Origin of the sequence: Comamonas avium (assembly GCF_014836675.1) — a bacterium.
Taxonomy (GTDB): domain Bacteria; phylum Pseudomonadota; class Gammaproteobacteria; order Burkholderiales; family Burkholderiaceae_C; genus Comamonas; species Comamonas avium.
Window position 1 is genome coordinate 57,672 of the sequence record NZ_JACSQK010000002.1, and the last position, 115,343, is coordinate 173,014.

At 59.5% G+C, this 115,343-nt stretch carries 101 protein-coding genes, 1 pseudogene and 1 riboswitch (1 of these 103 only partly in view); of the genes and pseudogenes, 50 read left to right on the plus strand and 52 right to left on the minus strand.

The window, feature by feature from the left end:
- Positions 1-2,450, minus strand: the 5' portion of a protein-coding gene (locus H9646_RS02915; RefSeq protein WP_191721847.1) for a DNA topoisomerase III. It extends 472 nt beyond the left edge of the window; 2,450 of the gene's 2,922 nt are visible here — the first part of the coding sequence; its start codon is at positions 2,448-2,450; the stop codon falls past the left edge of the window.
- A 149-nt stretch (positions 2,451-2,599) separates the two neighbouring features.
- On the opposite strand from H9646_RS02915, the gene H9646_RS02920 reads away from it, so the two are divergent.
- From H9646_RS02920 to H9646_RS02930, 3 genes are read left to right on the plus strand one after another with little or no spacing between them, the layout of a single operon-like run.
- The gene (locus H9646_RS02920; RefSeq protein ID WP_191721848.1) at positions 2,600-3,124 is read left to right on the plus strand and encodes an SET domain-containing protein; all 525 of its coding nucleotides are present in this window, start codon (positions 2,600-2,602) and stop codon (positions 3,122-3,124) included.
- Positions 3,121-3,978 carry a biotin--[acetyl-CoA-carboxylase] ligase gene (locus H9646_RS02925; RefSeq protein ID WP_191721849.1) on the plus strand — a complete coding sequence of 286 codons (858 nt, stop codon included), beginning with the start codon at positions 3,121-3,123 and terminating at the stop codon, positions 3,976-3,978. The genes H9646_RS02920 and H9646_RS02925 overlap by 4 nt, the downstream gene beginning before the upstream one ends.
- Before the next feature lie 18 nt (positions 3,979-3,996).
- Complete coding sequence (locus H9646_RS02930; RefSeq protein ID WP_191721850.1) at positions 3,997-4,695, plus strand: SPOR domain-containing protein; 699 nt, start codon at positions 3,997-3,999, stop codon at positions 4,693-4,695.
- A gap of 152 nt (positions 4,696-4,847) precedes the next feature.
- Here the strand turns inward: H9646_RS02930 and H9646_RS02935 are convergent, their stop codons facing one another.
- Together H9646_RS02935 and H9646_RS02940 are read right to left on the minus strand one after the other, a co-directional pair.
- Complete coding sequence (locus tag H9646_RS02935) at positions 4,848-5,819, minus strand: Bug family tripartite tricarboxylate transporter substrate binding protein (protein ID WP_191721851.1); 972 nt, start codon at positions 5,817-5,819, stop codon at positions 4,848-4,850.
- 152 nt (positions 5,820-5,971) lie between these two features.
- Complete coding sequence (locus H9646_RS02940; RefSeq protein ID WP_191721852.1) at positions 5,972-6,940, minus strand: tripartite tricarboxylate transporter substrate binding protein BugE; 969 nt, start codon at positions 6,938-6,940, stop codon at positions 5,972-5,974.
- A gap of 121 nt (positions 6,941-7,061) precedes the next feature.
- On the opposite strand from H9646_RS02940, the gene H9646_RS02945 reads away from it, so the two are divergent.
- Complete coding sequence (locus H9646_RS02945) at positions 7,062-8,057, plus strand: LysR substrate-binding domain-containing protein (protein ID WP_287914408.1); 996 nt, start codon at positions 7,062-7,064, stop codon at positions 8,055-8,057.
- Between the two features lie 18 nt (positions 8,058-8,075).
- On the opposite strand, the gene H9646_RS02950 is transcribed toward H9646_RS02945, so the two are convergent.
- The 3 genes from H9646_RS02950 to H9646_RS02960 form a co-directional block, all read right to left on the minus strand.
- Entirely contained in the window at positions 8,076-9,551 is a 1,476-nt protein-coding gene (locus H9646_RS02950) for a sensor histidine kinase (protein WP_191721853.1), read from the minus strand.
- 72 nt (positions 9,552-9,623) lie between these two features.
- Positions 9,624-10,298, minus strand: coding sequence for a response regulator (locus H9646_RS02955; RefSeq protein ID WP_191721854.1), 675 nt, complete (start codon positions 10,296-10,298; stop codon positions 9,624-9,626).
- 182 nt (positions 10,299-10,480) lie between these two features.
- Positions 10,481-10,984, minus strand: a complete 504-nt coding sequence (locus H9646_RS02960; RefSeq protein WP_225213964.1) for a MarR family winged helix-turn-helix transcriptional regulator — start codon at positions 10,982-10,984, stop codon at positions 10,481-10,483.
- 139 nt (positions 10,985-11,123) lie between these two features.
- On the opposite strand from H9646_RS02960, the gene recA reads away from it, so the two are divergent.
- Positions 11,124-12,242, plus strand: a complete 1,119-nt coding sequence (gene recA / locus H9646_RS02965; protein WP_191721855.1) for a recombinase RecA — start codon at positions 11,124-11,126, stop codon at positions 12,240-12,242.
- 70 nt (positions 12,243-12,312) lie between these two features.
- On the plus strand, positions 12,313-12,768 hold the full coding sequence (recX, locus tag H9646_RS02970) for a recombination regulator RecX (RefSeq protein WP_191721856.1): 456 nt from the start codon (positions 12,313-12,315) through the stop codon (positions 12,766-12,768).
- Between the two features lie 87 nt (positions 12,769-12,855).
- On the opposite strand, the gene yddG is transcribed toward recX, so the two are convergent.
- Together yddG and argC are read right to left on the minus strand one after the other, a co-directional pair.
- Positions 12,856-13,779 carry an aromatic amino acid DMT transporter YddG gene (gene yddG / locus H9646_RS02975; protein ID WP_191721857.1) on the minus strand — a complete coding sequence of 308 codons (924 nt, stop codon included), beginning with the start codon at positions 13,777-13,779 and terminating at the stop codon, positions 12,856-12,858.
- A 178-nt stretch (positions 13,780-13,957) separates the two neighbouring features.
- Entirely contained in the window at positions 13,958-14,890 is a 933-nt protein-coding gene (gene argC, locus H9646_RS02980) for an N-acetyl-gamma-glutamyl-phosphate reductase (protein ID WP_191721858.1), read from the minus strand.
- A 327-nt stretch (positions 14,891-15,217) separates the two neighbouring features.
- On the opposite strand from argC, the gene sucC reads away from it, so the two are divergent.
- The 5 genes from sucC to H9646_RS03005 all read left to right on the plus strand — a co-directional run bounded on the left by sucC (position 15,218) and on the right by H9646_RS03005 (position 20,694).
- Positions 15,218-16,378, plus strand: coding sequence for an ADP-forming succinate--CoA ligase subunit beta (sucC, locus tag H9646_RS02985; protein WP_191721859.1), 1,161 nt, complete (start codon positions 15,218-15,220; stop codon positions 16,376-16,378).
- A 21-nt stretch (positions 16,379-16,399) separates the two neighbouring features.
- Entirely contained in the window at positions 16,400-17,299 is a 900-nt protein-coding gene (sucD, locus tag H9646_RS02990; protein WP_191721860.1) for a succinate--CoA ligase subunit alpha, read from the plus strand.
- Between the two features lie 206 nt (positions 17,300-17,505).
- Positions 17,506-18,189, plus strand: a complete 684-nt coding sequence (locus H9646_RS02995; protein ID WP_191721861.1) for a TerC family protein — start codon at positions 17,506-17,508, stop codon at positions 18,187-18,189.
- A gap of 321 nt (positions 18,190-18,510) precedes the next feature.
- The gene (locus tag H9646_RS03000; RefSeq protein ID WP_191721862.1) at positions 18,511-19,002 is read left to right on the plus strand and encodes a pilin; all 492 of its coding nucleotides are present in this window, start codon (positions 18,511-18,513) and stop codon (positions 19,000-19,002) included.
- A gap of 156 nt (positions 19,003-19,158) precedes the next feature.
- Positions 19,159-20,694 carry an O-antigen ligase family protein gene (locus tag H9646_RS03005; RefSeq protein ID WP_191721863.1) on the plus strand — a complete coding sequence of 512 codons (1,536 nt, stop codon included), beginning with the start codon at positions 19,159-19,161 and terminating at the stop codon, positions 20,692-20,694.
- Positions 20,695-20,782: 88 nt separating this feature from the next.
- Here H9646_RS03005 and moaC read toward each other — a convergent pair whose 3' ends face one another.
- Positions 20,783-21,268, minus strand: a complete 486-nt coding sequence (moaC, locus tag H9646_RS03010) for a cyclic pyranopterin monophosphate synthase MoaC (protein ID WP_191721864.1) — start codon at positions 21,266-21,268, stop codon at positions 20,783-20,785.
- A 146-nt stretch (positions 21,269-21,414) separates the two neighbouring features.
- Here moaC and H9646_RS03015 point away from each other — a divergent pair, with 146 nt between their 5' ends.
- Positions 21,415-22,956: a M48 family metalloprotease gene (locus tag H9646_RS03015; protein WP_191721865.1), complete on the plus strand. Its 1,542-nt coding sequence runs from the start codon at positions 21,415-21,417 to the stop codon at positions 22,954-22,956.
- On the opposite strand, the gene H9646_RS03020 is transcribed toward H9646_RS03015, so the two are convergent.
- From H9646_RS03020 to H9646_RS03030, 3 genes are all read right to left on the minus strand, one after another.
- Positions 22,924-23,277 (minus strand): phage holin family protein, encoded by a 354-nt coding sequence (locus tag H9646_RS03020; RefSeq protein WP_191721866.1) that lies wholly within the window; start codon positions 23,275-23,277, stop codon positions 22,924-22,926. The two genes, H9646_RS03015 and H9646_RS03020, sit on opposite strands and share 33 nt — an antisense overlap.
- Positions 23,278-23,392: 115 nt before the next feature.
- Positions 23,393-23,860 carry an adenine nucleotide alpha hydrolase family protein gene (locus H9646_RS03025; RefSeq protein ID WP_191721867.1) on the minus strand — a complete coding sequence of 156 codons (468 nt, stop codon included), beginning with the start codon at positions 23,858-23,860 and terminating at the stop codon, positions 23,393-23,395.
- A 154-nt stretch (positions 23,861-24,014) separates the two neighbouring features.
- The gene (locus H9646_RS03030) at positions 24,015-24,773 is read right to left on the minus strand and encodes a TerC family protein (protein ID WP_191721868.1); all 759 of its coding nucleotides are present in this window, start codon (positions 24,771-24,773) and stop codon (positions 24,015-24,017) included.
- Positions 24,774-25,168: 395 nt separating this feature from the next.
- On the opposite strand from H9646_RS03030, the gene H9646_RS03035 reads away from it, so the two are divergent.
- Complete coding sequence (locus H9646_RS03035) at positions 25,169-25,582, plus strand: DUF3717 domain-containing protein (protein ID WP_191721869.1); 414 nt, start codon at positions 25,169-25,171, stop codon at positions 25,580-25,582.
- An 89-nt stretch (positions 25,583-25,671) separates the two neighbouring features.
- Here H9646_RS03035 and H9646_RS03040 read toward each other — a convergent pair whose 3' ends face one another.
- From H9646_RS03040 to def, 5 genes are all read right to left on the minus strand, one after another.
- Complete coding sequence (locus tag H9646_RS03040) at positions 25,672-26,013, minus strand: AzlD domain-containing protein (RefSeq protein ID WP_191721870.1); 342 nt, start codon at positions 26,011-26,013, stop codon at positions 25,672-25,674.
- On the minus strand, positions 26,010-26,840 hold the full coding sequence (locus tag H9646_RS03045; RefSeq protein ID WP_287918744.1) for an AzlC family ABC transporter permease: 831 nt from the start codon (positions 26,838-26,840) through the stop codon (positions 26,010-26,012). Before H9646_RS03045 ends, H9646_RS03040 begins: the two co-directional genes overlap by 4 nt.
- A 3-nt stretch (positions 26,841-26,843) precedes the next feature.
- Positions 26,844-27,818: a methionyl-tRNA formyltransferase gene (fmt, locus tag H9646_RS03050; protein ID WP_191721871.1), complete on the minus strand. Its 975-nt coding sequence runs from the start codon at positions 27,816-27,818 to the stop codon at positions 26,844-26,846.
- Between the two features lie 96 nt (positions 27,819-27,914).
- Positions 27,915-28,424 (minus strand): hypothetical protein, encoded by a 510-nt coding sequence (locus tag H9646_RS03055; protein WP_191721872.1) that lies wholly within the window; start codon positions 28,422-28,424, stop codon positions 27,915-27,917.
- Entirely contained in the window at positions 28,424-28,933 is a 510-nt protein-coding gene (gene def / locus H9646_RS03060; protein ID WP_191721873.1) for a peptide deformylase, read from the minus strand. The genes H9646_RS03055 and def overlap by 1 nt, the downstream gene beginning before the upstream one ends.
- Before the next feature lie 163 nt (positions 28,934-29,096).
- Here def and H9646_RS03065 point away from each other — a divergent pair, with 163 nt between their 5' ends.
- Both H9646_RS03065 and dprA read left to right on the plus strand, forming a co-directional pair.
- Positions 29,097-30,281, plus strand: coding sequence for a LysM peptidoglycan-binding domain-containing protein (locus tag H9646_RS03065; protein WP_191721874.1), 1,185 nt, complete (start codon positions 29,097-29,099; stop codon positions 30,279-30,281).
- 8 nt (positions 30,282-30,289) lie between these two features.
- Complete coding sequence (gene dprA / locus H9646_RS03070; RefSeq protein WP_191721875.1) at positions 30,290-31,450, plus strand: DNA-processing protein DprA; 1,161 nt, start codon at positions 30,290-30,292, stop codon at positions 31,448-31,450.
- A 62-nt stretch (positions 31,451-31,512) separates the two neighbouring features.
- On the opposite strand, the gene secF is transcribed toward dprA, so the two are convergent.
- From secF to H9646_RS03095, 5 genes are all read right to left on the minus strand, one after another.
- Positions 31,513-32,463, minus strand: coding sequence for a protein translocase subunit SecF (gene secF, locus H9646_RS03075; protein ID WP_191721876.1), 951 nt, complete (start codon positions 32,461-32,463; stop codon positions 31,513-31,515).
- An 11-nt stretch (positions 32,464-32,474) separates the two neighbouring features.
- Entirely contained in the window at positions 32,475-34,355 is a 1,881-nt protein-coding gene (gene secD / locus H9646_RS03080; RefSeq protein WP_191721877.1) for a protein translocase subunit SecD, read from the minus strand.
- 89 nt (positions 34,356-34,444) lie between these two features.
- Positions 34,445-34,780, minus strand: a complete 336-nt coding sequence (yajC, locus tag H9646_RS03085) for a preprotein translocase subunit YajC (protein WP_191721878.1) — start codon at positions 34,778-34,780, stop codon at positions 34,445-34,447.
- A gap of 247 nt (positions 34,781-35,027) precedes the next feature.
- Positions 35,028-38,576 carry an indolepyruvate ferredoxin oxidoreductase family protein gene (locus tag H9646_RS03090; RefSeq protein ID WP_191721879.1) on the minus strand — a complete coding sequence of 1,183 codons (3,549 nt, stop codon included), beginning with the start codon at positions 38,574-38,576 and terminating at the stop codon, positions 35,028-35,030.
- Positions 38,573-38,731: a hypothetical protein gene (locus tag H9646_RS03095; protein WP_191721880.1), complete on the minus strand. Its 159-nt coding sequence runs from the start codon at positions 38,729-38,731 to the stop codon at positions 38,573-38,575. Before H9646_RS03095 ends, H9646_RS03090 begins: the two co-directional genes overlap by 4 nt.
- Positions 38,732-38,952: 221 nt before the next feature.
- On the opposite strand from H9646_RS03095, the gene H9646_RS03100 reads away from it, so the two are divergent.
- Together H9646_RS03100 and H9646_RS03105 are read left to right on the plus strand one after the other, a co-directional pair.
- Positions 38,953-39,426 (plus strand): Lrp/AsnC family transcriptional regulator, encoded by a 474-nt coding sequence (locus H9646_RS03100; protein ID WP_191721881.1) that lies wholly within the window; start codon positions 38,953-38,955, stop codon positions 39,424-39,426.
- Positions 39,427-39,533: 107 nt separating this feature from the next.
- Positions 39,534-41,201, plus strand: a complete 1,668-nt coding sequence (locus tag H9646_RS03105) for an MFS transporter (protein ID WP_191721882.1) — start codon at positions 39,534-39,536, stop codon at positions 41,199-41,201.
- A 149-nt stretch (positions 41,202-41,350) separates the two neighbouring features.
- On the opposite strand, the gene mltA is transcribed toward H9646_RS03105, so the two are convergent.
- A complete protein-coding gene (gene mltA / locus H9646_RS03110) occupies positions 41,351-42,526 on the minus strand; it encodes a murein transglycosylase A (protein WP_225213965.1) in 1,176 nt (391 codons plus the stop codon).
- A gap of 248 nt (positions 42,527-42,774) precedes the next feature.
- On the opposite strand from mltA, the gene H9646_RS03115 reads away from it, so the two are divergent.
- The gene (locus H9646_RS03115; protein WP_191721884.1) at positions 42,775-43,431 is read left to right on the plus strand and encodes an OmpA family protein; all 657 of its coding nucleotides are present in this window, start codon (positions 42,775-42,777) and stop codon (positions 43,429-43,431) included.
- Positions 43,432-43,575: 144 nt separating this feature from the next.
- Here H9646_RS03115 and H9646_RS03120 read toward each other — a convergent pair whose 3' ends face one another.
- From H9646_RS03120 to H9646_RS03135, 4 genes are all read right to left on the minus strand, one after another.
- The gene (locus tag H9646_RS03120; protein WP_191721885.1) at positions 43,576-44,214 is read right to left on the minus strand and encodes a response regulator transcription factor; all 639 of its coding nucleotides are present in this window, start codon (positions 44,212-44,214) and stop codon (positions 43,576-43,578) included.
- 5 nt (positions 44,215-44,219) lie between these two features.
- Entirely contained in the window at positions 44,220-46,172 is a 1,953-nt protein-coding gene (locus tag H9646_RS03125; protein WP_191722282.1) for a two-component system sensor histidine kinase NtrB, read from the minus strand.
- An 89-nt stretch (positions 46,173-46,261) separates the two neighbouring features.
- Positions 46,262-47,080 carry a carbon-nitrogen hydrolase family protein gene (locus H9646_RS03130; RefSeq protein WP_191721886.1) on the minus strand — a complete coding sequence of 273 codons (819 nt, stop codon included), beginning with the start codon at positions 47,078-47,080 and terminating at the stop codon, positions 46,262-46,264.
- Positions 47,077-51,078, minus strand: coding sequence for a YhdP family protein (locus tag H9646_RS03135; protein WP_191721887.1), 4,002 nt, complete (start codon positions 51,076-51,078; stop codon positions 47,077-47,079). Before H9646_RS03135 ends, H9646_RS03130 begins: the two co-directional genes overlap by 4 nt.
- A gap of 97 nt (positions 51,079-51,175) precedes the next feature.
- On the opposite strand from H9646_RS03135, the gene glnE reads away from it, so the two are divergent.
- The 5 genes from glnE to H9646_RS03160 all read left to right on the plus strand — a co-directional run bounded on the left by glnE (position 51,176) and on the right by H9646_RS03160 (position 58,858).
- Complete coding sequence (gene glnE / locus H9646_RS03140; protein WP_191721888.1) at positions 51,176-53,914, plus strand: bifunctional [glutamate--ammonia ligase]-adenylyl-L-tyrosine phosphorylase/[glutamate--ammonia-ligase] adenylyltransferase; 2,739 nt, start codon at positions 51,176-51,178, stop codon at positions 53,912-53,914.
- 89 nt (positions 53,915-54,003) lie between these two features.
- Positions 54,004-55,203: an HD-GYP domain-containing protein gene (locus H9646_RS03145; RefSeq protein WP_191721889.1), complete on the plus strand. Its 1,200-nt coding sequence runs from the start codon at positions 54,004-54,006 to the stop codon at positions 55,201-55,203.
- 309 nt (positions 55,204-55,512) lie between these two features.
- Entirely contained in the window at positions 55,513-56,892 is a 1,380-nt protein-coding gene (gene purB / locus H9646_RS03150) for an adenylosuccinate lyase (RefSeq protein ID WP_191721890.1), read from the plus strand.
- Between the two features lie 138 nt (positions 56,893-57,030).
- Positions 57,031-57,591 carry a YaeQ family protein gene (locus H9646_RS03155; RefSeq protein WP_191721891.1) on the plus strand — a complete coding sequence of 187 codons (561 nt, stop codon included), beginning with the start codon at positions 57,031-57,033 and terminating at the stop codon, positions 57,589-57,591.
- A gap of 73 nt (positions 57,592-57,664) precedes the next feature.
- The gene (locus tag H9646_RS03160) at positions 57,665-58,858 is read left to right on the plus strand and encodes a phosphoglycerate kinase (RefSeq protein WP_191721892.1); all 1,194 of its coding nucleotides are present in this window, start codon (positions 57,665-57,667) and stop codon (positions 58,856-58,858) included.
- A 132-nt stretch (positions 58,859-58,990) separates the two neighbouring features.
- Here H9646_RS03160 and H9646_RS03165 read toward each other — a convergent pair whose 3' ends face one another.
- Together H9646_RS03165 and H9646_RS03170 are read right to left on the minus strand one after the other, a co-directional pair.
- Complete coding sequence (locus tag H9646_RS03165) at positions 58,991-59,584, minus strand: exopolysaccharide biosynthesis protein (RefSeq protein ID WP_191721893.1); 594 nt, start codon at positions 59,582-59,584, stop codon at positions 58,991-58,993.
- A gap of 75 nt (positions 59,585-59,659) precedes the next feature.
- Complete coding sequence (locus H9646_RS03170; protein ID WP_191721894.1) at positions 59,660-60,544, minus strand: DMT family transporter; 885 nt, start codon at positions 60,542-60,544, stop codon at positions 59,660-59,662.
- A gap of 39 nt (positions 60,545-60,583) precedes the next feature.
- Between H9646_RS03170 and pyrF the strand changes: the two genes are divergently transcribed.
- The 5 genes from pyrF (at position 60,584) to H9646_RS03195 (ending at position 68,037) form a co-directional block, all read left to right on the plus strand.
- Entirely contained in the window at positions 60,584-61,414 is an 831-nt protein-coding gene (gene pyrF, locus H9646_RS03175) for an orotidine-5'-phosphate decarboxylase (RefSeq protein WP_191721895.1), read from the plus strand.
- 310 nt (positions 61,415-61,724) lie between these two features.
- The gene (locus H9646_RS03180) at positions 61,725-63,398 is read left to right on the plus strand and encodes a long-chain-fatty-acid--CoA ligase (RefSeq protein WP_191721896.1); all 1,674 of its coding nucleotides are present in this window, start codon (positions 61,725-61,727) and stop codon (positions 63,396-63,398) included.
- A gap of 76 nt (positions 63,399-63,474) precedes the next feature.
- Complete coding sequence (locus tag H9646_RS03185; protein WP_191721897.1) at positions 63,475-64,242, plus strand: 5'-methylthioadenosine/adenosylhomocysteine nucleosidase; 768 nt, start codon at positions 63,475-63,477, stop codon at positions 64,240-64,242.
- 166 nt (positions 64,243-64,408) lie between these two features.
- Positions 64,409-66,466 carry a methyl-accepting chemotaxis protein gene (locus H9646_RS03190; protein WP_191721898.1) on the plus strand — a complete coding sequence of 686 codons (2,058 nt, stop codon included), beginning with the start codon at positions 64,409-64,411 and terminating at the stop codon, positions 66,464-66,466.
- Positions 66,467-66,537: 71 nt separating this feature from the next.
- Positions 66,538-68,037, plus strand: coding sequence for a M20 family metallopeptidase (locus H9646_RS03195; protein WP_191721899.1), 1,500 nt, complete (start codon positions 66,538-66,540; stop codon positions 68,035-68,037).
- Positions 68,038-68,161: 124 nt separating this feature from the next.
- On the opposite strand, the gene H9646_RS03200 is transcribed toward H9646_RS03195, so the two are convergent.
- From H9646_RS03200 to H9646_RS03210, 3 genes are all read right to left on the minus strand, one after another.
- On the minus strand, positions 68,162-69,322 hold the full coding sequence (locus H9646_RS03200; RefSeq protein ID WP_225213967.1) for a diguanylate cyclase: 1,161 nt from the start codon (positions 69,320-69,322) through the stop codon (positions 68,162-68,164).
- 189 nt (positions 69,323-69,511) lie between these two features.
- Complete coding sequence (locus tag H9646_RS03205) at positions 69,512-70,246, minus strand: 16S rRNA (uracil(1498)-N(3))-methyltransferase (RefSeq protein WP_191721900.1); 735 nt, start codon at positions 70,244-70,246, stop codon at positions 69,512-69,514.
- Positions 70,247-70,344: 98 nt separating this feature from the next.
- The gene (locus tag H9646_RS03210) at positions 70,345-71,442 is read right to left on the minus strand and encodes an aminoglycoside phosphotransferase family protein (RefSeq protein ID WP_191721901.1); all 1,098 of its coding nucleotides are present in this window, start codon (positions 71,440-71,442) and stop codon (positions 70,345-70,347) included.
- 150 nt (positions 71,443-71,592) lie between these two features.
- Here H9646_RS03210 and H9646_RS03215 point away from each other — a divergent pair, with 150 nt between their 5' ends.
- From H9646_RS03215 to rsmA, 3 genes are read left to right on the plus strand one after another with little or no spacing between them, the layout of a single operon-like run.
- Positions 71,593-73,962 carry an LPS-assembly protein LptD gene (locus H9646_RS03215; RefSeq protein ID WP_191722284.1) on the plus strand — a complete coding sequence of 790 codons (2,370 nt, stop codon included), beginning with the start codon at positions 71,593-71,595 and terminating at the stop codon, positions 73,960-73,962.
- 8 nt (positions 73,963-73,970) lie between these two features.
- Positions 73,971-75,374, plus strand: coding sequence for a peptidylprolyl isomerase (locus tag H9646_RS03220; RefSeq protein ID WP_370551219.1), 1,404 nt, complete (start codon positions 73,971-73,973; stop codon positions 75,372-75,374).
- Between the two features lie 11 nt (positions 75,375-75,385).
- Positions 75,386-76,159 carry a 16S rRNA (adenine(1518)-N(6)/adenine(1519)-N(6))-dimethyltransferase RsmA gene (gene rsmA, locus H9646_RS03225; RefSeq protein ID WP_191721903.1) on the plus strand — a complete coding sequence of 258 codons (774 nt, stop codon included), beginning with the start codon at positions 75,386-75,388 and terminating at the stop codon, positions 76,157-76,159.
- An 86-nt stretch (positions 76,160-76,245) separates the two neighbouring features.
- On the opposite strand, the gene H9646_RS03230 is transcribed toward rsmA, so the two are convergent.
- The 3 genes from H9646_RS03230 to H9646_RS03240 all read right to left on the minus strand — a co-directional run bounded on the left by H9646_RS03230 (position 76,246) and on the right by H9646_RS03240 (position 79,647).
- Entirely contained in the window at positions 76,246-76,671 is a 426-nt protein-coding gene (locus tag H9646_RS03230) for a barstar family protein (RefSeq protein ID WP_191722285.1), read from the minus strand.
- Positions 76,672-76,799: 128 nt separating this feature from the next.
- Entirely contained in the window at positions 76,800-77,207 is a 408-nt protein-coding gene (locus H9646_RS03235; protein ID WP_191721904.1) for a ribonuclease domain-containing protein, read from the minus strand.
- Between the two features lie 130 nt (positions 77,208-77,337).
- Complete coding sequence (locus H9646_RS03240; RefSeq protein WP_191721905.1) at positions 77,338-79,647, minus strand: NADP-dependent malic enzyme; 2,310 nt, start codon at positions 79,645-79,647, stop codon at positions 77,338-77,340.
- Positions 79,648-79,922: 275 nt separating this feature from the next.
- Between H9646_RS03240 and H9646_RS03245 the strand changes: the two genes are divergently transcribed.
- A complete protein-coding gene (locus H9646_RS03245) occupies positions 79,923-80,924 on the plus strand; it encodes a Bug family tripartite tricarboxylate transporter substrate binding protein (RefSeq protein ID WP_191721906.1) in 1,002 nt (333 codons plus the stop codon).
- Between the two features lie 245 nt (positions 80,925-81,169).
- Here H9646_RS03245 and H9646_RS18350 read toward each other — a convergent pair whose 3' ends face one another.
- Together H9646_RS18350 and H9646_RS18355 are read right to left on the minus strand one after the other, a co-directional pair.
- Positions 81,170-81,412, minus strand: a complete 243-nt coding sequence (locus H9646_RS18350) for a DUF2061 domain-containing protein (protein ID WP_225213994.1) — start codon at positions 81,410-81,412, stop codon at positions 81,170-81,172.
- 12 nt (positions 81,413-81,424) lie between these two features.
- Positions 81,425-81,619 (minus strand): annotated as a pseudogene (locus tag H9646_RS18355) (DUF2061 domain-containing protein); the annotation flags it as partial.
- A 216-nt stretch (positions 81,620-81,835) separates the two neighbouring features.
- Here H9646_RS18355 and H9646_RS03255 point away from each other — a divergent pair.
- From H9646_RS03255 to H9646_RS03270, 4 genes are read left to right on the plus strand one after another with little or no spacing between them, the layout of a single operon-like run.
- Positions 81,836-85,606: a PAS domain S-box protein gene (locus H9646_RS03255; RefSeq protein ID WP_191721908.1), complete on the plus strand. Its 3,771-nt coding sequence runs from the start codon at positions 81,836-81,838 to the stop codon at positions 85,604-85,606.
- Positions 85,590-86,621 carry a response regulator gene (locus tag H9646_RS03260; protein WP_191721909.1) on the plus strand — a complete coding sequence of 344 codons (1,032 nt, stop codon included), beginning with the start codon at positions 85,590-85,592 and terminating at the stop codon, positions 86,619-86,621. Before H9646_RS03255 ends, H9646_RS03260 begins: the two co-directional genes overlap by 17 nt.
- An 8-nt stretch (positions 86,622-86,629) precedes the next feature.
- Positions 86,630-87,160, plus strand: a complete 531-nt coding sequence (locus tag H9646_RS03265) for a GNAT family N-acetyltransferase (RefSeq protein ID WP_191721910.1) — start codon at positions 86,630-86,632, stop codon at positions 87,158-87,160.
- Positions 87,161-87,220: 60 nt separating this feature from the next.
- Positions 87,221-87,745, plus strand: a complete 525-nt coding sequence (locus tag H9646_RS03270; RefSeq protein ID WP_191721911.1) for an NUDIX hydrolase — start codon at positions 87,221-87,223, stop codon at positions 87,743-87,745.
- Positions 87,746-87,833: 88 nt separating this feature from the next.
- Here H9646_RS03270 and H9646_RS03275 read toward each other — a convergent pair whose 3' ends face one another.
- Entirely contained in the window at positions 87,834-88,703 is an 870-nt protein-coding gene (locus H9646_RS03275; RefSeq protein WP_191721912.1) for a nuclease-related domain-containing protein, read from the minus strand.
- A 210-nt stretch (positions 88,704-88,913) separates the two neighbouring features.
- On the opposite strand from H9646_RS03275, the gene H9646_RS03280 reads away from it, so the two are divergent.
- Complete coding sequence (locus H9646_RS03280) at positions 88,914-89,399, plus strand: hypothetical protein (protein ID WP_191721913.1); 486 nt, start codon at positions 88,914-88,916, stop codon at positions 89,397-89,399.
- 13 nt (positions 89,400-89,412) lie between these two features.
- The gene (locus tag H9646_RS03285; protein ID WP_191721914.1) at positions 89,413-90,450 is read left to right on the plus strand and encodes a Bug family tripartite tricarboxylate transporter substrate binding protein; all 1,038 of its coding nucleotides are present in this window, start codon (positions 89,413-89,415) and stop codon (positions 90,448-90,450) included.
- 117 nt (positions 90,451-90,567) lie between these two features.
- On the opposite strand, the gene trxA is transcribed toward H9646_RS03285, so the two are convergent.
- Positions 90,568-91,524, minus strand: coding sequence for a thioredoxin (gene trxA, locus H9646_RS03290; RefSeq protein WP_191721915.1), 957 nt, complete (start codon positions 91,522-91,524; stop codon positions 90,568-90,570).
- Between the two features lie 244 nt (positions 91,525-91,768).
- Between trxA and purE the strand changes: the two genes are divergently transcribed.
- Genes purE through H9646_RS03305 form a run of 3 tightly spaced genes read left to right on the plus strand, consistent with a single transcriptional unit; the run spans position 91,769 to position 94,451 of the window.
- Entirely contained in the window at positions 91,769-92,266 is a 498-nt protein-coding gene (gene purE, locus H9646_RS03295) for a 5-(carboxyamino)imidazole ribonucleotide mutase (protein WP_191721916.1), read from the plus strand.
- Positions 92,263-93,441, plus strand: a complete 1,179-nt coding sequence (locus tag H9646_RS03300) for a 5-(carboxyamino)imidazole ribonucleotide synthase (protein ID WP_191721917.1) — start codon at positions 92,263-92,265, stop codon at positions 93,439-93,441. Before purE ends, H9646_RS03300 begins: the two co-directional genes overlap by 4 nt.
- Positions 93,442-93,452: 11 nt before the next feature.
- Positions 93,453-94,451: an L-threonylcarbamoyladenylate synthase gene (locus H9646_RS03305; RefSeq protein ID WP_191721918.1), complete on the plus strand. Its 999-nt coding sequence runs from the start codon at positions 93,453-93,455 to the stop codon at positions 94,449-94,451.
- Positions 94,452-94,585: 134 nt separating this feature from the next.
- On the opposite strand, the gene dacB is transcribed toward H9646_RS03305, so the two are convergent.
- A complete protein-coding gene (gene dacB / locus H9646_RS03310) occupies positions 94,586-96,004 on the minus strand; it encodes a D-alanyl-D-alanine carboxypeptidase/D-alanyl-D-alanine endopeptidase (protein ID WP_191721919.1) in 1,419 nt (472 codons plus the stop codon).
- A gap of 124 nt (positions 96,005-96,128) precedes the next feature.
- On the opposite strand from dacB, the gene tsaB reads away from it, so the two are divergent.
- The 4 genes from tsaB (at position 96,129) to corA (ending at position 99,371) form a co-directional block, all read left to right on the plus strand.
- Positions 96,129-96,827: a tRNA (adenosine(37)-N6)-threonylcarbamoyltransferase complex dimerization subunit type 1 TsaB gene (gene tsaB, locus H9646_RS03315; protein WP_191721920.1), complete on the plus strand. Its 699-nt coding sequence runs from the start codon at positions 96,129-96,131 to the stop codon at positions 96,825-96,827.
- Positions 96,827-97,354: a ribosomal protein S18-alanine N-acetyltransferase gene (rimI, locus tag H9646_RS03320; RefSeq protein ID WP_191722286.1), complete on the plus strand. Its 528-nt coding sequence runs from the start codon at positions 96,827-96,829 to the stop codon at positions 97,352-97,354. The genes tsaB and rimI overlap by 1 nt, the downstream gene beginning before the upstream one ends.
- On the plus strand, positions 97,345-98,175 hold the full coding sequence (locus tag H9646_RS03325; RefSeq protein ID WP_191721921.1) for a uracil-DNA glycosylase family protein: 831 nt from the start codon (positions 97,345-97,347) through the stop codon (positions 98,173-98,175). Before rimI ends, H9646_RS03325 begins: the two co-directional genes overlap by 10 nt.
- A 209-nt stretch (positions 98,176-98,384) precedes the next feature.
- Positions 98,385-99,371, plus strand: coding sequence for a magnesium/cobalt transporter CorA (corA, locus tag H9646_RS03330; protein ID WP_191721922.1), 987 nt, complete (start codon positions 98,385-98,387; stop codon positions 99,369-99,371).
- A gap of 149 nt (positions 99,372-99,520) precedes the next feature.
- On the opposite strand, the gene otnI is transcribed toward corA, so the two are convergent.
- The 4 genes from otnI to H9646_RS03350 all read right to left on the minus strand — a co-directional run bounded on the left by otnI (position 99,521) and on the right by H9646_RS03350 (position 102,774).
- Positions 99,521-100,324, minus strand: coding sequence for a 2-oxo-tetronate isomerase (otnI, locus tag H9646_RS03335; protein WP_191721923.1), 804 nt, complete (start codon positions 100,322-100,324; stop codon positions 99,521-99,523).
- A gap of 49 nt (positions 100,325-100,373) precedes the next feature.
- Positions 100,374-100,958: a methionine biosynthesis protein MetW gene (gene metW, locus H9646_RS03340; RefSeq protein ID WP_191721924.1), complete on the minus strand. Its 585-nt coding sequence runs from the start codon at positions 100,956-100,958 to the stop codon at positions 100,374-100,376.
- Positions 100,955-102,085 carry a homoserine O-succinyltransferase MetX gene (gene metX / locus H9646_RS03345; RefSeq protein ID WP_191721925.1) on the minus strand — a complete coding sequence of 377 codons (1,131 nt, stop codon included), beginning with the start codon at positions 102,083-102,085 and terminating at the stop codon, positions 100,955-100,957. The genes metW and metX overlap by 4 nt, the downstream gene beginning before the upstream one ends.
- A 110-nt stretch (positions 102,086-102,195) precedes the next feature.
- A complete protein-coding gene (locus tag H9646_RS03350; RefSeq protein ID WP_191721926.1) occupies positions 102,196-102,774 on the minus strand; it encodes a TMEM165/GDT1 family protein in 579 nt (192 codons plus the stop codon).
- Positions 102,775-102,797: 23 nt separating this feature from the next.
- Positions 102,798-102,971: riboswitch (yybP-ykoY riboswitch) on the minus strand.
- A gap of 247 nt (positions 102,972-103,218) precedes the next feature.
- On the opposite strand from H9646_RS03350, the gene H9646_RS03355 reads away from it, so the two are divergent.
- Both H9646_RS03355 and H9646_RS03360 read left to right on the plus strand, forming a co-directional pair.
- A complete protein-coding gene (locus H9646_RS03355) occupies positions 103,219-103,575 on the plus strand; it encodes an RNA recognition motif domain-containing protein (RefSeq protein ID WP_191721927.1) in 357 nt (118 codons plus the stop codon).
- A gap of 218 nt (positions 103,576-103,793) precedes the next feature.
- Positions 103,794-104,219, plus strand: a complete 426-nt coding sequence (locus tag H9646_RS03360; RefSeq protein ID WP_191721928.1) for an RNA recognition motif domain-containing protein — start codon at positions 103,794-103,796, stop codon at positions 104,217-104,219.
- Between the two features lie 77 nt (positions 104,220-104,296).
- On the opposite strand, the gene lptC is transcribed toward H9646_RS03360, so the two are convergent.
- The 3 genes from lptC to H9646_RS03375 are packed head-to-tail and all read right to left on the minus strand — an operon-like array spanning position 104,297 to position 106,457.
- Positions 104,297-104,899, minus strand: coding sequence for an LPS export ABC transporter periplasmic protein LptC (gene lptC / locus H9646_RS03365; RefSeq protein ID WP_191721929.1), 603 nt, complete (start codon positions 104,897-104,899; stop codon positions 104,297-104,299).
- On the minus strand, positions 104,896-105,456 hold the full coding sequence (locus tag H9646_RS03370; protein ID WP_191721930.1) for a KdsC family phosphatase: 561 nt from the start codon (positions 105,454-105,456) through the stop codon (positions 104,896-104,898). The genes lptC and H9646_RS03370 overlap by 4 nt, the downstream gene beginning before the upstream one ends.
- Entirely contained in the window at positions 105,456-106,457 is a 1,002-nt protein-coding gene (locus H9646_RS03375; RefSeq protein ID WP_191721931.1) for a KpsF/GutQ family sugar-phosphate isomerase, read from the minus strand. Before H9646_RS03375 ends, H9646_RS03370 begins: the two co-directional genes overlap by 1 nt.
- 398 nt (positions 106,458-106,855) lie before the next feature.
- Between H9646_RS03375 and H9646_RS03380 the strand changes: the two genes are divergently transcribed.
- The 3 genes from H9646_RS03380 to H9646_RS03390 all read left to right on the plus strand — a co-directional run bounded on the left by H9646_RS03380 (position 106,856) and on the right by H9646_RS03390 (position 110,682).
- Entirely contained in the window at positions 106,856-107,413 is a 558-nt protein-coding gene (locus tag H9646_RS03380) for an adenine phosphoribosyltransferase (protein WP_191721932.1), read from the plus strand.
- Positions 107,414-107,575: 162 nt separating this feature from the next.
- Positions 107,576-108,649, plus strand: a complete 1,074-nt coding sequence (locus H9646_RS03385; RefSeq protein ID WP_225213971.1) for an Lnb N-terminal periplasmic domain-containing protein — start codon at positions 107,576-107,578, stop codon at positions 108,647-108,649.
- A gap of 98 nt (positions 108,650-108,747) precedes the next feature.
- Entirely contained in the window at positions 108,748-110,682 is a 1,935-nt protein-coding gene (locus H9646_RS03390; RefSeq protein WP_191721933.1) for a lipase family protein, read from the plus strand.
- 90 nt (positions 110,683-110,772) lie between these two features.
- On the opposite strand, the gene mnmE is transcribed toward H9646_RS03390, so the two are convergent.
- The 5 genes from mnmE to rpmH all read right to left on the minus strand — a co-directional run bounded on the left by mnmE (position 110,773) and on the right by rpmH (position 115,172).
- Positions 110,773-112,221 carry a tRNA uridine-5-carboxymethylaminomethyl(34) synthesis GTPase MnmE gene (mnmE, locus tag H9646_RS03395; protein ID WP_191721934.1) on the minus strand — a complete coding sequence of 483 codons (1,449 nt, stop codon included), beginning with the start codon at positions 112,219-112,221 and terminating at the stop codon, positions 110,773-110,775.
- 226 nt (positions 112,222-112,447) lie between these two features.
- Entirely contained in the window at positions 112,448-114,178 is a 1,731-nt protein-coding gene (yidC, locus tag H9646_RS03400; RefSeq protein ID WP_191721935.1) for a membrane protein insertase YidC, read from the minus strand.
- Positions 114,175-114,447, minus strand: a complete 273-nt coding sequence (gene yidD / locus H9646_RS03405; protein ID WP_191721936.1) for a membrane protein insertion efficiency factor YidD — start codon at positions 114,445-114,447, stop codon at positions 114,175-114,177. The genes yidC and yidD overlap by 4 nt, the downstream gene beginning before the upstream one ends.
- 4 nt (positions 114,448-114,451) lie before the next feature.
- Positions 114,452-114,976, minus strand: coding sequence for a ribonuclease P protein component (locus H9646_RS03410; protein WP_191721937.1), 525 nt, complete (start codon positions 114,974-114,976; stop codon positions 114,452-114,454).
- A 61-nt stretch (positions 114,977-115,037) separates the two neighbouring features.
- The gene (gene rpmH / locus H9646_RS03415; RefSeq protein WP_042412105.1) at positions 115,038-115,172 is read right to left on the minus strand and encodes a 50S ribosomal protein L34; all 135 of its coding nucleotides are present in this window, start codon (positions 115,170-115,172) and stop codon (positions 115,038-115,040) included.
- Positions 115,173-115,343 lie beyond the last annotated feature (171 nt).

The window sequence follows — 115,343 nt, forward strand, 5'->3', positions numbered from 1 at the left end:
AGCAAATCGGTCTTGCCTGTGGCCAGCAGCTTGCTCATTTGCTCGCGCTCAATCGGCTGCTGCAAGATGATCTGACCGCTCTTGAAATCGCAGCTGGGCGCTGGCTGCTGCTGTGTAGGCACGGCCTTGGAGCACACATAGTTGGCGCCATGCTCGAACACGGGCGCGCCGCACTTGGGGCAGTTGCCCAGACTTTGCTGTGCGCTGAAATCCACAATCTCGCCGGACTCTTCTTCCTTGTCATCGCCAAAGTCAAATTCAAGCTTGTAGTTCTTGGCTTCTTCGTCATGCACGATGGCCACTTCCGCCGTGAACGGCCAGCCTGCCTTCGAGCGGAAACCTTCCAGCGGGCCAATGCGGCGCTCGCGCAGCAGGGCTTCGGCTTCGGCAGTTTCAAAGGTGCGCCCCGCAGGTGACTTGGTGAACGAGAAGCCACAACCGTCGCTGTGACCGTCTGCGCCCGTACAGGCGTAGCGGCGGTAGTTTTCTTTGACGATGCCCTGGCAATTGGGGCACGGAGTTTCCAAGGTGGCGTAGTCACCCGGAATAGTGTCGCGGTCGTATTCCTTGGCCTTTTTCACCATGCGCTCGGTCATGGAGGCAATTTCTTGCATGAAGGCCGCACGCGACAGTGCACCTTTTTCCATTTGCGAAAGCTTGTATTCCCACTCGCCGGTCAAGTCTGCGCGGCACAGCTCTTCCACTTGCAGACCCCGCAGCAGCGTCATCAGCTGGAAGGCCTTGGCCGTTGGAATCAGCTCACGCCCTTCGCGCAGCATGTACTTTTCAGTCAACAGGCCTTCAATGATGGCAGCGCGCGTGGCAGGTGTGCCCAGACCCTTTTCCTGCATGGCGCTGCGCAGTTCTTCGTCGTCGATCTGCTTGCCTGCGCTTTCCATGGCACCCAGCAAGGTCGCTTCCGAGTAGCGTGCCGGGGGCTTGGTCTTCAGACCCTTGGCCTGTGCATCGCTGGTCCGAGGCTGCTCACCGGCTTGCACGGCCACCAGCGGCTGGCCCTTGTCACCTTCCTTGGCGTCTTCCACTTCGATGGCCGCTTCCTTGCCGTAAATGGCCAGCCAGCCGGGTTTGACCAGCACCTTGCCCTCGGTCTTGAAGGCGTGCTGCTCGACCTGCGAGATGCGTGTGGTGACCTGGTACTCAGCGCTGGGAAAGAACACCGCCATAAAGCGGCGCACCACCAGGTCGTACAGCTTTTGTTCGGCTTCCGACAGGCCTGATGGGGCTTGCAGCGTGGGGATGATGGCAAAGTGATCCGATACCTTGCTGTTGTCAAAAATGCGCTTGGTGGGGCGTACGTAGCCGCCACTGAGCGCTTGCTTGGCAAACGGCCCCAGATGGCGCATGCCGCTGTTGGCCAGCATCTCAAAGGTCTGGCCTGCCACCGCCACATAGTCTTCGGGCAACGCGCGCGAGTCGGTACGTGGGTAAGTCAGCGCCTTGTGGCGCTCGTACAGGCTCTGCGCCAGCGCCAGCGTGGTTTTGGCCGAGAAGCCAAACTTGCCGTTGGCTTCGCGCTGCAGGCTGGTCAGATCAAACAGCAGCGGTGAAGCCTGTGTTGTGGGCTTGCTTTCTTCAGTGACCTTGGCAGGTTTGCCTTTGGCAGCTGCGGCAATCGCCTGCGCTTCGGCGGCGCTCCACACACGGTCGGCCTTGGCCTCGGGGTCTTCGCTCTTCTTCCACTGCGGATTGAACCACTTGCCCAGGTACTGACCGGCCTGCGCATCGAACGTGCCGTGCACTTCCCAGTAATCGCGGCTGACGAACTTGCGGATCTTTTCTTCGCGGTCCACCACCAGCGACAGGGTGGGCGTTTGCACACGTCCTACGGTGGTCAGAAAGAAGCCACCGTCGCGCGAGTTAAAGGCCGTCATGGCGCGTGTGCCGTTGATACCCACCAGCCAGTCGGCCTCGGAGCGGCTGCGTGCAGCATCAGCCAGACCCTGCATCTGCGCTTCGCTGCGCAGCTTGGCAAAGCCATCGCGAATCGCCTGCGGCGTCATGGACTGCAGCCACAGGCGCTGAATAGGTTTGCCCAGGCCACCCTTGGCACCACCGGCGTACTGCTCAATCAAACGAAAGATCAGCTCCCCTTCGCGGCCCGCGTCACAGGCGTTGATCAGTTGCGTCACATCTTTGCGTTTGGCCTGCTTGACCACCGCATTCAGCCGGCTCTTGGTCTTGTCTACAGGTTTGAGATCAAAACGGGGTGGAATCACCGGCAGGTTGGCGAAGCTCCATTTGCCACGTTTGACATCAAACTCTTCGGGTGCCTGGATTTCAACCAGGTGACCCACTGCACTGGTGACCACGAACTGTTCGTTCTCAAAGTGGTCTTCGTGCTTTTCAAATTTGCCGTGGACGGGCGTGAGTGCCCGCACGATGTCCTGTGCCACCGACGGTTTTTCCGCTATCACCAAGGTCTTTGTCATTGAGTGTTCTCGTCTTTTGCAGCGGTCGCTTTCTATGCAATAGCCACCGCTTCTACAATTCGTCTTCACGCACGCGTGCGTACGCACATGTACATGTACGCATGTGCGCGCACGTGCATGTGTGCATATTTAAGTTATCAGAGATTTCAATGCCCAGCACATTACGTCCTTCTCCCACAGCTAAACGCATTCAAACGCGCCGCTCCGGTGTACATGGAAAAGGCGTATTTGCCGTGCAGGACATCGCCGCAGGCGAGACCATCATCGAGTACACCGGCGAAGTCATCAACTGGGAAGAAGCGCAAGCGCGCCACCCGCATGACCCCAGTCAGCCCAACCACACTTTTTACTTCCACGTGGACAACGATGTGGTGATTGATGCCAACCACAAGGGCAACTCCGCCCGCTGGATCAACCACAGCTGCGCGCCCAACTGCTATACGGATGAGCGCTCCGGGCGCATCTACATCGTGGCGCTGCGCAACATCAAGGCGGGCTCAGAGCTGAACTACGACTACGGCTTGATGGTGCAAGAGCGCTACACCAAGGCGCTCAAGGCGGAGTACGCCTGCTACTGCGGCGCCGCCTCTTGTCGCGGCACCATGCTGGCACCCAAGCGTGGCTGGCGCCCCCCCATGCCAGAAGACTTTTCCGAAGACGGAGTTGCGCTGTGAATCTGGCACCTACCCGCTGGCCTGCCGAAGACCTCTGGCTGGAAATCGCCCCCAGACTGCCGGGGTTTACCGTGGAAGTGCTGCCCGAGATTGATTCGACCAACACCGAACTCATGCGCCGCGCTCGTGCCGGCCAGACCGAGCCGATTGTGCTGGTGGCCGAGTCGCAAACAGCGGGCCGTGGTCGCCAAGGTCGTGCCTGGCTGAACCAGCCCGGTGACTGCCTGATGTATTCGCTGGGTCTGGTGCTCAACCCTGTCGACTGGTCAGGGCTGTCCTTGGTGGTGGGCTTGAGCATTGCCGAGTCACTGCAAGCGGGTGCGCCCACCAGTCAGGCTCGGATTGGTGTGAAGTGGCCCAACGATTTGTGGCTGCACGATGGCCGCAAACTGGGCGGCACCTTGATTGAAACGGCCAACTTACCCGCCAGCACCCATGCTGCAGGTATAGGAGCTGGCCAGGGCATGGCACGCTTTGTCATCATTGGCACGGGCATCAATGTGCGACCACCCCAAGGCGCGACCGATGCGCTGTCCACCCCCACCGCGTGTTTGCAGGATATCGATGCCCAATGGTCAGCGCCACGGGCTTTACAGCATCTGCTGCCGCGTCTGGTAGATGACGTGATGCAGTTTGCCGACCACGGTTTTGCACCTTTTCAGGCACGCTTTGCCGCGCACGATGTCTTGCGCGGCCAGCGTGTGCATTTAAGCGACGGCAGCAGCGGTGAAGCCCTTGGCGTCTTGCCCGATGGCACGCTGCAACTGCGCACACAAGCCGGTGTGCGCAGCGTACTGAGCGGCGACGTCAGCGTGCGCCCCATACACATGGCCTTGCCGGCTGCGCCCCTTTGATCCACAGGAACTGTTTTCATGCTGCGTTTTGCATTGCTGGTTTTGTTGGTGGCGAATGCGGGCTATCTGGCGTGGTCTCAGGGCTGGATGGCCACACTGGGCTGGATGCCTGAAGCCCAGACCGAGCCCTACCGGCTCAAGCAGCAGGTGCGCCCTGATGTCCTGAGCGTGGTCCCCACACCGCCAGCAGCCACCGCTCCGCCAGCACCCACATCCTCATCCGTCAGCGCCACCGAACCTGTCGAAGAGATACTGCCTGAAACCACGGTCTGCCTGCAGTCCGAGAACATGGATGAGGCACAGTCCAAAAAACTGCAGCAAATTTTGCAGCAAAGTGACTTGCCTTCCACCAGCTGGGAGATGCAAAGCTCGGCCATTGCCGGGCGCTGGATGGTGTACCTGGGCAAATTCCCCAACGAAACAGCCCTTGAAAAACGCCGCGCTGAATTGCGTACGCGCAAGATTGGCTACGACCGTGCAGGCGGCAGTCTGGAGCCCGGCTTGTCCCTTGGCCGCTTCTCTTCGGAAGATGCCGCCACCCGCGAACTGGGCCAGATGCTCAACCAGGGCGTGCGTGGAGCTCGCGTTGTGCAAGAGCGCGCACCCCAAACCCTGTATGCGCTGCGCTTGAGCCATGCCACCGCTGCACAGCGCTCCATCTTGCAACGCCTGCAGCCCTCAATGGGTGGCAAAGCATTGCGAGCCTGCGCCAGCTAGGCACAGCCCACGCCAGCCAGCCGCTGCAAACTGGTGGTGGTGCTGGCAGTGGCGGTGCACCCGTCAAGCCACAGGCCCACAGGAAGCAGCTGAACATTGAAAAAGGCCTGCGGCATTCGATGCGGCAGGCCTTTTTTTAAAGCACCAAGTGCTTACTCGATGCTGATATGGGCGGCTGCAGCCACCGTTTTCATCTTGCCCACTTCGCTGATTATTTGCTGGGTGAACTCTGCGCTGGATGTACCCGAGACATACAGGCCCTGCGCATCCATGCGCTTTTTAACCGCGGGGTCCTGCAGCACCTGAGCCACCGCTTTCTGAACGCGTGCAATTTGTTCAGGCGAGGTACTCCTTGGGGCCACCAGACCGAACCACGAAGGATCGTTCAACTCGGGGTGCCCAACCTCCTTGTAGGTGGGCACTTCAGGCAGCACGGCCAGACGCTCACCCCAAGACACCGCAATGGCGCGCAGCTTGCCCGACTGCACATGGGGCAGCGAAGAGGCTACCTGGTCAAAGTACACCGGCACTTGCCCGCCCAGTACATCGTTGACTGCCGGGCCTGCACCACGATAGGGAATGTGCACCATCTGGACACCCGTGGACTTGATGAACTGTGCCCCCCACATATGGCCAATGGTGCCGTTGCCCGGCGTGGCGTAGCTGACCTTGCCGGGGTTGGCCTTCAGATAGGCCACCAGCTCCGCAAAATTCTTGGCAGGAATCACGCTGGGGTTGATCACGATGACACCCGGCGCCTTCACCACCTCGCTCACACCCACAAAGTCTTTGACAGCGTCATACGGCAGTTTTTTGTAGACCGCAGGGTTGACGCCATGGGTAGACAGTGTGGCAACACCAAAGGTATTGCCATCCACGGCGCGCGCCACTTCGGCCATGCCAATGGAGCCACCCGCACCGGCCTTGTTTTCAATGATCACAGGCTGGCCCAGCAGCTTGCTCAGCGCGTCTTGCATATTGCGCGGCACCATATCGGTGGCCCCCCCAGGAGGGAATGGCACGACGATGCGCAGTGGCGCCATGTCTTGCGTGGCGGCCTGCACCGGAAAACTGGCCGCCAGAGCGACTGCGGACATTGAGGCCAAGAAGAAGCGACGCTGCATAAAACCCACCTTTCAAGCAATGAAACCAGCGCACATGCGCTATTGGTGCTACTTGCATGCAAGCAACATGCCAAGCCACGCAGACACGCTGGGCAACAAAAAACCCGCAGGCCATGGGCGCTGCGGGTTCTGGCTGTCGGGACAGCGGTGAATTAATTCACGCTGATATTGGCAGAGGATGCCACGCTCTTCATCTTGGCCACTTCGCTGGCGATCTGCTTGGTGAAATCTGCGCTGCTTGTGCCAGAGATGTACATGCCCTGGGCATCCATGCGCTTTTTCACGGCGGGGTCTTTCAGTGCATCGGCCACCGCTTTTTGCACACGCGCCACTTGTTCTGCAGGCGTGCTCTTGGGCGCAACCAGACCAAACCACGAAGGATCGTTCAACTCAGGGTGGCCCGCTTCCTTGTAGGTGGGCACATCAGGCAGCACCGCCAGACGCTCGTGCCAAGACACCGCAATGGCGCGCAGCTTGCCGCCCTGAATGTGCGGCAGCGAAGATGCCACCTGGTCAAAGTACACCGGCACCTGGCCACCCATCACGTCATTGATGGCAGGGCCTGCGCCACGGTAAGGAATGTGCAGCATGTCTACGCCAGTGGCCTTGATGAACTGAGCGCCCCACATGTGACCAATGGTGCCGTTGCCGGGCGTGGCGTAGCTGACCTTGCCGGGGTTGGCCTTCAGGTAGGCCACCAGTTCTGCAAAATTCTTGGCAGGAATCAGTTTGGGGTTGATCACGATGACGCCAGGCGCCTTCACGATTTCTGTGACGCCCACAAAATCTTCAATCGCGTTGTAAGGCAGCTTGGCGTAGACCGCCGGGTTTACACCGTGGGTGGACAGTGTGGCAATGCCAAAAGTCAGGCCGTCGGTGGAGCGAGCCACTTCAGCCATGCCGATGGAGCCACCCGCACCGGCCTTGTTTTCAATGATCACAGGCTGGCCCAGCAGCTTGCCCAGTACATCCTGCAAATTGCGGGGCACCATGTCGGTGGAGCCGCCTGCAGGGAAGGGCACGATGACGCGCAAGGGGCGCGTATCTTGGGCCATGGCCATTCCGGAAACAGACACTGCAGCAGCTGCGGCTACAGTGGAGAGAAAGTGGCGGCGTTGCATCGTGCGGGCTCCATGACGAAAAAGCGGGTTATCTATAAGACCAGTGCATGAGGTTAGGGTAAATCCTGCTTACAACCAAACAAATAGTCCTATTGTTATTATTCCCAAGAGGAATAAAACCGTGTCAACCAGCCTACTTCCCCTGCGTCGTCTGACGCCTCCCGTGCACCTGCTGCGCGCTTTTTCCACCGTCGCACGCTTTGGTGGGGTTTCGCGTGCGGCTGAGGCGCTGCACCTCACCCAAAGCGCGGTGAGCAAGCAGATTCAGGAGCTGGAAAAGTGGGTGGGCGTGGATTTGTTTGAGCGCAGCCGCAAACGGCTGACCCTGACGCCCGCAGGAGAACGCTACGAGAAAGCCGTGCGCGCCTTGCTGTCGCAACTGGAATCAGCCACGCTGGAATTGATCACCAGCACCGATGGTGGCGGGGCGCTGCACCTGTCCAGCCTGCCCACGTTTGGCGCCTGCTGGCTCATTCCGCTGCTCCCCCAGTTTCAGCAGCAGCACCCGCAAGTGACGCTGCACTTTGTGCCTTACGTGCAAAGCTATGACTTTGAAAGCCCGAACCTGGACTGCTCCATCCTGTTTGGGGACGGCCACTGGCCCGGCGCCCGGGCGCACTATCTGGACGGCCAGGACGTAGCCTTGATTGCACCCCCTGCCAGCTTTGGTGGCCCCCCCATTCAAACCCCGCACGATGTGGCGCGCTATACGCGCCTGCGCCACCTGACCATTCCGCATGCGTGGATGACCTGGGCACAAGCCTGGGATGTGGGCAATATGGACCCGCTGGCAGGCCTGCAGTTTGACCAGTTTCAGACCATCATTCAGGCCGTCATGGCCGGCATGGGCGTAGCTCTGGTGCCGCGCTGTCTGGTGCAGGACAAAATTGCCAGCGGCATGGTGAGCGAGCCACTGCCCCAGCACGGGCTGGTCAGCAACCTGGGCTACTGGCTGTGCTACCCCGAGTCACGCGCCAACATTGCACCGCTGGTGGCTTTTCGCAATTGGTTGCTGCAGCATGCACAGCCTCCCAAAGAGCCAACCGCCAGCAGCCTGGCGGCGCAGCACAAAATTCGCAGCAAGCACCGCTCATCCAGCAACGCTTCTCAAGCATAAACATGCTGGATCGCTGACTTAATCGACGTCAGTGGCTTCTATAGATGCAGCGGATCGGATGGCGTTAAAGCGCACTGAAAACAAGGCACCCGGCGGTTTGCGCTGCGGCTGGGCGTCGCTCAGCACCACCTCGGCACCATGCTGGCGTGCAATCTCCTGCACGATGGGCAGGCCCAGACCCGAGCCGTCAGCCTCTGAACCCAGCGCCCGGTAAAACGGCTGAAACACCAGATCCCTCTCTTCCTGCGGCACGCCTGGACCGGTGTCTTCCACCTGCAGCAAAACCACACGCGCCAGCACATCCGGCAACACGCGCGCCGTAACTACCGCCGGGTGTTCAGCGCTGGATGGGCTGTAGTTGATCGCATTGCTCAGCAGGTTGCGCACCAGCTCTTTGAGCAAGGTGGCATTGCCTTGCAGCCACACTCCCGGGTCACCCGGCTCGGCCCCCTCGTAACCCATGTCCACATGGCGTTCCATGGCCTGGGGCAGCAAGTCCTGCATCACCTCAATCACCAGCGACACCAGGTCACACGGTGCACGCTGCAGGCCCGTACCACCGCCTTCGGCACGGGCCAGCGACAACAGTTGATTGACCGTGTGCGTGGCCCGTACGCTGGAGCGCGCAATTTGCTCCAGCGAGCGTTTGAGCTCCTGCGTGCTCATGCCCTCGCGCTGCGCCAGATCGGCCTGCATGCGCAGGCCTGCCAGCGGTGTCTTGAGCTGGTGCGCCGCATCGGCCAGAAAGCGCTTTTGCGTGGCCAGCGATTCATTGAGGCGGCGCAGCAAATCGTTCACCGCATCCACCAGCGGGGCCACCTCCATGGGCACAGCGCGGTGGTTCAGTGGTGACAAATCTTCGGGCTTGCGGGCGCGAATGCGCTCTTCCAGCCGGTGCAGCGGCTTGATGCCACGCGCCAGCGCCAGCCACACCAGCAGCACCGCCAGCGGCAAGATGACGAACTGCGGCAGCATCACGCCTTTGATGATTTCTGCTGCCAGCACGCTGCGCTTTTCACGCGTTTCGGCCACTTGCACCAGTGCCAGCTCGTCGTTGCCCACCAGCGGCAACCGCACCCACATGGCCGCCACACGGATGTCCACGCCACGCAGCTCATCGTCACGCAGCACCACCTCACCGGGGGGAACGTCGTAACGCGAGTGGGCGGAAGGAAAATCGCGGTCCCCGGACAGATGCTCGCCCTTGTTGTCCAGCACCTGATAGAACACCATGTCGGACTCATCGGCGCGCAAGATTTCGGTGGCGGGCAAGGGCAGGTTGAACTGAGCGCGGCCATCGGGCTCCACCATGATCAGCTGCGCCAGCGCGTGCACGTTGTACTCCAGCGCACGGTCAAAAGGCTTGTTGGCCAGCGATTGCGCCACCAGCCACGTCAGCGCCAGGCTCACGGGCCACAGCAGCAGCAAGGGCGTGAGCATCCAGTCCAGAATTTCTCCGAACAAGGATCGCTGCTCACGCTGGAATATCTTCACGGGGCTGGCCTGTCATTGGTATATTTTTGGCCGCTAACGCCTGTGCAGCAAGCGCTGCCAGCGATGCTTTATTTAGCCTTGGATTTTTTCAAGGCAATACCCAAGACCACGCACCGTGGCAATGCGGATGGGGCCGCGCTCAATTTTTTTGCGCAGGCGGTGGATGTAGACCTCAATGGCATTGTTGCTCACCTCTTCACCCCACTCACACAGGCGCTCGACCAACTGGTCCTTGCTGACCAGACGGCCCGCACGCTGCAGCAGCACCTCCAGCAAGCCCAGCTCACGCGCAGACAGCTCCACCATCTTGCCGTCAATCGTTGCCACACGCCCGGCCTGGTCGTACACCAAGGGGCCGTGCTTGATGGAGTTGCTGGTGCCTCCCATGCCCCGGCGCGTCAGGGCGCGCACGCGAGCCTCCAGCTCTTGCAGACTGAAGGGCTTGGCCATGTAGTCGTCAGCACCAAAATCCAGCCCCTGCACGCGCTCGTCCACACTGTCAGCGGCCGTCAAAATCAGCACTGGCAGACCGTCACCACGGCCACGCATGCGCTTGAGCACTTCCAGCCCATGCATGCGGGGCAGGCCCAGATCCAGAATCAGCAAGTCAAACTGGTTGTTGGTGACCAAGGCGGTATCGGCCTCAATGCCACTGGCCACATGATCGACCACCGCCCCCGCACTGCGCAGGCTGCGCAATAGGCCATCTGCCAGCACTTGATCGTCTTCTGCAATGAGGATGCGCATGGGTCTGTCTCCTTGCCGCGCCGCGATCTCGTGCCGCAGGCTGCAGCGTGTGTTGTCACTTCACGCACGGCACCATGGGCGGCACCGTTCATCTGACCATTCTAGAAGTCCCCCCCTGCGCGCCCTACAGGTGTTTACGCGGGTGCTGCGCTGCAGCACGCATGTGGCGGACAAGCAACCAGTCAGGCCACATCGCCTGCATCGCTGCCGTAGGCCTCCAGCCCCAGACGCACCACGGTGGCAACCTCTTCGCCCACGGCCTCCACAAATTCTGCCTGCGCCTGCTGTACGGCACGCTGAAAAGCCCAGTGCCATTCACAGCCGGCCTCGGTGTATTGCACGCGCTTGGCGCGCCGGTCATGCACATCAGCCACGCGCGTGACCAGCCCCCAGGCCTCGCACTGATCCACCAGATCCATCATGGCCTGCTTGCTCATGCTGGCCCTCTCGGCCAGATCGGTGATGCGGTCTCCCTGCAGCGAAAGATGGCGCGTGATGTGAATGTGCGCCGCCCCCACCTTGTTGCGCGCCGCCAGGTTCGACAGCGCCAGCGGTGTTTCATCGTCCTGCGCCATCAGACTGCGCACCCGCTCATCAAACTTGCGCATGGCATGGCCCAGCAACCGCCCCAGGTGGGTCTGCCGCCACGCTTCATCGACATGCACGGGCAATGTTTTCATTGGCATAGTCAGTTTTACGAATAGTCATACAACTTGACTATATATTTTTTGCAAAGCCCATACACTACTGTTCAAGCATCCAGCCTGTGAACAACCACAGGGGGTGCACTTACCAAGTCCACCCTCTTTTTTTCAAGGAAAAGCCATGAACGCCATCACCCGCAACACCCCCGATGCCAACAGCGAAAAGTCCAAGGCACTGGCTGCAGCCCTGGCCCAGATTGAAAAACAGTTTGGCAAAGGCACCATCATGAAGCTGGGCGAAGGCGAAGCGATTGAAGACATTCAGGTGGTGTCTACCGGCTCGCTGGGCCTGGACATTGCGCTGGGCGTTGGTGGCCTGCCACGTGGCCGCGTGATTGAAATCTACGGCCCGGAATCGTCGGGCAAGACCACGCTCACGCTGCAGGTGATTGCTGAGATGCAAAAGCTGGCTGGCACCTGCGCCTTTATCGATGCCGAGCACGCACTGGACACCGCCTATGCCCAAAAGCTGGGCGTGAACCTGAACGAGCTGCTGATCAGCCAGCCTGACACCGGCGAGCAAGCGCTGGAAATTTGCGACAGCCTGGTGCGCTCTGGCGCGGTGGATCTGATCGTCATCGACTCGGTGGCCGCACTGGTGCCCAAGGCCGAAATTGAAGGCGACATGGGTGACTCGCTGCCCGGCCTGCAGGCGCGCTTGATGAGCCAGGCCCTGCGCAAGCTGACGGCCACGATCAAGAAGACCAATTGCACCGTCATCTTCATCAACCAGATCCGCATGAAGATTGGCGTGATGTTCGGCTCGCCAGAAACCACCACCGGCGGCAATGCGCTGAAGTTCTACGCCTCGGTGCGTCTGGACATTCGCCGCACCGGCACCATCAAGAAGGGCGACAACGCCATTGGCAACGAAACCAAGGTCAAGGTCGTCAAGAACAAGGTGTCGCCCCCCTTCAAGACGGCGGAATTTGACATCATGTTTGGCGAAGGCATCAGCCGCGAAGGCGAAGTGCTGGACATGGGTGTTGAAGCCAAGCTGATTGAAAAATCCGGCGCCTGGTATGCCTACAACGGCGAAAAAATCGGCCAGGGCCGCGACAACGCCCGTGAGTTCCTCAAAGAGAACCCCGCGCTGGCCATCGAGATTGAAAACAAGGTGCGCGAAAGCCTGGGCATCAGCCTGGTGGCCGTGCCCGGCGCAGATGCAGCAGCCACCAAACCCGCCAAAGGCAAAAAAGCCGACAAGCTGGTTGCCGACGAAGACGGTGTGATTGCCTAATCATTTTTTAGCGTGAAAAAGGCTGCCAGCGCTGACTGTTCAAGCGCTGGCAGCCATTTTTTTGGATGTTATGGGTTTCCACAAAATATCTCTGACCGGCCGCGCGCTCAAATACCTTTCACAGCGTGAGCACTCGCGCCTGGAGCTGGAGCGCAAGCTGGCCCCTTACGTAGAAGAAGGCGAAGACCTGGCTGCCGTGCTGGATGCGCTGGAGGCCAAGAACTTCATCAACCCCGAGCGTGTGGCGCAATCGGTGCTGTACCGGCGCAGCGGCAAGCTGGGAGCCTCCCGCGTGCTGCACGAGCTGCGCAGCAAAGGGCTGGATGACGACACAGTGCGCGCCGCCGCCGAGCAGCTCAAAGACACCGAGCACGCACGCGCCTGGGATGTCTGGCTGCGCAAATTTGGCGAACCCGCCACCACACCACAAGAACGCATGAAGCAGATGCGCTTTCTGGCCAGCCGGGGCTTTGGCGGCGATGTGGTCAACAAAGTACTGCGCGGACAGGCCCCGGACGAGGATTAAGCGAGTGCAGCAGGCGCCGGCAACGGCCCCTGCCTAGCAACCGCACGAAGGCAGCAGTTGCCACACTCACAAAAGGTAAAGGCCGCTCTAGTGCCGCGTCGCCCACCAGCACACCAGCGAGCCACCGGTAATGAGCACCACGCCTTGCCAGAACGGCAGACCCGGCTGCACCGACAGCCACACACTGGCCCACAGTGCCGACAGTACAGGGGTGAAATAAGAGCCAGCTGCCATCACCGCCAGATTGCCGCGCTGAATGCCATGCTCCCAGCAGCTATAGCCCAGTGCCGTCGCCCCGCCCACGGCAAGCACCTGTGCCACCACGCTCCAGCTCCATTGCATGGGCGGTGCATCGACTGCCAGCCACTGCAGCCACAGCAATGCTGCGGTGAGGATCAGGAACAGGCCCACCCCATTAAAGCCCCCGCCAAACATGCGCGCCAGCACAGAGTACGCAGGCCACATCAGTGCTGCACCAAAAGCCAGTGCATAGGCCAGCGGATTGGCCGCCATGTGCGTGCCCAAATTGCGCCACCAAGGCGCCGCACTGGCTTGTGCGCCCTCACCCATCACCATGACCAGACCCCACAGGCACAGGGCCGCCCCGGGCCACAGCCACCAGCGGGCACGCTGCTGGCGGCACACCACGGCCAGCACAATGGTCAGGCTTGGCCAGAGGTAATTGATCATGCCCAGCTCCAGCGATTGCGGGCGGTCATGGGCCAGCCCGATTGCCAAAGACAGGCAGATTTCGTAGAACGCAAACAGCAGCCCGCAAGCGAGCAGATACACCCGTGAGACCCCGCGCAGCTGCGTGCGCGATGGCAGGCCTTTGACCATCAGGACAAAGCCTGCACTCACGCTGTAAAGCACGGCCGCACCGCCCAGGGCACCCAGCGCTTCGGCCACAGAACGCATCAGGCCAACCGTGCAGCTCCAGCACACCACGGCAATCAGGCCAATCAAGGTGGCACGGCGCACCTGGGCAGCCTTGGCTGTTAAGTCAGACATCAAGCATGCATCATAAAAAGTAGCTGTTAACGCTTGCAGTTCAATGGTTTCAGATACATATCGATCTAAAAACCAATGAATACGCGCGTAGTGCGCTATGAATAAAAAATACGGTCGCTCTGCGTAAAAAAAGCGGCACCAGACCGCTTCTTTGTTGTGAGCGCTGACAGCGCGGCGCTTAAAGGCCCAGCATCAGCTGCAGATTTTGCACCGCAGCACCGCTGGCGCCCTTACCCAGATTGTCCAGACGCGCAATCAGCACGGCCTGGCGGTATTGCTCGTTGGCAAACACGCGCAGCTCCAGCTGGTTGGTGTTGGTCAGCGTGTCAGCAGCCAGCTTGTTGTCCTGCGTCGGAGGCAACACTTTGACCCACTGGGCTGGCGTATTCGTTTGGCCGTAGTGGCTGGCCAGCGCATCGTGCAAGTCAGCCGCCTTGGGCGCACCTGGCAGCAAGTCCAGATGCAGGGGCAACTGCACCAGCATGCCCTGGGCAAAGTTACCCACCGCAGGAATGAACACCGGGCGGCGCGTCATGCCGGTGTAGTGCAAGATTTCTGGAATGTGTTTGTGGCTTAAACCCAACGCATAAGCCTCATACGGCGCTGCAGTGCCGGCTTCGTACGCCTCCATCATGGGGCGGCCACCGCCAGAGTAGCCAGACACAGATGGCAGGGCCACCGGATAGTCGGCAGGAATCAGGCCCGCATCCACCAGCGGGCGCAGCAGCGCAATGGCACCCGTGGCATAGCAGCCGGGGTTGGAAACGCGGGTTGCGGCCTTGACCGCAGCCAGCTGGCCCGTGCACAGCTCTGGAAAGCCATACACCCAGCCAGGGGCCACGCGGTGCGCGGTCGATGCGTCAATGATCTTGATGACGCGGCCCGTCTCTGCGGTGATCGCATCCACCATGGCCGTGGTCTCGCGCGCAGCATCGTCGTGCAGGCACAGAATCACCAGATCCACGCCCGCGATCAGCGCACGCTTGGCAGCAGGGTCTTTGCGCAGCTCAGGCGCAATGCTGACCAGCTCCACGCCAGCCATCCCCTGCAAGCGGTCACGAATCTGCAGACCCGTGGTGCCGGCTTCGCCATCAATAAAGACTTTGGACATCTCAACGCTCCCGCGCTCTTTGGCGCATCTGTGCCACACACTGCGGCACCATCTCAACAAAAACGCGGATTGTCCCTCGACAGGACACCCCCGCACGCCGCCCATAGAGCCACTAGGGTTTTTGCTAGGCCGCGCAAACACAGATTTGACGCGGCTTTGCGCACTTCACTACGTATTGACATACGTAGAACCCACTTGACATGGCACTTTTTGGTTGCAGTGCACCATGGTACATTCTTTGATTGCCATGTCATACGAGCCCGGCTCCGCATGTTTAGGCAGCAGGAAAACGGGCATTTTCCCCTCCGTTTCAGAGAGACAAGACTCATGAAGATTCATGAATACCAAGGCAAGGAAATCTTGCGCCAATTCGGTGTGCCAGTACCCCGTGGCATTCCGGCATTCACCGTCCAAGAAGCTGTAGAGGCAGCACAAAAGCTTGGCGGCCCAGTTTGGGTGGTGAAGGCGCAGATCCATGCTGGCGGCCGCGGCAAAGGCGGCGGCGTGAAGGTGGCCAAGTCCATCGAGGATGTGAAAACCCTGGCCGAGCAAATTCTCGGCATGCAGCTGATCACGCACCAAACTGGCCCCGAAGGCCAGCAAGTGCGTCGCCTGTACATTGAAGACGGCGCCGACATCAAGAACGAACTGTATGTGTCGCTGGTCACTGACCGTGCCACACAAAAAGTTGCGCTGATCGCTTCCAGCGAAGGCGGTATGGACATCGAGGAAGTGGCTCACTCCACACCCGAGAAGATCATCACCGAGATGATCGATCCTATCGCTGGCATCACCGTTGAGCAGAGCAAGAAGGTGGCTGCTGCCATCGGCCTGACAGGCGCATCGATTGACCAGGCCGTAGACATCTTCGCCAAGATCTACAAGTGCTACATGGACACCGACGCATCGCTGGTGGAAATCAACCCGCTGAACTGCGACTCCAAGGGCAACCTGATGGCGCTGGACGCCAAGTTCAACTTTGACCCCAACGCGCTGTTCCGTCACCCAGAAATCGTGGCTTACCGCGATCTGGACGAAGAAGACGCAGCCGAAGTGGAAGCCTCCAAGTTCGATCTGGCCTACATCTCGCTGGACGGCAACATCGGCTGTCTGGTCAATGGCGCAGGTCTGGCCATGGCCACCATGGACACCATCAAGCTGTACGGCGGCGAGCCTGCCAACTTCTTGGACGTGGGCGGCGGTGCAACCGCTGAGAAGGTTACTGAAGCCTTCAAGATCATGCTCAAGAACCCCAAGGTCACCGGCATCATGGTCAACATCTTCGGCGGCATCATGAAGTGCGACACCATTGCCAACGGCGTGGTTACCGCTTGCAAGGCCGTGAACCTGTCCGTGCCACTGGTGGTGCGCATGAAGGGCACCAACGAAGATCTGGGCAAGAAGATTCTGGCCGAATCCGGCCTGCCAATCATCGCTGCCGACACCATGGCCGAAGCGGCTGAAAAAATCGTCGCTGCCGTTAAGTAAAAAGCCCTCGGAGATAAAAACATGTCGATCTTTATCAACAAAGACACCAAAGTCATCACCCAGGGCATTACCGGCAAGACCGGTCAGTTCCACACCGAAAAGTGCCAAGAGTACGCAAACGGCAAGAACGCCTTCGTAGCGGGTGTGAACCCCAAGAAGGCTGGCGAGCGCATTTTTGACATCCCAATCTTCGGCTCCGTCAAAGACGCTGCCAAAGAAACCGGTGCCACTGTTTCCGTGATCTATGTGCCACCAGCAGGCGCTGCAGCTGCCATCTGGGAAGCCGTAGAAGCCGACCTGGATCTGGCCATCTGTATCACCGAAGGCATCCCAGTGCGTGACATGCTGGAAGTGCGCAACAAAATGCGCGCCAAGGTCGCCGCAGGCGGCAAGGAAACCCTGCTGCTGGGCCCTAACTGCCCCGGTCTGATTACGCCTGACGAAATCAAGATCGGCATCATGCCCGGTCACATCCACAAGAAGGGCCGTATCGGCGTGGTCTCGCGCTCCGGCACGCTGACTTACGAAGCCGTGGCTCAACTGACCGAACTGGGCATTGGCCAGTCCTCGGCTGTCGGTATTGGTGGTGACCCCATCAACGGTCTGAAGCACATCGACGTGATGCGCGCCTTCAATGACGATCCAGACACCGACGCCGTCATCATGATTGGTGAAATCGGTGGCCCGGACGAAGCCGAAGCCGCTCTGTGGTGCAAGGCCAATATGACCAAGCCAATCGTTGGCTTTATCGCTGGCGTGACAGCGCCTCCCGGCAAGCGCATGGGCCACGCTGGCGCGCTGATCTCTGGCGGTGCTGACACGGCTGACGCCAAGCTGGCCATCATGGAAGAGTGTGGTTTCACCATCACGCGCAATCCTTCCGAAATGGGCCGCCTGCTGCAAGGCCTGCTCAAGAAGTAAGCCACAGCAGCTTGCTGACCAAAAAGGCCGTGCCGACTTCTGTCGGGGCGGCCTTTTTGCCTGAACATGCCGCGAGCACCCAGCCATTTACGCAAAACTACGCACGCCACTGGGCAAGCGCAGGCGTAAACTGCCGACTCCAAAAAAAGTAAACGCCGCTCTGCATCTGCAGAACGGCGTTTTCAATTCATAACAGTGGAGTAAAAATGGAATTTCTGAGCACTGCCGATTTCTGGATCGGCCTGATGAAGATCGTCTGGATCAACATCATTCTTTCTGGTGACAACGCTGTCGTCATCGCCCTTGCTGCCCGTTCACTGCCGCCGGAGCAGCAAAAGAAAGCCATCATGTTTGGCTCTGGCGCTGCCGTTTTTCTGCGCATCGTGCTGACGGTGGTTGCGGCCAAGCTGCTGGAGCTTTCGTTCCTGCAAGTCATCGGCGGCTGCCTGCTGCTGTGGATCGGCTACCAGCTGCTGACTGGCGGTGAGGAAGAAGAAGGCCAAGCCAAGGGCAAGGGCTCCATGGCTGCGGCCATTCGTACCATCTTGATCGCCGATCTGGTGATGAGTCTGGACAACGTGATTGCCGTTGCAGCTACCGCCCAGGGCAACATGGTGCTGCTGATCATGGGCCTGGCCATCTCCATCCCTCTGGTCATCTTTGGCTCTACCCTGATGATCAAGCTGATGGACCGCTTCCCCGTCATCATCACGCTGGGTGCAGCCCTGATTGGCTGGGTCGGTGGTGAAACCATCGTCAACGACAACCTGCTGCACGGGGTCGCACTGGCCCACCCATGGCTGCACTACGTAGCTGCTGCTGCGGGTGCCGTTTTGGTGGTCGCCGTAGGCAAGTGGATGCAAGCCCGCCAGGTCAAACCATTGGCCTGAGCCGGCACAGGCACAGGCACAGGCACCAGCCAGCACCAGCGCCTTCGGGCGCTTTTTCTTGGCTGGCACAGCGTATCCACAAGCTTCACCCCTGTGCCAGCCCGCGCTGGCCTTAAAACCAAGGCAGTCTGTGTGCTGCAATGCCTGCAATCTGACAAAAACGTCACTTACAGTAGGCACCGCCCCTAGAAACGTGACATTTCCCGCCTATTTGCAAGCAAATTTTGCAAAGTTTCACGCTTTCCCGTGTAGGACAGGGCTGGCACGCCGATTGCTCTCTCTACACTGTATTTTTCTATTTCTACTTCAAGGAGCTTTTTCATGAAGCGCACGATGCAAAAGGGTTTCACCCTGATCGAATTGATGATTGTGGTGGCAATCATCGGTATTTTGGCTGCTGTGGCACTGCCTGCTTATCAGGACTACACCGCGCGAGCCAAGGTTTCTGAACTCATTTTGGCGGCATCCTCGTGCCGCACATCTGTCACAGAGGCCTCGCAAACTGGCATGGCTTCAACCCCTGTGGACAATGGCTTTGGCTGCGGTGAAAGCACTTCTGCAATCTCGCAATATGTTGCATCCTTAACTACGAGTGAAGATGGCGTCATCACAGTAGCTGCCCGAAACATCGCTCAACTCGGTACTACCAACGTAAATCTTGAATTGGTTCCATATGTAGATACCGAGTTCGCAACCCCAGCGAAAGCAGAAAACTTCACTGGCGCCCAATTGATGCAAATTCGTGGCTGGAAATGCCAAGCACCCACAACAAACGGTATTGATGCTAAGTATCTGCCTGCTAGCTGCCGATAAATTAATTTCTCATTTAAAAGCCGCTTATGCGGCTTTTTTATTGCAATGCAGCAGCTAGGAATTTTTCTTTTGAGTCTGGCGTGGCTAATTCCCAATATTAGCAGCCCTTGGATTTCCTTCTGGATGGAGACTGTGGCGGTCACAGGCCTCGTCTTCATGAGTATTGCAACCATAAAATATAAAAATATCAGCCTTGACAGAAGAGTAATATTTTTATTTTTATTTTTTATAGCGATACAGATTTTTAATTTATTATTACGCCCCAACGCATATTATGGTGATTATTTTTTAGGAATTTTTTACTTTTTTTGCTTTTTTGCAGCCATCACTATTGGCCAGAACAATCCAGACTATTTCGAGAAAATATTTTCGATATTTTTGATTACAGCACTCGTTTCATTGGGAATTGCACTGGCACAGTGGTTGAACTTGGATTTCGACCGTATGTATCTACGAGAAATCCCACCAAACAGCCGCCCATTCGCCAACACTGGACAGCCCAACCACCTTGGTACATTGATGGTTTGGGGGATGATTGCTGCCTTGGCCATACGTGCACAAGCAAAGATATCCGTGGCAACGACCTTGTTATTACTTGCCGCGTTGAGCTTCGGGGCCGCCCTTACACAGTCCCGTACAGCACTCATTCAGTTCATAGGGTGCAGCGTTCTAATAATATTTTTTCGACGAAGAAATATTCTGCCTATTTCTTCGATTTGGGCAGTGATTGCAATTGGGATGATTTTTATATTTACATTGTTGCTCCCAGATATTTCCATATGGCTTGGCACTGCAGTTGAGCGTAGTGTTTCAGAGACCGGTATAAAAACCAATCGAACGCAACACTGGCTCTCCATGCTTGACGCAATCGCAGTACATCCATGGATTGGCTGGGGCTGGCAAGGAGCTGCCCAAGCACAACTGCAAGGTACTCAATTTGCAATTAAAGAAAGTATTTATCAATACACGCACAATATTGCATTAGATATTATTATCTGGTTTGGATTGCCTGCAGGAATTATTCTTCTTATTTTGATTTCTCACAAATATTTTATTATTTTCAAAAAAACAAGAACCCCCGCACAAGCATTTGGTTTTCTTGCATTTTTTGCATTCACCATACATTGCCTGCTTGAATATCCATTTTCTTACATGCACTTATTAATTCCAGCGGGGATTTTTTTCGGCTTGGCAAGCAACGAACCAACAAACGAGAGAAATAAAATTCCCAGTATTTTTATTAAACCAATTATTTTTATTTCAAGCTGCCTTATTATTTTCATTGTTTTTGAATACAAGAAAATAGAAGAATATACGATGGGACTACGTTTTTCGTATGCAAATATAGGCCAAATCAAGCTTCCAGATTCACCATCTGTTATTCTTCTTACCCAAGCTCTTAGTCTTGCTAAAAAGACAAACTTACGACCGAAAGAAAATATCAATACCGATGAGGCAAATGAGTACTTTCAGGCAGCTATGCGGTATGGAACTTTACGTCTTTTGCTGCATGCTGCTTTAGCAGCAGGATTTCAGGAGAATCCCCTGAAAAGCAAAGAATTTTTAATGAATATCTGCAAAATTCATTCGCCATCTGGTTGTTTGTATGCGCAAAGCATGTGGAGCGAGTGGAAAGAATCTTATCCATTCAGTATTGGAAAAATAGATTTTCCGGTAACACCCCACCCCTAAATTCAGTGCAATATGCGCACAAAAAATATCGAAACCAAAAAACATTACAAATAATCGCAAGAAAATATATAAGCATGTACCTCTGCGCTTAGTTCGTCGACTTGCCCCCCCGCTTTTCCAGCACCCGCACGCCCTGCATCACCATCTCTTTGTCTACCGCCTTGCACATGTCATACACCGTGAGCAAGGCGATTTGTACGGCAGTCAGCGCCTCCATCTCTACGCCGGTTTTGCCATGCAGCTCAACGGTGGCTTCGCAGCGCACCGCGTTTTCTGCAGGCAACAGCTCAAAATCGACGGCCACACGGGTCAGTGCCAAGGGGTGGCACAGCGGAATCAGGTTGCTGGTTTGCTTGGCCGCCATGATGCCGGCGATGCGGGCAATGCCCAGTACATCACCTTTCTTGGCAGTGCCGCTTTGAATGATGGCCAGTGTTTCGGGCTTCATCACAATGCGGCCTTCCGCCACTGCAACGCGGTGCGTTGGGGCTTTACCGCCGACATCCACCATGTGCGCCTGACCATGGGCGTCAAAGTGGGTCAGGCCGTGGTTGGGGTGGTTTTGCTCGCTCATAAAGGGTCTCTGCCGGTCAATGGGTGGGGCGATCTGCCGAGGCAATCCATGTCAAAAACATGTAAAGCGGGGAACATGGTCGCAATGCAGGCATCATAAGAGCCTGTTCCTGCCTCAGATGGCCTTGCGCCCTTTTGTTGCCCATGATGACTGCTTTCACTGGTTTGGCCGCGCCAGCACTGCGCAAAAGTTTGCTGATACTGGCCTTGAGTGCGCCCCTGTGGCATATCGCGCCCACGCACGCGCAGCTGGCTCTGCCCAATATGGGCGATGGCGCAGAGATCACCAGCAGCGAAGAGCGCCGCCTGGGTGACCGCATCATTCGCTCGCTGTACCGCGACCCGGACTACATTGACGACCCGCAGCTGCAGGCTTATGTGATGAGCATCTGGCAGCCTTTGGTGCAGGCCGCCAAGGCACGTGGAGACATGTCGCCGGAGCTGGAGGAGCGTTTTGCCTGGCAAATTTTGCTGGGCCGCGATAAAAGCATCAACGCATTTGCTTTGCCCGGTGGTTATCTGGGCGTGCATCTGGGCCTGATCGGTGCGGTATCCAGCAGCGATGAGCTGGCCACCGTCATGGCACACGAGTTGACGCACGTGACCCAGCGTCACATTGCACGCATGATTGGCGAGGAGAAAAAGAGCACCCCATTGCTGGTCGCAGGGATGATTTTGGGTGCGCTGGCCGCCAGCAAAAGCCCGGATGCGGCCAATGCATTGATTCTGGGGGGGCAGGCAGCGGCCATTCAGAACCAGTTGAGTTTTTCGCGCAGCATGGAACGCGAGGCTGACCGCATTGGCTACAGCCTGCTGGCCCCGGCAGGCTTTGCCCCGCAAGGGGCTGTGAGCATGTTTGCAAAGCTCCAGCATGCCAGCCGCCTCAACGACAACGGCAGCTGGCCCTATCTGCGCAGTCACCCGCTGACCACCGAGCGCATGGCAGACATGCAGACGCGGGTGCCACATGACCAGACACAGCCGCCCCAGCCTACGATGGAGCACACCATGATGGCGGCCCGGGCACGCGTTCTGAGCCGCCCAGGCCCTGACAGGCTGCGCCAGTGGGCCGCGCAGCCACGGCTGCCTGAGTTTGCGCAGCTGCCCGCTCTGGAGCAGGCCAGCCAGCTGTATGCGGCCACGCTCAGCTACATGGAGTTGAAGAACCTGGCCGACGCCCGCCAATCGTGGGGTCAGCTTCAGGCACTCGTACAGACCCAAGGCGATGCGCCTGCCCAGCAGCAAGTGCGCTGGCTGGGGGCAGAGCTGGAGCTTGCGGCCCAGCAACCACAGGCCGCACTGCGGCTGCTGGGCCTGAGCGATTTACAGGGAAAAATCCCGCGGCCTGCCATGATTTTAGGCAGCCAGGCCCTGATTGCCGCAGGCCAGCCGCACAAGGTGTCTGACCGGCTGCAAACCTGGGTCATTGAGCAGCCCAATGACGCCTGGGCCTGGCGCTTGCTGGCGCAGGCATGGCAGGCGCAGGGGCTGGGGCTGCGCGCCATCCGCGCAGAAGCGGAGGCGCATGCCGCACATTACGACTATGCGGCCGCCATTGACCGCTTCAGAGCCGCTCAGGATCTGGCCCGCCGCAGCCATACGCAGGCCGATTACATTGAGGCGTCGATCATTGATACACGGCTGCGTGCCGTGGATTCACTGCTGCGGGAACAGGCGCGCGAGAAGTGATTCGATGGCCAGACCGAGCAGCGAGTAAAGGATAGCCCCCCATACTGCGGCCCAAAAGCCTGCGACGTGCAGGCCGCCCAGCATGCCCGATGCCGACCACAGCATCAGCCCGTTGATCACAAAGAGGAACAGGCCCACCGTAATCAAGGTGACGGGCAAGGTCAGCAGTATCAGCACTGGGCGCACCAGTGTATTGAGCAAGCTGATGACCACCACCGCCCACAACGCAGAGCCAAAGCTTTCAACCTGTACGCCGCTAAATACGGCAGCCACCAAAAGCAATGCGCCTGCATTCAGCAGCCATTTGAGCAAAATTTTCATGGAATCCAGCATAGCAGCCAGCAGGGGCACTGGCGCTGTACACACCGGCATGAATCTGCAATGAAGCATAAAAAAAGGGGCTCTGAAGCCCCTTTTGCATTTCTGCCCGCTATGTTCAGGCAGCCAGTGTTTCGCCAATCAACACGGTCCAAAGTGCACCAATTCCGGCCAGGGTACCAGCCAGCTTGCGCAGAGGCGAAACGCCCGCTGGAGCGGCCGCTAGCTGTACCTCTTGCTCCTGCATCTTGGGGCGGCGCATGTCGATCACTTGCGCCTGCGCGCCGTGTTCGGCCTGCAGGCTGGCCAGCAGTTCGGGCAAAGGGCCACGCGCCAGCACCGTGCTGACCTGCACGCCACGCGCATTGAGCATGGGCACGCAGTCTTGAAAAAGACGATCCGCCCATTTATTGCGCCAGTTTTCACGAGAGCGATTGCTCACAAACTTGCTGACACGATGGGTAATACGAGGGGCGCAGGCCACCAGCACCCACTGCGCGCGGCTGGCCTGGGGCGCTTGCGCGGTTGCTTGCAGCAAGCGCCGGGCGTACTCAGCGTCGTCCACGTATACGATGATGGTTTCCATCTATGTCTTTCCTCAGTCGGTAGCAGAAGTTGAAGGCGTGTCAAAAAAACAAAAGCCCTGCTGAGACTACCACCAGAGGATTTGGTTCCTTGGTGTGACCCACAGCAGGGCTGAGCCAGATACAAGGCACGGACCATGCCGTGCCCTGACTGGTTTAGTGGGCCGCCTGGCCGCCGGACTTCTTGGAAGCGATCAGCTTGCCTACCGCCAGCACCAGCAGCGCACCGCTGATGTGGGCCGTCCAGTACAGCGTGCTGGAGATCTGGGCCAGGCCATTTTCGTCCAGCGTGCCCAGCTTGGGCATCCATGTCCACTTGTCGGGGTTCACGAACAGCGGATCGGTCACCAGCATGCCGCCAGCAATCCAGCCCAGCAGCATGCCGCCTGCCACGATGATCAACGGGAAGCGCTCCATCAGCGTAATCACCAGCTGCGAGCCCCACACAATGATCGGAATCGAGATCAGCAGACCCAGCACAACCAGCAGCATCTGGTGTTCGCCCGAGCTTTGGGCCGCACCAGCGATAGCAATCACGTTGTCCACCGACATGACCAGGTCGGCCACGATGATGGTCTTGATGGCTGCAAGCAGCTTGTCGCTGCCCTGGATGTTGTCGTGGCCTTCATCGTCAGGCGCAAGCAGCTTGACACCGATCCACACCAGCAGCAATGCGCCCACCAGTTTCAGCGCTGGCAGCGCCAGCAGTGTCATGGCAAACGCGATCAAGATCACACGCAAGACGATGGCACCGGCGGTGCCGTAGATGATGCCCTTGCGGCGCAGATCAGGCGGCAGCTTGCGGCATGCCAGCGCGATCACGACCGCGTTATCGCCACCCAGCAAGATGTCGATGATGATGATTTGCCCCAGTGCAACCCAGAAGGGGGCATGGGTCAGGAAATCCATATCCATATAAAACCTCAAAAGGAAGCCGCACGCACCTCAACGCGCCATGCAGCGGTTACTTACGCATGCTCACCCTGGGAAGTCTGAAAGCGCGTGATGCAGGACCAGCGCACTATGGGGGCTTCTTTGGGGACCACGTGTAATCAGTCGCCCAAAGGTCTTGCCCGCAAGATCACGCTGGACCTCACCTGACAAGCCGGAAACCGGAGTTTCGTACTGACGACTTGCCAATCCGCTGGTTTGCTACCGCATGCTGCGGCCCAGCGGGGAGCTACTCCCCTTTGAAGGCCGCAATTTAAACACAAGTCAAAGTACTGTGCAGATAAATGTGCATGTGGATTTTGCGGATGTTCGCACCGCGCATCTTGTGTCTGGCACGGCTCTCGTACGCTTGGAACTTCATGGAAAGCATTCACATTACCGATCTGGAAGCCGCTATCAACTTCTGGCGCGCACGCTGCGCACAGGGGCCGGGCCTGGCGCTGGCAGCAGAAACCGCGCATCTGGCCGAGGTGTACGCCGGGTTGATTTGCAGTAAAGCCACGCACATTGCCCTGCAAGACATGCCCGAGGCCGCTTTGTACGCATGGCTGGCCTGGTATGACACGCAGCCTGACACGCCGTGCATTGCCATTTGCTCCACCAGTCAGGGCGACAACCATTGCAAAGGTTGCGGGCGCACTTTTGAAGAGGTGCAACTGTGGCCCGGCATGAGCCCCTATGCCAAGCGTGCCGTCTGGCAGCGCATTACGACCGAAGGCACCGCGTGGCGCTTTACACGCTACGCCGAGCGGGCACTGGAGAATAAATCATAAAAAAATAGCACCTATCGCTTATGCATAAACGTTTTCAGATAGTTTTACATCTAAAAACTATAGCCCATAAGCGATAGCAGCTCTTATTTTTACCAGCCCCAGATGATGTGCAGCGGCAAATACACCGCCATGCCCACCACAATGGTGCCCAGAATACCGCGCTTGCAGACAAAGTAGATGGACGCACACAGCGCTGCGGGCAGGCGCGCATCTGCCAGCGTGGTGATCAGTGCGCCTTGGCTCATCAGGATTTCTGGTGCAATCACGGCCGCCAGCGCCGCCAGGGGGGCGTATTTGAGTCCCCGCTTGAACCACTCAGGCATGGGCACTTCGCGTTCAGGAATCATGAAGAACGCCCGCGTGACCACAGTCACTACGGCCAGACCGAAAGTTGCCACCCAGGGCAGCACGCCGCTCCACTGTCCACTCATACCGACTCCTTGTCTGTGGTGCGCTCTGGCAGCGGCATCACCGGGTGTTTTTCGCCCTTGCTGGGGTCCGGGGGCCGGATCGCTGGCTGTGGCCGCAACCGGGCCGCGCGCCGCTCTGCGGTTTCCATCAGCAGGCCGGCCGTGACAGCCGCTGCAATAGCGACCAAGATGTTCATCTTCAATGGCAGCGCAAATGCGGCCACTGCAGCACCGCTGGCCACCACGCAGGCCAGCCAGGTGGCTTTGTCCTTGAGCATGGAATACAGCACGCCCAGCAGCGCCAACACCCCCGCAAAGCCCAGCCCCCACTCCAGCGGGATGACATCCGCCAGCAAGATGCCTGCAATGGAGGCCACTTGCCAGGATGCCCAGTTGCCCACGGCTGCCCCCCAGAAAAACGACAGCTGCTCAGGCTTTTTCTCGGGTGTGGGGTAGCGCTGCGCAAAGGCCACAAAAATGATGTCGCCGCTAAAGTAACCCAGCGTGATGCGGTGCGCCAGACGCAGGTGGCCAAAATAGTGGCGCCACATGCTGCTCAAAATCACAAACCGCAGGTTGACGCAGGTGGCCGTGAACCACACCACCCACAGCGGTGCACCCACCATCATCAGAGGCAGTACCGCCAGTTGCGCGCTGCCCGCGTACACGGTCAGCGACATGAAAATAGCCAGAGGCACCGACATGCCGGCCTTGACCATCGCTACGCCTGTGACCAGACCCCAGGCGGCAATTCCCAGCATGGTGGCCATGACGGCACGGGCACCGGCCTCGAAAGCGGGTTCGCGCGCAATTGACGCGGCGCGCTGCCAGATAGCTTGTGTACGCACGGCTTACTCCGCCGCCGTGTCTGGCAGTGTCAGCAATGTACCGGCAGGCAGCTCAAAGCCACGCAGAAAATCGGCCGCGGCCAGGCGTTTACCGCCAGCACGCTGCAACTGCATCAGCCGCAGTGCACCAGTTGCGCAGGCCACCAGCACGCCATCGGCATCCGCTGCCAGCACGGTGCCAGGCTGGGCATTGCCGCTGTAGGCCTCAGGGGTGGCTGCCCACAGCTTGATGACCTCAGCGCCGCACTGCGTAGCACCGCCAGGAAAGGGGTTGAACGCACGCAGGCGGCGGTCCAGCTCGATGGCGGACAAGTGCCAGTCCATCCAGCTTTCGGATTTTTCAATTTTGTGCGCGTACGTCACGCCCTCAACCGGCTGCGGCGTGCGCGGCAGGCCGCCGCAGGCGCTCATCTCCAGCGCCTCCACAATCATGCGCCCTCCCAGATCGGCCAGCTTGTCGTGCATGCTGGCCGTGGTGTCTGTGGCAGTAATGGGCAGGCGCTCTATCAGGCACATGTCACCGGTGTCCAGACCGATGTCCATTTGCATGATGGTCACGCCCGTTTGCGCGTCACCCGCTTCAATGGCTCGGTGAATAGGCGCAGCCCCGCGCCAGCGAGGCAAGAGCGAAGCATGGATGTTCAGGCAGCCTTTGGGAGGCAAATCCAGCACCCACTGCGGCAGGATCAGGCCATAGGCGGCCACCACCATCACGTCAGCGTTGGCATCCAGCAAGGCCTGGCGCGCCGCAGCAGCATCTTCGGGGTATTTGCCATCCAGTCGCAGGCTCAAGGGCTGCGCCACGGCAATGCCGTGTTCCAGCGCACATTGCTTGACGGGGGAGGCCTGCAGCTTCATGCCACGTCCCGCAGGGCGGTCTGGCTGCGTCAGCACCAGAGGGACATCAAAACCTGCCTTGAGTAGGCGCTCTAAGGCCACACGCGCAAACTCAGGCGTGCCGGCAAAAATAACTCTCATGCGTTCCATCCGGAGAAAACTACTGCCATTGGCTGGGCAGATGCAGCGTTTGACACAGGGCGCCAGGCCTGCAAGGCGCAAGGACTGACAGCGCCTTCATGGGCGCGAGTCGTCGTCGCTGCGTAATTCGTCGGTAAACATCACCCGTTGCACAACGCCTTGCGGGTCGATGAAAACATGGGCCATCCGGTCAATGCTATTTTCGCGAATCCGGTAGGTCCAGATATCGCCTTTGAAGTTGCCCACACCCTCAACCAGTGCAGGCTTGCCAAAGTAGTTGAAGACACTTTGGCGATTGTCCTGGCCCGGCTGCAGTTTCTGAAAATGCGCCTCTTGCAGCACTTGCTCTACGTGCACCAGACGTTGCTGGGCATCGAGCTGCATGTGATAGACCTGCTGACCCGCAGGCTGGCGGCTGTAGACCCAGCGCTCACCGCCACCGGCCAGAGGCACACGCACGTGGGGCTGGCCCATGTCCTCAAGCAACTGCGCAGCGGGTGTGCCGGGCTTTTGCCACTCGGGCACTGCACATGCCATCACAGTGGCCGTGCACACAAGCATCACGGCCCAGCGCCACAAAAACGAGAGCGCTGGAAGCTTGGGCATCAGCGTTCTGCCTGTTTTTGCAGTTTGACCATCTTGGTCTTGATGCGGTTGCGCTTCAAAGGTGACAGGTATTCCACAAATACCTTGCCCATCAGATGGTCCATCTCGTGCTGGATGCAGATAGCCAGCAAGCCCTCGGCTTCGATTTCGCGCGCCTGACCGTTTTCGTCCAGCGCCCGGACCTTGACCGAAGTAGACCGCTCCACGCCGTCGTAAATACCGGGCACGGACAGGCAACCTTCTTCGTTGACCTGCTTTTCTTCGCTGGCCCAGACAATTTCCGGGTTGATCAAGACGAGTTTTTGGTCATGCTCTTGCGACACATCAATCACGATCAGGCGCTCATGGAAGTCCACTTGCGTGGCTGCCAGACCGATGCCCTGGGCGTCGTACATGGTCTCGAACATGTCCTCAATCTGCTTGCGAATGCGGTCATCCACCTGCTCAACAGGTTTGGCTACCTTGTGCAGGCGAGGATCAGGAAAGCAAAGAATCGGAAGTAAGGCCATGGCAAATTCTGGAAATATGTCTCTATTTTCGCCACTTTCGCACAGTCGCGCAGCACAAGTTGTTGATACGCATTGCCCAATCAAGGCCTTGGAATGAGAATCTGCAGAGATTGTCTACACAAAATGGCGCCCGCGCCTGAATAACAGAGAGAGAGGGAAGAGCATGAAGGGTACTGTCACCACGTGTGTTTTGGCCATGGTCGCTGCGCTGTATAGCTCTGTGGGTGGTGCTCAGACCCACTCCTTAGCGGTGACTACAGAACAACGTGCCACCGCCCAGCAAGTCGCACAGCAAGGCGTACCACTGTCGGCGCTCAACCCCAGCGCACCCAGCAGCTACACCGTGCAACGTGGAGACACCCTTTGGCGCATTTCCGGCCTGTTCCTGCGCCAGCCCTGGCGCTGGCCCGAGCTGTGGGGCATGAATCTGCAATCGATCGCCAACCCCCATCTGATCTACCCCGGCCAGCAGCTGTATCTGGAGAAAGACGGTGACTATGCCCGCCTGACCACAGCGCGCAATGGTGGCTCATCCACCATCAAGCTCTCGCCGCGCGTGCGCAGCGAAAGTCTGTCTGACCTCGCACTGCCGACCCTGCAGATGCACATCATTGAGGCATTTCTGGCCGAGCCACTGGTCGTTGACAGTGACACGGTTGCCAATGCGCCGCGCATCATCGCCGGCGAGGATGACCGCTCCATGCTCTCTCCCGGTGACCGCGCCTATGTGCGTGGGCCGTCGACAGCACCGCTTTTGTATGCGCAGGGGGCCTCGCGCAGCTACCGTCTGTTTCGCCAGGCCACGCCGCTGCACGACCCCATCACCAAAGAAGTCCTGGGTTATGAAGCGCAGTATCTGGGCCAGGCTGAGCTGGAACGCGGTGAAACGCTGGGTATGGCGGCCCAAAAGGATGCGCTGCCCGTTTACGTGCCAGGCACGGTCAATATCAGCAAGATCAAGGAAGAAATACGCCCGGGCGACCGCCTGTTGCCTGAGCCTGCGCGCCAATACCTGAGTTATGTGCCCCATGCCCCGCAAACCGCAGTGGCGGCCCACGTTGTGTCTATTTACGGCAGTACGTCCGTACGCTACGGCACGCAATATCAGGTGGTAACCATCAACAAAGGCAGCCAAGATGGGATGGCTCCCGGCATGGTGCTGGCCTTGATGACCACGGGACAGACGCTGGTCGACAAAACCGATCCACAACGCGCCACCGTACAGCTGCCCAACGAAGAAAACGGGCTGGCCATGGTGTTTCGCAGTTTTGACCGCGTCTCCTACGCCCTCATCATGGACATTCAACGCGGCGTCCAAGTCGGAGATTTACTGACAACACCACGCTAATCCATGCCATGACAGCGGACATCACCCACTGGGAGCGCGCAGATCTGGAGGCATGGCTGCGCTTGTCCCTGACACCCAGCGTTGGCAACGCTGCCGCACGCCGCCTGCTTGCACGCTTTGGTTCAGCTGCAGCGATCTTCACAGAATCAGTGGCCGAGCTGCAAACCTGCGTGAGCCTGGCGCAGGCGGCCCAGCTGCGTCATCCCCCGGAGAATTTTTCTGCGGCATGCGAAACCACCTGGCAATGGCTGCATGCGAACAGCCCGGATTTGGGACATGCGCTGATCACACTTGGTGATCCGCGTTACCCAGACAGCTTGCTGCACACCGCAGACCCGCCTCTGATGCTCTATGTGATGGGTGCTCGCCACTGGCTAGAGCGCCATACGCCCATCGTGGACTGGCAGCACAGTCTGGCAATCGTTGGCTCTCGCAACCCCACCCCTCAGGGGGCTGACAACGCCTATCAATTTGCCCACCATCTGGCAGGCCAGGGCTGGTGCATTGTTTCAGGCATGGCGCTGGGTATTGATGCGGCAGCCCATGCAGGAGCCATGGCCGCCAGCAGCGCATCACTGCCCACAATTGCGGTGGTGGGCACCGGCGTAGACCGCATCTACCCCCGCCAGCACAAGCAGCTGGCGCATCAACTGGCTCACTGCGGGCTGATCATCAGTGAGTTCCCGCTGGGCACCCCACCAATCGCCAGCAATTTTCCTAAACGCAACCGCATTATTTCAGGGCTGTCTCGTGGCACCTTGGTGGTCGAAGCCGCTCTGGCATCCGGCTCACTGATCACGGCACGCACGGCCTCAGAGCAGGGGCGCGAAGTGTTCGCCATTCCTGGCTCCATCCACAGCCCACAAGCCCGTGGCTGCCATGCACTGATACAGCAGGGCGCCAAACTGGTCGAACGTGCACAGGACATTCTGGATGAATGGGGCGACCACACACCCCAAGCCATGGTCAGTACAGTCGCCGCGACACCCGCCTCTAATGAGCACCCACTGCTCACCGCCATGGGCTACGACCCTGTCCATCTGGACACCCTCGTCGCTCGCACAGGGTGGAGCGCAGCAGATTTGCAGGCCCAGTTGCTGGAGCTGGAATTGGAAGGCAGTGTCCATCGCCTGGCCGGAGGTCTGTTTCAGCGCACTGGCCAGGCCTGAAGCCATCAGGCGCAAAAAAAGGGCACCTGAGGTGCCCTTTTTTTGATTGTCAGCCTGTGAACTCAGACCACAGCCCCGGAATTGGGGTCGTTGGGGTCTTGCTCCTGCTTGGAGGGCTTGACCAGGTCTTCACGCTTGACGCCCAGCCACATCACGATGGCCGCGCCCACGAAGATGGACGAGTAGATGCCGAACACGATACCAATGGTCAGCGCCAGCGAGAAGTAATGCAGGCTGGGGCCACCAAAGAAGAACATGGCCAGCACCATGGCTTCGGTCGATGCGTGGGTAATCACCGTGCGGCTCATGGTGGAGGTGATGGCGTGGTTGATGACCGCCGTCGTATCCATCTTGCGCTGCCTGCGGAAGGTTTCACGAATACGGTCAAACACCACCACCGACTCATTCACGGAGTAACCCAGCACCGCCAGCACACCTGCCAGCACTGGCAGCGAGAACTCCCACTGGAAGAACGCGAAAAAGCCCAGAATGATCACCACGTCGTGGAAGTTGGCAAACGCTGCGGCTACGCCAAACTTCCATTCAAAGCGGAACGCCAGGTAGACGATGATGCCCACCATCACCACAACCAGCGCCAGCAGGCCATTGGTGACCAGCTCCTCACCGACAGAAGGGCCAACGAACTCGGTGCGACGCAATGTGACTTCAGGGTCAGCGGCCTTGAGCGCCTGCAATACGCTTTCGCTTTGCTGCGCAGAAGTCACGCCCTGCTGCACGGGCATGCGGATCATCACATCCCGTGCAGTGCCAAAGTTCTGCACCGTCACATCGCTGTAACCCTTGTCCTGGATGGTTTTGCGCACCTTCTCCAGATCAGCGGGCTGGCTATAGGCCACTTCCATGACCGTGCCACCCGTGAACTCCACAGACAGATGCAGGCCCTTGGTGACCAGGAAGAAAACGGCCAGCACAAAGGTGATGATGGAAATCGCGTTGAGCACCAACGCGTATTTCATGAACGGAATGTCTTTTCGGATGCGGAAGAGTTCCATGTCTTCCTCCTTTACTTCGCTTCTTCAACGGCAGTGCCGTCGGGGCGCCAGATCGTGCCAATGGACACGCTCTTGAGCTTCTTTTGACGGCCATACCACAGGTTCGCCAAGCCACGCGAGAAGAACACGGCAGAGAACATGCTGGTCGCAATACCAATACAGTGAACCACGGCAAAGCCGCGCACGGCGCCTGAGCCAAAGGCCAGCAGCGACAAGCCCACGATCAGGGTCGTCAGGTTCGAGTCCAGGATGGTGGCCCATGCGCGGTCATAGCCCGCGTGGATGGCCGCCTGCGGCGAAAGACCGGCTCGCAGCTCTTCCCGTATACGCTCATTGATCAGCACGTTGGAGTCAATCGCCACGCCAATCGCCAGCGCCATCGCCGCGATACCGGGCAAGGTCAGCGTCGCTTGCAGCATGGACAAAACCGCCATCAGCAACAGCACGTTCACACCCAGCGCCACCGTAGAGAACACGCCGAACAGGTGGTAGTACACGCACATGAAAATGGCGATAACGACGAAGCCCCACACCACGGAGTTGATACCACGCTCAATGTTGTCAGCACCCAGGCTGGGGCCAATGGTGTATTCCTCGATGATCTCCATGGGCGCAGCCAGAGAACCTGCGCGCAGCAGCAGCGAGGTATCGTTGGCTTCCGTGGTCGTCATGCGACCCGAAATCTGCACGCGACCTCCTCCGATTTCAGAGCGGATCGCTGGCGCAGTCACCACTTCGCCCTTGCCCTTTTCGAACAAGATGATGGCCATGCGCTTGTTGATGTTCTCGCGCGTGATGTCCTTGAAGATGCGCGCGCCCTTGGCATCCAGCACCAGGTTCACGGTTGGCTCCTGGGTCTGGCTGTCAAAACCAGGCTGGGCATCGGTCAGATTCTCGCCCGTCAAAATCACTTGTTTCTTGACGATGACCGGGTTGCCGCTGCGGTCCAGATAGCGCTCCGAGCCAAACGGCACATTGCCCGTGCCCATTTCAGCTGCGCGGCCCTCGGAGGATTCGTCCACCAAGCGCACTTCCAGCGTCGCGGTGCGACCCAAGATGTCCTTGGCCTTGGCGGTGTCCTGCACGCCCGGCAGCTGCACCACAATGCGGTCCAGACCCTGCTGCTGGATCACGGGCTCTGCCACACCCAGCTCGTTGATACGGTTGTGCAGCGTGGTGATGTTTTGCTTGAGTGCCTGCTCTTGCACCTTGCGCAGCGATTCAGGCTTGATGGTGGCACGCAGGCGACCATCGGCACCGGTGCCCACTTCTGCCACTTGCAGATCGGGGAACTGGTCGGCAATCAGATTGCGCGCAGCAGTCATGCTGGCTTCGTCACGCAGGCGCACTTCAATGGCCTGACCATCACGGCTGATACCGCCATGGCGAATGCTCTTGTCGCGCATCATGGTGCGCAGATCGCCCGCCAGCGATTCAGCACGCTTGGTCAACGCGGCTTGCATGTCCACTTGCAGCATGAAGTGCACACCACCGCGCAAGTCCAGGCCCAGGTACATGGGGTTGGCGCCCAAGGATGTCAGCCACTGGGGTGAGCGCGAAACCAGGTTCAGCGCCACGATGTAAGCAGGGTCAGCAGGGTCGGCCACCAGAGCACGTTCGATCACGTCCTTGGCTTTGAGCTGCTCGTCGGGCGTATTGAAACGCGCGCGCACAGAATTGCCTTCCAGAGTCAGAACGTCTGGCGACAACGAGGCCGCTTGCAGTGCGCTTTCGACACGGGTGAGTACACCCTCATCGACCTTGACGGAAGATTTGGCAGAAGACACCTGCACTGCAGGTGCCTCGCCGAAAAAGTTGGGCAGGGTGTAGATCACACCTACCAGTAGCGCGACCACAAGGATCGCGTACTTCCAGACCGGGTATCGGTTCATGATCGCGCTCTATCTCTCACGCTAGAAACAGGGCGCGGCATGCCTTCAGACAAGCCCACCGGCCCGCTCAACCAGAAGAAAGTCTGGTCTTACTTAACGGTGCCCTTGGGCAGCACTTGCACCACGGCGGAACGCTGGATTTGCACCTTCACGCCGGCAGCGATTTCGATGAACAGAAACTGCTCGTCCAGATCGACCACACGGCCCAGAATGCCGCCGGAGGTTGCCACGTCGTCACCCTTGGACAGGGCTTCCACCATGGCGCGGTGTTCCTTTTGACGCTTCATCTGGGGACGAATCATCACAAAGTACAAGACCACAAACATCAGCACCAGAGGCAGCATGCCGGTGAGCGAAGACATCATGCCGCCTTCAGCAGCAGCGGCTGCGGGAGCGGTTTGGGCAAAAGCAGAAGAAATAAACACGGACGAACTCCAAGATGGAATGGGTCAAAAAAAAGAACAGGCCACAGGGCCTGCCAAGCGCTACAGCATAGCTGAGCGCAAGTCAACGAAGCATTGTATGCGTGCGCCTTGTGATATGCCGCAGCTAAACCTGAGTACCTGCCAGTGTTTGCCACAGAATATCTTTTAAAAGAAATGAGCTGCTGGCGCTTACTGGATAAGCGTCAGCAGCTATCTTTTCAGAAATAACCGGCTGTCAAAGAGCCTGTTATTTTGCTGCAGCCGGGTCCCGCCACTGCTGCATCAGCGCCTGCCACTTGCTGCGTGCAGCCTGCAAATGCCGTTCTTTCACGTGGCCATAACCGCGGATGTCTTCGGGGATGCGGGCAATCTCTACGGCCAGCGGCAACTTGTCCACCGTCAGCTGTGACAGCAAGCCTTCGATGCACTCCCGGTACTCTGCAATCAAGGTGCGCTCGGTTTTGCGCTCAGGGTTGCGGCCGAACACATCCAAAGCCGTACCGCGCAAACCCTTCAAGCCTGCCAGCACCTTGAACAAGGTGCGGATACGCTGCGGATACGCTTTTTTGACCAGATGGCCTTGGTCATCTTTGGACGCTGTTGTGGGCGGTGCCAGGTGGTGCACCAGCTTGTAGTCGCCTTCAAACATGTCCGCAATCTTTTGTGTGAAAGCCGGGTCTGTGTGCAGACGCGCCACCTCGTACTCATCCTTGTACGCCATGAGCTTGAACAAGTAACGCGCCACAGCTTCGGTCAGCTTCGTGGAAGCACCGAGCTGACTTTCTGCGGCCTGCACCTTATCGACCAGCGCACGGTATTGCGCGGCATAGGCGGCGTTCTGGTAGCCGGTCAGAAACTCTTCACGCTGCGACACCAGCTCTGGCACCCCGGGTTTCTTCACGAACTGAATGACTTGCGCCGTGCGGTAAATGGCTTGCACATCTTCCAGCTTGTGCGCGCAGCGGCGGCCCCACTCAAACGCGGCCTGGTTGTTGGCTACCTGTACACCGTTGAGCTCCATGGCACGCAACAGGGCTTGCCGACTGAGGGGGATACGGCCCTTTTGCCAGGCATAGCCCAGCATCAGCGGGTTGGTGTAGATGCTGTCGCCCAGCAGCTTGACGGCCACTTCATCGGCATCCCAGACGCCCAGATGGGCCTGGCCACCCACAGCATGGGCAATCGCGGTTTCACATTGCGCGCCGGGTGCCTGCCAATCAGGGTTGTGTACAAAGGCCGCCGTCGGTGTGCCATGGGTGTTCAGGGCCACAAAGGTTCGCCCCGACTGCATGGATGCCAGGGTCACCGCATTCGCCGCCACGATGGCATCACAGCCAATCACCAAATCGGCCTTGCCCACATCCACCTTGGTGGTGTGAATGGCCTCTGGTGTGTTGGCTATCTGGATATGGCTCCAGGTTGAGCCACCCTTTTGTGCCAGGCCCGCAGCGTCTTGCGTGATGACACCCTTGCCTTCCAGGTGTGCCGCCATGCCAAGCAACGAGCCAATGGTGATCACCCCGGTACCGCCCACCCCGGCCACCACAATGCCCCACGCCTGGGTGGCATCGGGCAACACCGGCTCGGCAATCGCTGGCAGCAGGGAAAGGTCACCCTTTTTTTCCTTCTTGGGCTTTTTAAGCTGTCCGCCTTCCACAGTGACAAAGCTGGGGCAAAAACCCTTCACGCAAGAGAAATCTTTGTTGCAGCTGTTTTGGTTGATACGGCGCTTGCGGCCAAACGGCGTCTCTACCGGCTCGACCGACAGACAGTTGGACTGCACCGAACAATCACCACAGCCTTCACACACCAGCTCGTTGATGATGACGGTCTTGGCAGGCGTTGCCAGCGTGCCGCGCTTGCGGCGACGGCGTTTTTCCGTGGCGCACGTCTGGTCGTAAATGATGGCCGTGCAGCCTTCAAGCTCACGGAACTGACGCTGAATGCGGTCCAGCTCATCGCGGTGGTGCACTGTCACCCCGGGCGACAGGCTCACCCCTTGGTATTTGGCGGGCTCATCGGTGACGATCACCAGCTTGCGCACACCTTCCGCCAGCAAGCTTTGCATGATTTGCAGCACCGAGTGGCCTTCAGGCCGCTCGCCCACACGCTGCCCGCCCGTCATGGCCACGGCATCGTTGTAAAGCAGCTTGTAGGTAATGTTCACACCCGCCGCAATGCTCTGGCGTATCGCCAGCAACCCGCTGTGAAAGTAGGTGCCATCACCCAGGTTGGCAAACACGTGCGCCTCTTTGGTGAACGGTGCCTGGCCCACCCAGCTGACCCCTTCGCCGCCCATTTGCGTGAAAGTGCTGGTGGAGCGGTCCATCCACACCGTCATGTAGTGGCAGCCAATCCCTGCCACAGCGCGGCTGCCTTCGGGCACGCGGGTACTGGTGTTGTGCGGGCAGCCACTGCAAAACCACGGCGTACGGTCCCCCGCAGGGGCATTGGCTTGTGTCTGCTGCAGCTCACAGGCATCCAGCAGTGTCAGGTGCTGGTCCATGCGTGCCTGCACGTCTTGCGGCACACCCAGCTTCTTCAGCCGCTTGGCAATGGCGCGTGCAATCAGCGCGGGGGTCAGGTCAGCATTGGCGCGCAGCAGCCAGTCGCCACTGGCGTGACTGGGCTTGCTCCACTCGCCGCCTTCGCGGTCTTCAAACTTGCCCACCACGGTGGGGCGCACATCATCACGCCAGTTGTAAAGCTCTTCTTTGACCTGGTACTCAATGATCTGGCGCTTTTCCTCCACCACCAAAATTTCTTGCAGGCCGCGTGCAAAGTCGCGCGTGATCGTGGCCTCCAGCGGCCACACCACATTCACTTTGTGCACCCGAATGCCCACGCGCTGGCAGGTGGCGTCATCGAGCCCCAAGTCGATCAAGGCCTGACGCATGTCGTTGTAGGCCTTGCCGCTGGCCATGATGCCAAAGCGGTCCTGACTGCCCTGCACCACGTTGTAGTTCAGCTTGTTGGCGCGCACATAGGCCAGGGCGGCATACCACTTGTGGTGCATCAGCCGCTGCTCTTGCTCCAGCGGGGCATCAGGCCAGCGAATGTGCAGGCCACCGGGTGGCATGGCAAAGTCTTCGGGCAGCACGATGTTCACGCGGTCTGGGTCCACCCAGACGCTGCTGGAGGACTCGACCACCTCCTGAATCGTCTTCATCCCCGACCACAGCCCGCTGAAGCGGCTCATGGCAAAGGCATGCAGGCCCATGTCCAGAATTTCCTGCACGCTGCTGGGAAAGAAAACCGGGGTTCCACAGGCCTTGAAAATGTGATCGCTTTGGTGGGCCGCCGTGGAGCTTTTGCTGATGTGGTCATCTCCCGCCAGTGCAATGACGCCACCGTGCTGTGCGGTACCGGCCATGTTGGCGTGCTTGAACACGTCAGAGCAGCGGTCCACCCCCGGCCCTTTGCCATACCAGATGCCAAAGACGCCGTCGAACTTCTGCGACTGCGGGTACAAATCCAGCTGCTGCGTGCCCCACAGGGCAGTCGCAGCCAGCTCCTCATTCACACCCGGCTTAAAGACGATGTTTTGTGACTCCAGGTGTTTTTGGGCTGCCCAAAGCGCCTGGTCATAGCCACCCAGAGGCGAGCCACGGTAGCCACTGATGAAACCGGCTGTATTCAGCCCCTGCTGCGCATCGCGCAGGCGCTGCAGCATGGGCAGGCGCACCAGCGCCTGCACGCCGCTCATGAAGGCGCGGCCTCTTTCCAGGGTGTATTTGTCGTCCAGCGTGACGTTTTCCAGCGCCAGGCGCACGGCGTCGTTCAAGGGTGCGTTCATAGCGCCCCCCCTTGCTTGCAGCGCTGAACGCCACATCCACCGTGTCCAGCTTCGCTGTCCACCGTGTATTTGTGTTGCAAACCGCGCTGCAGTTTGTCGTCCAGCGTGACGTTTTCCAGCGCCAGGCGCACGGCGTCGTTCAAGGGTGCGTTCATAGCGCACGTCCTTGGCTGGCAGGTGTCAGCACGGGGCTTACTGCATTGATCCATGGGGCGTTCATCGTTGTCTCCTTCATATGGACCATGCGTTTGGCTGGTCTCTTGGTGTGTGGGCGATGACCCAAATCAAGTGTAGAAGTGAGCGCGGGATAAGGGATTGCTTTTTTTGCCCCAAAATACCAATCCTGCGCAAGATCCTTTCTCAAACAAGGGAAAACGTGAATACTCTGGACAAATTTGACCTCGCCATCCTGGCCCATTTGCAGGCCGATGGGCGATTGACCAATGCTGAACTGGCACAGCGTGTGGGCCTGTCTGCAGCGCCATGCTGGCGGCGTGTGCGTTCGCTGGAGACGCTGGGCTACATCCGCGGCTACCACGCTGAAATTGACCGCCACAAAATCGGGCTGGGTGTGCTGGCCTTTGTGCGCATTGATGCGGAAATCAGCTCTGGCGCGCGCACCCGGGAGATGGAAGAAGCCATTTGCGCCATCCCCGAAGTCATTTCGTGTCACTACATCAGCGGCAAGGGCATGTTTGAGCTGCAGGTGGTTGCCAAGGATCTGGAGAGTTTTTCCAACTTCACGCGTTCCGTACTGCTCAATTTGCCCAATGTGAAGGACATGCACACCAGCTTTTCACTGGGGGAGGTGAAATCCAGCATGCCGCCCGTGCCGGCCGCTGGCGTGTAGCCAAGCAGGTCACTTGTGACCTGCGCGCATGTGCCAAGTGAGATGGCTGCCATCGCTCGCAGGCAATGTCCGGCAAGAAGCTGCTAGAGGGCTGACAATTGGCGGTGATGCCCGACCACCAAGCCCCCCTTCCGCCCACGCCCTCCCCAGGGCGCATTCTTGAAGAGCCTGGTGCAACACCAGCGCCCCAAGCCTCCCGACCTGACTCGACCTGGGCACCCTTGCGCACCCCCACCTTCCGCCTGCTGTGGAGCGTGACGCTGGTGGCCAACATCTGCGTCTGGATGAACGATGTGGCCGCCGCGTGGATGATGACCTCCCTGACCACATCCCCTGTGCTGGTGGCCCTGGTACAGACGGCATCCACCCTGCCCGTGTTTTTGCTGGGCCTGCCCAGCGGCGCTCTGGCCGACATCCTGGACCGACGCCGTTATTTCATCTTCACGCAGTTCTGGGTGGCGATCGTGGCTGTGCTGCTGTGCGCAGCCGTCGCTCTGGATGCCATGAGCGCCCCGCTGCTTCTGGCCCTGACATTTGCCAACGGCATTGGCATGGCCATGCGCTGGCCGGTCTTTTCTGCGCTGATTCCCGAAGTGATCAGCAAGCCGCTGCTGCCCTCGGCCATGGCGCTCAATGCGGTGGCCATGAATGCCTCGCGCATTGTGGGTCCCCTGGTGGCTGGCGCCATCATTGCCAGCGCAGGCACGCTGTGGGTGTTTGTGCTGAATGCGCTGCTGTCCATCGTGGCGGGCTTCATCTTGCTGCGCTGGCAGCGGGAGCAGGCAGCCATCAACCCTCTGGGGCGCGAGCGCCTGCCCAGCGCCATGCGCGTGGGGCTGCAGTTCGTCAAAGAATCGCCGCGCATGCGCGCCGTAATTGCGCGCACCGTGTCGTTCTTTTTCATGTCCACCGCCATCATGGCTTTGCTGCCGCTGACCGCCAAACGCTTTGATGGCATTGGCTTCATCAGCGGCGCGGGCGTGTTCACCGTGCTGCTGGCATCCATGGGCGCTGGGGCCATCATCGGTGCCATGTTTTTGCCCCGCATCCGGCAGGCTTTGCCCAGCGAGGCTCTGGTGCTGACGGGCACCTGCCTGCAGGCAGCATCCACCATTGGTGTGGCTCTGGCACCCAATTTGGCGCTGGCCATTGTGTGCATGATGATTGCCGGCCTGTCGCTGCTGTCTACGGCCAACACGCTGGGCGTGAAAGCCCAGATGGCACTGCCCAACTGGGTGCGTGCGCGGGGCATGTCGGCCTATCAGATGTCCATCATGGGCGGCATGGCGCTGGGCTCGGCGCTGTGGGGCAAGATTGCATCGCTCACCTCGGTGCCTGCCAGCCTGATCACCGCCGCCATCACTGGCGTGGTCTGCATGCTGGTGGTGCAGCGCGTATTTCTGGATCGCCAGGCTCTGGAAGATTTGAGCCCCTCCAAAGCCTGGGAGCCGCCCAAACACAGCCAGCCCGAAGAGGGCCGCGTGGTGGTGCACATTGAGTTCATCATCAACCCCGCCAAGGCCAAGCGCTTTCGCACACTGATGCAGGAAAGCCGGCGCAGTCGCATGCGCCAGGGCGCACTGGCGTGGCGCATGCTGCACAGCATGGAGCGGCCAGAGCGCTATGTGGAAGAAATTGTGGATGAGTCCTGGATTGAGCACCTGCGCCGCTTTGACCGCGTCACCGCTGCCGATGTGGCCTTGCGTGAGCGCAAGCTGGCCTTCCACGTGCTGGATACACCGCCCCGGGTCACGCGCTATTTCGAGACAGATTAAGGCCCAGGCGGGCAACAAAAAGGCTGCAGTCATGCAGCCTTTTTGTTGGATGGTATTTCTAATAAATGAGCTATCAAGGCTTATTCATCAACGATTTCAGCACTAAAACTATTTGAAATCATTGACTGGCAAGCGCTATATGCTCACTTTTACTGCGGTACAGGCATACCCTTGGGCCACAAGGCCCACAGTCGCAGCGGCTGCTTGATACGCCCGGCCAGGTCTCCTGCCTGTTTGCCCCAGCCCATGAAGTAGTCGGCGCGCACAGCGCCCACGATGGCGCTGCCCGTGTCTTGCGCCAGCACCAGGCGCTTGTATTCCACTTCCATGCCCTTGGAGTACATCCACACCGGTGTGCCGTAAGGAATGCTGCCACGGTCCACTGCAATCGAGCGCCCCGGTGTCAGCGGCACGCCTTGCGCGCCTTTGGGGCCAAACTGTGCGTCCAGCCCTTCCAGCGCCTCTTCACGGAAGAACACGTAACGCGGGTTGCTCCACAGCATCTCCTGCACACGATCGGGGTTCACCGCAATCCATGCGCTGATGCCGGGCCAGCTGGCATCCGTAATCAGATTGCGATCCAGCAGCCAGCGGCCCACGCTCTTGTAGGGCTGGTCATTGGTGGCGGCATAGGCCAGACGAATCTGGCGCACGCTGCCGTCCGGCTCGGTAATGCGCAAACGACCTGAGCCCTGGATGTGCAGCACCAAGGCTTCAATCGGGTCGTTCAGCCACGCAATCTCGCGCCCGGCCAAGGCGGCCTGCGCCTCGGGAAGGGTATCGATCTGCTGGCGCGAGAACCACGGCTTGCGCGCACCCAAGCTTGCAGGTGCGCGGTACAGCGGAATGTTGAACTCTGCCGTACGCACGCGCGAGCCCACCATCTCGGGCTCGTAGTACGAAGTGAGCATGCCTTGCGACTTGCCATCCAGCGACTCCACGCGGTAGGGCTGCAGGTTCGATTGCAGCCAGTGGCTTTGCTCCTGTACGCTGGCAATGCTCAAACGGCGCACGTCCTGACACAGCCCCGCCAGCGCCGCCGGCGGGCGCTCGCAACTGCGCAGCCAGGCATTCCACGCCTCATGCAGGGCATCGTCTTGGAAACCGGGCAACTCTGCCCAGCGCACAGGCAGCCAGCGGCTTTTTGCACGAAAGCTGGGCGGCCCCAGCGGGGCGGTATCGATCACCTCACCGGTAGGAAAGCCTGTGCTTGGGCCGTCGTTGGAGCCCCCGGAGGAGCCGGACACACGTGGGCCAGAAGAGCAGGCAGCGAGGGTGCCTACAATCAGCGCCATCGAAACACGAAGCAGGAGAGATACGGTCATGGGCCTGATTTTGCTTGAAGCTTTGCTCGCTTTGTTGATTCTGGTGGGGATTGTCTGGTGGACCATGTTCCATGGTCGCTCTAAAGGGGAACTACCGCCCTGCGATGAGCACCAAGACAAAGATTGACGTTGCTCGGCAATTTCCTACGCGAGGCATCTGGCACGACTGATAGAGCGTTCAAGCAGACTTCTCACAATCGAATATCTGCCCGCTACGGCTGTAGCGCTCATAACGTAAAGGAAAAACCATGCGCAAAAATCTCATCCTCTCTGCCTCCGTGGCTGCAGCACTCTTAATTTCCGGCTGTGCTGCTACGGATGGCATGTCTGACACCACCAAGCGTACCGCCACTGGTGCTGGTGTCGGCGCTCTGGCTGGTGCTGCCATCGGTGCTGCCACAGGCGGTAAAGCCGGTGTCGGCGCTGTAGCTGGCGCCGCCCTTGGCGGACTTGGCACTTACATCTGGTCCAACAACCAGGAAAAGCGCAAACAAGAAATGCAGGCGGCCACCCAGGGCACGGGTGTGAATGTGGTTCAAACCGCCGACAACCAGCTGAAGATGGAAATCCCCAGCGACATCTCTTTTGATACTGGCCGCTACGACATCAAGAGCAACTTTGCCCCCATTTTGGATCGTTTCGCTGAAGGCCTGCGCAGCAGCCCCAACGCAGAAGTACGCATCGTGGGCCACACCGACAGCACCGGCTCTGATGCTGTGAACAACCCCTTGTCGCTCAACCGTGCCAACAGCACCCGCGACTATCTGATGCAGCGTGGCGTCAGCGGCAGCCGCATCTTTACAGAAGGCCGCGGCTCTTACCAGCCCATCGCATCCAACAGCACTGCAGAGGGCCGTTCGCGCAACCGCCGTGTTGAAATTTTTGTGGGTGAACGCGCTCAATAAGGACAGCTGACAGTACTTGCCTGGCAAGGTACTGGAAGGCAAAAAGGCTCTGAATAAATTCAGAGCCTTTTTTATGCCCCATCACATCCTCAAAGGGCTTGTGGACGCATTGTGAGGCTTGCCCGGTCTTGTCCCTGAAGCAGCTTACAACTGCCCGTGCGCGCGCAGCACGTTGGCCAGCTCTACCGCCGATTTCACCTGCATCTTGTCAAACACACGCGCCCGGTGCACTTCGACCGTGCGCACGCTGATGTCCAACTGGTCCGCAATCAGCTTGTTGGGCACGCCTTCAACAACGAGTGTCATCACCCCTCGCTCGCGCTCTGTCAGATCCGCCAGGCGGTTGAGCAAAGCATGGCGCAACGCCGTCTCTTCAAGGTATTGCGCAGATTGCTGCAGCGCTTGCTCGATGCGATCCACCAGCACATTGTCTGAAAACGGCTTTTCACAGAAATCAAAAGCGCCTTGCTTGACGGTCTGCACAGCGGTGGGGACGTCGGCATGGCCGGTCAGGAAAATCACCGGCACCGTCTCAATCACGCCTTCCATTTGTTTGAGCTGTGCAAACAAAGACAGGCCACTCATGCCCGTCATGCGAACATCCAGCAGCAGGCATTGCGGATGCCGTGGCACGGGCTGCTCGCCCAGCATGGCCAGGAAATCTTCGGCGCAGGCAAAACTTTCGCTATACAAACGGCGCGAACGCAGCAGCCACGCCAAAGCGTCGCGTACATCCGCATCGTCATCCACGATATAAACCGTGGCATTAGTGACTGGTTCCATGGGGTTCAGCTTAACTTTTCTCGGTCACCTGCAACAGGCAGGCTGAAGGTAAACACCGTACCACGTGGGGCATTGACGCTGTAGCGCAATTCTCCGGAGTGCTGCTCAATCACAGTGCGGCACATGCTCAGACCCAGCCCCATACCCTCTGCCTTGGTGGTGAAAAACGGGGTAAACAATTGCTCGGCCACCTCCTGAGGAATGCCTGCGCCTTGATCTTGCACGCTAAAAACAACCCGGCCTGAAGGCTCGTCCCACAGCGCTTTGATCGTCAGCTTCTTGTACGCGGCCTCCACATTTTCCATGGATTGCATGGCATTGCGCGCCAGATTCAGCAGTACCTGCTCAATCATCGTGCTGTCACACACCATGGGCGGCAGGCGTGGCTCAACATCCACCTGTACTTTCACGCCCAGCTTTGTCGCCTGCATGCGCACAAGAGGCATCACCGCGTCCAGCAGCTCGGAGGCGGTGATCGTGTCATGTGTCTGGCTACGACGGCGAACAAAGTCACGCACGCTCTTGATCACCTTGCCTGCACGATCGGCCTGAAACGCGATCCTTTGCATGGCAGACTTCAAGTCGCCCAAGCGCTGGATGAGGCTGGCCTTGTCCAGCAACGCCAGATCCCCGTCGTGCTGGAGCATATTGAGTGAACCGTTGGCATAACTGGACATGGCCATCAACGGCTGTGTGAGTTCGTGGCTCAGCAAGGAGGCCATTTCGCCCACCGTCGCCAACCGCGCCGTAGCCTGCAGCCGTTCATGCGAGGCACGCGACAGATCCTCCATGCGACGCTGCTCAGTGATGTCGATAAATGCGCTCATCCAGCCCGTTTGCTGGCCTTGTGCGTTGATCAGTGGTGCCTCAAAGATCAGCACCGGAAACCGCGTGCCATCTTTGCGCATAAACACGGACTCGTGCCCCTCCCGCGCAGGAGGCATCGCACCTGACAAACGCCGGGCCTGCCGGCGCACATACTCCTCGGCCAGCTCTGGAGGCCAATAGGGTGCAAAGCTCTGGCCCAGCAGCTCTTCGGCGCTAAAGCCCACCATGGCGCAAAAAGCAGGGTTGACGTAGCTGATGCGCCCCTGCAAGTCACGCGCCCGCAGGCCGGTGATGAGAGAGTCTTCCATGGCCTTGCGAAAGGCCAGCGCATCTCCCAGATCGCGCTCTGCGCGCAGCCTGCGGCGGTTATCGCGCACCAGCACAATCAAGACGGAGCCCAGGGCAATGGCCATGCCAGTCACCAGTGCTGTCAGCACGTTCGGAAACACGCTGGGAGCCCGATGCCAGCTGTCCATGCGCAGCACCATGGTGTTACCTGGCAAATCCAGCAATTGCTGTGATGTGAACACACGTGATCCGCGCCACGCAGCCCCCAGCACCGCCAAACGCGTGCCATCAGGCTCTGTAAAAGAGATTTCCTGGTTCTGCGTCAGGTTCTTGCTCACTTGCGAAATCAGAATGTTTTGCAGCGAGTACGTACCCACCATAAAGCCCCTGACATGCCCCCCTTCCATTTGCGGCAGGCACACCTCCATCAGCTCAGCCCCCATCGTGCCGCCCAAGATCTGAAAATAGCTGGTCGAGTAGGCAGGGCTGTTCGTGCGCTGCGCGTTCGAACACGCAGTCACGGCATGGCTGAAAGATTCTTCTCGTAAATCCGCATCCCACTCTACAGAACGGTAGGGAGTCTCTGCCACCTGGCGAATGTTCAGGTTTTCACCGCGCCACTCCACCCGCAATAGCTCTCGGCGCACCTGCAGCAGCTCCGCGACACGCACGCTCCATTGCTCTGGCGTCACGTGCATAGGGTTGATGGCTTGCAGATCCTGAAGGTTGCGATTCAGGCCAGAACGGATTTCCACCACCGCCTGGGCGGCATCTCGGTCCAGCTTGTCCTGAACTTGCGAGGCTTCATAGCGCCCAGCCAGCCACACCATGATGATGAGCATGCCCACCACCAGCACGACCAGCACTGTCCACAGGGACCAGCGGCGCCATGCGCTGTGCCAGCGTTGCCACGGCCAAGGCTGAAGCGGATTTACAAACAACGGTGCTCCAAAGCCGGCAAGCGCTGACGCACTTGCTGCAAAAAGGCAGCATCCAGTACGGCATAACTGATGCCTGCACCAGCCGATGCCTGTTCAGCAACGATTTGCCCCCACGGATCCACGACCATGCTGTGCCCCCAGGTCTGCCTGCCATTGTCATGCTGGCCGCCTTGCGCCGCTGCCAGCATCCAGCACTGGTTTTCCACTGCACGGGCGCGCAGCAGAAGCTCCCAGTGCGCAAACCCCGTGGTGCACGTGAAAGCAGACGGAGCCAACAAAATGTGCGCGCCCTGGGCTACGTGCTGTCGGTACAACTCCGGAAAACGCAGGTCGTAGCACACGCTAAGCCCCAGTCGCCATTGCTGTCCGCTGCGGTCCACCATATCGGCCACCACCGGCAAAACACCCGGCTCAATTACCGCCGCTTCGTCATAGCGCTCCGTGTCGGTTGCAAAACGAAAAAGGTGAATTTTGTCGTAATGCGCCACCCGCTGCCCTTGCGGGTTAAAGAGCATCGACGTGTTGAGCACTTTGCCTTCAGCACCGGATTGAACAGGCACGGTCCCCCCAACCAGCCAGATACCATAGGCTTGTGCCCATCGAGCCATGGCCTCCTGAATGGGGCCCTTGCCCAGCGGCTCTGCCCAGGCCAGCTTGTCGGTATCTTGGAGCCCCATGCCGCAAAAATATTCGGGCAGTACCAACAGCTCAGCCCCTTGTGCGCTGGCTTGCGCAATCAATTGCTGCGCACAAGCCAAATTGTCCTCAACGTCAGGTGAAGACACCATCTGCAGTACTGCAACCTTCATGGCACCACTCCTTCTGTGCTGGGTGTCGGTTTTCTTTCAACCGCCTTTTTACTGACCGGGTCCACAACTGGGTCACTCCAGGGGCCGTGCACATGGAACGTGCGCGTTGCAGCCTCCATCAGCGGACCCCGCAGAAACATTTGCGCCAAGAAGCTTCCCAGTCCGATCACGGGGTTGATGGCCGTTGCAGCCAGTGAGGCAGTCATTGCATTGATTTCTGGCACAACCACCACCGTCAGGTCCTGGGTTTCATCAATCAAGCTGGCCTTGCCCTCCATCAGCACCGCGGCATTGAGCCCCTTCATCTGCAAATTATTGGTACGTGCTACGCCTTGCTCGATACTGATATCGCCACGCACATAGTCAAATGCAAAACCCTGGCTGAACACATCTCGAAAATCCAGTGCTACCCGACGGGTCAAGGACTGCAGGCTGAGCACACTCAACAGCTTGCCCATGCCTGGCTCTACCTTCAGAAACTGTCCCTTATCTACCTGCATGTGCACACCACCATCCATGCTCTGCCAGTGGGGCGTAATTGGCGCACCCTGCCACGCGATGTTTCCACTCAATCGCCCTTGTCCATCGCGAATCACACCGGGCATGCCAAACCGTTCCAGCAACTTGCCTGAGCTATCGAGCTCTAGCAGAAAGCTCAGGTGCGTCGTGCGGGGAGCACCGCGCGACGGGGCACCCCAATATCCATTCGCTTTCCAGCGAGCTTCTGGCGTTGTCAAATAAAACTGCTCCAGCAGCCAGTCCCGCCCAGATGCCCCCATGCTATTGCGTGCCTGCAACTGCAGCTTGCCCAGCGCTTTTCCGGCAATCTCAAAGCGCTCCACTTCAATGTCGAGTGCCGGCAAAGTTTCAGGCTCAGACGAAGTCTCATCGCCTGTGGCCTGGTTCAGCCGCAAGGCTTCTGACTTGGGGATCGAGAGGTGAGACAAACGCGCAAACAAGCGCCCGGAAGGGTCCGATGCACTGGGCAGCCGGTACTCCACCTGGCCTGCGAAATGCTTGGCATTCAAGCGCCCGCGCCACACTGCGCTGGCTTGAACAAAGTCTGCCTTGACCGACTGCAGTTCGCGCTGTTTAACCAGCAACCGGTCCACAGAAAGCTTCAGTCGCTGTGGCATATAAGCCTGTGCTTGCGATGCGGTTTCACTCCCGTCACTGTGAGCCTTGGACGTGAGTACTTGGCTCCACGCATCCATGTCCAGCTCTGGCAATTGCACGTACGCAGAAACGCCACGCTCTAATGGCTCATTGTTTGGAGGCTCGCCAACCACAATGCGCCCCTGCACCACTTGTGCAGGCACCACCGACAAGTTGCGCGTGTAACTCACTTGGGCACGCCCCTGAACGTCGACCCGCAACTCTTGCATTTGTTGCTCAGACAGCGATTGCTGCACGGTCAAAGGCAAGGCTTCATCGCTTTGCTTGCTAAAAGGTGCCGGTAAATTCAGCGCGATGCCACGCAAATCTGAGCGCACCGTGACATCCTGCGCTCCATTGCGTGCATTCACATCAACCGTATAGGCGGCCTGCCCTTGCCCATGCGCTGCAATCTGCGCCAGCAGCGCAATACCGCTGTGTTTTTGCAGCCCCTGCGCAGTGGCTGTGCCGCGCGCCAAGATGTGTACACCTTGTTTGAGTGACGGCATGCCGCCTTCCAGCTTGATGCTGCCGCCCAGAGCCTGTCCACGCACGTTGAGCAGCTCAAACCCCTGGTCATGGAACTGCACCGCCCCTTGCAATTGGCGCAACAGCGGTGCCTCTTCGTTGAACTGCAGGGCATTGTTTTGGAAACCGACACGGCCTCGCACTTTGGCCCGCTCCAAGTGGTCAATGGGCAACTCCAAATCAAAGGCAATACTGGCATCACCTTGCGCCTGCGTGGCGTCCAGGGCGTGGCTGGTGAAAACGGCCAAAGGAGATTTTTTCACCAGCGCCAACGCTGCATTCAAATCCGTCTGCCCCAAAGCATTCACCGTTAAATGGGGATGCTCAAGATCAGGGATATGCGCCGCGACAGAGCCCATGCGCAGCTTCGGATATCCGACGAACCCAGTGCTCGCTTGCTGCACCGTCATGCCGGCACCCTCAAAAATCAAAGTGCCACTCAAATCTGTCAGAGCAGGCCATGCTGGCTCTCCAGGGGTCTGCACCGAGGCAGGGGCAAACTCATAAATCACATTCTTGACCGGTGCCTTGATGAAAAAACGCCCCGTGCCCGGCCTCTCAAAAGGCATATCCCGCAAGTTGCCTTTCACCTCAAACTCGACTTTGCTGCCTTGCCCCTGCTGAACGCTATCGCGCACATAGTGGCGGGCCATTTCCGGGATTTCTAACGGCAGATAGCGATGCACACGCGCTCCATTGGCACGCTCGAGCAGGCCCTGAAGCTGCAAATACCCGGGCAACCGATCCTGCGCCTGCTGTCCCATCTCCCACGAAGCATGCAAGGTGCCCTGGGCATCTGCATTGGCAAAAGCGACCTGCGAAACATCCACTTTGACGTGGCCACCGTTTTTCACACTCCAGCGAACTTGTGCTTGCAGCTCATCCATAGGAATGGCGGGCTCTTCAAACACCCCGGGAAAGTGCAACACCCCGGACTGCATGTTCAGTTGCGCGTTACCGCCCCCTTCTGTCAGCTCAAACCGGGCATCCAGCCCCTGCACCCCCGGAACGCCCACGCCTTGCTCTGCAGGCTGCGGCTGCAACGTCAGGCCCGCTACACGTCCACTGGCCCGGTAAGCGCCGCCGTCCTGCCATTGCAGCTGCAGTTGCCGCAGTTCGCCTTGCGGAGTCCATTGCGCCATGGACTCGCGCCATTGCGCCGGCAGTGGCAAGGTTTGCACAACCTGGGAAGCCATCGCCAAATCTGCATAGTCCAGGGCAATTTTCGCGCTGTGTGGCCGCCCCTCGCGCCCCACGAGACGCACATCCCAATTGCTGCTCGGCCAGTTATCACCGTCCGCTTGCATAAAGCTGAAGTGCTGCCCTTTGAGATTCCATGCCTGCGCTTGCCAATTGGCCTCTATACGGCCTTGCAGTGCGCGGACATCCAGATCCGCAACGCCGGTGTCTTGCCACTGCACCAACGCTTGTGGCAACGCCAAATCCACGGTCAGGCCGGCCAGCTGTCCTTGCTGCACATCGATCCATGCCCGCGCTGCGCCATTGCCTTGCAATGCCCGGACACCCCATGCCTCGGGCCACGGCAGCAAAGGCACGCGATGCAACTGAAGGGAGGCATACCACTGCCCGCTCCAGCGGGTCCAGGGTGCCTTGGACGATGGCAGCAGCGGCTGCCGAAAAGCGCCCACCACTTGCATCCGTTCGCCATCCGCGGCCTCAGGGGTGGCATCCAGGCGAACGACATGGTTCCAGTGGCGATTGCGCAGCACCAGGTCCACATCGTGCAAACGCACGGTGGGCACGGCACGTTGTTCATCTGTGAACAACAGCACGCCTTTTTGAATCACCAGCTCAGGCTGTGCAAGCAGCCACTCCAGCGCGGGGCTTTCCGAGGCATCGCTTTGAACCACATCCAGGCCTGCAACTTGCCAGCGACCATCTGCCAGATGCCGGATATCCAGCTCTGGCGCATCGATATACAGCTGCTCCAGCCCCAGCCGCAAGACCGAGCGCGCTGACACGGTGGCCACGACGCTTTGAAGTTTGAGCGCCTCCCGCCCTTGGGCATCTAAAACGGACACCCCAGAAAGGTGCACCGTCGGAAATAAACCATCCGATTTGGCCTCAATGGCATCTACCCGTACCGCTGCCCCCAGCGCTTGCGTCGCTAAGCGCTCTACCTGAACCCGCCACTCTCCAATTCGCGGCACAATGATTCCATGGAGAGTCCCCCATACCAGCGCCAGCAGCAGCCAAAAAGCCAGCACCAGCCACAATGACCAACGGGCAAAGCGGGCAAAGATGTGCAGCTGGCGTGATGGGGTAGAGCTCGGATCGATCATTCGTGGGTTCACAAGTGGCAGGAATTATCGCCCGCTTACCCTGCTCGGGGTATGACCCCAAAGGGAACAACCTGAAGGTTCTTTGAACTCGCACCAACCAGTGCCAAGCATGCAGATCGCAGACCATATTCAAACGCCCGTTGCCAGCCCATCCGCCGCCCACTCTCGCTTTTGGCAGCGTCTGCATCGTCGTTATGCCGACATGCTGGGCATATTGCCCCCGGCAGTTCCTGATCGCGTAGCGATGGAACAGGCACTGCAAGCCCTGTTACACCAAGGACTGGACTTATCTGCTGCATTGCGTGTTTTGCGGCAGCTGGTCATGGAACGGCTCATGGTGCTGGACTGTGACCGCAAGGCTGATCTGCATGCGGTTACCAGCGCAGTCACCGTTCTGGCAGAACTGGTACTGGATCGCGCCTGCCTGCACGTGCGCCAAGAGCTGGACAGCCGCCATGGAGCGCCCACCAGCCCTGGTGGTCAACCCGTTCCCCTGTGGATTATTGGCATGGGCAAGTTTGGCGCGCGCGAGCTCAATGTCTCCAGCGACATTGACCTTATTTATGTCTATGAGCACGAGGGGGAAACCCAAGGCCTTGCAGATGGCCGCGGCAAGATCAGCAACCATGAATACTTTGGCAAAGCCGTCAAAGCTATCTATGCATTGATTGGTGACACCACAGAGCATGGGTTTGTCTTTCGCGTCGATCTGGCCCTGCGCCCCCACGGTAACTCGGGGCCTGCTGCGGTCAGTCTTTCATCTCTGGAAGACTACCTGCAGGTGCATGGCCGGGAGTGGGAGCGCTTTGCCTGGCTGAAAAGCCGTGTCGTAGCTCCACGCTCCGAAATTCAGGCCCCCAACGTTCAAGCCTTGCGCTCTGTGGTGTTGCCCTTTGTTTTTCGCAAATACCTCGACTACAACGTCTTTGACTCCTTGCGCACACTGCACCGCCAGATTCGCGAGCATGCCGCCCGACGCAGTGCCGGTCACCCTGAGCGTGCCAACGATGTGAAGCTGTCTCGTGGCGGCATCCGTGAAATTGAATTCACAGTCCAGCTGCTGCAAGTGGTTCGCGGCGGGCAATTTCCCGAACTGCGCTGCCGCCCTACGCTGGAGGCATTGCAACGTCTTGCGCGTGCCAACCTCATGCCGCAAGAAACCGCAGAGCAGCTTGCACAGGCCTACACCTTCCTGCGTAATGTTGAGCACCGCATTCAGTACCTCGACGATCAGCAAACCCACGTTCTGCCCACCCGTGACGACGATCTGGAATGGATTGCGCACACCATGGATTACGCAGACACACACAGTTTTTTGCGGCAACTGGACACGCACCGCGAGCTGGTGGCCCAGGAATTTGACACCTTGCTCGGAGGCAACCAAACGTGCCAGTCCGGCATGTGCAATGGCCCGCGCACCGTCAGCGGCGCCTCTAGCGCACCCGATCTGGAAAGCCTGATTGAGCAGCTGCCGCCTCTCATGGCGCAGCGCTTACTTGAATGGCGTGAAAACCCCAAAGTGCGAGGCCTGCGCGATGAAGCCCGGGCACGCCTGTTTCGTCTGGTGCAGCAAGCAGCACAGCGGGTGAGCCAGGGCTCACTGGAAGAGACCAACGCCATCCGCTTCATCGCCTGGCTGGAGCCCCTGCTGCGCCGCGAAAGCTATCTGGCACTTTTACTGGAGCGGCCCTCGGTTCTTGAGCGGTTGCTGCACCTTTTAGGTGCAGCCAAATGGCCTGCCCGCTATTTACAGCAACACCCCGGAGTCATCGACGAGCTGGCCAGCGACCAGCTTTTTACAGAGCGCTTTAACGCCACTGATTTTGAGCAGGAGATGGCCTTGCGCCTGGCCGCTTTGGAGAGCACGGGTGAAGACGATGACGAGAACCTGCTGAACCTGCTGCGCCGAGCGCAGCATGCAGAGACATTCCGTACTCTGGCACGCGATGTAGAAGGGTTCATTACGGTCGAGCAGGTCGCTGATGACTTGAGTGCACTGGCGGACAGCGTGCTGCGCGTTACAGCGCAGTGGTGCTGGAAACGCCTCAAGCAGCGCCACCGCGAAGATCCGCTCTTTGGCATCATCGGCTACGGCAAGCTCGGAGGCAAAGAGCTGGGCTATGGCAGTGATCTGGACATTGTGTTCATCTTTGATGACGACGATGAGAACGCCCCGGAGATTTACACCGCATGGGTGCGCAAGCTCATCAACTGGCTCACCGTCAAAACCGGCGAAGGCGATTTGTATGAAATCGACACCGCCCTACGCCCCAACGGCAACTCTGGCTTGCTTGTCACCAGCTTTAAATCCTACGCGGACTACCAGCAGCAGCGCGGCAGCAATACCGCGTGGACGTGGGAGCACCAAGCCATGACGCGTGCGCGGTTTGTGGTGGGCAATGCAGATTTGGGCAAGCGCTTCGACAGCGTGCGCGAAGCGGTCATCTCAGCACCCCGCGATGCGCAGTCGCTCAAGGCCGAAATCGTGAGCATGCGAGAAAGGGTGCGCAGTGCACACCCCGTGCGTGGCGAACTTTTTGATGTCAAACACAGCCGCGGAGGCATGGTTGATGCAGAGTTCGCTGTGCAGTTTCTGGTGCTGTCGCAATCTGCACAGAATCCAGAGCTGCTGGGCAATGTCGGTAACATTGCCTTGCTGCAGCGTGCAGAAGCAGCAGGGCTGCTGCCGGCCCAGATCGGGCAGGCCGCCGCCACGGCTTATCGCGAGTTGCGCCGTATTCAGCACAAGTCTCGGCTGGATGAGGGCAATGGACTGGTGGTGGCCTCCTCGATTGCCGCCCACCGCGATGCGGTTTTGGCCTTGTGGGAAGCTGTGTTTTCTGACTGACCGACCGATACGCCTAAGGGCCCTGGGGCTGGATGGTGGTCGAGCCGCATTCAAAATGTAAAAATGTGTTCAACCGCGCTTGAATTGCAATGAAACTCGTTGAACTAAATCTTTCGACCATCTCCTTTGGCCAGCCTATCCCCTTCGCCCTGCGCGGGGTCGGAGGCAGCTTGCTAGCGAACAAAGGTTTTGTCATTCGCTCGGCAGACGATTTGCGCGTCTTGCTCGCCCGAGGCCAGACGCTGTACGTGGATACGGATGAATCGGGCGAAAGCTACCGTGCCTTCTTGGCGCAGCTGCAATCTTTGCTGCTGTCCGACAAGCCGCTGAACAAAATCACCAGCATGACCATGCAATCGGCTGCGGCAGCAGTGGAAGTGCCCCAGGACATGGGCCCTCCTGCCTGGCGCGAGTGGCAACTGGGTCTTACGCAGCTCTTGCGCAACCCGGACAACAGTGATTTCGCTTCGCGTTTTGAAGACCTGTTTTCTGCGCTCAACAATTACCTGCTCAAAAACCCCGATGGGGCATTGCTCGCGCTGATGCAGATGTCGGCCGAAGAAACGCGCTACTACAGCGCTACCCATGCCATGCTGGTCAGCGTGATCTGCATGACCGTTGCACGTGAGACCCTGCGCTGGCCAGAAAACCGCATCTTGCCTCTGGGGCGTGCCGCGCTGAGCATGAACATGGGCATGGCACGGCTGCAGGACGACCTTGCTCAGCAATCCACGCCGCTGACCCCTCAGCAGGCACAGGAGGTTGACCAGCATTCCGATGCCTCCGTCAGTATCTTGCGAGCCATGGGCATTACAGACCCTCTGTGGCTGGACGCCGTCAAGACCCACCACCACCGCGCACCGGGCAAACTGGCAGAAAAAACCCTGGGCCAGCAAATGGCACGTCTGATTCAGCGCGCCGACATCTTTGGTGCCCGCATCGCCCCCCGTGCCAACCGCGAGCCCATGTCTGTCACCTCTGCCATGCAGGCCAGCTACTACGACGAGACCAAGTCGATGGACGAAGCAGGCGCCGCGCTGGTCAAGGCACTGGGCATTTACCCGCCCGGTGCCTGGGTCAAGCTGGCCAGCGAGGAAGTCGGGGTAGTCATCCGCCGTGGAGCTTCGGCCTCGGCGCCCCGCGTTGCCGTGCTGCTGAACCGTTCTGGCATGCCGACTGGCGAACCCATACCCCGGGACACCGCCCAGCCAGCCTGGAAAATTGTCAGTCCAGTCGCACACAAAGAAGTGCGCGTTCGCCTACCACTGGAGAAATTGCTGGCCCTATGATTCATACAGGCGCTGCCCAATGGCCTTGAAAAATCTGGGAACTTTCCCAAATTCGAAAAGTCACAAAGCATCGTCAGGGTTGTAAACCCGGCCAGTTTTAGTGTTGCGAAGCCGTTCCACCTGGTGTGGTTGTCCGTCTTGGGGTGCATCTCCTCCCTCCCTCTCTTAATTCACTTCAAGACGCTTCGCAGCCTTTTTATTCCCGACAAGGGCACCTACCGGGTGCCCTTGCTCGTTTCCGGGTCTCCAGCAGTTGCATATGTAGCCACACAGTGCAAGCGCTGCCCGCGCCACCTACAATCACGCGCCATGAGCCTGTCTTCCATCTCCGCCCTCTCCCCCCTTGACGGCCGCTACGCCGCCAAGCTCTCCGCCCTGCGCCCCATCATGAGCGAACAGGGTTACATGCACCGCCGTGTCCAAGTGGAAATCACTTGGTTCATCGCGCTTTCGGATGCCGGCTTCGCCGAATTCCCGGCGCTGTCCGAAGGTGCACGTACCTATCTGCACGGTCTGGTGAGCAATTTCTCCGAAGCCGATGCCGAGGCGATCAAGGAGATCGAGAAGACGACCAACCACGACGTGAAAGCCGTGGAGTACTGGATCAAGGCCAAGTTTGACGGCCGCCCAGAGCTGCAAAAAGCCTCTGAGTTTGTGCACTTTGCCTGCACCAGCGAGGACATCAACAACACCAGCCACGCCCTGCAAATCCGTGTGGGCCGCGACATGGTGGTGCTGCCTGCGCTGGACCGCATCACACTGAAGCTGCGCGAGATGGCACACCAGTTTGCCGATGTGCCCATGCTCAGCCGCACACACGGCCAGACTGCCTCGCCCACCACCGTGGGCAAGGAAATTGCCAACGTACTGGTGCGCCTGCAAAAGGCCGTGGACAACATTGCCAACGTCAAGACGCTGGGCAAGATGAACGGCGCTGTGGGCAACTACAACGCCCACCTGTCGGCCTGGCCAGATTTCGACTGGGAAGCGTTTGCCAAGAATGTGATTGAGTCACCTGAGCCCAAGGGCCTGGGCCTGACGTTCCAGCCTTACTCGATCCAGATCGAGCCGCACGACTACATGGCCGAGCTGTTCGATGCTGTGGCCCGTGCCAATACCATCTTGATTGACTTCTCGCGTGACATCTGGGGCTACGTGTCGCTGGGTTATTTCAAGCAGCGTCTCAAAGCCGGCGAAATCGGCTCGTCCACCATGCCGCACAAGGTCAACCCGATTGACTTTGAGAACGCCGAAGGCAACCTGGGCCTGGCCAACGCCATCCTCAAGCACCTGTCTGAAAAGCTGCCCGTCAGCCGCTGGCAGCGTGACCTGACCGACTCCACCGTGCTGCGCAACATTGGCGTGGCACTGGGTTACGCCACACTGGCCTACACCTCGCTGATGACCGGCCTGAACAAGCTGGAGCTCAACGAAGAGCGCCTGCAAGAAGACCTGGACCACGCCTGGGAAGTGCTGGCCGAGCCAATTCAGACCGTCATGCGCCGCTACGGCGTGCAAGGCGCTTACGAGAAGCTCAAAGAAGTGACCCGCGGCAAGACCGTGCAGGCGGCCGATCTGCACAAGCTGATCAGTGGTCTGGAAATTCCCCAGGCCGACAAGGATCGCTTGCTGGCCATGACGCCTGCCTCGTACATCGGCAAGGCTGCCGAACTGGCCCGCCGCGTTTAAACCACGTAAACCATAGCGACCAACGCTTACACAGTAAGCGTTTAAGCATCAAAGAGCTGCCAAAGCGAGGACACACCAGCGCTGGCAGCTCTTGTTTTTATATATTTTCAAACAGGACTGCCTCCGGGCAGCGTGCCCATGGCGATCAAGTCCACCATTTTCAAAGTCAACCTGCAGATTGCAGACATTGACCACGGCTACTACGGCGACCACAACATGACGCTGGCACGCCACCCCAGCGAAACCGATGACCGCATGATGGTGCGCCTGGTGGCTCTGGCACTGAACGCCTGGCAGCTGCAAGCCCTGTGCAATGGCGACGGCACGCTCTCTTTCGGCGTGGGCCTGAGCGATCCGGACGATCCAGATGTGCACATCACCGACTACACCGGCCAGAAACGCCTGTGGATTGAAGTCGGCCAGCCCGAAGAAAAGCCGATTGCCAAGGCCTGCAACAAATCTGACCACGTGCTGGTCTACCCCTTCAACCATGCCGCCAACATCTGGTGGAAGGGCCTGGAAGGCAAGGTCAACCGCCAAAGCAAGCTGCAAGTGCTCTACATCGACTCCGAAGTCGCCCAGCAGCTGGGCAGCCTGGCCGAGCGCAGCATGCAGCTGCAAGCCACCATTCAGGAAGGCCAGCTCACCTTGTCCAGCGACAAGGGCAGCGTGGTGGTCGAGCCCATTCGCTGGAAATAAGCGCAGGCAAAGTTGCGCCCCCTACAATGCGGCGCAGTTTTCACACTTCTATAAGACTTGACGGTTTGACGCCATGAACATCATTCGCTTTTCTGATCTGTGCGCCCAGGGCAAAGTCCAAGGCCAACGCGTTTTCATCCGTGCGGATCTGAACGTACCTTTGAGCGACTCCGGTGAAATCACCGAAGACACGCGCGTGCGCGCCTCGGTGCCTGCCATTGAGATGGCACTGAAGGCGGGTGCTGCCGTGATGGTGACCAGCCACCTGGGCCGCCCCACCGAAGGCGAATTCAAGCCAGCCGACTCACTGGCTGCTGTGGCGCAGCGCCTGTCTGAGCTGCTGGGCCGCGAAGTGCCGCTGGTTGCCAACTGGGTGGACGGCGTGCAGGTAGCCCCCGGCCAGGTGGTGCTGCTGGAGAACTGCCGCGTGAACGTGGGCGAAAAGAAGAACAAGCCCGAGCTGGCCCAGAAAATGGCCAAACTGTGCGACATCTTCGTCAACGATGCCTTTGGCACGGCCCACCGCGCAGAAGGCACCACCTACGGGATTGCCGAGTACGCACCCATTGCCTGCGCAGGCCCGCTGCTGTCGGCCGAAATTGATGCCCTGAACAAGGCACTGGCTGCACCTGCACGCCCTCTGGCCGCTATCGTGGCTGGCTCCAAGGTGTCAACCAAGCTGACCATCCTCAAGTCGCTGGCCGACAAGGTAGACCAGCTCATCGTCGGTGGCGGCATTGCCAACACCTTCATGCTGGCTGCCGGCCTGAAGATCGGCAAAAGTCTGGCCGAGCCCGATCTGGTGGCCGATGCCAAGGCCGTGATCGACGCCATGGCCGCCCGTGGTGCTGATGTACCCGTGCCCACCGATGTGGTCACCGCCAAGACGTTTTCTGCCGATGCTGTCGCTACGGTCAAGAAGGCCACCGAGGTGCAAGACGACGACCTGATTTTGGACATCGGCCCCGAGACCGCTGCCAAGCTGGCAGCCCAGCTCAAGAAGGCCGGCACCATCGTCTGGAACGGCCCCGTGGGCGTGTTCGAGTTTGCCCAGTTTGAAAACGGCACCAAGGTCATCGCTCAGGCGATTGCCGAGTCTCCCGCCTTCAGCATTGCCGGTGGTGGTGACACGCTGGCCGCCATTGCCAAGTACGGCATTGAAGACAAGGTGGGCTATATCTCTACCGGCGGCGGTGCATTCCTGGAAGTGCTCGAAGGCAAGACCCTGCCCGCATTTGAAATTTTGCAAAAACGCGCCAACGGCTAAGTGGTGCAGGGCCTGAGGCTGATGAACATCAGCCAAAGTAGCCTCTAGCGCTTGCACACCAATCGCTAGCAGCTATAAAAAAAGCCAGCAGTTCATACTGCTGGCTTTTTTTGTATGCAGCACTTTGCGGCATCAACCAAACAGGTAGGTGCCACCCGTCCACGCCAGATAGCCCAGCACGCTGAAATACACCACGCTCAGCACCAGCCCCAGATAACCGAGGATGACAAACAGCCCATCGCGCTGCAGCAGCCCCACCGTCAGCAGCAAGATGCCCACGGCAGGGGCCGTGTTGGAAAACGGAATTGGCCCCAGAGGTGCCATCAGCAGCACGCCACCAAACACCACCGCTGCACAGTTCAGGCGCAGCAGGGTGCCCGAGGTCAGCCCCAGCCAGCGTGGCTGCACCCAGCGGTCAATCTTGCTGACCACGCCCACGCCCTTGCGCAAAACGGGAACGAGCTTTTTAGCATCCAGTGGCTTGTTCAATATGCGCTGCGGCAGCCACGGCAGCCGGTTCAGAAACAGCGCCGCGGCCAGCAAGACAATCGCCGCACCAAACACCGTAGACACCCCGGGGATGGACACAGGAATCAGAAACGGCAAGGTGGCCAGCGCACAAATGAGCAGCATGCCTTGGCGGCCACTGCGCTCCAGCAGCTCTTTCAAGGTGATGGTGTCGCCATGGATGTCGTCGATCAGTGAGGTGAGCAGGTGGCTCAGCATGGTGCGTGTGCACGCCGCAAACAGCGTGAAAAACTAAAAATCATCTGAGTGTCATCTGCTGCAAAAGTTGCAGTCTCAGGCGCTTTTGCGCTGGGGCCACAGCACCGAAGCAATCGCCAGCACCATCAGGCACACAGCCGTCCAGTCTTGCCAGTGCAGCACCTCGCCCAGCCAGATCGCCCCGCTGAACACCCCCAGAACGGGAATGAACATCACGCTCAGGGTAGAGGCCACAGGCGGAAGGCTGCGCGCCAGCACAAACCAGACCACTTGTGCAAAGCCCACCACCAGCAAGCCATTGAACAAAATGGTGTTCACCGCCACGCTGTCAGGCATATGCCACAAGTGCTGCTCCAGCGTGATTGCTGCCAGCGAGAGCACGATGGCGGTGATCAGCATCATCCAAAAAGCCATGGTCAGCACCGGCACAGGCATGGCGGCACGGCGCATCATTTGTGTACCCATGGCCCAGCACAAGGCGGCAAACAAGATCATGAGTGCGCCGGTGGGCCGGCTGCCCAGCGCACCAAACTCATGCCACAGCAGCAGCAAAACGCCCAGAAAAGCGGCCCCTACGCCACACCAGGCGCGGGCCACCAGTCGGTCGCGGTACACCAAACCGCCAATAACTGCTGAAAAAATAGGCATGGTGTAGCCCAGGATGGCCGCACGCCCGCTGGAGACCATGGGCATGGCCACAATCACCAGACAGTGCCAGATCACCATGTTGAAAAACGTGAGCTTGGCCATAGTGCCCCAGTGCTCGCGTGCGATGAACAAAGGCTGCTTTTGCAGCAGCAGCACGCAAGAGACCACGCCCAGCCCTATCCACATGGAAAGCGCCCGGAAGCTCAGCGGCGGAAAGTGCATGACTCCCAGCTTCATGATGGGCCAGTTCACCCCCCAAATCAGCGTTAGGAGCACCAGAAGAATCAGTTGTCGGGGGGTAAAGGAAGGCATAGGGTTGTAGATTGTGCCTGCCACCTACAATTGCTGCTCATGACTTTTCTCGACATGCTGCGCGACGCGTCCACGCGCAACAACTCCATGCTCTGCGTGGGGCTGGACCCAGAACCTTCCAAGTTCCCTGCAGCCATGCGTGGCGATGCTTCCAAGATCTACGACTTCTGCGCTGCCATTGTCGATGCCACTGCCGATCTGGTGAACTCTTTCAAGCCTCAGATCGCCTACTTCGCTGCGCACCGCGCTGAAGACCAGCTGGAAAAACTGATGGAGCACATGCGCCGTGTCGCGCCCCACGTGCCCGTCATTTTGGATGCCAAGCGTGGTGACATTGGCTCCACCGCTGAGCAGTACGCCAAGGAAGCCTTTGAACGCTACGGTGCCGATGCCGTGACGCTCTCGCCGTTCATGGGCTTTGACTCCATCACGCCCTATCTGAAGTACGAAGGCAAAGGCGCTTTCCTGCTGTGCCGCACCTCCAACCCCGGTGGTGACGACCTGCAGGCGCAGCATCTGGCCGATCTGCCTGGCCAGCCAGCCATGTTCGAACACGTGGCCAAACTGGCGCAAGGCCCCTGGAACACCAACGGCCAGCTCGGTCTGGTGGTAGGTGCCACACGCCCCCATGAAATTGAGCGTGTGCGTGCAGTGGCTCCGTCGCTGCCGCTGCTGATTCCCGGTGTGGGCGCACAGGGTGGTGACGCCGTTGCCACCGTGAAGGCTGCGCGCATGGGTGGTGGCCCCATCATCATCAACTCCTCTCGCGCCGTTCTGTATGCCTCGCAAGGTGCAGACTTTGCAGCCGCTGCGCGCCAAGCAGCCATGGATACCCGTGACACGCTCAATCGCGCCGCACAAATCGCCTGAGCACCAGACACACACTTTCACCACACACCCGCCCACATTGCGCAAGCCATGTGGGCTTTTTCATGCGCCACCCATCCTCCCGTGATTGATACCTATCAAAGCGCAACGCCAAAAAACGCACTGCCGTTCGTTTTTTAGCAAAACAGATACTCGTATCACTAAAAACCTAGGGTTTGCACAGAGACGTGCCTTTTCTCCCTCCCTCCACAATTCTGGCAAAGGGCCTAGACCCTGGGCATGGGGGAGGTGCCATCCGTCGCCATGTCTGTCAATTTCCGATTAACAACGACAATTGAACGGAGACAACAGCATGAGTGAGCGTCCATGGCTAACGGCCTATCCTGAAGGCGTACCTGCAGATATCGACCCCGGCAGCTATCACTCCCTGGTGGAGCTGATGGAGCACGCGTTCAAGGCTTATGCCCCACGCTCTGCCTATTCCTTCATGGGCAAGGACATGAGCTTTGGCGACGTAGACCGCCAAAGTCAGGCCTTCGCAGCGTACTTTCAGTCTCTGGGCCTGCAAGCAGGTGACCGCATCGCCATCATGATGCCCAACGTGCCGCAGTACCCCGTGGCCGTCGCTGCCATCTTGCGTGCTGGCTTTGTGGTGGTCAACGTCAATCCGCTGTACACCGCACGGGAGCTGGAACACCAGCTCAAAGACTCTGGCGCCAAAGCCATCGTCATCATCGAAAACTTCGCCCACACCTTGCAGCAATGCATCGACAAAACCGCTGTAGAGCACGTGGTTCTGTGCGCCATGGGCGATGAGCTGAGTACGCTCAAAGGCTGCCTGGTCAACTACGTGGTGCGCAATGTCAAAAAAATGGTGCCCGCCTTTGATCTGCCCAAGGCGGTGCGCTACAAAGATGCCATTCGCCGTGGCAACAGCGGCCATTTCAAGAAACCCGGCATAGGCCCCAACGATATTGCCGTGCTGCAGTACACCGGAGGCACCACAGGTGTGAGCAAAGGCGCGGTACTGCTGCACCGCCACATCATTGCCAACACCTTGCAGTGCGAAGCATGGTTTAACCCCGTGGTGACTGACCTGCGCAACAGCGGTGAGCAAGTGACAAGCGTGTGCGCGCTGCCCCTTTATCACATCTTCGCGTTCACGGTGAACATGATGCTGTCCATGCACACCGGGGGCAAAAACATTCTGATTCCCAATCCGCGTGACATCAAAGCCACGCTCAAGGAACTGTCCAACCACAAGTTTCACAGCTTTCCGGCCGTGAACACGCTGTTCAACGGCCTGGCACACCACGCAGACTTTAATTCTGTGGACTGGAGCCACCTGAAGGTGTCTGTCGGCGGTGGCATGGCAGTGCAAGGAGCGGTTGCCAAGCTGTGGCTGGAAAAGACCGGATGTCCGATTGTGGAAGGCTATGGCTTGTCAGAAACCAGCCCTGTAGTGAGCTGCAACCCCGTCACAGCCAAAGAATTCACCGGCACGATTGGTGTCCCGCTCCCCAGCACCTACGTGAAGCTGGTCAGCGATGACGGCCAGACCGTGACCGAGGTGGGCAAGACTGGCGAAATTGCTGTCAAAGGCCCGCAAGTGATGGCTGGCTACTGGCAGCGCCCTGATGAAACCGCCAAGGTCATGACCGCAGATGGTTACTTCCTGACAGGAGATATCGGCACCATTGATGAGCGCAGCTTCATCAAGATCGTGGACCGCAAAAAGGACATGGTGCTGGTCAGTGGCTTCAACGTCTACCCCAACGAAGTGGAAGAGGTGGTCGCCATGTGTCCCGGTGTTCTGGAGTGTGCTGTCGTGGGCGTTCCGGACGAAAAGACCGGAGAGGCGGTAAAGCTGGTGGTCGTCAAGAAGGACGACAGTCTGAACGAGGAAACCCTGCGCAAGTTCTGCAAGGAAAATCTCACAGGCTACAAACAGCCACGGATCATTGAGTTCCGCACCGAGCTGCCCAAAACACCCGTAGGGAAAATTTTGCGCCGCGAATTGCGCTAAAAAAGCAGCCGCTACACTGGCACGCATTCAACGGCCCCTCGGGGCCGTTTTCTATGCTCCATGAGTAACCTGCCCCATGACGACTGCTATTTTGAGCGCACTTGCCCAAGAACAACAGGGCCTGGCCCATGCTTTGGATCAGCGCCAGACCATCACACACGCCGGCCGCCAGTTTGAAGTGGGGGCACTGCACGGGCAGCCCGTAGTACTGGCCCTGTCGGGCATTGGCAAAGTAGCCGCTGCCACCACCACGGCAGCGTTGATCGAGCGTTTTGGCGCACAACGCCTGGTGTTTACCGGGGTCGCGGGAGGGATGGGGGCAGATGTGCATGTAGGCGATGTCGTGGTGGCAAAGCAATTTTTGCAGCACGACATGGATGCACGCCCCCTGTTTGCACGCTGGCAGGTGCCCGGCTACGCCACGCCCGCGTTTGACTGCGACCCCAGCCTTACGCGCGATCTGCTGCAGGCGGCACAAGATTGCGTGGCCACAGCTGGCAGCTGGCAAGAGCCCATGCTCGCTGGCCTGCAACTGCGGGCCCACTGCGGCTTGATTGCCAGTGGCGACCAGTTCATTGTGTCCGCCCAGACCAGCCACCTGATTTGCCAGGATCTGCAAACCGCTGGGTACCAGCCCCTGGCCGTGGAAATGGAAGGCGCCGCCATTGCCCAGACATGCGCTGATTACGCTGTACCCTTTGCCGCAGTACGCACCATTTCAGACCGAGCCGATGACAACGCACACGTAGATTTCCCGGCATTTGTGAACGCGGTAGCCAGCCGCTATGCGCAGCACATCATTGCGCACTGGCTGCAACACCAAGCAAGCACTGGCTCAGCCTGACAGGCCCTATTGCTTTGGGTGGGCTATTAGCCGCACGCACAGCTCTTTCATCTTTTCTTACAATGCCCGTCCGCCACTAACCGGTCGCAAGGACTTCAGTCACCACCACCCACCAGCGCAGTGCCTTGCGGCCTTTGGGGCTATACCTACACCTGCCAGGCCATTCATGAACTTTTTGTCTACAAGCGCTGCTCGCACTTCCATTCAATCGGCTTCAAACGGCCGATCTGTCGCACGGCGGGTCACCGCCATTGGTATAGGCATGATGGCGGTGGTACTGCTGGCCCTGAGCCTGGCCGTGTCTTACATCAGCACCCAGACCGCCCGTGAGCAGTTGCAAGCCAGCGTGACCCACGCCACGGAGGGTTTGGTGGCCTCCATCGACACGGTAGAGCAAGCCAACCGCCGCTTGGTCGAGCGCGCTTCCGCCGCTTTTGGCCGCTACTTCGCCGGCACTGTGCACCTGGATATGTCTACTGGTGTGCTGTCCGTAGCGGAAACAGCGCTGAATGAAAATTTTGACGTGGTCGACAAATTCAGTGATGACACCGGGGGGGTGGCCACCGTGTTTGCGCGAAAAGGTGACGACTTTGTGCGCATCACCACCTCGCTGCGCAACCTGCAAGGCGAGCGGGTCATGCATACCCTGCTGGATCGCAACCACCCGGCCTACGCGCTCATGCTGGATGGCAAACCGTATGTGGGTCGTGCCAATCTGTTTGGCAAACCCTACATGACAGCCTACGAGCCCATGCGCGATGCATCCGGGCAAGTGGTGGGCATCTTGTTTGTCGGCACCGACCTGAGCGCCTTCCAAGAAGGCATGCAGCAGCAGGTGGCCAGCACCCGCTTGTTTGAGCATGGTGGTGCCATGGTGATTGCACCCGGCACCAGCCTGGAGCAGGCCGTGTTCGTGGCACACCGCACGCATGCGGGCAAGAAAGTGCTGGAGCTGTATCCACAGGCGCGCGCATCACTGGAACATCTGGCTGCAGATGCTGGCGGTTTTTCCCGTGATGTCATCGCCTTATTGCCCGACCAGGGCCTTCATCCCTGGGCCGTTTTGCGTAAAACGCAGGCCGGCTGGTGGGTGATTACCGAGGTGTCAGACGATGAGGCCATGGCTGTACAGCGCAAAGCCCTGGTCCTTTTATGGGTGGCCATGGCGGTGGCACTGGCCGTGCTGGCTGCCGGGCTGCTGTTCACCCTGCGCCGTGGTGTAACGGCGCCTTTGCGCGAGCTGACCCAAGCCATCACCTTGATTGCCCAGGGCGATCTGACCCGGCCCTTTCACAGCCAGCGCCGCGACGAAATCGGTGATCTGGTGCGCGAAGTGGAGGGTATGCGCCAGCGCTATGTCGGCATGCTCCAGCAAGTGAACACGGCCGCGCACAACATTGCCACAGCCAGCAGCCAAATTGCCCAAGGCAATGCGGATTTGGCAGAGCGCACCGAAAACACCGCCAGCAGCCTGGCGCGCTCCGCCCAAAGCATTGAAGAAGTTACGCACGGCGTGCACCAGTCTGCCGTGGCCGCCCAGCAAGCCCATGCACTGTCCGTGTCTGCAGCGCAAGTGGCCTCTCGCGGCGGGCAGGTTGTGGGCGATGTGGTCAGCACCATGGGTGAGATCAATGACAGCAGCCGCAAGATTGGCGACATCATTGGCGTGATTGATGGCATTGCCTTTCAGACCAACATTCTGGCGTTGAATGCGGCCGTGGAAGCCGCCCGTGCCGGCGAGCAGGGCCGGGGCTTTGCCGTGGTGGCCGCCGAAGTGCGCACCCTGGCGCAGCGCAGTGCACAGGCAGCCAAAGAGGTCAAGACCTTGATCAGCACCTCGGTCAACAAGGTGGAGTCCGGTGCCCGCCTGGTGCAAAACGCCGGCTGCACCATGGAGGAAATCGTTGGCTCTGTGCAGCGTGTGGGCGACATCATTGGCGAAATCTCTGCCGCGGCAACCGAGCAGTCCACGCGCATCAGCCAGGTCAACCAGGACGTGGCGCAACTGGACCAGATGACCCAGCAAAACGCAGCGCTGGTGGAAGAGTCTGCCGCCGCATCACAAAGCATGCGCGAGCAGGCAACGCGGCTGGAAGACGCCGTCAGTGTGTTCAAGCTCTGTGAACACGCAACAACCCACCAGAGCTCTCTCGCAACTGCGTATCCAGCCTTGCCTCAGCGCGAGACAGGCGCATTCTTCTCAGGCCCACCTAATAATCGCTGAATGGGCTTTTTGATTGACGCACAATGCCTGAATCTGCAGCCCCTGCACCGCCATGTTTTCGGAGGTTCGCCATGAACGCACGCATTCCATCCCATGCTTTAAACACCACCCAGGCACTGGAACAAGTCAGCCAAAAGTGGGACAACGACATTGTTGGTCAGCTCAAGGACTACATTGCCATTCCTGCCAAATCGCCCATGTTTGCGCCCGACTGGGCCGAGCAGGGTCTGCTGGATACGGTTTTGCGCAATGCCGCCGCGTGGGTAGAAGCCCAGAAGGTGCAAGGGCTGAAGCTGGAAATCGTGCGCATGGAAGGCCGCACCCCCGTGCTGTTCTTTGAGGTTGAAGGCACACAGCCCAACGCCAATGCTGCCAGCAGCCCCACGGTGCTGATGTACGGCCACCTGGACAAACAGCCTGAGTTCGAAGGCTGGCGCAGCGATCTGGGCCCTTGGACGCCCAAGTACGAGGACGACAAGCTGTATGGCCGCGGTGGTGCGGACGATGGCTACGCGGTCTACGCCAGCATTGCAGCGGTGCAGGCGCTGAAAAGCCAGAACGTACCCCATCCGCGCATCGTCGGCATCATCGAAACAGCCGAAGAAAGTGGCTCGCGTGACCTGCTGCCTTATGTAGATGCATTGCGCCACAGGCTCGGACAGGTTGAGCTGGTGATTTGCCTGGACAGTGGGGCTGGCAACTACGACCAGCTGTGGCTGACTACCAGCCTGCGCGGTATGGCCAGCGGTACGCTGAAGGTGGAAATTCTCACCGAAGGCATTCACTCCGGCGACGCATCAGGCCTGGTGCCCTCGTCATTTCGCATCATGCGCCAGGTGCTGGACCGCCTGGAAGACTCTGCCACCGGGCGCATGCTGCCAGCCAGCTTTCACTGCGATGTGCCCGCCGAGCGCCTGGCGCAGGCCAAGGCCACCGCAGGCATTCTGGGTGATGCCACCTACAGCCGTTTTCCATGGGCGCACCACGACTGCGGTGGCTCCACCCTGGTGGCATTGCCCACCACGACAGACCCCGTGCAGGCGCTGATCAAGCGCACCTGGGAGCCCACCTTGAGCGTCACCGGCGCCGAGGGCTTTCCAACGCTGCAAAACGCTGGCAACGTGCTGCGTCCCTACACCGCATTCAAGCTCAGCCTGCGCCTGCCGCCCCTGGTGGATGCAGCCTCTTGCGTGCAGGAGATGAAGCGCCTGCTGGAAGACAATGCGCCTTATCAGGCCAAAGTGACGTGGGAGGGGCTGTCCAGCTCCAGCGGCTGGAATGCTCCGGCCATGACCCACTGGTTTGAGGGTGCACTCAACGCCGCCAGCCGCGCCCACTTTGGTGCGGACTGCGGCTACATTGGTCAAGGCGGCACAATTCCGTTGATGAATTTGCTCAGCCAGGGCTTTCCCAAGGCACAAATGATGGTTTGCGGCGTTCTCGGCCCCAAGAGCAATGCACACGGTCCCAACGAGTTCCTGCATGTGCCCTATGCCAAGAAGCTGACCGCTGCCGTAGCCCAGGTGATTGCGGCCATGCCCGCCACGCAGACAGAGACTGCTGCGGTGTAAATCTGCGCCGCGTTTATCAAAAAGAAAGCACCTCAGGCAGGTGCTTTCTTCATTTCAGAGCCACTCGTCACCAGGGGCCTGACGAATGTGCGTGCGATGCTCATTTTTCATGCCCGTCCCCGGTTCACTGTGCCTGCATGCTGTCCATCTCGGGGCTAGGATGCACTGGCGCTCGCTCGCCCAGCACCACCTGATTGCGCCCCGCTCGCTTGGCACAGTACAGCGCCTTGTCTGCACGGTCCAGCGTCACCTCCAGCGCCTCTCCTGCAATGTGTGCTGCCAGCCCGATAGACACCGTCATCTGCAGATCAGAAGGCCCGCCCTCCACCTCAGCGACCTGCACAGCCTGCCGCACGCGGTTGAGGGTGAGCAAGGCACCATCCACGTCGGTATCGCTGATCAGCAGCACAAACTCCTCGCCACCCCAGCGTGACAGCACATCAGAGCTGCGGATGTTCTCGCGCACCACATCGGCAAACGTTTGCAAGGCCAGGTCACCCACACCGTGGCCGTAGGTGTCATTGATGCTTTTGAAGTGGTCAATGTCCATCTGCGCCAGCAGCATGACACGCACGCCGCGCAGGCAACGGCGCTGCTCCAGATGCAGCAGCTCCAGCATGTGGCGGCGATTGATCAGGCCAGTCAGCAGATCGCGTGAGGCCAGCTCCCGGTTCTCGGCCAGGGCTGTTGCCAGCTCCTGGCGCTGCTTGCGCAAGCGCCCACGCAGTTGGTACAGACGCAGGCTCAGCAACATACAGCCCAGCAGCATGATGACCAGCACGGCCGCGTAGGCCACTTCCATGGCAGGCTCTGGCTGGGGCCCGTGTGCCAGCTCCATGGCAAACAAAATGGCCAAAGAAAACGCACCGAAAGCATACAAAGACACCGCAACAATTTGCTTGGCCTTCAAGTTAAGCGCCGCAAACAGCAACGTTACAGCCAGCAGGCCAGGTACCACGCCCTTGGCTTCATGGGCCAGCACATAGGCCACGGCACTGCAGGTGATGGCCCACAGGATCTGCTGGAAAGTCAGCGAGGGGTCTCTCCACATGGCACTCAAGCCGCAGCGCACCATGCAGGCCAGCACCAGTTGCCCACCCACCGAGATCCCCGCCCACCAGGCAATCATGACCGGTGCGCCATAACCGGCATAGGCCAGCCACAGCATGACGCCAGCGCTGCTCGCCATCAGCAGCACTGCCAACATCGCCATACTGGAACGTACGCGCAGCATCGGATCCACTGAAAACAGCAAATCCGTACTGCGCTGCAAAAGGCTGCGCAAAGGGTGTCCTCGTCATCAAACACCCACGTCAATTTAGTGCATGGGCATGTGTTTTGTAAGTATTCGTTACAATTGATTCTGGACTGAGTCTAAGTGCAGCGTTCGCGGGTTTCTTCTAGGCAATCTTCAATAAATGTCATCACCCACCCAGGAGCGACACGTGGCTGGCCTGCGCAGCCGGGCTGGGCTCTACATGGTGGACAGCACCAGTGCCGCCAGCGGCGCTGTTTCTGCACGCAAAGTGCGCAGCCCCAAGGTCACGGGCACAAAGCCGCTGGAACGCGCCAGCGCCTCTTCTGCGCCAGTCAGTCCGCCTTCGGGGCCAGACAGAAAGACCACTGCGCGGTCTGAAGCGCTGCCCAGCACTTGCTGCAGTGGCCGTGTGCCCTCGGCCAGCGACAGTACTGCGCGCAGACTGTCATCGGGCTGTGCATGCTTTTGCTGCCACTGGGCCAAAGAGACGGCCTCGTGAATCACTGGCACACGGTTGCGCCCGCACTGCTCACAGGCAGCCACGGCCACAGCCTGCCAGTGGGCACGTTTTTTGTCGCCCCGCTCACCTTTGAGCTTGAGCACACTGCGCTCAGCCAGCATGGGGGTGATGCTGGTCACACCCAGTTCGGTCGCTTTTTCGACCAGCCAGTCCATGCGCTCATTGGCCGTAATGCCTGCCAGCAAGTGCACGGGGCGCTGGTTTTCGCGGTCTGCGGGCACATGGTGGTCAATGCGCACCTGCACATCGCTGCGTCCCATGCGCAAGATGGTGGCCTGCCATTCACCACCCACGCCGTCTATGCGGCCTTCAAACAAGGTGATGGTGTCACCCGGCTGCATGCGCAGCACCTGCACATGGCGTGCCGCACCTGCGGGTAAGTCAATCTCTGCGCCAGCAGCCAGCGGCATTGGACAATGGAAACGGGGCATAAAAGCCTAAAAAAGAAGCTACTAACGCTTACTGTGCATAGTTTTCAGATACTTATCTATTTGAAAACCATATACAGCAAGCGATAGAAGCTATTGTTTTACATTCGCCCGTAGGCGTAGCCAACTTGCGGCTGGATGTTCTCGATCTCGTCGATCACCTTGAGCATGGGGCCCAGCTGGCGATAGCGGTCACAGGTGGTACGGATGTAGTGGATAAAGCGCGGCGCATCGGCCAGGTATTTGGGCTTGCCGTCGCGCAGCGTAAGGCGCGCGAAAATACCGGCTACTTTCAGGTGGCGCTGCAAGCCCATCCACTCCACACCGCGGTAAAACTCGCCAAAGTCATCGCCCCAGCCACTGGCACTGGTGGCCCCCACCAGTCCGGCCTTGCGGGCCTTTTCCCAGTAACGCACGGTAATGTCGATGACAAAATCTTCTTCCCACGTGATGAAGGCATCGCGCAGCAAACTGGCAATGTCATACGTCACGGGGCCATAGACGGCGTCCTGGAAGTCCAGAATCGACAGCCCGCCGCCTTCTTGCGCGGGCAGCATCAGGTTGCGCGTCATGAAATCGCGGTGCACATAGACGCTGGGCGCAGCCAGGTTGTGCGCCACGATGGCATCAAACGCCTTGGCTAAAGTGGATTGCTGGGCGTCGTTCAGGCTGAACTGGCGGTGCTTGTCGATGTACCAGTCCGGAAACAGCTGTATCTCGCGGCGCAGCAGGGCCTCGTCATAGGCGGGCAGCACCCCGGGCTTGGAAGCCAGCTGCCAGCGCAGCAGCAAATCCGTAGCCTCGAGGTACCAGGCCTGAGCATCGCGGGGGGTTTCGGGGTTCAGCACCTCAATCAGCGTGCGGCTGCCCATGTCGGTCAGCAGCATGAAACCGTTGGCCTCATCCCATGCCAGCACCTGCGGTACGGGCAATCCCGCCTGAGCCATCAGGCTTTGCACGTGCACAAAAGGCTGACAATTTTCCTTGTCCGGCGGTGCATCCATGACAATCAGACTTTGACCGCCTTGCGTATCGACACGCAAGTAACGCCGAAAGCTTGCGTCTGCCGAAGCTGCGCGTAGACTGTCAGGCCGCAGCGCATGGGGCTGCGTCAAGCCGGCCAGCCATTGTTCAAACAATGTTTGGCGAGCGGCGTCGGCCCAAACAACGGGAGATGTGGGGAAAATAGGATCGCTCATGGATAATCCGATTCTACAAACGGCATGGATTCCCTCCGCGCTTGTCCTTTATCTCCGCCTTGACTGAATGCGCCTGTGAGCCCACACGCTTTTTCTTTGACCTCGCCACTCTCCTCGTACCGCCTACGCCCGCTGGCAGCGTCATTGGCCATGGCATGGGCCGCCACCACTGCGTACAACGCACAGGCACAGAGCAAAGAAAGCAGCCTGTGGGATGCGTCAATGCCCGCACTGCAGCTGAAATCAAGCACGCGGCTGGAAGAAGTGATTGCGCCCGCCTTGCGTGATCAACTGCCCTCCTACATCAAGGCCGAACAAATCACAGGGCAGGCCGACATCAACTCGGTCCTGGAAGGTGGCGCTGAGCTGCGCCGCGCAGACACCGTGATCCGCGCAGACCGTGTGGAATACACCGTCGCCGACGACACCGTGAATGCCCAGGGCAATGTGCACATCAACCGCGGCGGCAATGTCTACCAGGGCACCGCCCTGAAACTGCAGGTAGATGCTTTTCAAGGTGATTTCACCGACGCCACTTACCAGTTTCTGGAAACACAGGGCCACGGCAATGCTGATCGCATCGAGTTTATCGACCGCGATAACACGATCGTCTACCAAGCCACCTACACCACGTGCCTGCGCGATGATGCTGCCAGCTGGACGCCCGACTGGGTGATCCGCGCCAAGCGCATTGAGCTGGACCGCGTAGAAGATGTGGGAGTGGCCTATGGCGGCACCTTGGAGTTCAAGGGCGTGCCCATCATTCCAGTTCCAGCAATGAGCTTTCCGCTGTCAGACAAACGCAAGTCGGGTCTGCTGCCACCAACGATTGGCATCGACAGCGTCAGCGGCGTGGAATATAGCCAGCCTTATTACTGGAACATTGCACCCAACCGGGATGCCACCATCACGCCCACACTCATGTCCAAACGGGGCGTCAGTCTGGGCACAGAGTTTCGATATCTGGAGCCCACCTATCGTGGGGCGCTGGATTTGGAATTTACGCCCAATGACAAACTCCGGGACCGTGACCGCTGGGCCTATAACTGGAAGCACGCAACTTCTTTGGCCACCCCTATCGGGGGGATCGGTCTGAACTGGAACCTGACCCGCGTCAGCGATGACAACTATTGGCGTGACTTCAGCCGCATGCCCGGCAACAGCGACTCTTTCGGCCAATCCAACCAGCGCCTATTGAGCAGTGACGGCTATCTGTCCTGGTCATCGGGCAAGCACAGCGTGTCACTGTACGCACAAAAGTGGCAAGTACTGCAAGACATTGATGCGCCAATTGCCCCCCCGTTCAACCGCGTGCCTCAACTGCAGTGGCGTTACAACACAGACGCTTGGGCAGTCAAAGGCTGGGATGTGAACATGATGGCGGAAACGACCCGCTTTGAAGCAGACACCTGGGATGGACGCAAGCACCAGGACAATGGACAGCGCAGCTACGGGTTGCTGCAGGTGAGCCGTCCTGTGCTGCTCTCCGGCGGTTTTGTCACTCCCAAAGTGCAGTTGCATACCAGCAATTATCAATTTGAAGATTTTTCTGCCACACGCCCTCGCAGCAAGTCGTTTTCCATCCCCACACTGAGCCTGGACAGCGGTCTGGTCTACGAGCGCGACACCACGCTGCGGGGTCGCGGTTACACGCAGACTCTGGAGCCCCGTGCTTTCTACACCTACACGCCCTATCGGGACCAAAGCATGGTTCCGCTGTACGACACGGCACTGACCGACTTCAACTTTGGCTCCATTTACAGCGAAAACAGTTACACAGGTCGGGACCGCATTGCAGACAACCACTTGCTCACAATCGGCGTAACTACCCGCTACTTGAAACCTGAAGACGGCTCGGAAGTTGCTCGCCTGGGCATTGCCCAGCGTCTGCGCTTTGAGGACCAGCGCGTTGGACTGGGCTATGACGCTTTGGGAAAAAAGGGCTGGTCAGACATTCTGGTCGGTGGCGGCATCACCTGGAACTCCCGCTGGAGTACCGATGGCCTCGTACAGTACAACCGCGACACCCAGCGTACCGCGCGCTCGTCCATCAGCGCGCGTTACACACCGGGGCCCTACAAAACACTGAGCGCCGCTTACCGCTTCCAGCGTGAAGACAGCCTGCAAATCGCCAACCAAGGCAGCGAACAAGTTGATTTTGGCTGGCAATGGCCGCTCAATGCCGGGCGGACCAATGCCTTTGGAGAAGCCACGGGTGGCGGTCGCTGGTACAGCGTGGGGCGCCTGAACTACAGCATGTACGACAAAAAGCTGGTCGATGCCATCGTTGGCTTTGAATACGACAGCTGCTGCTGGATTGGCCGTGTGGTTGTGGAACGCATGCAAAATAGCCGCAACGACTCCAATACCCGGCTACTGTTTCAAATCGAGTTTGTGGGTCTGTCTCGCCTGAGCTTGGGCGCAGATCCGCTGCGTAGCCTGCAGGAATTTGTTCCTGGCTACCGCCCACTGCGTGACCATGCTGGCACTACGCCCAGCCGTTTCAGTAATTACGACTAATGCCTTCTATGCGCCACCTGCTTCCTACGCCACGTCACATTGCTCTTGGGCTCTTTTGCGCTGCCGTTTTTTCGACATGGTCCGTCCAGGCGCAGGGCTTGCGCCAGACCAGTGGCGACAAGACGCTGTCTCGCGCTTTGTCGGACTCTGCACAGCCAGCAGCCGTTTCAGCCCCCACACAAGGTCTGCGCTCTGCCGACTACATTGTGGCGGTCGTCAATGCCGAGCCCGTCACCAACAATGAGGTGCGGGCGCGCGTCCAGCGCGTTTTGCAAACCATGCAAGCCCAGGGTGTGCAGCAAATCCCCTCCAAAGACCAGCTGACACGTGAAGTTCTCGAGCGTTTGATTGTTGAAAAAGCCCAGATTCAAACGGCCAAGGAAACCGGCATCAAAGTCGACGACTTTGCAGTCGATCAGGCTATCCAGAACCTGGCACAACAAAACGGCCTCAGCCCCGAGGCCATGCGCAGGGAAATGCAGCAGCAAGGCCTGACGGAAAGCATGTTTCGCGAAGAAATTCGCAACCAGTTACTCATGCAGCGCCTGCAAAGTCGTGAAGTTGACGCTCGTGTGCGTGTGACCGAACATGACATCGATCAGCATCTGGCTGAGCAGCGCCGTCAAAGTGGCCAGACAGACATGGCAACGGCAGCCATCAATTTAGGCCACATCTTGATTGCGGTCCCAGAGCGCGCCAGCCAGGCAGAGGTTGCCCAACGCCAAGCACGTGCGCAACAAGCCCTTGAGGCTGCGCGCACTGAAGCAGATTTTTCAGCTGTCGCCCAGCGTTTTTCTGAAGGCGGCCAGGCCATTTTGGGCATGCGCCCTGCCAACCGCTACCCGAGTTTGTTTATCGAATCCGTAGCGTCCACCCCCGTTGGTGGCATCGTAGGGCCGATTCGCTCTGCCGCTGGATTTCACATTCTGAAAGTGATCGATAAAAGTGCCAGTGGCGTGGCTGCTGTGGTGACACAAAACCATGCCCGCCACATCTTGTTGCGGACTTCGCCACAATTGAGCGAGCGCGAAGCCGCGCAACGCCTGTCCGAATTGCGCCAGCGCATCGAAGGTGGCGCCAAATTTGAAGAGCTGGCCCGCCAGTATTCGGAAGATGGCAGCGCCTCCATGGGCGGTGACTTGGGCTGGGCAGGCCCTGGTCGCTATGTGCCTGAATTTGAGCAAGCGCTCAACGCTTTGCAGCCAGGGGAAGTGAGCCAGCCTGTGGCTTCACGCTTTGGTGTGCACCTGATCCAACTGGTGGACCGCCGCCAAGCCACATTGACACCCCGTGAGCAGCGCGAAATGCTGCGAGACGTGGTCCGTGAAGAGAAGCTCGAGAAAGCCCACGCTAACTGGCTGCAAGAACTTCGCGGTCAAGCCTATGTGGAATACCGCGAGCCACCGCAATAATTTTTCCTCGCGTGAAACATATCCCTCGCAAACGTTTCGGCCAGAATTTTCTGACCGACCAAGGCATCATCGAATCCATCGTAGATGCCATCGATCCCAAGCCGGGCCAGCCTCTGGTCGAGATTGGCCCCGGCCTGATGGCGCTGACACAGCCGCTGGTAGAGCGCGCTGGCCAGATTACGGTCATTGAGCTGGACCGCGATTTGGCAGCCCGCCTGCGTACCAAGCCGCAGTTGAACGTCATTGAGTCCGACGTCCTCAAAGTGAACTTCACTGCGCTGGCCCAGGACCTGGGGGTGCCCAAGCTGCGCGTTGCAGGCAATTTGCCCTACAACATCTCGTCGCCCATTTTGTTTCACCTGCTGGAGCACGTGAACGTGGTGCAAGACCAGCACTTCATGCTGCAAAAGGAAGTCATTGACCGCATGGTGGCTGATGCGGGCAACTCGGACTACGGCCGTCTTTCTGTCATGCTCCAGTGGCGCTATGCCATGGAAAACGTGCTGTTTGTGCCGCCCGAGAGTTTTGATCCTCCTCCCAAGGTCAATAGCGCGGTGGTGCGCATGGTCCCCCGCGCCCAGCCTGCAGACCTGAACCCGCAGCTGCTGGAAGAGCTGGTGCGGGTAGCGTTCAGCCAGCGCCGCAAGATTTTGCGCAACACGCTGGGCAAATGGCTGGAAGAAAAAGGGTTCTCTGGCGAATTCGATCTGCAGCGCCGCGCCGAAGAAGTGTCGGTGGCCGAGTACGAAGCACTGGCTGCGCAGCTGTCTGCCATGAAGAGCTAACCACGCTTAACGCATCTGCGTTAGAGTCAGTCATTGCCATAAAAAAAGCGCCTCAGTTGGCGCTTTTTTTATGGTCCGTTTTCAGCTCACAAAAAAGAATAAAAGCAGCGGAATGCGATTTTGCGTTCACCCCAGTAATCGGCTGCATCGCGGAAACAATCCAGAAACTGCTCACGCATTTCTTTATCAAATTTATGGGCCAGGGGCAATTGGTCCAGCACCACGACGAAGCCCGGCTGCGGGCCAGCCTTGTGCAGCGGATCGGTCAAGCAGTCATACAGCGCATCGAAGTTTTTACCGAAATGTGCCGGAAAGTGAAACTGCACAGCAATCAGATCCAGCGCGTCTTGCTTGGTTTGCGCATGCGCCAGGTTGGCATACAGAAAGTGCTGCCCCGTCGTTTCGGCCGCTTGCTGCAGATCCGCAATACGGAACGCACGAATGGATTGCACGATGTTGCTGCGCACACCGCGCAAAAGGTTCTGGGGTTCGGGACAAGACGTAATGTCCATCTCCGTAATTCTTTCTATAGCTCGTAGCTGCCCACTCAAAATGGGGGCAGAGGGAGTAATGGAGAGCGCGCCAGCCCACAAGTTCCCTAACGCGGTATGGGTGCGATTCCAATCCAGGTCAAGTGCGCTCATGGCGTGATCTTCCGAAAACTGTTGTAGTGGTCGCTGGTGTAGTAACAAGCCTCGGGCTGCGTTGGTGGCTGGCCACCGCACACAATGCGCCTCGCCCCTCGATCTCTGGACCACGGTGTTCTGACAGTGTATTCACGGTAGTAGCCCCGTTTTTGAACGGGCAACAGTCGCTCACGATTGCCAAACACAGTGCCATCTTTGTCGTAGGGGAATGGGCCGCCCTTGAATATCAGCTGATAGGTAGTGCGTGCTTGGGACGGCAACTCCGCCAGAGATACCACGCTGTACTGCTCTGCATGCAGTGAGCTTCGGGCCTGCAATGCCGGCGCACAAAGCGACAGCGTTGCACCAATTGCCATAGCACCAACAGCTCGCAGCACTTGGCGGACGACCGCATCCAGCATCACGCAACACCTTTCAGGAATTCTGGTTCACCCCAGAAATTCGATCCGCAAGTGTGACGCAGCCCCCTGTAAATTGCAAGAAAAAAGGGCTGATTGCGATCAGCAATCAGCCCTTTGATGGGTTTACCGATTAACGGGCAACGTTTGCATCCGCCACGGTCAGCGCCGTCATGTTCACGATACGGCGCACCGTGGTGCTGGGTGTCAGCACATGCACCGGCTGGCTTGCCCCCAGCAAGACTGGACCAATGGCGATACCACCACCAGCGGCCTGCTTGAGCAGGTTGTAGGAGATATTGGCCGCATCAATGTTGGGCAGCACCAACAGATTGGCTGCACCGATCAGGGTGCTGTTGGGCATGAGCTTCAGGCGTGATGGGCCGTCCAGCGCGACGTCGCCGTGCATTTCGCCGTCCACTTCCAGCCAGGGTGCCTGAATGCGAAGCAGCTCCAGGGTCTGACGCATTTTGACGGCGCTGGGCTGGTTGCTGGAGCCGAAGTTGGAGTGGCTCAGCAGGGCAACCTTGGGCTTGATGCCAAAACGCATCATTTCTTCAGCCGCCATCACGGTGATCTCGGCCAATTGATCGGCCGTGGGGTCGTAGTTCACATGGGTGTCCACCAGGAACACCTGGCGCTCGGGCAGCATCAGCCCGTTCATGCAGGCGTAAGTGGTTGCTCCAGCACGTTTGCCAATCACCTGATCAATGTAGTTCAGGTGCAGCTGGGTGTTGTGCCACGTTCCGCAGATCAGGCCATCGACCTCACCCTTGTGCAGCAGCATGGAGCCGATCAAGGTCAGGCGGCGACGCATTTCGATCTTGGCGATCGGGGCGGTAATGCCCTTGCGCTCAGTCATGCGGTGGTAGGTCTGCCAGAAGTCGCGGTAGCGTGGATCGTCTTCCACGTTCACTACGTCATAGTCTTTGCCCTGCTCCAGGCGCAGGCCAAATTTTTCAATGCGCTGGGCAATGATGGCGGGGCGGCCAATCAAAGTGGGGCGGGCAATTCGCTCGTCCACCACGATTTGCGCCGCGCGCAGCACGCGCTCTTCTTCGCCTTCCGAGTAAGCCACACGCTTCTTGGCGGCCTTCTTGGCAGCCATGAAGATGGGCTTCATGACCGTGCCCGAAGCGTAGACAAACGTCTTGAGATGCTCGCGGTAAGCGTCCATGTCTTGGATGGGGCGCTGGGCCACACCGCACTCGGCAGCTGCCTTGGCCACCGCCACCGCCACAACCAGCATCAGGCGGGGGTCGAACGGTTTGGGGATCAGGTATTCAGGGCCAAAGCTCAGGTCGTGGCCCACATAGGCTGCGGCAACTTCTTCAGATTGCTCGGCCTGTGCCAGCGCAGCAATGGCGTGCACGGCTGCAATTTCCATCTCTGTGGTGATGGTGGTGGCCCCGCAATCGAGCGCACCACGGAAGATGTAGGGGAAACACAGGACGTTGTTGACCTGGTTGGGGTAGTCGGTACGACCCGTGGCGATGATGGCATCGTCGCGCACAGCCTTCACGTCTTCCGGCAGGATTTCCGGGTTGGGGTTGGCCAGCGCGAAGATGACGGGCTTGTCCGCCATTTTTGCAACCATGTCCTTTTTCAGCACATTGCCAGCCGAAAGCCCCAAAAAGACGTCTGCGCCTTCAATCACTTCGCTCAGCGTGCGATGGTCGGTCTTTTGCGCAAACAGTGCTTTGTCTTCGTCCATCAGCTCGGTACGGCCTTCATGGACCACACCTGCGATGTCGGTGACAAATACGTTTTCGCGCTTCAGGCCCACTTCCAGCAGCAGGTTCAGGCAGGCCAGCGCCGCAGCACCCGCACCCGATGTCACCAGCTTGACCTGCGCAATGTCCTTGCCCGCTACCTTCAGGGCATTGACCATGGCTGCAGCCACGGTGATGGCCGTGCCGTGCTGGTCATCGTGAAAGACCGGAATGTTCATGCGCTTGCGCAGTTCGCGCTCGACGTAGAAACACTCGGGAGCCTTGATGTCTTCCAGGTTGATGGCACCAAAGGTTGGCTCCAGCGCGGCGATCACTTCCACCAGCTTTTGCGGGTCTTTTTCGTCGATTTCGATGTCAAAGACATCCACGCCGGCGAACTTCTTGAACAGTACGCCCTTGCCTTCCATCACCGGCTTGGAAGCCAGTGCACCAATGTCACCCAGGCCCAGCACCGCCGTGCCGTTGGAGATCACGCCTACCAAGTTGCCACGGCTGGTGTACTTGAACGCAGCAGCGGGGTCTTTGACAATCTCTTCGCAAGGAGCCGCCACGCCGGGCGAGTAAGCCAGCGCCAAGTCGTGCTGATTGGCCATGGGCTTGGTGGCTGCAATGGTGATCTTGCCTGGCTTGGGAAACTCGTGGTACTCCAGTGCAGACTGACGCAGCAGCGCACGTTTATCAGGCAAAGCAGGGGTGTTGTTCTCGGACATGTCGTCTCGTCTCCCAGGACGCAAAAGGTTGCGATTGCACCCTGCTATTGTTTTAGGACGGTGCAATCTCAGAAAGTCAGAAATCCATTGTAGGGGCTGACTCTCCAATACGGGCGGGTGTTCTGGTGCTGGCTAGGGTCAAACACTTGCAACCGCATAGTGCCCAATCCTGGCCCCAGCCATTCAGAAAAAAGACGGCACGTTGCCATGTCCGCCAAGTTTTAGCCGCTATGCTCTGCGCCATTAACCCTACTAAACACTGATTAGGATTTCTAATGAAGCAGCTGGCGAATTCTTCTGTCTCCATCTGGCGTGCCGCTCTGGGCACAATGGCCCTGGCCGCAGCCACCATGGCGGGCACAGCACACGCAGCGGACAACTACCCCAGCAAACCCATCACGCTGGTGATTCCGTATTCGGCAGGTGGATCGACCGACATTCTGGGTCGCTTGCTGGCGCAAAAGCTGGGCGAGAGCATGAATGCCAGCGTGATTGTGGAGAACAAGCCTGGCGCCAATGGCACCATTGGCGTGGATCGCGTGGCCAAGGCTGCACCCGACGGGTACACCATTGTGCTGGGTGACGTCGGCGGCCTGGCAATCTCGCCCAGCCTCTACCCCAAGCTGCCCTACCAGCCCATGAAGGATCTGGTCCCGGTGAGCCTGGTGGGCCGCAGCCCGCTGGTGCTGACAGTGGGTAACAACAGCCCGCTGAAATCGCTGAACGAGCTGACCGCAGCGGCCAAGGCCGAGCCCTCCAAGCTCAACTACCCCTCATCTGGCACCGGCGGCCCCAACCACATGGGCGGCGAGCTGTATGCCATGCAGGCCAATGTGAAGGTCACGCACGTGCCTTACAAAGGCAGCGCACCCTCGGTGGTGTCGCTGGTGGCGGGTGAAACCGACTTTGGTTTCCTGACCGCAGTCACGATCAACGCCCAGCTCAAAGCCGGCAATCTGCGCGCACTGGCGGTGGCCCACGACAGCCGCCTGCCCGCCATGCCCGATGTACCCACCATGAATGAAGCAGGCCTGAAAGGCTTCATGGCCGACGCCTGGTTCATGGCCGCAGTGCCCGCTGGCACACCGCAGCCCATCGTGGATCGCCTGTACAGAGAAATCGCCAAAATCTTGCCGCAGGAAGACGTCAAGGCCAAGCTCGATTCCGTAGGCGTGCTGCCTGCGGGCCTGAGCCCCAAGGCATCCACCACGTTTTTGCGCAATGAAATCGCCAAGTGGAACGAAGTGGTCAAGACCGCGAAAATTACGCTGGACTGAGCACTGCTCGCTGCATAAAAAATCCCCTGCAATTCAGATTGCAGGGGATTTTTTTATGAGCATCGATCGCTTATCACATTGCACTTTCAAATACATTTGATTTTAAAAACACCAGTACATAAGCGATACCAGCTCCTTTTTTAGATGTGGCACTGACCCATGCTGGCCAGTCGCTGCAACAGCCAGTGCTCAAATATCTTCCATCCAGAAGTGGACATATACCGCTCCTTAGTGTGTTGGCAGGCTCAGGCCGTGTGCTGCATCGCAGTAGACGGTGCACAGCACGCTGCATGCACCAGGCCTTGTGTCTTTTTTTCCCAGATTTTCTCGTGCAGAAAAAAGAACAGCATCTGCACCGTCGGCTCCAGCAAGCTGAGCGTCAGCGCGGCCACCGCATCTGCAGTCACGGCATAGGCCACTCCAGCGGCAACCACCAGGTGCACTGCGTAATAGCTGGCCGTTTTCACCAGCGTGCGAAAGCGCTGCAAAGGCGCATGCGCCCAGGCTTTATCGTGCAAAAAATACACCACTGCCTGCACGCTGGGCTCCAGCAGGCTGAGTGTGAGTGCCACCCACCAGTTGCCAGTCACCGCATAGGCCACCGCAGCAGCGACCCCAATGTGGACCACGTAATAACTGGCCGTTTTGAGCAAGGCGGTTTCGTTTTTTTGCAGCAGGTGCAAGAGGTGGGTCATGACATTGTTTTTCGACAGCATTCACAAATGATAATTATTCGTGATTGAGATGTGAATTTGAGAGTTTCAATCTCCATCATCTGCTTTGCCTATGCCGCATGCCTGTGCAACGTTGCGACAAATCAGTGAATGCCCTTGTTTTCTTTGTAAGTTAACTCCTACAGAGAAGAAAAAACGAGGCAATATCCTGCATCTTTCTGCCCTGTCTGCCCCTGTATGTGGATCCGTTTCCTCACTGACGATACTGCCTACGTGCCCATGCAATGGGCATGGATGGACCCACCACTCGTTGCGCTCTCCATCGCGGTAGCCATCATGACCGCCATGCTGACCCTGCACCTTGCAGGTTTGGCACAACAGGCGACAAAAAGATGGGCAGGCCAGCTCCTGAAGACCGCCGGTGCCCTCATGCTGGGCGGCGGCGTATGGGCCATGCACTTCATCGGCATGCTGGCTTTCACGCCATGCGCCACCAGTGATTTCTCCACGATGCACCGCGCCCTGTCTGCGCTTCCCAGCCTGGCGGCTGCGTGGCTGCTTGTGCACACCCTGCAACGCAAAAACCCGCCATGGAGCACGGTGCTCCTGAGTGGCGTAGCGCTGGGTCTGGGGGTAGCGGCCATGCACTTTTGGGGCATGGCTTCGTCTGAAGCTTCGTATTCGATGTACTACGCCCCCTTAGGTCTGGCGCTGGCACTGGCGCTGGGCACCGCCATTGCCGTGTTCTCCGTGGTGGTGTATCGCCGCATGCAAGACATCGGTGCCCAGCCACTGCACATCACCCTGCTCAGTGGGGCCGTGCTAGGGCTGGCCACGGCCAGCCTGCACTACATCGCCATGGATGCCATCTACCTGCCGGTGGGCCCTGACCCTTTGGGCACCGTGCCGCTGGATGGCCCCTGGACGCTGCTTACCACCACCGCTGCCATTGGCTTGCTGATTGGCTTGCTGATTCTGATCGGCCATATCGCCCTGCGCTGGAGCCAGATGTTTGCGCAGATTCAGCGCAGTGAAGCACGCCTGCAGGCTGTGGTCGATACTGCGGTGGACGGCATCGTCATGATTGAGGGCGATGGCCGCATCTGCGCTTTCAACCCCGCAGCGCAGCGCCTGCTGGGATGGCGGGCAGAGGAGGTCATTGGCCGCAATGTCAGCACCTTGATGCCTGCGCCCCACCAGCAGGCGCACGATGGCTACTTGCAGCGCCACCTGGCAACTGGTCACACCAGCATCATCGGTTCAGGCCGCGAAGTACACGCCTTGCACAAAAATGGCGATCTGATTGATGTGCGGCTGGCTGTAGGCCGCGCCACCATGGCCGACCAACCCCTGTTTGTGGGCTTTCTGACGGACATGCGCCAACGAAAGACCATGGAAAAGTCGCTGCGCCAAAGCGAAGAACAACTGCGCACACTGATCAGCAACATTCCGGGTGTCACTTTTCGTCGCGCCCCCCACACGTCATGGACCCCCCTGTTCCTGAGTACCCCGGTGGAGGCCCTGACGGGCTGGCCAGCCGAAGCCCTGATGGCCCAGGCCCAGCGCATGGAGCAGTTGCTTGTGCAGGCAGACATTGCCGGCCTGCACCGCACGGTCAGTGAAGCGCTGGAATCCGGCGTGGCCTACTCCCACGAATACAGGCTGCGCCACCGCGACGGCAGTCTGCGCTGGGTGACCGAAAGCGGTCGCTGTGTCTATGACGACCAGGGCCAGGCGCGCTGGATTGACGGGGTACTGATCGACCACACCGAGACCAAGGCGCGCAACGCAGAGTTCGAAGGCACGGTCGCCGCCATCAACCGGGCCGTGGCCGTCATTGACTACAGCCTGGATGGCTACGTCCTGACCGCCAACCCCAACTTTCTCCAACTCTTTGGCTACACGCTCGATGATGTACAGGGCGAGCACTTCAGCATGTTCTGTGTCGACTCGCCGCAGGTGCAGGCGCAAGACGCGGACATCTGGCTGGCCCTGCAGCGTGGCGAACATGTCAGCTTAGAGTGCCAGGCACGCAGCAAGGACGGCAGCTTGCTGTGGGTACAGACGACATTCAGCCCCTTGCTGGATGCCAGTGGCAAGCCGCTGCGCATCACCCAGTTGCTCACAGACATCACCGCCAGCCGCACGCTGGCCCAGGAGCTGCTGCAAGCCAAGGAAAAAGCCGAGGCAGCCGCCGCCGCCCGCAGCACCTTTTTGGCCAATATGAGCCACGAAATTCGCACCCCCATGAATGCCATCATCGGGTTCTCGGAAGCCTTGCTGGACACCCCCCTGCGCCCCACCCAAGAGCGCTATGTGGAGACGGTGTACCGCTCTGCTCGCTCCATGCTGCGCCTGCTCAACGACATTCTGGATACCGCCAAGCTGGACAAGGGCGCCGTGCAGATAGAGCTCGATGATTTCTCTGTCGCCGACATGTGCAACCTGGTGGTGGGTGCCCAGCGCATTGAGGCCGAAAAGAAAGGCTTGCAGCTGCAGCTGGACATTCGCTCTGACGTGCCCCGCTATCTGCGTGGCGATGCCCTGCGGATTCAGCAGATCGTGACCAACCTGATGGGTAATGCCGTCAAGTTCACCGAGCACGGCCATGTGCGCCTGGATGTGGCTTACGACCAAGGATTGCTGCACCTGCACATTCAGGACACGGGCATTGGCATTGCACAAGACAAGCTGGAGCACATTTTTGCCCCTTTCGCGCAAGCCGACGCCTCCACCACCCGCCGCTATGGCGGCACCGGGCTGGGCACCACCATCTCCCGCCAGCTGGCCCAATTGATGGGAGGCGACATCGGCATACACAGCCGCGTGGGTGAAGGCACGCAATTTCATGTCCGCCTGCCGTTGCTAGTCGGGGAAGCGCCCCAAAGCATGGTGCCCGCCAGCATTGCGCCATTGCCTGCGCTGCACATTCTGTGTGTGGACGATGTGCCGCAAAACCTGGAGTTGCTGCAGGTGGTCATGCGCCGCTACGGTCACACGGTGGACCTTGCGCACAACGGCCTGCAAGCCGTACAGCTGCGCCAGACGCAAGTGTTTGACCTCATCTTGATGGACTTGCAGATGCCCCACATGGATGGGCTGGAAGCTTCACGCACCATCCGCACCTGGGAAACTGCACACGCGCACACCGCCATCCCCATCATTGCGCTGTCTGCCAGCGTTTTGGAGCAAGACCGCCGCGCCTCCGATGAAGCGGGCATGAATGGCTTTGCGGCCAAGCCGCTGGAGCCGCACAAACTCATGCAGGAAATTGCGCGTGTGCTGCACGCCCGCACAGACCCGCGCAGCGACACAGCCACCACAGCCCAGGCGCCTGTGCACACGCACCACCCCATGGATGGCACGGTGGCAGACTGGCGCAGCGGACTGCAACTGTGGGGCGGCCCCGGCCCCTTGCGCGCAGCATGGGCACGCTTCATGGCAGAGCAGCAAAACCGTGTGCCAGAGCTGCACAGCCTCTCGCAGGATGGCGACTGGACAACGGTTGCCGCCATCATTCACCGCATGCGCGGCGCTTCTGGCAATCTGGCATTGCTGCAGTTGCACGCCGTGCTCGAGCAGATGGAACACGACAGCCGCAACAGCGACACGGCGGCTTTCGAAAAACAGCTGCCCAATCTGGTTGCCGCACTGGCGCATGTGGAAGCCTTGCTGCGCGCCACAGAGCCCGCTGCTTCAGCACACAGCAGCGCTGCGCCTGCTTGCCTGACGGCCCTTTCGGCCCTTTCGGCCCTTTCGGCCCCTGCCCGCGCGCAAATGGGTGAGGCACTTGAGCGCATCGCCTGTGCCTTGCAGGCCGGCGAAATCGATGGCCAGGCGCTGCAGCATTTATGCCTGCTGCTGCCCAGTGCAGACACCGCAGCGCTGCAAGCTGCGTTAGATATTTTTGATCTGGACCATGCCTTGCACTGTGTGCGTGCACTGGCGCAATCGCTGCCCCCCACACCCCACCACCTCAGGAACACGGCCGATGCTGCCCAGCCATGAAGACCGCAGGCCCCGCCTGCTGCTGGTCGATGATGAACCCACCAATTTGCATGTGCTGCGCCAGATTCTGGGCACCTCCTACCGCCTGCAATTTGCCACCGATGGCGCCAAGGCCCTGCAACTGGTGCAGCAGCAAAAGCCCGACCTGATCTTGCTGGACATCATGATGCCCACGCTCAGCGGCTATGAAGTCTGCCGCCAGCTCAAGGCCAGCGCGCAGACGCAGAATATTCCGGTGATTTTTGTCTCGGCCCTGTCCGATATGGGCGATGAAGCCGAAGGCTTTGATGCCGGCGGCGTGGACTACATCGTCAAGCCAGTGCGTGCACCCATCGTTCTGGCACGTGTGCGCACGCACCTGTCGCTGGTCAGAACCGAAGCCCTGCGCCAGTCACGGCTGCACATCGTGCAGCGCCTGGGCCGTGCTGCCGAATACAAAGACAACGAAACCGGCATGCATGTGCTGCGCATGAGCCACTTCTCGCATGCCTTGGCGCTGGCCATTGGCTGCAGCCCGGAATGGGCCGACGAGCTGCTGCACGCTGCACCCATGCACGATGTGGGCAAGATTGGCATTCCTGATGCGGTGCTGCTCAAACCCGGCCCCCTGACCGACAGCGAGTGGCAGATCATGCGCCAGCACCCGGCCATTGGTGCTGAAATTCTGGGCGAAGACGACAACGGCATTCTGCAACTGGCGCGCAGCATCGCCCTGACCCACCATGAAAAGTGGGATGGCTCGGGCTACCCGGCAGGCCTGCGCGGCAACGCCATACCGCTGGCAGCGCGCATTGTGGCCATTGCCGATGTCTTTGATGCCCTGACCTCCGTGCGCCCCTACAAGCGCGCATGGTCGGTCGACAGCGCCATGGCACACATCCAGAGCCAGGCGGGCCTGCACTTTGACCCTGATCTGGTTCCCGTCTTCCTGTCCCTGCGCGAGCAGCTGGAAACCATCCGCCAGCGCTGGAAAGATGAAGCGCCAGAACCCGTGACTGCCGACTGCCTTGGATAATGCAGGGCATGACTGTGTCTGCCCTGCCTTCTGCCTGGACGGTGCGCCCTTTGGACGCACACGATGTTGATAGCCTGCTGCACGTGCAAACCATTTGCTATGGCGATGATTTTCTTGAAAGCCGCGCTGTCTTTGCCCAGCGCCTGGCCTGCCCGCACCAGTGCTCCATTGGCGTGGTGCGCACTGGTGAGCAGACCTTGAGCGCCTACCTGGCGGCCTACTGGTCCAGCCCCGGAAAGATCACGCCTTTGGACGGTGCTTTCACGCCCCCTGCCACTGCCACGCAGGTGCTGTACCTGCACGACATGTCGGTACTGCCGCAACTGGCGGGCCAAGGCGTGGCACGCCATCTGGTGCAGCACCTGTTTGCACGCGCACGCCAGCGCCGCCTGCAGCACGCTGCGCTGGTATCGGTGCAGGGTTCACAGGCTTATTGGGAACGTCAAGGCTTTTCTGTATGCCCCGTGATGGATGAGCAACAGTTCATGCACCTTAAAACCTATGGTGACGGTGCTCTGTACATGACGGCAACGCTCTAATTTCTGACAGTTGCGCGATTGACTGACAGGCGCCGCAAATGGCATCGCCATAATGCGCGCATGCCAAACCGATGGAAACCCAATGTCACGGTCTCGGCCGTGATCGAGCGTGATCAGCGTTTTTTGCTGGTGGAAGAGCACACGGCCGATGGCCTGCGCCTCAATACCCCCGCCGGCCACCTGGATCCTGCCGAAACCCCTGTGCAGGCCTGCGTGCGCGAAGTACTGGAAGAGACGGCCCACAGCTTCACCCCCACGGCGCTGGTCGGCATCTACATGAACCGGTTCATCCGCACCCGCACCGGCTCTGACATCACCTACATGCGCTTTGCATTCACCGGTGAGCTGGGCATGTACCACGTGCACCGCAAGCTCGATGAAGGCATCGTGCGCACCGTATGGCTTTCGCTGGAAGAGCTGCACGCCAGCGCCCACCTGCACCGCAGCCCCGTGGTGCTGCAATCGGTGCGCGACTATCTGGCGGGGCAGCGCTTTGATGTCAGCCTGATTCAGGCCGACCCCAGCATCTACAGCGTGCCAGAGCCTACGCCGCATACGCAGGATTTACTCTCCAGCCTCAAATAAAAGAGAGCGGTTAACGCTTACCAAATAAGCATTTCAGCATCTTTTAATGCCGAAGTGACTGTATTTATTACGCTATCAGCTCTCTTTTTCATACCACCTCCGGCAATTCTGCGCGCATGAACCGGCAGTGCGGAAACCGCGCACAGCGCCAGAAATAGCGCGATGCGCCTTCAGCGACCGGCTCGGTGCGCAGCACGGCCTCCGTGCACAGCTCGGGTTCGGTACTGCGCAGTGCGATGGGTGCAGCAACGGGTACAGGCGCAGAAACCGCAGCGCCAGCCATCTTGCGGCTTGGCACCTTGGGCCGCGGCGCAGCATGGCGTGCACGCACATTTTCTACGTGCGCACGGTGCGTGGCACGTGTGGCCTGCAGCCTTTTTTGTGACAGGGCTTGCCGCCACTGCGCGACCTCCTGCTCGGTCCAGACCACCTCGGTATGGGCTTGAATAAAAGCCACGCAATCGCGCCCTTGCGTGACACACGCGGGCATCTCGGTCTTGAAGTGGCTATGGCCCGTAAACACCACCACCGAGTGCAGGTTCTGCAGCGGCACCTGCAGCACCTGCTGCAAAGCCTTGATGTGGAGCCAGTTCTGGTGCAACGGGTTTTGAAAAGCGGTGCGGTGCCTGTAAATGGATTGCGTCCATTTCTTTTGTTTTTCTGAGCCAAAAATCCAGCCCTGCATGTGCTTGGTCTCCAGCACAAACAGGCCGTACGGCGACACCACCACATGGTCAATCTGGGTAGTTTTTCCATCGGCCAGCCGCAGGGTGACGTTGTGCACGCAGTGGTAGTGCAGCGGGTTCAGATCTCGTGCCAGCCATTGCTGCACCTTGCGCTCGCCCCACCAGCCCTTGAACCGGGGTGAACGCAGCACCCCGGCCAGCAGCGCCACGCCAGCGGCCAGCACCACCCACATCCACAACACCCCCTGCACCTGCTGCAACACTGTCGCCATGCCTGCCCCCTTTGTTGGCTGCAGAGCATAGCGGCCATGAAAACGGTGCCGCAAGGGCTCCTTCACCCTTCGGCTCAGAAAAACCATGCAGTGGCGCACTCAACGCTCAGATGTTTGCCTCATGAGCAAACAAAAAATCATTCGTTTTAGAAAACACAGTGGCTTCTTACAGTGGCATTCATTGATATTGCCAGCCGAAAGAAGCGCCTGATGACCGACCGCGATGCCCCGTTGCCCACTCCTGACACCCTGTCTCTGCTGCTGGCCAGCCAGGGCATTACAGCCCCTGAAGCACAGGCTGCCGTTCACGCAGGCCTGCAGGTGCTGCAGGACTTTCTGCGCACCTTCAACGCCCGTGACGCCCATGCATGGGCCCAGGTCATGAACTACCCGCATGTGCGCTTTGCGGGAGAGCAAGTGACCGTCTGGGACAACGCACTCGACTATGCCGCCAGCAATGACCTGGCCCCGCTGTCTGCAACCGGCTGGGCCTACAGCCGCTGGGACTTCATCCGCCCAGTGCAGGCAGACGCCACCAAGGTGCACTTTGCGCTGCAGTTCACCCGCTACGACACGCACCATCGCGCCCAGCAGTCCTACCAGGCGCTGTATGTAGTGACCTTGCACAACGGCCACTGGGGCGTGCAGTCGCGCTCCAGCTATGCCGGCATTCTGGCCCCCGGTGCTGCTTTCTGAGGAGCCCGTTGACATGCCCTCCCCACTCTTTGCCCCAAGTGCCCAGCGCACACTGTCGCGGCGCAGCTGGCTGCACAGCGCCATAGCGGCCAGCACGGCTTTCACCACTGCAGGCCTGGGCCTGCCTCTGTCCGCCCAGGCCAAGCAAGCGGCCACCTATCCCGCACGTCCCCTGAAAGTGATCGTGCCCTACCCTGCAGGCGGTGTGATTGATGTCACAGCCCGCGCAGTCACCGATGCACTGGCCCAGCGCTGGGGCCAGCCGGTCATCGTAGAAAACCGCCCCGGCGCCAATGGCAACCTGGGTGCCCATGCGGTGCACCAGGCCACGCCCGACGGTTACACGCTGCTGATCGGCTCCATGTTCACGGTCATCAACCCATTGACCGACAGCAGCACCCGTTACCGCACCAGCGACTTTGTCCCCGTGGCCAGCATCGGCAGCACGCCCAATGTGTGGGTGGTGCCAGCCTCCGCCCCCTGGCACACACTGCACGACTTTCTTGCACAGGCTCGCCAGCAGCCCGGGGCCTTCAACGTTGCCAACCCGGGGCAAGGCAGCTCCAACCACCTGGGGGTGGAGCGACTGGCTGCCGCTGCGGGCATACAGCTCACGCAGATCAACTACCAGGGCCAGCCACCGTTCATTACCGATCTGATCAATGGCCAGCTGCATATCGCCCCGCTGACCGCAACGCTCGCCTTGCCGCACATCCAAAGTGGCAAGCTGCGCGCCCTGGCTGTGGCGGCACCCACACGCCTGGCGGCACTGGCCCAAGTGCCCACGCTGAGCGAGCAGGGCCTGAGCGATGCCACGGTCGTGCCATGGAGCGGCTTCATGGCACCTGCTGGCACACCCGAGGCCATCGTGGCCCAGCTGCAGGCCGCCATTGTGCAAGTGCAGGCCCAGCCTGCGGTGCTGCAGCGCTATGCCGCATTGCAGGCCCAGGCACCCGAACGCCCGCAAGACTTTGCACAGCTGGTGCAGCATGAGCAGCAACGCTGGGCTTTGGTACTGGGCCGCACTGAACAAACAGCCAAAGCGCGCTGATACGCGGGCATACACACTGATCAGAAAGGCAAAAAGGCCACCTTGAAGGTGGCCTTTGCGTTGTGCGCAGAAACTCTGCTCTGCCAAGTGCAGGCTGCGCGTCTGGCAGCTACGGCGTCAGTTCAGCGCCATGCTCAATTTGCGTCGGTAGCTGTTGACCAGCGCCGTGGCCTGGTCTTGCTCGGCAGTGTTCTTGCCCAGCAGTTCAATGCCACCGGCTGTCTTGCCGGGTACGGCATCGGGCTTTTTGGGCTTGGCCGGAGCCAGCAGTTCCAAAATGCCAACAAACAGCTTGCGCGCAGCCTGTCCGTTCCATTCCTTGTCGCGCATGATGATCTCCAGCAGCTCGTCCATGGCTGCCGTCCACTGGCCTTCTGCCGCCAGCACCTGCGCCTTAGCAAAACGGGTGTCAAAGTCGCGCTTGTTTTGCGCAATGGCGGCATCAAACTGCGCCAGCTCCCAGTTGCCGCGCTCGTCTTGCTGCACAAACAGCATGCACTGCAGCCAGTGCTGCAGGGCTTCAAACTGCAGTGGCTTGGGAATGCGCTTGAGCGGCTCGTGCAGCAAGGACGCGGCCTGCTCGTAGTCGCCACTGGCAATCAGCAGGCGCACATAGTCAAAGCGCGCATCATCGTTGCTGGGGTCAGCGGTCAGTGCATCGGCCAGCTTTTGCAGGGCAGCCTGGGTGTCGCCCGATTCGATCAGTTGCTGGGCCTCGTCCACCTCGGACTCGGCCATCAGCTCGCCCTCAGAAGGCAGGTGCTTGTCCAGAAATTCACGCACCTGACCTTCAGTCTGTGCCCCCATGAAACCATCCACCGGCTTGCCACCCACCATCAGCACGCAGGTGGGCACGCTGCGAATACCGAACATGCCGGCAATTTGCTGGTTGGCGTCCACATCCACCTTGGCCAGCTTGAAGCGGCCTGCGTAGGCAGCCTCCAGCTTTTCCAGCGTGGGCACCAGCGTTTTGCAGGGGCCGCACCAGGTGGCCCAGAAATCGACCAGCACGGGCGTTGCCATGGAGGCGGCAACCACCTCAGATTCAAAATTCTCTACGGTGATATCAATCATGTATCCATCCCAGTGCAGTGCGCACACTGCGCAAGCCATTGATCAGCGCCTTGCAGGCGTACAACGCGTCATTCTCTAGCAATTCAAGTGCACATTCGTGCCAGCCAGCTACAGAGATAAGCGCCGGGCACCAGATTTCAAGCCCGCGCAGGGGCAGACGACCCCGCAACCCTGTGTGTCTGGGGCTTACCCGTAAAATCGCAGCTTCCACTAGGCCGGGCCGCAAGCGCCCTCGAGAGAGAACATGAACTCCATCCAGATCGGTGTGGTCATGGGTTCCAGCAGCGACTGGGACACCATGCAGCACGCAGTTGCCATCCTTCAGCAATTCGGTATCGCCCACGAAGCGCAAGTGGTTTCGGCCCACCGCATGCCTGACGACATGTTCCGCTACGCAGAGGCCGCTGCGGGCCGTGGCCTCAAAGCCATCATTGCTGGGGCTGGCGGCGCAGCCCACCTGCCCGGCATGATTGCCGCCAAGACCCCCGTGCCCGTGCTGGGTGTGCCCGTGGCCAGCCGCCACCTGCAAGGCGTGGATTCACTGCACTCCATCGTGCAAATGCCCAAGGGCGTGCCTGTGGCCACTTTCGCCATTGGTGCTGCAGGTGCTGCCAACGCTGCCTTGTTTGCCGTTGCCCTGCTGGCCAATGAAGACCCCGCACTGCGCGCCAAGCTGGAGGCCTTTCGCGCCGAGCAAACAGCCGCAGCCCGCGCCATGACTTTGCCCCCCGTCGCCGTATGAACGCCCCTGTCGACACCCACAAGGTGATCCTGCCCGGTGCCACTTTGGGCGTACTGGGTGGCGGCCAGCTGGGCCGCATGTTTGCGCATGCCGCGCAAGCCATGGGCTATTTCACCGCCGTACTGGATCAGGACGCCACCAGCCCTGCAGGGCTGGTCAGCCACCACCACGTGCGCACAGCTTATGAAGACCCGCAGGGCCTGACCGAGCTGGCGCAACTGTGCGCAGCCGTCACCACCGAGTTTGAAAACGTACCTGCGGGTGCGCTCAACCAGCTGGCGGCCAGCCTGCCCGTGTCGCCCGCCGGTGCATCGGTGGCCATCGCCCAGGACCGTGCTGCTGAAAAAGCCCATTTTGTGAAGTGCGGCGTGCCCTGCGCGCCCTACGCCGTGATCGAGTCGCCCGAGCAACTGGCCGCCGTGAACGATGCGCTGCTGCCCGGCATCTTGAAAACAGCCCGCATGGGCTATGACGGCAAGGGCCAGATTCGCGTCAAAACCCGCGCTGAACTGGTGGCTGGCTGGCAAGAGCTGGGCCGCGTGGCCTGTGTGCTGGAAAAAATGCTGCCCCTGGCCCACGAATGCTCTGTCATCGTGGCGCGTGGCCGTGACGGCACCATCGTGAACCTGCCCGTGCAGCGCAACCTGCACCGCGACGGCATTCTGGCTGTGACCGAGGTGTATGAGGGCAACCTGCCTGCCACACAGGTAGAGCAAGCGATTACCGCTGCGAAATCGGTCGCCATCGGCCTGGACTATGTCGGTGTGCTGTGCGTGGAGTTCTTCGTGCTGGACAACGGTCAGCTGGTGGTCAACGAAATTGCTCCGCGCCCACACAACAGCGGTCACTACAGCCAGAACGCCATGGATGTCTCGCAGTTTGAATTGCAGGTGCGCAGCATGACCAACCTGCCGCTGGTGCAGCCGCGCCAGCACAGCGCCACCATCATGCTCAACCTGCTGGGTGATCTGTGGTTCAAGGACAGCGACACGGCCCAAGCACCGGCATGGGATCAGATTTTGGCCCTGCCCGGCTGCCACCTGCACCTGTACGGCAAGGTCGATGCCAAGCGCGCCCGCAAGATGGGGCACTTGAACATCACCGCCGCCACGCCCGAGCAGGTGCGCGCCACGGCACTTAAAGCTGCCGGCATTCTCGGCATTGCCGCGTTTTAAGAGGACCGCACGTGATTTTGGATGGAACGCTGGACGCCTCGGTGCACGCCGCTGCTGCTGCCCTGCAGCGCGGTGAGCTGCTGGGCCTGCCCACGGAAACGGTTTACGGTCTGGCGGCCGATGCAGACAACGACAGCGCCGTAGCCCAGATCTTTACGGCCAAAGGGCGCCCTGCCAACCACCCACTCATCGTGCATGTGGCCGATGCCCAGGCCATCACGCACTACGCCAAAGCAGTGCCGCTGTTTGCGCAGCAACTCATCGAGGCGTTCTGGCCCGGCCCGCTCACCCTGATCCTGCCGCGCCTGCCGCATGCCGCCAAGGCATCGACCGGCGGACAAGACAGCGTGGGCCTGCGCTGTCCCTCACACCCCGTGGCACATGCGGTGCTGCGTGCATGCCAGGTGCTGACCCCACCCGTGTGGGGCGTCTCGGCCCCCAGCGCCAACAAGTTTGGCCGCGTCAGCCCTACCACCGCACAGCATGTCGCCACAGAATTTGGGGATGACTTGCTGGTGCTGGATGGCGGTGCCTGCGAGGTGGGCATTGAATCGACCATCGTCGACTGCACACGCGGTGTACCCGTGCTGCTGCGCCCCGGAGCCATCACGCGGGAGGATATTGCGCGTGTCTGCGGCCAGAGACCACTCTCCAAAGAAGAGCTGCAAGCGAATACCCCACGGGCCTCCGGCACCCTTTTGGCCCACTACGCTCCGAACGCCAAAGTGCGTTTAATGCCCGCCAAGCAACTGCAGTCGGCCCTCGACCTGCTGGGTGCAGACGGCACGCGCATTGCGGTCTACCACCGCAGTGCGCTCACATCCGCCTCCCAAGGTGTGCACCTGCGGGCCATGCCCCAGCAAGCACTGGCAGCCGCGCGTGAACTGTTTGGCACGCTGCGCGACTTTGACGAAATGGGCATCCAGCTCATCTGGATTGAAACCCCACCCGAGACCAGCGACTGGGAAGGCGTGCGCGACCGCCTGCAGCGCGCAGCGGCGGCGGGTTAGCCCTGCGCCTAGCAACTGGCACACTCCAACCCACAGACGCCGAGCAAGGGCCGCCCCGCAGCGAAGGTGGCGTCCCCTTCCCGCGCAAAGCGCGTAGAGAGGGGAAGTCGCGCAGCGCCTCAGGGGGTGAATACTCAGTCTTGCGCCACCCAGTCCACCAGCGCATCCATCACGGGCCGCGCAGCGCCCGCATTGGCGTGGTTCACCATGGCCACCAGCACATAGCGCTGACCGCTGTTGCCCAAGACGTAGCCCCCCAGCGCATTGGTGTCGCGCAGTGAGCCGGTTTTCAGGTGCGCATTGGCACTGGCTTTGCTGCGGCGCAAGGTGCCGTCCATGCCGGAAATCGGCATCGAGGAGACAAACTCCGGCATCACCGACGATGCCCATGCCGCTTGCAGCATGCGCCCCAGCGCCTGCGCACTGATACGGGCACTGCGGCTCAGACCTGCACCGTTTTCCACTACCGGCATGTCGGCCACCGGCCAGCGCATTTGCCACCACTGTGACAGCGCCGTACGCCCCGCTTCAAAGCTGCCGCTGCCCAGCCGTTCCTTGCCCATCGTCAGCAGCACCTGCTGTGTCATGACGTTGTTGCTGAACTTGTTGATATCGCGCACCACCTCGGCCAGCGCTGGAGACTGGTTCTCCCACGCGGGCTTGAGACCCGGTGGCACAACCCCGTCGCGCACGCTGCCCGTGATTTGCCCGCCCATGTTGCGCCACATGCCTTCAACGGCTTTGAGCGCAAAACTGTGGGGGTCCGGCAGCGCAACGGGCCAGTTCTTGTCGCCACAGCTGGCCGGGTAACGCCCGCCCAGCTGAATGCGCTGCGGGTCACTCCAGTCGGCTTGCAGCTGCGTGCGCCAGTCCCCACATGCCGTACCTTGCGGTGCCAGCAGCACGCTGGCGGGTGACTGAAGTTGCCCCATGGGCAATTCATAGTGAATGCGGGCCACCCCAGCAGCCAGGTCTGGAATGAACCCCAGCACCTGTGTTTTGTAGTTCACCAGCAACGCATCGGGCCCTGCGTTGTAGGGGCGAAATGGCTCACCATCAAACGCTGCGGGGTCGTGCCCATTGACCTGAAAGGCGGTGCGATCAATGACGATGTCGCCCACAATCACTTTCACGCCCATGCCCTGCAAGCGGCCCAGCATCAGCCACAGGCGCTCGGACACCAGCTTGGGGTCCCCTGCGCCCTTGATGTACACCGTGCCCCGAAAAGCCCCTTTGTCCACCACCCCATCCAGGTACACCGGCGTGCGCCACACGTATGTGGGGCCCAACTGCTCCAGCGCAGCGTAGGTGGTGACCAGCTTCATCACAGAGGCTGGATTCATCGGCGTTGCCGCCTGCCATGCCATGCGCACGGGCTTGCGCCCCTCCACTGGAGCGACGTAGAAAGACACGGATTCGCGGGGAATCTGGGCGCGCGCCAAGGCGGCTTCGACCGGGGCGGGCAGCGACTGGGCCAGCACACCACCAGCACTGGCCAGCGCCGCTGCGGCCATACACAGGCGCAGGCTGCGCCACAACAGGGTTTGAGACATAGCTGCCAAGTGTAGGGGCGGCCTGCGCGGTTTTGGCAGCGCCCCTGCACACAGCCAGGCGCTGCCACCGATAATTGAAGGCTTTGGCGCCTTGGTGCGCCCGGCCTTTTTTGCAGCCTGCCCCATGAATTTGCTTGCCTTTGACACCAGCACCGACACCTTGTTCATCGCCATTCAGCGTGGCGATCAGCTGTGGCAACACCAGGCGGCAGGCGGAGCCAACTCTTCGGCCACCTTGATTCCCAGCATTCAGCAAGGTCTGCAAGCTCTGGACTTGAAGTTCTCTGACCTCACGGCCATCGTCTTTGGTCGTGGCCCCGGTTCTTTCACTGGCCTGCGCACCTCATGTGCCATTGCCCAGGGGCTGGCCATGGGCGCAGACCTGCCCCTGCTGCCCATTGACACCTTGCTGGCCGTGGCAGAAGAAGCACGCCACCAGCACGGCGTCACCCACGTGATGGCGGTGCTGGATGCCCGCATGTCAGAGGTCTACCATGCCGGTTACCACTGGGTGGATGGCTGCTGGCAAGCCACGCACGAGCTCGGTCTGTGCGCGCCGCAGGCCTTGCAAATCCCTGCGGGCATGGCCGTTGCTGGCAATGCCCACGCCGCCTATCCAGACCGTCTGGCACCCGCTGCGCAGCATCTGCACGCACTGCCCACGGCCACCGCACTGCTGCGCATGGCACCTCGGATGATTGCCGACGGTCACTTGGTCGATGCTTCCTACGCGCTGCCGCTGTACATCCGCGATAAGGTGGCAAAAACCACCGCAGAACGCGAGGCAGAACGCCAAGCTGCGGAAGCTTCTACCCAAGCATGATGCACAGCCACGCTCCATTGCCTTCTACCGCCGCCACCCTCGTGCCCAGCACGGTGCTGCCGCCCGTCGCTGCGGGCCACCAGTTGGTTGCGCTGACCGATGCGCTGCTGGAGACCGTGCTGGCTATTGAGAATGTGGCTTTCAGTCACCCCTGGTCACCAGGCAACTTTACCGATGCACTGCGCAGCGGCTACCACGCCCGCGTGCTGATGCAGGGTGACGAAGTACTGGGCTATTTCATCGCCATGCAAATCCTCGACGAAGTGCATTTGCTCAACATCACGGTGTCACCCATCCACCAGGGCCAAGGCTTGGCCCATGAGCTGCTTGACGCCCTGGCCCACTGGAGCCGTCATACGGCCCATGCACAGTGGCTGTGGCTGGAAGTGCGCGAGAGCAACACCCGCGCCCGCCACCTCTATGAACGCTATGGCTTTACCCAGGTCGGCGCCCGTAAGAAGTACTATCCGGTGCACCATGGCGAACGTGAGACTGCCATCTTGATGAATCTTCCCCTATGGCCCTGACCCTCGACACTCGCCAACGCGCCATGCTGCAGGAAATGGGCATTACCGTCTGGCTGCCCAAACCTGCCGCCACCGCCCCTGCGGTGGTGACCATGGCCGCCGCGCAGCGCCCAGCGGTAGCCGCAACGGCTGTAGAGACCTCGCCTGCACCTGTGCTGGCCCCCGCCGTGCCCGCCCCTGATGTCGGGGCGCCAGCCGCTGCAGTTGCAGTGACTGCACCGAAAGCGACACCCACCACAACCACCACACACACTGCAGCCCCTGCAGCCGCCCCAGCGCCCGCCCCTGAAGCGACTCCGTGCGCTGAATGGCGCATGTCGCCCGCTGTGCAGGCCTACCCGCAGGCCACAGGCGGCAGTGCCGACAATGCCTGGCTGGTCATCTGGGAGTGCGCCAACCCAGCCACACCGCTGGAGGGCGACACCGGCAAACTGCTCAACAACATGCTGCGCGCCCTGCGCCTGCACCACAGCCGGCATGTCTGGATTGCCAGCGTTCAGCGCCCCGGGCAAGACGATGTGCCAGTGGCCAGCCTGCCGGCAGCACCTGTCGACTGGCAGCCCCTGACACCGTGCTTGCAAACCTGCGTGCGGCAAACACGCCCTGCGCGCGTGCTGGTACTGGGCATGCACACTGCCCGTGCGGTGCTCGGCAGCCAGGAGGCACTGGGCCGCTTGCGTGCCCAGGTGCACCAGATTCACCACACCCCCGCCGTGGTCAGCTATGACCCGGCCTATTTACTGCGTTCTCCGCACGCCAAACCTGCAGCCTGGGCCGACTTGTGCCGCGCCCATGCGCTGCACCCTCCCCCAGCCGCTTAATTGCCCCTCCCGCCAAGTACGACGCATGCACAGCTGGCGCATGCCCGGCATAATTGCGGGCTTGTCATCTTCTCGAGATATCTCTGTGGAAACCTACCCTAGTCGGTAGCTTCCCTCCTCTCTCCCGGGCCTTGTGCTGCAGGTGAAAGGATGGGAAGCGCACCCAACCATCCCCCTGCTAAAGCCACAACAACATTTGGGAGAGCCGTATGCTCAACATCTTCTCGCTGTCCAACGGCCGTTTGGTTCAGGAAGAAATCGAATCACTGGAAGAACTCACGCAGTTCCAGCCCATCTGGGTGGATCTGGAGTCGCCCACGCTGGAAGAAAAACGCTGGATCAAGCAGCACTACGGCCTGTCCATTCCGGAAGACGCCACCGACGAAGACATTGAAGAGTCGGCCCGCTTCTACGAAGAAGACAACGGCGAGCTGCACATTCGCAGCGACTTTCTGGTGGACGACGAAGATGACCCGCGCAGCGTGCGCGTGGCGTTTATCCTGAACCAGCACAACACCGAGCTCAACTCCTGCGGCGTGCTGTTTTCCATCCACGAAGAAGACATTCCCGTTTTCCGCCTGCTGCGCCTGCGCGCACGCCGCGCTCCCGGCCTGATTGAAGAAGCCAAGGAAGTGCTGCTCAAGCTATTTGATGCCGACGCCGAGTACTCCGCCGATACGCTGGAAGGCATTTACGACGACCTGAAAAAGGTCAGCGCCCAAGTGCTGGAAGGCAGCGTAACCGACAGCGATGCGCAGACCGTGCTGTCTGACATTGCCCGCCAGGAAGACTTGAACGGCCGCATCCGCCGCAACATGCTGGACACGCGCCGCGCCGTCAGCTTCATGATGCGCAGCAAAATGCTCAACGCCGAGCAGTTTGAAGATGCGCGCCAGATTCTGCGCGACATTGAATCGCTGGACAGCCACACGCAGTTCCTGTTCGACAAGATCAACTTCTTGATGGACGCCACCGTCGGTTTTCTGAACATCAACCAGAACAAGATCATCAAGATTTTCTCGGTGGCCAGCGTGGCCTTGCTGCCACCGACGCTGATTGCCAGCGTTTACGGCATGAATTTTCGAGTCATGCCTGAGCTGGAATGGGAGTACGGCTACGTGTATGTGATCATCCTGATGGTGGCCAGCGCGCTGGGTCCCATGATCTATTTCCGCAAGCGCGGCTGGCTCAAGTAGCCACAGCCCAAAAAAAAGAGAGCTGTCATCGCTTATCAGCAATGGTTTTGAGCATCAAAAGTATTTGAAAACCATACCCATCAAGCGTTGAGTGCTCTTTTTAATGAATTCATGGGCGCACAGCACGCCCCAAAGCTCAACGTTCACACTCAGCGGGCCATCCAGCCCAGCCCTTGGCTGGTGCCATTGCGCGGGCGGTACTCGCACCCCACCCAGCCGGCATAGCCCAGGGTATCGATCACATCGAACAGGTACGGGTAGTGCAGCTCACCCATATCGGGTTCATGGCGCTCAGGCACGCCCGCAATCTGGATATGGCCCACACGCCCGGTAGGCAGGTATTTGCGCAGCTTGGTGGCCACATCCCCTTCCATGATCTGGCAGTGGTACAGATCCATCTGCACCTTGAGATTGAGCGCCGCCACGGTTTGCACCAGGCTGTGCGCCTGGTCCTGCGTTTGCAGGTAGTAGCCCGGCATATCGCGTCCGTTGATGGGTTCGATCAGAACCTCCACGCCCACATCCGCCGCGGTCTGTGCAGCCCAGCGCAGATTGGCCAGCACCGTGCTGCGCAGCGCCTGCGTCGCAGCACCGGGCGGCACCAGGCCGCTCATTACATGGATGCGTGGGCATTGCAGCACCTGCGCATAGCGCAGCGCCTCCCACACCCCGAGGCGAAAACTGTCTTCCTCCCCGGCCAGACACAGCGTGCCGCGCATGCCGCCGTCCCAGGCCCGGGCCATGTCCTGCACGGTACGCCCGCCCGGCGGAGCATTGAACAGCACTTGCTGCAGTCCGTGCTGGTTCAGCGCCTGTGCCAGCTCCTGCGCGGGATAGGCATAGGGAAAGAGATATTCCACCGCCCTGAACCCATCTCTGGCAGCCGCCGCAAAGCGGGCCAGAAAGGGCAGTTCGGTGTACATCAGCGACAAATTGGCAGCAAATCGGGGCATAGGTGCATGATGAAAACTTCACGTTCAGCGGACGATCCCGCCCTGCCGGTCAACCGCGTTCGAGGCAGAAAACCGACGTACTGGCCCGCAAGTTGACCAAAGTGCGAATGACCTGGCCTTCCTTCAAGCCAAATGCGTCCACTACGTTCAGGCGATTCTTGTGCGCCAGCACCTCAAAGTCTTTGAACGTGCCCACGCGAATGTTGGGCGTGTCATACCACTGGTAGGGCAGATGACGCGTCACAGGCATGCGCCCGCGCAATACCGAAAAGCGGTTGGGCCAGTGTGCAAAGTTGGGGAAACTCACCACGCTCATGCGGCCCACGCGCGCCGTTTCACGCAGCATGGTTTCCGCATTGCGCAAGTGCTGCAGGGTATTGATTTGCAGCACCATGTCAAAGCTGCTGTCCTCAAAAATGGCCAGCCCTTCATCCAGATTGAGCTGCAGCACATTGATGCCACGCTTGACGCACGCCAGCACATTGGCGTCATCGATCTCTACGCCATAGCCCGTACAGCCGCGCTCGCGCTGCAGATACTCCAGAAAGCTGCCATCACCACAGCCCAGGTCAAGCACGCGCGCGCCTTGTGGTACCAGTTGAGCCAATGCTTGCATCGTAGGGGTAGCGGTCATGCGGTGAACTCCTTGGCAATACCTTCAAAGTAGGCGCGCATGGCACCCAGATAACGTGGGTCGTCCAGCAAAAAAGCATCGTGGCCATGGGGTGCATCAATCTCGGCGTAGCTCACATCGCGGCCGTTTTGCAGCAAGGCCTGCACCATCTCGCGGCTGCGGTTGGGTGCAAAACGCCAGTCGGTGGTGAAGCTCACCAGGAAGAACTTGGCAATGCTGCGCGCCAAAGCGTCTTTCAAGCTGCCGCCGTACTTCTTGGCCGGGTCAAAGTAGTCCAGCGCCCGCGTGATCAGCAGGTAGGTATTGGCGTCAAAGTAGCCGCTGAACTTGTCGCCCTGGTAGCGCAGGTAGCTTTCAATCTCAAATTCAATGTCCTGCGTGGTGAACTTGATGCCGGGGCCGTCGCGCAGAGCACGGCCAAATTTCTGGTTCATCACGTCATCACTCAGGTACGTGATGTGCCCGATCATGCGGGCAATGCGCAGCCCACGTTTTGGCACCACGTTATGGGCATAAAAGTCGCCGCCATGAAAGTCCGGGTCCGTCACGATGGCGCGTCGCGCCACTTCATTGAAGGCAATGTTTTCAGCATTCAGGTTGGGGGCACTGGCCACCACCACCGCATGGCGCATGCGCTCGGGGTACTGCAGCGTCCAGCTCAGCGCCTGCATACCGCCCAGACTGCCGCCCAGTACCGCCGCCATCTGATGCACACCCAGACGCTCCAGCAGCAGCGCCTGCGCATTCACCCAGTCTTCCACCGTCAGCACCGGAAAGCTCGAACCGTACACGGCACCCGAATCCGGATTGGTGTGCATGGGCCCGGTGGAGCCAAAACACGAACCCAGGTTGTTGACGCCAATGACAAAGAACTTGTTGGTGTCCACCGCCTTGCCCGGGCCAATCATGTTGTCCCACCAGCCTTCGCTTTTGGCCTGCCCCTCGTAAACACCCGCAACGTGGTGCGACGCATTCAGCGCATGGCAGACAAGGATGGCGTTGGACTTGTCAGCATTGAGCTGACCGTAGGTCTCATACGCAAGGGTGTAGTCACGGATGCTCCTGCCGCTTTGCAGCTGCAGAGCATCCGGAAAATGCATGAATTGTGGTGTGGCGATGAAGGACATAAAAAAACCCGGCATCGCTAAAAACGAGGCCGGGTTTGGAGATGCGGTTTCGTCTTTAGCAGTATTTGTAAAGCGCCCGCAAGCAGAAGCAAATCAGCGCATGAAGTTCATTATGCCAAACTCGGCACCCCTTTGGCCAGCAAAGCCACCACGCCAAGCACCAGGAAAATCACCGCGGAAATGATATGCACCATGCGGATCGGGACTTTCTTGACCAGCTTGTCGCCCAGCCACACCACGGGAGCATTGGCCAGCATCATGCCCAAAGTGGTACCCAGCACCACCCACAGATAGGCGTTGTACTGCGCGGCCAGCATCACCGTTGCAATTTGTGTTTTGTCGCCCATTTCGGCCAGGAAAAAGGCCACCACCGTGGTGCCGAACACCCCCCAGCGCGAATGCTCCGAGACACCTTCATCGTCCAGCTTGTCGGGAATCAGCATCCAGATGGCCATTGCAATGAAGGACAGGCCCAAAATCCAGCGCAGCACATCGGGGCCGATCATGGTGTTCACCCAGGCCCCCACCGCTCCGGCCAAGCCGTGGTTGACCACCGTTGCCGTAAAGATCCCCAAAACGATGGGCCAGGGTTTTCGAAAACGGGCGGCAAGAATCAGGGCGAGCAGCTGCGTTTTGTCGCCCATTTCAGCCAAGGCGACGATGCCTGTCGAGACGAGGAAAGCTTCCATGTGGACCGGGAGTTGTTATATATGGCTGGACTCAACACGCATTGACCGTCGCCGCGTCCAGCCATGGATACGGTGATGGTCAATGGTCTTGTTCAGCTTTTTCAAACCGCCGGCACCATAGCGCTGAGCGCCAAGTATGTTGATGCAGGCTTTTGGTGCATTGCACACCAAACGAACTACTCCCCAAGGACGAGGCTATTGTAGCGATTTGCAATAACTATCTTTGGCGGGGGGATAGCCCGGGTTACCCCGGGGCTTTGTTGTATAGGAGCACAAATTTGACAAAAACCCCATTGTCTGCGTGAAAGCTTGCATCATAATGGCCTCGTTCACGGGTGCGAGAGCACATGAGCAAGTGCGTTTGCGTCTCTAAGGTAGGTCACGATAAGTTGGCTTTCGGTTAGGGCTCCATCGCGTTTCAAGTATTTTTTCTAGGAGTCCTCCATGGGCAACAAACTGTACGTAGGCAACCTGCCTTACTCTTTCCGCGATAACGACCTCGAGCAGGCGTTCTCCGAATTCGGCGCTGTGCAAAGCGCTAAGGTCATGATGGAGCGTGACACTGGCCGTTCCAAGGGCTTCGGCTTTGTGGAAATGGGCAGCGATGCTGAAGCACAAGCTGCCATCCAAGGTCTGCACGGCCAAAACTACGGCGGCCGTGACCTGGTGGTCAACGAAGCCCGTCCTATGGAGCCACGTCCTCCCCGTAGCGGTGGCTTCGGTGGCGGCAACGGCGGCGGCTTCGGCGGCGGCCGTGGCAACGGCGGTGGCGGCTACGGCGGTGGCCGCGGCGGTTACTAAGCCAATCCTCTAGCGCCCTCAACAGCGCTTTGGAATAAAAAAAGGAACCTTCGGGTTCCTTTTTTTATTTTCAGTTTCTCATTTTTCAAAGAAATAGTTGTTATTTTTCAATCTCTCCATTAATAATATTTCGGCAGGTTATGCATTGCCTGTGCTTGGTCGCTGCCATGCTGTGACATTTCAAATAATGCACTTATTTTGAAGCAGAGGAGTCCGTAATGGGTAGTAAGTTGTATGTGGGCAATTTGCCTTATGGAGTGCGTGAGCAGGACTTGCAACAAGCCTTTGCGCAATTTGGCTCAGTGATCAGCACCAAAGTCATGATCGAACGTGACACCGGGCGCTCCAAAGGCTTTGGCTTTGTCGAGATGGGCAGCGACAGCGAAGCCAGTGCCGCAATTGAAGGCATGAACGGCCAACCTCTGGGGGGACGCAGTCTTTTGGTCAATGAAGCTCGCCCCATGGAGCCACGACCGCCTCGCACCGGTGGGTATGGCGGAGGCTCTCAGGCCCAGAACAGCGGCGGTTACGCCGGCAGAAATGAAGGAAGTTTCCGCAGCCCCTATGGCACCGGTCCACGCAACCGACAAAATACCGGGCACAGCAGCATTAATCATGGCGGCGGCACCTATCGCAATGATTAATACGAACAGATAAAAATAAAAAAGGCCTGACAAGGCCTTTTTGTTAAATCCATCCTACAAGATTAATGGATTTATTCTTATTTATTTGCAGGATGAATAATACCCTTGACACGCCCTTTTAACTCTACGACTTGAGAAAGGTTGTCATAGTCCATGCGGTCTCCAGAAAATTGATTATTTCCTCGCGTCAAAACCACCGGCAAATGTGACTGTACCCGCTCTTCATTGGGCCAGGCATGCAAAAACTCACCAGAAAATTGCATCGTCTGCCCGGGCTGGTTCGGGAACTGCCGCACCACCTTGGCCGCCCCAACCAGTTGCACCTCTGAAGAGTCGGAATTGCTGATACCGCGTTTTGCAGAAGTCAGCGTAACCACCCCATCCGGGGCAATACTGCGTGTGCGTACCGCATCGACTTCCAAGGTATCTGTCTTCGGAAAATGGCGGGCTTCATCGCCCGTCATCACACTTTGCAAGCGCCCTGTCCCATCAAACTGATGGACTGAAAACTTCTCCATGGTGTAGTCGGGAGCATCAGACACCACCCGATCCACATTGCCTAGCAGTGGTTTCGGGGCATTGCGCACCAGCCACCATGTGCCCATTGCCAGTAACGCCATGAGCATCACTGGCAGATAGATGGAGACGCGCTCCCCAAGACGCTGCAAGGACTTTTTCATCGTTGGTAAGCCTCCAGCAAACCTGCATATTGGCCATTGGCAATTAACAGCAAGTCACACAGCTGGCGCACGGCTCCGTGGCCGCCCATCGCACTGGTTACAAAATCTGCCACTGCCAGGTTTTCAGCGTGTGCGTTGCAGGGTGCACACGCCAGCGCGCTGCGCTGCATCATGGGTAAATCAGGCCAGTCATCGCCCATGGCGGCTGCCTGCTTCCAGTCCAGTCCCAGCGCGTTGAGGATGGACTGCGCAGCAGGCACTTTGTCTTCCGTTCCGTACACCGCATGCTGTACGCCCAGCTGCTGCAGGCGCAAGCGCAATGGAGCGGAATCTCGCCCGGTGACTACGGCAGGAACAATGCCTGCCTTTTGCAGCAGTTTGATGCCATGGCCATCGAGCGTATTGAAACGCTTGATGCTCTCACCATGCTCAGTAAAGTGCAAGCCACCATCCGTCAGCACGCCGTCCACATCGAAAAACACGACACGAATACCCTGGGCGCGCTCCAGCAGTTCTGAAGGAAATCGCTGCGTGGGCGTTGTATGAGTTTGAGGCATCAGATGACCTTGGCAACCATCAGGTCGCGGATATGCACCATCCCCACCAGGTGTGCCTGGGCATCCACCACCAGCACTGAAGTAATGCCGTGCTGCTCCATCAGTTGCGCAGCATCTACTGCCAGGGCATCAGAAGAAATCGTCCGCGGCTGACTGTGCATCAGCTGTGCGGCCTTGGCGTTGCGCAAGTCTGTGCCGTCCTCGATGCGGCGGCGCAAATCTCCGTCGGTAAAGATGCCAACTACGCGGTTATCGGCATCCACGACCGCGCTCGCTCCCATGTTCTTGGCGCTGATTTCACGCATCAGACGGTCAAAACCATCATTGGCCTGCACGCGGGGCACGTCATCGCCGCTGCGCATCACATCGCGCACATGGGTCAGCAATTTGCGGCCCAAAGAACCGCCGGGGTGTGACAGCGCAAAGTCTTCGGCTTTAAAGCCCCTGGCGTCCAGCAGCGCCGACGCAATCGCATCACCCAGCGCCAGTTGCACGGTGGTACTGGCCGTTGGTGCCAGATTCAAAGGGCAGGCTTCACGCTCCACACTGGTGTTGAGCACCCAATCTGCATGCTTGGCCAAGCTGGAAGACAAACCGCCAGTCATGGCAGCAATGCGCACGCCCTGTCGTTTGAGCGCAGGCAGCAGTGATGTCAGCTCATGGCTTTCACCACTGTTGGAAATCGCCAGCACCATGTCTTTTTGCGTCACCATCCCCAAGTCGCCGTGGCTGGCTTCGGCAGGGTGCACAAAAAAAGCGGGGGTTCCGGTCGACGCCAGGGTGGCTGCTATCTTTCGACCAATATGGCCACTCTTGCCCATCCCCATGACCACCACACGCCCGGGCGTCTCCAGCATGGCCTGCGCCACCTGCACAAAGGTGTCATCCAGACGCTGTGCCAAAGTTTGCAGCGCTTGAATTTCAATGGCCAGGGTTTCACGCGCAGTTGCCAGCGCCTGCGTAGCACCCAGAACGGGCGTGGTCTGCATGGGGGTATTCATGGTCTGATTTTATCGATGCCGGCAAGACCACGCCGTGCGACACGGACAAGTTCATGCAAACAGCCTTTGAAACCCATGCAATTTGCCCGTCTACCCCTGTTTGGCGCACGCGATAAAGTAACGAAAAGCCTGCTCAGACCTTCATTGGCGCACCGCCAGAAATCGGAGAGGAAGTAAGCGGAGACACCTCGATCAACTTTTTATTGCTCGTCAGCCTTTCAACATTGAAGCGACTGCATGACCCCGGCATGCGCGCAAGCACTGACCACTGATTACACTTTTCACAACAACCCGCATTTGCTTGGCCATGCCCGTGAATGCCGAAGCTCTTGATTCCCTTGATGGATGCCGCTCTGCCAAATCCACCATGCCTGCAGAGACCTTGAACTGAACACTCCATGTACACCACCAGCGTCAACGATTACCTTCGCCAGCACATTCGCACTGTCTCCAATTGGCCGGCGCCTGGCGTTCAGTTCCGCGACATCACCCCCTTGCTGCAAGACCCCAAAGTTTTCCGCATTCTGATTGATGCATTTGTCCATCGTTACATGGACGTTGACAAGCGCCCCGACGTAGTGGCTGGCCTGGATGCCCGCGGCTTTATTCTGGGTGCCGTGATCGCTTACGAGTTGAATGTTGGTTTTGTCCCCATTCGCAAGAAAGGCAAGCTGCCGTTCACGACCGTGGAAGAAACCTACGAGCTGGAATATGGCAGCGCCACCGTGGAGCTGCATACCGACGCAGTCAAGCCTGGCGACAAGGTTTTGCTGATTGACGACTTGATCGCCACAGGCGGCACCATGATGGCGGGCAAGAAACTGCTGGAAAAACTGGGCGCTACCGTGATGGAGGGCGCTGCCATCGTGGATCTGCCCGAGCTTGGCGGCTCCAAGCTGCTGCAAGAGGTTGGCAAGCTTCCTCTGTTCACACTGGTGGATTTTGAAGGCCACTAAAGCAGTGCCACCCCATTGCGTTCAAGCCGGCATGTGCCGGCTTTTGTCTTTCTGTGTGGACAGGACTATTCCCCCTGGAAACACATATAGACACAACTTCCGCACTCTTGTCACGGCAAACTCACGGATGTAACAGCTCAGAATCCCCATCTGTCTCTCCACATGCCCAAGCCTCCACGCAACAATCTGATGCCTGTCACTCCAGCGTGGCGACGCTGTCTGGGCTACGTGGCCTGGGTCATCGTGGCCATGCTTGCGTTGCTGTGTGCCACCTGGGGCTACATGGCATTGCAAGCACAGGTGCCACAGCGCAACAACATGGCTGCTGCGATAGCCATGGTCTGGGGCTTTGCTTGGGTGATCTTGTTGGGTTATGGCATGTTGCAGCGGCGCATCCTGCCTATCTTGGCGGGTGGCCTGGTTTTGGTGCTGGCGCTGCTGGCCTGGTGGGGCACCATCGAGCCCCGCGCTGACCGCGCATGGGCAGCAGATGTGGCCCAGCTGGTGCGTGTAGAGCCAGACAAAGACAAGCCCTCTCGGGTGCACCTGCACAACGTGCGCAACTTCACGTGGCGCAGTGAAACCGACTTCACCCCACGCTGGGAAACACGCAGCTATGACCTGACACAACTTCGCAGCGTGGATGTGGCCCTGTCGTACTGGATGGGGCCTGCCATTGCCCACACGCTGGTGTCATTTGGTTTTGCTGATGGCCAGCACGTTGTGTTCTCCATCGAAATTCGCAAAGAGCAGCACGAACAATTTGACGCACTGGCGGGCTTTTTCAAGCAGTATGAAATGGCTTTGGTCGCTGCAGACGAACGCGATATTTTGGCTGTCCGCACCAATGTGCGAGGTGAGCAAGTGCACCTGTACCGCATCGACATGCCGCAAGACAGCATGCGTGACTTGTTCCTCGCCTATGCCTACCAGGCCAGCCAGCTGGAATACGCGCCGCGCTTTTATCACACGCTGACGGCCAACTGCACCACCATTGTCTGGCAGCTGGCGCGGCGCATTGGGCAGGCCCTGCCCACCGACTGGCGCTTGCTGGCATCGGGTTATCTGCCTGAATATCTGCGCGATGTCGGAGCCCTGCAGTCCATGCAGCCCTTGGCAACCCTGCGCGCCACCAGCGACATCACGCAGCGCGCACAAAACTGGCAACCCCCAGCAGGGTTGGACGATGCCGCCGCCAGCGCAGATTTTTCCCGCCATATTCGCCAAGTCCCATAGCACGACCCAGCGCTGGCTGCGACAAGGGCCGCCCTGCCTTGCGGCCAAGCCTCAAGACCATCGGCGCACATCACCACAGCGCCCTACACTCGCTGGCTATGACGCCGACTTCCTCGCCCCGCTGGTTCCTTGCACTGCTCCTGTCCGCCTTGCTGACCGGGTGTGCCGGCGTGACGGTGCGCACGGCAGACCCCGCCACCTACCTGGCTGAGCGGCGCAGTGATGTACTGACCTCTGGCGAACTCAGTCCTGCCACGCAGGAGGCCTTGCGTGTTCTGGATCTGGACACCAAAACGTGCATGGCAGACGTCCCCAAATGCCACTACACGCTGGCCACTGCCACTGGCTTGTATGACGAGCAGCGCATGGCCTCACTGGCCGAGCTTTGGACGCTGCAGGCGCGCGCTGCTCAAAAAATACCGTCGCTGCCAGGCACACGCACCCAGGCCGAAGTCCAGGCGTGGCTGGAGGCCGCGCGCTACGCCTGGGCGTATCTGTTTTTCACCGAGCGCAAGCCCAGTGACCGCGCCTTCGAAGATCGCCAGGTGCAGGTGCGTGACTATTACAACTACGCCGTGCAGCAAGCGGTGACCGGCCTGTTTGAGCTGCGCCGGCACGATCTGCAAAACATTCCAGAGCAATTTGGCGACTGGCAGCTGACCACCGATTTCTCCGGCCTGTGGCTGCCTGCCAACAAAGGCATGCCCAACGAATTGGTGCCTGCCACTTCGCTGCGTTTTTCCGGTTTGCGCAACCAGTACCGGCGCGATGGCTTTGGCGCAGAACTGGTCTCTGTCTTTCAAAGCGCAGAAGATGCCCAGCAACTGCTCGTCGCCAGCGCCAGTCTGGAAGGCCCCCCTCAGCCGCCCTTCCAAGAATCGCTCTTTCCTGCGGTCACGGTACTGCTGCGCTTTGGCGGCAACACCATGCAGGAAGTGCTGTCCACGCACCAAGTCGAGCTGCAGGCGCTGGACCCCTATCGCTTCCGCCAGGTTGAAATGGCCAACACACGCGTACCGCTGGCGGGCAACTTTTCATCGGGCTATGGCTTGTGGCTGGCGCGCTCGGGATTTTCCACGCAGGCGCTGCGCACGCTGGTGGGCTTGAGCAACGGCATTACCCAGCCCAGCATCTACCTGATGCAGCCGTACGACCCGAACCGGCGCACCATCATCATGCTGCATGGTCTGGCCAGCAGCCCCGAAGCCTGGATCAATGTAGCCAACGAGGTGCTGGGTGACGAGACGCTGCGCCGCAACTACCAGGTCTGGCAGGTGTACTACCCCACCAATGCCCCGCTGGCATTGAACAATTACGCCATCCGTCAGGCCTTGCAGCGCACGCTGCAGCACTTTGACCCGCAAGGCACGGCACGCGCCTCACAAAACATTACGCTGGTGGGCCACAGCATGGGGGGCGTGCTGTCGCGCCTGCTGGTCAGCAACACCCAGGGTCAGATGCTGAGCGCCATTACAAACACCTACGGCATCGAACCGGCCAGCGACGAAAACTGGGGCGAAAAGCTGCGCCCCTACCTTGAGTTTGAAGCCGTGCCCCAGGTCAGCAGCGCCATCTTTATTGCGGCCCCCCACCGCGGCACCGACTTTGCCAACAATCGTGTGGCCCGCTGGGTTTCCAACCTGATTACGCTGCCGTTTTCCATGGTGGAGCAATTTGCCGACATCACACGCGGTCTGGCCCATGCCTCACCCCGTATTGGCAAGCAGTCGCTGCTGCGCATTCCCAATAGCATCGACAACCTGAGCGACGAAGATGCCTATGTCCGCCTGGCGGCCCAGTTGCCCATTGACCCTCGCGTGCGCTACCACTCCATCATTGGCAACCACACGCCCGGTAAACCGCTGGATGAAAGCAGTGACGGCATCGTGCCTTACCGCAGCGCGCACCTGGAGGGCGCAGCCTCTGAGCTGATCGTGCCGTTCAGCCACAGCGTGCAGGAGCACCCCCGCGCCATCGTGGAAATCCGGCGCATTCTGCACAATCAGCTGCTGCCTCAGAATCCTGTAAAGTGAGCTGTCAAGGCCCAAAACAAAAGGGTTTCAAAGTTAAAACACCTCGAAACCCTTTGTTTGCAAGCGTTAGCCGCTATGCTTGGCTTGCGTTTACTTGCCAATACAGAAGCTGCTGAAGATCACGCCCAGCAAATCGTCTGACGTGAATTCACCCGTAATGCTGTTCAGTGCGGTCTGCGACAGGCGCAGCTCTTCGGCCAGAATGTCCAGCGCCGGGCCGGGCACGTTCAGCTGGGCGTGCGCCTCATCCAGGTGGGCGCCCACGGCCTGCAAGGCCTCCACATGGCGCGCGCGTGCAATGTACAAGCCTTCGGCCGCCGACTGCCAGCCTGCCACTTGCAGCAAGCGCTGGCGCACGGCATCCAGCCCTTCCCCCGTGCGCGCCGACAGGCTCAGGCTTTGCTCGCTGCCCTTGCGGCCAGCCAGCGGGGCCAGCGGCTGCATGTCCACGCCGGGCGCAGCCAGATCGGTCTTGTTCCACAGATCAATCACAGGCACGCTGGGCAAAATGCGTTCGGCCAGCGTGCGGGCAATGTCCAGATCTGCCTCTGCGTAGCCCGCCTCTGCCATGCGCGAGAGGTCGTGCAAAAACAGTACGGCATCGGCACCGGCAATTTCTTCCCAGGCGCGGGCAATGCCAATGCGTTCCACCTCGTCGTCGCTGTCGCGCAGACCGGCGGTATCAATCACGTGCAGCGGTACGCCGTCGATCTGAATGGTCTGCTGCACCTTGTCGCGCGTGGTGCCTGCAATGGGGGTGACGATGGCCAGCTCGGCCCCCGCCAGCGCATTGAGCAGCGAGCTTTTGCCCGCATTGGGCTGGCCCGCAATCACCACCTTGATGCCCTCGCGCAGCAGCGCACCTTGCTGGGTGCGCGCCAGCACCTGACCAAGCTGGTCGCGCAGGCCATCGAGCTGCCCATACGCATCAGCTTTTTTCAGAAAGTCGATTTCTTCTTCCGGGAAGTCCAGCGTGGCCTCTACCAGCATGCGCAGGTGCACCAGCGCTTGGCGCAGCTCGCCAATCTCGCGTGAGAAGTCGCCCGAGAGCGAGCGGCTGGCGCTGCGTGCGGCAGCCTCGGTGCTGGCGTCAATCAGATCGGCAATCGCTTCGGCCTGCGCCAGATCGATCTTGTCGTTCAGAAAGGCTCGCTCGGTAAATTCACCGGGCTGGGCCAGCCGCAAGCCGGGCAATACGACAGAAGAGGAGCCAGCGGCCACCTCCTCCTGTGCCGCTTCCAGACAGCGCGCCAGCAGCAACTGCAGCACCACGGGGCCGCCGTGGGCCTGCAGCTCCAGCACGTCTTCGCCGGTATAGCTGTTGGGGCCTGGAAAGTAGAGCGCCAGGCCGTGGTCAATGGGTGCGCCCTTGCCGTCCTTGAAGGGCATATAGGTGGCTTCACGCGGCTTGAGCGCTTTGCCCAGCAGATGCTGCACAAAACCCGCAATCTGCTTGCCAGAGACACGCACAATGCCCACAGCCCCGCGCCCGGGGGCGGTAGCAATGGCAACGATGGGATCGGTATGGCGGGCAAGCATGGCTTCACATCCTTAGGTGGGCAGGCGCCCATAATAGCCATGGACAGCCTCAAACAGATTTCAAAAGCAGGAGCATTCAGCGTATGTATTTGCCAGCTTTCAGATACAAAACCATCTAAAAAACAGCATACATAAGCGTTAAATGCTCTTGTTTTTAAAAGCCGTGCTTTGAAACATCAAAGGCCGCTTGCGCGGCCTTTGATCGGTTCAGCAAGCCGTCAGTGGCTTACTTCTTCTTGGCTTTGACGTCCGTCACCGCAGCGTCAGCCTTCTTGAAGCTGGGCAGATTGAACTGCGGGGGCACGCCCATGCGGGTGTTGATGACCCATTGCTGTGCAATCGACAAGATGTTGTTGGTCAGCCAGTACAGCACCAGACCAGCAGGGAACATGAAGAACATGACACTGAAAATCAGGGGCATGAACCACATCATCTTGGCTTGCATCGGGTCTGGTGGCACAGGGTTCAGTGCGGTTTGCAGCAGCGAAGACGCAGTCATCAGCAGCGGCAAGACATAGAAGGGGTCCTTGGCCGACAGGTCAGTGATCCACAAGATCCATGGTGCGTGGCGAATTTCGACCGACGACAGCAGCACCCAGTACAAGGCGATGAACACGGGGATCTGGATCATGATGGGGAAGCAACCGCCCATGGGGTTGACCTTCTCCTCACGGTAGATGCGCATCATCTCCTGCTGCATCTGCTGGGGGTTGCCCTTCAGACGCTCGCGCATTTCCATGATCTTGGGGTTGATGGCCTTCATCTTGGCCATCGAGCCGTAGGCCTTGGCGTTCAACCAGTAGAACAAGATCTTCAGGAACAGCACCAGACCAACGATCGACCAGCCCCAGTTGCCCAAGATGCCATGGATCTTGTCCAGCAGCCAGTACAGCGGCTTGGCCAAAATGGTCAGCCAGCCATAGTCCTTGACCAGCTCCAGACCGGGAGCCAGCGACTCCAGTGTCTTTTCCAGTTGCGGGCCTGCAAACAGGCGGGCTTCAACGGCCTTGGTCTCGCCAGGCTGCAACGTGCCCAAAGGCGTGATCATGCCGGCGGCGTACAGGTTCTCGCCCACCTTGCGCGCATAGTTGTCGCGCTGAATGCCGTCACCCAGCAACCAGGCGCTGGCAAAGTAGTGCTGCACCATGGCCACATAGCCGCTGGTGGCAGTCTTTTCAAACTTGGCCTTGTCCTTGTCGATGTCCTTGAACTCCACCTTCTGGTACTTGGCCGTATCGGTGTAGATAGCAGGGCCGGTGAAGGTTGAGTAAAAAGCATTGCCGCCATCCACTGCATTGCCGTCACGCAGCAATTGCAGATACAGCTGGGGCGTAATTGCGGTGGCACCGGCGTTCACCACATCGTGCTTCACCGCAATGTCATAAGCGCCGCGCTTGACGGTGAATGTCTTGACCAGCTTGACGCCATCTTGCACGGGCGACTCAAAACGCACTTGCAGTTCGTTTTGTCCGTCTTTGAGCTCTCGCTCACCGGGCTGCACGGTCATCACGGTCTTGTGGGTGGGGTAATTGCCACCAATCAGACCGGTTTGTGCCTGGTACACACGCTGTGTGCTGTCGTCAAACAGCACAAATGGCTGGGACTTGTCTGCGTCGCTGCCGTACTTGAGCAGCTCTGCATGCACCAGTGCACCGCCCTGGCCATCAAAGGTCAGGCGCATCACATCGGTGGTAACAGTCACTTTTTCCTGTGCCACGGGGGCTGCATCTGCAACGCCCGGCACATTGCTGGCCAGCACATCGGCAGTGGCAGTCGCGGCGGTCAGGGCATCAGGCACATCCGCAGGCTTGCTCTCGGCAGGCGCAGTGGCCGTGGCTTTGGGCGCCGAAGGGAAGAACGTGGCTGGTTTGCCATTGTGGATTTGCCATTGGTCCCACAGCAAAACCATGGAAAAGCCAAATATCACCCACAAAATGGTGCGGCGAATGTCGTTCATGAAGACTTCTTTGGTGAGGAAGATGAGGTCAAACCGGTAAACAGCTTGGGCGCTTTGTCAGGCACGGGATCATGCCCGCCATCACACCACGGTTGGCAACGTACCAGTCGCCGCAGTGTCAAATAAGTGCCAGCCGCTGCACCGTGCTGCTCTAAAGCCTTCAAAGAGTAGGCCGAACAGGTCGGTTCAAAACGGCAAGCCGAGCCCAGCCATGGGCTCAAAGTGAGGCGATAGCCACGAACTAATGCCATGAGCAGCGCCTTCACCATGGGCTTATCCTGCCCCCTCGACAGCCACATCTTGGGGCTGCGAGGTGTTGGCTTGCGCCACTGGTTTCGGGCTCTTGCGCCGCGTGGCGTGGGTCAACAGCTGCATCAGCTCCGCGCGCACCGCCTGCTTGAGGGGCTCTGACGTGGCACTGATGAATTGTTTGCGGTCAAACCCGGCGCGCAAGCGCACCACGTAAGCCGCTGGCGGCAAAGACTGCAGCTGGGCATCAAACTCACTGGCAACGGCATAAATTTGCCGCTTGATGCTGTGGCGCGTCACTGAGCGCTTAGCCCAGCGCTTGGGCACCAAAGGGCCCATCCACACCTGAGGCACTTTGCACCCGGGCACGACAAACAGGGCCTGCGGTGCTGGCTCTGAGAGCGTAGCACCGGGCCCTGTTGGCTCAGCGTCCTTGGCAACATCCACTTCACTGAGCACCAAGCGGTGCAAAGCAAAGTGTGCCGTCCGGGAAATGGTTCCCCCGGACATCGTCGCCTGAAATTGGGGGCGCGTTTGCAGCCGTTGCATCACAGCAAGCCCTGGCTATGCACAGGGAATGGTGTCAGGCAGTCGGCCAAGCGAGCTGACCTTAGACGGCCAGACGCTTACGGCCCTTGGCGCGGCGAGCGTTGATGACGGCACGGCCGCCCTTGGTCTTCATGCGCACCAGGAAACCGTGGGTGCGAGCGCGCTTGGTCTTGGAGGGTTGGTATGTACGCTTCATGTTCGTTCCTTGAGAAAGTTCAGTTTCTTACTGGCCTGACATCCCTCATGGATGTGCAGTACCCAATTTCCCCCCGGCCAAGCATGCCTGCAAAACGCACCTGCCACATGGCCGATGCCCGCAAATAAAAGCTTCACGCGGGGCTTATCACCCTGAACACATTCAGGGAAA

Bases quoted from the DNA above. Each gene is read 5' to 3' on its own strand.
- H9646_RS02920 (WP_191721848.1), top strand. From the start codon at position 2,600: ATGCCCAGCACATTACGTCCTTCTCCCACAGCTAAACGCATTCAAACG.
- H9646_RS02930 (WP_191721850.1), top strand. From the start codon at position 3,997: ATGCTGCGTTTTGCATTGCTGGTTTTGTTGGTGGCGAATGCGGGCTAT.
- H9646_RS02935 (WP_191721851.1), bottom strand. From the start codon at position 5,819: ATGCAGCGTCGCTTCTTCTTGGCCTCAATGTCCGCAGTCGCTCTGGCG.
- H9646_RS02940 (WP_191721852.1), bottom strand. From the start codon at position 6,940: ATGCAACGCCGCCACTTTCTCTCCACTGTAGCCGCAGCTGCTGCAGTG.
- H9646_RS02955 (WP_191721854.1), bottom strand. From the start codon at position 10,298: ATGCGCATCCTCATTGCAGAAGACGATCAAGTGCTGGCAGATGGCCTA.
- H9646_RS02960 (WP_225213964.1), bottom strand. From the start codon at position 10,984: ATGCCAATGAAAACATTGCCCGTGCATGTCGATGAAGCGTGGCGGCAG.
- recA (WP_191721855.1), top strand. From the start codon at position 11,124: ATGAACGCCATCACCCGCAACACCCCCGATGCCAACAGCGAAAAGTCC.
- recX (WP_191721856.1), top strand. From the start codon at position 12,313: ATGGGTTTCCACAAAATATCTCTGACCGGCCGCGCGCTCAAATACCTT.
- yddG (WP_191721857.1), bottom strand. From the start codon at position 13,779: ATGTCTGACTTAACAGCCAAGGCTGCCCAGGTGCGCCGTGCCACCTTG.
- argC (WP_191721858.1), bottom strand. From the start codon at position 14,890: ATGTCCAAAGTCTTTATTGATGGCGAAGCCGGCACCACGGGTCTGCAG.
- sucC (WP_191721859.1), top strand. From the start codon at position 15,218: ATGAAGATTCATGAATACCAAGGCAAGGAAATCTTGCGCCAATTCGGT.
- sucD (WP_191721860.1), top strand. From the start codon at position 16,400: ATGTCGATCTTTATCAACAAAGACACCAAAGTCATCACCCAGGGCATT.
- H9646_RS02995 (WP_191721861.1), top strand. From the start codon at position 17,506: ATGGAATTTCTGAGCACTGCCGATTTCTGGATCGGCCTGATGAAGATC.
- H9646_RS03000 (WP_191721862.1), top strand. From the start codon at position 18,511: ATGAAGCGCACGATGCAAAAGGGTTTCACCCTGATCGAATTGATGATT.
- H9646_RS03005 (WP_191721863.1), top strand. From the start codon at position 19,159: ATGAGTATTGCAACCATAAAATATAAAAATATCAGCCTTGACAGAAGA.
- moaC (WP_191721864.1), bottom strand. From the start codon at position 21,268: ATGAGCGAGCAAAACCACCCCAACCACGGCCTGACCCACTTTGACGCC.
- H9646_RS03015 (WP_191721865.1), top strand. From the start codon at position 21,415: ATGACTGCTTTCACTGGTTTGGCCGCGCCAGCACTGCGCAAAAGTTTG.
- H9646_RS03020 (WP_191721866.1), bottom strand. From the start codon at position 23,277: ATGAAAATTTTGCTCAAATGGCTGCTGAATGCAGGCGCATTGCTTTTG.
- H9646_RS03025 (WP_191721867.1), bottom strand. From the start codon at position 23,860: ATGGAAACCATCATCGTATACGTGGACGACGCTGAGTACGCCCGGCGC.
- H9646_RS03030 (WP_191721868.1), bottom strand. From the start codon at position 24,773: ATGGATATGGATTTCCTGACCCATGCCCCCTTCTGGGTTGCACTGGGG.
- H9646_RS03035 (WP_191721869.1), top strand. From the start codon at position 25,169: ATGGAAAGCATTCACATTACCGATCTGGAAGCCGCTATCAACTTCTGG.
- H9646_RS03040 (WP_191721870.1), bottom strand. From the start codon at position 26,013: ATGAGTGGACAGTGGAGCGGCGTGCTGCCCTGGGTGGCAACTTTCGGT.
- fmt (WP_191721871.1), bottom strand. From the start codon at position 27,818: ATGAGAGTTATTTTTGCCGGCACGCCTGAGTTTGCGCGTGTGGCCTTA.
- H9646_RS03055 (WP_191721872.1), bottom strand. From the start codon at position 28,424: ATGCCCAAGCTTCCAGCGCTCTCGTTTTTGTGGCGCTGGGCCGTGATG.
- def (WP_191721873.1), bottom strand. From the start codon at position 28,933: ATGGCCTTACTTCCGATTCTTTGCTTTCCTGATCCTCGCCTGCACAAG.
- H9646_RS03065 (WP_191721874.1), top strand. From the start codon at position 29,097: ATGAAGGGTACTGTCACCACGTGTGTTTTGGCCATGGTCGCTGCGCTG.
- dprA (WP_191721875.1), top strand. From the start codon at position 30,290: ATGACAGCGGACATCACCCACTGGGAGCGCGCAGATCTGGAGGCATGG.
- secF (WP_191721876.1), bottom strand. From the start codon at position 32,463: ATGGAACTCTTCCGCATCCGAAAAGACATTCCGTTCATGAAATACGCG.
- secD (WP_191721877.1), bottom strand. From the start codon at position 34,355: ATGAACCGATACCCGGTCTGGAAGTACGCGATCCTTGTGGTCGCGCTA.
- H9646_RS03090 (WP_191721879.1), bottom strand. From the start codon at position 38,576: ATGAACGCACCCTTGAACGACGCCGTGCGCCTGGCGCTGGAAAACGTC.
- H9646_RS03095 (WP_191721880.1), bottom strand. From the start codon at position 38,731: ATGAACGCACCCTTGAACGACGCCGTGCGCCTGGCGCTGGAAAACGTC.
- H9646_RS03105 (WP_191721882.1), top strand. From the start codon at position 39,534: ATGCCCGACCACCAAGCCCCCCTTCCGCCCACGCCCTCCCCAGGGCGC.
- mltA (WP_225213965.1), bottom strand. From the start codon at position 42,526: ATGACCGTATCTCTCCTGCTTCGTGTTTCGATGGCGCTGATTGTAGGC.
- H9646_RS03115 (WP_191721884.1), top strand. From the start codon at position 42,775: ATGCGCAAAAATCTCATCCTCTCTGCCTCCGTGGCTGCAGCACTCTTA.
- H9646_RS03120 (WP_191721885.1), bottom strand. From the start codon at position 44,214: ATGGAACCAGTCACTAATGCCACGGTTTATATCGTGGATGACGATGCG.
- H9646_RS03125 (WP_191722282.1), bottom strand. From the start codon at position 46,172: ATGCTCATCATCATGGTGTGGCTGGCTGGGCGCTATGAAGCCTCGCAA.
- H9646_RS03130 (WP_191721886.1), bottom strand. From the start codon at position 47,080: ATGAAGGTTGCAGTACTGCAGATGGTGTCTTCACCTGACGTTGAGGAC.
- glnE (WP_191721888.1), top strand. From the start codon at position 51,176: ATGCAGATCGCAGACCATATTCAAACGCCCGTTGCCAGCCCATCCGCC.
- H9646_RS03145 (WP_191721889.1), top strand. From the start codon at position 54,004: ATGAAACTCGTTGAACTAAATCTTTCGACCATCTCCTTTGGCCAGCCT.
- purB (WP_191721890.1), top strand. From the start codon at position 55,513: ATGAGCCTGTCTTCCATCTCCGCCCTCTCCCCCCTTGACGGCCGCTAC.
- H9646_RS03155 (WP_191721891.1), top strand. From the start codon at position 57,031: ATGGCGATCAAGTCCACCATTTTCAAAGTCAACCTGCAGATTGCAGAC.
- H9646_RS03160 (WP_191721892.1), top strand. From the start codon at position 57,665: ATGAACATCATTCGCTTTTCTGATCTGTGCGCCCAGGGCAAAGTCCAA.
- H9646_RS03165 (WP_191721893.1), bottom strand. From the start codon at position 59,584: ATGCTGAGCCACCTGCTCACCTCACTGATCGACGACATCCATGGCGAC.
- H9646_RS03170 (WP_191721894.1), bottom strand. From the start codon at position 60,544: ATGCCTTCCTTTACCCCCCGACAACTGATTCTTCTGGTGCTCCTAACG.
- pyrF (WP_191721895.1), top strand. From the start codon at position 60,584: ATGACTTTTCTCGACATGCTGCGCGACGCGTCCACGCGCAACAACTCC.
- H9646_RS03180 (WP_191721896.1), top strand. From the start codon at position 61,725: ATGAGTGAGCGTCCATGGCTAACGGCCTATCCTGAAGGCGTACCTGCA.
- H9646_RS03185 (WP_191721897.1), top strand. From the start codon at position 63,475: ATGACGACTGCTATTTTGAGCGCACTTGCCCAAGAACAACAGGGCCTG.
- H9646_RS03190 (WP_191721898.1), top strand. From the start codon at position 64,409: ATGAACTTTTTGTCTACAAGCGCTGCTCGCACTTCCATTCAATCGGCT.
- H9646_RS03195 (WP_191721899.1), top strand. From the start codon at position 66,538: ATGAACGCACGCATTCCATCCCATGCTTTAAACACCACCCAGGCACTG.
- H9646_RS03205 (WP_191721900.1), bottom strand. From the start codon at position 70,246: ATGCCCCGTTTCCATTGTCCAATGCCGCTGGCTGCTGGCGCAGAGATT.
- H9646_RS03210 (WP_191721901.1), bottom strand. From the start codon at position 71,442: ATGAGCGATCCTATTTTCCCCACATCTCCCGTTGTTTGGGCCGACGCC.
- H9646_RS03215 (WP_191722284.1), top strand. From the start codon at position 71,593: ATGGCATGGGCCGCCACCACTGCGTACAACGCACAGGCACAGAGCAAA.
- H9646_RS03220 (WP_370551219.1), top strand. From the start codon at position 73,971: ATGCGCCACCTGCTTCCTACGCCACGTCACATTGCTCTTGGGCTCTTT.
- H9646_RS03230 (WP_191722285.1), bottom strand. From the start codon at position 76,671: ATGGACATTACGTCTTGTCCCGAACCCCAGAACCTTTTGCGCGGTGTG.
- H9646_RS03235 (WP_191721904.1), bottom strand. From the start codon at position 77,207: ATGCTGGATGCGGTCGTCCGCCAAGTGCTGCGAGCTGTTGGTGCTATG.
- H9646_RS03240 (WP_191721905.1), bottom strand. From the start codon at position 79,647: ATGTCCGAGAACAACACCCCTGCTTTGCCTGATAAACGTGCGCTGCTG.
- H9646_RS03245 (WP_191721906.1), top strand. From the start codon at position 79,923: ATGAAGCAGCTGGCGAATTCTTCTGTCTCCATCTGGCGTGCCGCTCTG.
- H9646_RS03255 (WP_191721908.1), top strand. From the start codon at position 81,836: ATGTGGATCCGTTTCCTCACTGACGATACTGCCTACGTGCCCATGCAA.
- H9646_RS03260 (WP_191721909.1), top strand. From the start codon at position 85,590: ATGCTGCCCAGCCATGAAGACCGCAGGCCCCGCCTGCTGCTGGTCGAT.
- H9646_RS03265 (WP_191721910.1), top strand. From the start codon at position 86,630: ATGACTGTGTCTGCCCTGCCTTCTGCCTGGACGGTGCGCCCTTTGGAC.
- H9646_RS03270 (WP_191721911.1), top strand. From the start codon at position 87,221: ATGCCAAACCGATGGAAACCCAATGTCACGGTCTCGGCCGTGATCGAG.
- H9646_RS03275 (WP_191721912.1), bottom strand. From the start codon at position 88,703: ATGGCGACAGTGTTGCAGCAGGTGCAGGGGGTGTTGTGGATGTGGGTG.
- H9646_RS03280 (WP_191721913.1), top strand. From the start codon at position 88,914: ATGACCGACCGCGATGCCCCGTTGCCCACTCCTGACACCCTGTCTCTG.
- H9646_RS03285 (WP_191721914.1), top strand. From the start codon at position 89,413: ATGCCCTCCCCACTCTTTGCCCCAAGTGCCCAGCGCACACTGTCGCGG.
- trxA (WP_191721915.1), bottom strand. From the start codon at position 91,524: ATGATTGATATCACCGTAGAGAATTTTGAATCTGAGGTGGTTGCCGCC.
- purE (WP_191721916.1), top strand. From the start codon at position 91,769: ATGAACTCCATCCAGATCGGTGTGGTCATGGGTTCCAGCAGCGACTGG.
- H9646_RS03300 (WP_191721917.1), top strand. From the start codon at position 92,263: ATGAACGCCCCTGTCGACACCCACAAGGTGATCCTGCCCGGTGCCACT.
- dacB (WP_191721919.1), bottom strand. From the start codon at position 96,004: ATGTCTCAAACCCTGTTGTGGCGCAGCCTGCGCCTGTGTATGGCCGCA.
- tsaB (WP_191721920.1), top strand. From the start codon at position 96,129: ATGAATTTGCTTGCCTTTGACACCAGCACCGACACCTTGTTCATCGCC.
- rimI (WP_191722286.1), top strand. From the start codon at position 96,827: ATGCACAGCCACGCTCCATTGCCTTCTACCGCCGCCACCCTCGTGCCC.
- H9646_RS03325 (WP_191721921.1), top strand. From the start codon at position 97,345: ATGGCCCTGACCCTCGACACTCGCCAACGCGCCATGCTGCAGGAAATG.
- corA (WP_191721922.1), top strand. From the start codon at position 98,385: ATGCTCAACATCTTCTCGCTGTCCAACGGCCGTTTGGTTCAGGAAGAA.
- otnI (WP_191721923.1), bottom strand. From the start codon at position 100,324: ATGCCCCGATTTGCTGCCAATTTGTCGCTGATGTACACCGAACTGCCC.
- metW (WP_191721924.1), bottom strand. From the start codon at position 100,958: ATGACCGCTACCCCTACGATGCAAGCATTGGCTCAACTGGTACCACAA.
- metX (WP_191721925.1), bottom strand. From the start codon at position 102,085: ATGTCCTTCATCGCCACACCACAATTCATGCATTTTCCGGATGCTCTG.
- H9646_RS03350 (WP_191721926.1), bottom strand. From the start codon at position 102,774: ATGGAAGCTTTCCTCGTCTCGACAGGCATCGTCGCCTTGGCTGAAATG.
- H9646_RS03355 (WP_191721927.1), top strand. From the start codon at position 103,219: ATGGGCAACAAACTGTACGTAGGCAACCTGCCTTACTCTTTCCGCGAT.
- H9646_RS03360 (WP_191721928.1), top strand. From the start codon at position 103,794: ATGGGTAGTAAGTTGTATGTGGGCAATTTGCCTTATGGAGTGCGTGAG.
- lptC (WP_191721929.1), bottom strand. From the start codon at position 104,899: ATGAAAAAGTCCTTGCAGCGTCTTGGGGAGCGCGTCTCCATCTATCTG.
- H9646_RS03370 (WP_191721930.1), bottom strand. From the start codon at position 105,456: ATGCCTCAAACTCATACAACGCCCACGCAGCGATTTCCTTCAGAACTG.
- H9646_RS03375 (WP_191721931.1), bottom strand. From the start codon at position 106,457: ATGAATACCCCCATGCAGACCACGCCCGTTCTGGGTGCTACGCAGGCG.
- H9646_RS03380 (WP_191721932.1), top strand. From the start codon at position 106,856: ATGTACACCACCAGCGTCAACGATTACCTTCGCCAGCACATTCGCACT.
- H9646_RS03385 (WP_225213971.1), top strand. From the start codon at position 107,576: ATGCCCAAGCCTCCACGCAACAATCTGATGCCTGTCACTCCAGCGTGG.
- H9646_RS03390 (WP_191721933.1), top strand. From the start codon at position 108,748: ATGACGCCGACTTCCTCGCCCCGCTGGTTCCTTGCACTGCTCCTGTCC.
- mnmE (WP_191721934.1), bottom strand. From the start codon at position 112,221: ATGCTTGCCCGCCATACCGATCCCATCGTTGCCATTGCTACCGCCCCC.
- yidC (WP_191721935.1), bottom strand. From the start codon at position 114,178: ATGAACGACATTCGCCGCACCATTTTGTGGGTGATATTTGGCTTTTCC.
- yidD (WP_191721936.1), bottom strand. From the start codon at position 114,447: ATGGTGAAGGCGCTGCTCATGGCATTAGTTCGTGGCTATCGCCTCACT.
- H9646_RS03410 (WP_191721937.1), bottom strand. From the start codon at position 114,976: ATGCAACGGCTGCAAACGCGCCCCCAATTTCAGGCGACGATGTCCGGG.
- rpmH (WP_042412105.1), bottom strand. From the start codon at position 115,172: ATGAAGCGTACATACCAACCCTCCAAGACCAAGCGCGCTCGCACCCAC.